Origin of the sequence: Janthinobacterium sp. SUN128 (assembly GCF_030587275.1) — a bacterium.
Taxonomy (GTDB): domain Bacteria; phylum Pseudomonadota; class Gammaproteobacteria; order Burkholderiales; family Burkholderiaceae_D; genus Janthinobacterium; species Janthinobacterium lividum.
The window spans coordinates 1318547-1433889 of sequence record NZ_JAPWHY010000001.1 but is presented as its reverse complement, the minus strand read 5'-3'; the positions used below and the strand labels follow the sequence as shown (position 1 = coordinate 1433889).

At 62.8% G+C, this 115343-nt stretch carries 99 protein-coding genes and 3 tRNA genes (2 of these 102 running past the window's edge); 45 read left to right on the top strand and 57 right to left on the bottom strand.

Going from position 1 to position 115343, the window contains the following annotated elements; translation table 11 throughout:
* The 3 genes in view from O3297_RS06465 to O3297_RS06455 are tightly spaced (at most 14 nt apart) and all read right to left on the bottom strand, a layout consistent with a single transcriptional unit that may run on beyond the window.
* On the bottom strand, positions 1–2317 hold the 5' portion of the coding sequence (locus O3297_RS06465) for a hypothetical protein (RefSeq protein WP_305048101.1). It extends 32 nt beyond the left edge of the window; the window shows 2317 of its 2349 coding nt (coding positions 1–2317); the start codon lies at positions 2315–2317; its stop codon lies off the left edge, out of view.
* Complete coding sequence (locus O3297_RS06460) at positions 2314–3072, bottom strand: PP2C family serine/threonine-protein phosphatase (protein WP_305048100.1); 759 nt, start codon at positions 3070–3072, stop codon at positions 2314–2316. Before O3297_RS06460 ends, O3297_RS06465 begins: the two co-directional genes overlap by 4 nt.
* 14 nt (positions 3073–3086) lie before the next feature.
* Positions 3087–3770: a VWA domain-containing protein gene (locus O3297_RS06455; RefSeq protein WP_034787343.1), complete on the bottom strand. Its 684-nt coding sequence runs from the start codon at positions 3768–3770 to the stop codon at positions 3087–3089.
* Positions 3771–4052: 282 nt separating this feature from the next.
* Between O3297_RS06455 and O3297_RS06450 the strand changes: the two genes are divergently transcribed.
* From O3297_RS06450 to O3297_RS06425, 6 genes are all read left to right on the top strand, one after another.
* Positions 4053–4523: an RDD family protein gene (locus O3297_RS06450; RefSeq protein ID WP_305048099.1), complete on the top strand. Its 471-nt coding sequence runs from the start codon at positions 4053–4055 to the stop codon at positions 4521–4523.
* A gap of 6 nt (positions 4524–4529) precedes the next feature.
* Positions 4530–4994: a hypothetical protein gene (locus tag O3297_RS06445; protein ID WP_305048098.1), complete on the top strand. Its 465-nt coding sequence runs from the start codon at positions 4530–4532 to the stop codon at positions 4992–4994.
* 196 nt (positions 4995–5190) lie between these two features.
* Positions 5191–5916 (top strand): helix-turn-helix transcriptional regulator, encoded by a 726-nt coding sequence (locus O3297_RS06440; protein WP_305048097.1) that lies wholly within the window; start codon positions 5191–5193, stop codon positions 5914–5916.
* A gap of 186 nt (positions 5917–6102) precedes the next feature.
* Entirely contained in the window at positions 6103–6552 is a 450-nt protein-coding gene (locus O3297_RS06435) for a hypothetical protein (protein ID WP_151095089.1), read from the top strand.
* A 33-nt stretch (positions 6553–6585) separates the two neighbouring features.
* Positions 6586–6978, top strand: a complete 393-nt coding sequence (locus tag O3297_RS06430) for a hypothetical protein (protein ID WP_305048096.1) — start codon at positions 6586–6588, stop codon at positions 6976–6978.
* Positions 6979–7040: 62 nt separating this feature from the next.
* The gene (locus tag O3297_RS06425) at positions 7041–7568 is read left to right on the top strand and encodes a hypothetical protein (RefSeq protein WP_305048095.1); all 528 of its coding nucleotides are present in this window, start codon (positions 7041–7043) and stop codon (positions 7566–7568) included.
* Between the two features lie 45 nt (positions 7569–7613).
* Here O3297_RS06425 and O3297_RS06420 read toward each other — a convergent pair whose 3' ends face one another.
* Entirely contained in the window at positions 7614–8069 is a 456-nt protein-coding gene (locus O3297_RS06420) for a tellurite resistance TerB family protein (RefSeq protein ID WP_151095083.1), read from the bottom strand.
* 323 nt (positions 8070–8392) lie between these two features.
* Between O3297_RS06420 and O3297_RS06415 the strand changes: the two genes are divergently transcribed.
* Together O3297_RS06415 and O3297_RS06410 are read left to right on the top strand one after the other, a co-directional pair.
* Complete coding sequence (locus O3297_RS06415; RefSeq protein ID WP_305048094.1) at positions 8393–9199, top strand: lipid II flippase Amj family protein; 807 nt, start codon at positions 8393–8395, stop codon at positions 9197–9199.
* Between the two features lie 156 nt (positions 9200–9355).
* Positions 9356–11071, top strand: coding sequence for an AIPR family protein (locus tag O3297_RS06410; RefSeq protein ID WP_305048093.1), 1716 nt, complete (start codon positions 9356–9358; stop codon positions 11069–11071).
* Between the two features lie 143 nt (positions 11072–11214).
* Here O3297_RS06410 and purL read toward each other — a convergent pair whose 3' ends face one another.
* Positions 11215–15252: a phosphoribosylformylglycinamidine synthase gene (gene purL / locus O3297_RS06405; RefSeq protein ID WP_305048092.1), complete on the bottom strand. Its 4038-nt coding sequence runs from the start codon at positions 15250–15252 to the stop codon at positions 11215–11217.
* A gap of 193 nt (positions 15253–15445) precedes the next feature.
* A complete protein-coding gene (locus O3297_RS06400) occupies positions 15446–16510 on the bottom strand; it encodes a GGDEF domain-containing protein (RefSeq protein WP_305048091.1) in 1065 nt (354 codons plus the stop codon).
* 348 nt (positions 16511–16858) lie between these two features.
* Between O3297_RS06400 and O3297_RS06395 the strand changes: the two genes are divergently transcribed.
* Positions 16859–18484 (top strand): tetratricopeptide repeat-containing response regulator, encoded by a 1626-nt coding sequence (locus O3297_RS06395; RefSeq protein WP_070259783.1) that lies wholly within the window; start codon positions 16859–16861, stop codon positions 18482–18484.
* A 138-nt stretch (positions 18485–18622) separates the two neighbouring features.
* The gene (locus O3297_RS06390; RefSeq protein WP_099387662.1) at positions 18623–19072 is read left to right on the top strand and encodes a VOC family protein; all 450 of its coding nucleotides are present in this window, start codon (positions 18623–18625) and stop codon (positions 19070–19072) included.
* 46 nt (positions 19073–19118) lie between these two features.
* Here O3297_RS06390 and O3297_RS06385 read toward each other — a convergent pair whose 3' ends face one another.
* From O3297_RS06385 to O3297_RS06370, 4 genes are all read right to left on the bottom strand, one after another.
* Entirely contained in the window at positions 19119–19364 is a 246-nt protein-coding gene (locus tag O3297_RS06385) for a hypothetical protein (RefSeq protein ID WP_034787325.1), read from the bottom strand.
* Positions 19365–19734: 370 nt separating this feature from the next.
* A complete protein-coding gene (locus tag O3297_RS06380) occupies positions 19735–20376 on the bottom strand; it encodes a TetR/AcrR family transcriptional regulator (protein WP_305048090.1) in 642 nt (213 codons plus the stop codon).
* An 11-nt stretch (positions 20377–20387) separates the two neighbouring features.
* Entirely contained in the window at positions 20388–22814 is a 2427-nt protein-coding gene (locus O3297_RS06375; RefSeq protein WP_305048089.1) for a membrane-bound PQQ-dependent dehydrogenase, glucose/quinate/shikimate family, read from the bottom strand.
* A 281-nt stretch (positions 22815–23095) separates the two neighbouring features.
* On the bottom strand, positions 23096–24142 hold the full coding sequence (locus tag O3297_RS06370; protein ID WP_305048088.1) for an NAD(P)-dependent alcohol dehydrogenase: 1047 nt from the start codon (positions 24140–24142) through the stop codon (positions 23096–23098).
* A 179-nt stretch (positions 24143–24321) separates the two neighbouring features.
* Between O3297_RS06370 and O3297_RS06365 the strand changes: the two genes are divergently transcribed.
* Entirely contained in the window at positions 24322–25278 is a 957-nt protein-coding gene (locus tag O3297_RS06365; RefSeq protein ID WP_305048087.1) for an AraC family transcriptional regulator, read from the top strand.
* Here O3297_RS06365 and O3297_RS06360 read toward each other — a convergent pair.
* Positions 25260–28832, bottom strand: coding sequence for a hydantoinase B/oxoprolinase family protein (locus tag O3297_RS06360; RefSeq protein WP_305048086.1), 3573 nt, complete (start codon positions 28830–28832; stop codon positions 25260–25262). The two genes, O3297_RS06365 and O3297_RS06360, sit on opposite strands and share 19 nt — an antisense overlap.
* Positions 28833–28964: 132 nt before the next feature.
* Between O3297_RS06360 and O3297_RS06355 the strand changes: the two genes are divergently transcribed.
* Positions 28965–30509, top strand: coding sequence for an NAD(P)H-hydrate dehydratase (locus tag O3297_RS06355; RefSeq protein ID WP_305048085.1), 1545 nt, complete (start codon positions 28965–28967; stop codon positions 30507–30509).
* Positions 30510–30627: 118 nt separating this feature from the next.
* On the opposite strand, the gene O3297_RS06350 is transcribed toward O3297_RS06355, so the two are convergent.
* Entirely contained in the window at positions 30628–31380 is a 753-nt protein-coding gene (locus O3297_RS06350) for an ABC transporter ATP-binding protein (RefSeq protein ID WP_052140565.1), read from the bottom strand.
* 55 nt (positions 31381–31435) lie between these two features.
* Here O3297_RS06350 and O3297_RS06345 point away from each other — a divergent pair, with 55 nt between their 5' ends.
* Complete coding sequence (locus tag O3297_RS06345) at positions 31436–32068, top strand: arylesterase (RefSeq protein ID WP_034787626.1); 633 nt, start codon at positions 31436–31438, stop codon at positions 32066–32068.
* Between the two features lie 69 nt (positions 32069–32137).
* Here the strand turns inward: O3297_RS06345 and O3297_RS06340 are convergent, their stop codons facing one another.
* From O3297_RS06340 to O3297_RS06290, 11 genes are all read right to left on the bottom strand, one after another.
* Complete coding sequence (locus O3297_RS06340) at positions 32138–34063, bottom strand: SurA N-terminal domain-containing protein (RefSeq protein ID WP_305048084.1); 1926 nt, start codon at positions 34061–34063, stop codon at positions 32138–32140.
* Positions 34064–34474: 411 nt separating this feature from the next.
* A tRNA-Asp gene (locus tag O3297_RS06335) sits at positions 34475–34551 on the bottom strand.
* 17 nt (positions 34552–34568) lie between these two features.
* Positions 34569–34645: transfer RNA gene (locus tag O3297_RS06330), tRNA-Asp, on the bottom strand.
* A gap of 125 nt (positions 34646–34770) precedes the next feature.
* Positions 34771–35043 carry an HU family DNA-binding protein gene (locus O3297_RS06325; RefSeq protein WP_010398442.1) on the bottom strand — a complete coding sequence of 91 codons (273 nt, stop codon included), beginning with the start codon at positions 35041–35043 and terminating at the stop codon, positions 34771–34773.
* Between the two features lie 204 nt (positions 35044–35247).
* On the bottom strand, positions 35248–37659 hold the full coding sequence (gene lon, locus O3297_RS06320) for an endopeptidase La (RefSeq protein ID WP_034787304.1): 2412 nt from the start codon (positions 37657–37659) through the stop codon (positions 35248–35250).
* A gap of 276 nt (positions 37660–37935) precedes the next feature.
* Positions 37936–39204, bottom strand: coding sequence for an ATP-dependent Clp protease ATP-binding subunit ClpX (gene clpX, locus O3297_RS06315; RefSeq protein WP_034787303.1), 1269 nt, complete (start codon positions 39202–39204; stop codon positions 37936–37938).
* Positions 39205–39404: 200 nt separating this feature from the next.
* Entirely contained in the window at positions 39405–40022 is a 618-nt protein-coding gene (gene clpP, locus O3297_RS06310) for an ATP-dependent Clp endopeptidase proteolytic subunit ClpP (protein ID WP_369811567.1), read from the bottom strand.
* A 207-nt stretch (positions 40023–40229) separates the two neighbouring features.
* A complete protein-coding gene (gene tig, locus O3297_RS06305) occupies positions 40230–41570 on the bottom strand; it encodes a trigger factor (protein ID WP_070256539.1) in 1341 nt (446 codons plus the stop codon).
* Positions 41571–42295: 725 nt separating this feature from the next.
* Positions 42296–42378: transfer RNA gene (locus O3297_RS06300), tRNA-Leu, on the bottom strand.
* Positions 42379–42552: 174 nt separating this feature from the next.
* Positions 42553–45651 (bottom strand): efflux RND transporter permease subunit, encoded by a 3099-nt coding sequence (locus tag O3297_RS06295; RefSeq protein ID WP_305048083.1) that lies wholly within the window; start codon positions 45649–45651, stop codon positions 42553–42555.
* Positions 45648–46811 (bottom strand): efflux RND transporter periplasmic adaptor subunit, encoded by a 1164-nt coding sequence (locus O3297_RS06290; RefSeq protein ID WP_305048082.1) that lies wholly within the window; start codon positions 46809–46811, stop codon positions 45648–45650. The genes O3297_RS06295 and O3297_RS06290 overlap by 4 nt, the downstream gene beginning before the upstream one ends.
* 288 nt (positions 46812–47099) lie before the next feature.
* Between O3297_RS06290 and hpnC the strand changes: the two genes are divergently transcribed.
* The 6 genes from hpnC to O3297_RS06260 all read left to right on the top strand — a co-directional run bounded on the left by hpnC (position 47100) and on the right by O3297_RS06260 (position 52153).
* Positions 47100–47981 (top strand): squalene synthase HpnC, encoded by an 882-nt coding sequence (gene hpnC / locus O3297_RS06285; protein ID WP_305048081.1) that lies wholly within the window; start codon positions 47100–47102, stop codon positions 47979–47981.
* Positions 47982–48027: 46 nt separating this feature from the next.
* Complete coding sequence (gene hpnD / locus O3297_RS06280) at positions 48028–48861, top strand: presqualene diphosphate synthase HpnD (RefSeq protein ID WP_058050483.1); 834 nt, start codon at positions 48028–48030, stop codon at positions 48859–48861.
* Positions 48854–50233 carry a hydroxysqualene dehydroxylase HpnE gene (gene hpnE / locus O3297_RS06275; RefSeq protein WP_305048080.1) on the top strand — a complete coding sequence of 460 codons (1380 nt, stop codon included), beginning with the start codon at positions 48854–48856 and terminating at the stop codon, positions 50231–50233. The genes hpnD and hpnE overlap by 8 nt, the downstream gene beginning before the upstream one ends.
* Before the next feature lie 130 nt (positions 50234–50363).
* Positions 50364–50519 (top strand): hypothetical protein, encoded by a 156-nt coding sequence (locus O3297_RS06270; protein ID WP_176383565.1) that lies wholly within the window; start codon positions 50364–50366, stop codon positions 50517–50519.
* 19 nt (positions 50520–50538) lie between these two features.
* A complete protein-coding gene (locus tag O3297_RS06265; protein ID WP_305048079.1) occupies positions 50539–51336 on the top strand; it encodes a DUF1700 domain-containing protein in 798 nt (265 codons plus the stop codon).
* A gap of 10 nt (positions 51337–51346) precedes the next feature.
* Complete coding sequence (locus O3297_RS06260) at positions 51347–52153, top strand: head GIN domain-containing protein (RefSeq protein ID WP_034787287.1); 807 nt, start codon at positions 51347–51349, stop codon at positions 52151–52153.
* Here O3297_RS06260 and O3297_RS06255 read toward each other — a convergent pair.
* Positions 52140–53390: a TIGR03862 family flavoprotein gene (locus tag O3297_RS06255; RefSeq protein WP_305048078.1), complete on the bottom strand. Its 1251-nt coding sequence runs from the start codon at positions 53388–53390 to the stop codon at positions 52140–52142. The two genes, O3297_RS06260 and O3297_RS06255, sit on opposite strands and share 14 nt — an antisense overlap.
* Before the next feature lie 155 nt (positions 53391–53545).
* Here O3297_RS06255 and O3297_RS06250 point away from each other — a divergent pair, with 155 nt between their 5' ends.
* Positions 53546–53779 carry a hypothetical protein gene (locus O3297_RS06250; protein WP_099387651.1) on the top strand — a complete coding sequence of 78 codons (234 nt, stop codon included), beginning with the start codon at positions 53546–53548 and terminating at the stop codon, positions 53777–53779.
* A gap of 47 nt (positions 53780–53826) precedes the next feature.
* Here the strand turns inward: O3297_RS06250 and O3297_RS06245 are convergent, their stop codons facing one another.
* Genes O3297_RS06245 through thrC form a run of 3 tightly spaced genes read right to left on the bottom strand, consistent with a single transcriptional unit; the run spans position 53827 to position 56841 of the window.
* Positions 53827–54093: a MoaD/ThiS family protein gene (locus O3297_RS06245; protein ID WP_305048077.1), complete on the bottom strand. Its 267-nt coding sequence runs from the start codon at positions 54091–54093 to the stop codon at positions 53827–53829.
* A 10-nt stretch (positions 54094–54103) separates the two neighbouring features.
* Complete coding sequence (gene glp, locus O3297_RS06240) at positions 54104–55330, bottom strand: gephyrin-like molybdotransferase Glp (RefSeq protein WP_305048076.1); 1227 nt, start codon at positions 55328–55330, stop codon at positions 54104–54106.
* 14 nt (positions 55331–55344) lie between these two features.
* Positions 55345–56841 (bottom strand): threonine synthase, encoded by a 1497-nt coding sequence (thrC, locus tag O3297_RS06235; protein ID WP_305048075.1) that lies wholly within the window; start codon positions 56839–56841, stop codon positions 55345–55347.
* Between the two features lie 269 nt (positions 56842–57110).
* Between thrC and O3297_RS06230 the strand changes: the two genes are divergently transcribed.
* Positions 57111–57851: an AAA family ATPase gene (locus tag O3297_RS06230; protein ID WP_070256164.1), complete on the top strand. Its 741-nt coding sequence runs from the start codon at positions 57111–57113 to the stop codon at positions 57849–57851.
* Between the two features lie 126 nt (positions 57852–57977).
* Here O3297_RS06230 and O3297_RS06225 read toward each other — a convergent pair whose 3' ends face one another.
* The 3 genes from O3297_RS06225 to kbl are packed head-to-tail and all read right to left on the bottom strand — an operon-like array spanning position 57978 to position 61634.
* Complete coding sequence (locus tag O3297_RS06225) at positions 57978–59378, bottom strand: L-serine ammonia-lyase (RefSeq protein WP_070256166.1); 1401 nt, start codon at positions 59376–59378, stop codon at positions 57978–57980.
* 46 nt (positions 59379–59424) lie between these two features.
* Complete coding sequence (locus O3297_RS06220; RefSeq protein ID WP_034781432.1) at positions 59425–60390, bottom strand: NAD-dependent epimerase/dehydratase family protein; 966 nt, start codon at positions 60388–60390, stop codon at positions 59425–59427.
* A 20-nt stretch (positions 60391–60410) separates the two neighbouring features.
* Positions 60411–61634 (bottom strand): glycine C-acetyltransferase, encoded by a 1224-nt coding sequence (gene kbl, locus O3297_RS06215; RefSeq protein ID WP_046685113.1) that lies wholly within the window; start codon positions 61632–61634, stop codon positions 60411–60413.
* 221 nt (positions 61635–61855) lie between these two features.
* On the opposite strand from kbl, the gene O3297_RS06210 reads away from it, so the two are divergent.
* From O3297_RS06210 to O3297_RS06185, 6 genes are all read left to right on the top strand, one after another.
* Positions 61856–62431 (top strand): helix-turn-helix domain-containing protein, encoded by a 576-nt coding sequence (locus tag O3297_RS06210; RefSeq protein WP_034781438.1) that lies wholly within the window; start codon positions 61856–61858, stop codon positions 62429–62431.
* Between the two features lie 91 nt (positions 62432–62522).
* Complete coding sequence (locus O3297_RS06205) at positions 62523–63449, top strand: STM4015 family protein (protein WP_305048074.1); 927 nt, start codon at positions 62523–62525, stop codon at positions 63447–63449.
* A 6-nt stretch (positions 63450–63455) separates the two neighbouring features.
* The gene (locus O3297_RS06200) at positions 63456–64532 is read left to right on the top strand and encodes an STM4014 family protein (protein ID WP_305048073.1); all 1077 of its coding nucleotides are present in this window, start codon (positions 63456–63458) and stop codon (positions 64530–64532) included.
* Positions 64525–65379 (top strand): STM4013/SEN3800 family hydrolase, encoded by an 855-nt coding sequence (locus O3297_RS06195; RefSeq protein WP_305048072.1) that lies wholly within the window; start codon positions 64525–64527, stop codon positions 65377–65379. Before O3297_RS06200 ends, O3297_RS06195 begins: the two co-directional genes overlap by 8 nt.
* A complete protein-coding gene (locus O3297_RS06190; RefSeq protein ID WP_305048071.1) occupies positions 65376–66755 on the top strand; it encodes an STM4012 family radical SAM protein in 1380 nt (459 codons plus the stop codon). The genes O3297_RS06195 and O3297_RS06190 overlap by 4 nt, the downstream gene beginning before the upstream one ends.
* On the top strand, positions 66749–67636 hold the full coding sequence (locus O3297_RS06185) for an STM4011 family radical SAM protein (RefSeq protein ID WP_305048070.1): 888 nt from the start codon (positions 66749–66751) through the stop codon (positions 67634–67636). The genes O3297_RS06190 and O3297_RS06185 overlap by 7 nt, the downstream gene beginning before the upstream one ends.
* An 88-nt stretch (positions 67637–67724) precedes the next feature.
* On the opposite strand, the gene O3297_RS06180 is transcribed toward O3297_RS06185, so the two are convergent.
* Positions 67725–69920 carry a prolyl oligopeptidase family protein gene (locus tag O3297_RS06180; protein ID WP_305048069.1) on the bottom strand — a complete coding sequence of 732 codons (2196 nt, stop codon included), beginning with the start codon at positions 69918–69920 and terminating at the stop codon, positions 67725–67727.
* Positions 69921–70327: 407 nt separating this feature from the next.
* Between O3297_RS06180 and O3297_RS06175 the strand changes: the two genes are divergently transcribed.
* Positions 70328–72115: a GGDEF domain-containing protein gene (locus O3297_RS06175; protein WP_305049612.1), complete on the top strand. Its 1788-nt coding sequence runs from the start codon at positions 70328–70330 to the stop codon at positions 72113–72115.
* A 45-nt stretch (positions 72116–72160) separates the two neighbouring features.
* Here O3297_RS06175 and O3297_RS06170 read toward each other — a convergent pair whose 3' ends face one another.
* The 5 genes from O3297_RS06170 to O3297_RS06150 form a co-directional block, all read right to left on the bottom strand.
* A complete protein-coding gene (locus O3297_RS06170) occupies positions 72161–72604 on the bottom strand; it encodes a DUF6386 family protein (protein ID WP_092604776.1) in 444 nt (147 codons plus the stop codon).
* Positions 72601–73077, bottom strand: a complete 477-nt coding sequence (locus tag O3297_RS06165; RefSeq protein ID WP_211549392.1) for a DUF4262 domain-containing protein — start codon at positions 73075–73077, stop codon at positions 72601–72603. Before O3297_RS06165 ends, O3297_RS06170 begins: the two co-directional genes overlap by 4 nt.
* A gap of 101 nt (positions 73078–73178) precedes the next feature.
* Positions 73179–74567 (bottom strand): tetratricopeptide repeat protein, encoded by a 1389-nt coding sequence (locus tag O3297_RS06160; protein ID WP_211549390.1) that lies wholly within the window; start codon positions 74565–74567, stop codon positions 73179–73181.
* Between the two features lie 175 nt (positions 74568–74742).
* Complete coding sequence (locus tag O3297_RS06155) at positions 74743–75372, bottom strand: PolC-type DNA polymerase III (protein WP_170846245.1); 630 nt, start codon at positions 75370–75372, stop codon at positions 74743–74745.
* A 119-nt stretch (positions 75373–75491) separates the two neighbouring features.
* Positions 75492–76742, bottom strand: coding sequence for an Hsp70 family protein (locus O3297_RS06150; RefSeq protein ID WP_305048068.1), 1251 nt, complete (start codon positions 76740–76742; stop codon positions 75492–75494).
* Between the two features lie 177 nt (positions 76743–76919).
* Between O3297_RS06150 and O3297_RS06145 the strand changes: the two genes are divergently transcribed.
* Together O3297_RS06145 and O3297_RS06140 are read left to right on the top strand one after the other, a co-directional pair.
* Positions 76920–79019 carry an Ig-like domain-containing protein gene (locus O3297_RS06145; RefSeq protein ID WP_305048067.1) on the top strand — a complete coding sequence of 700 codons (2100 nt, stop codon included), beginning with the start codon at positions 76920–76922 and terminating at the stop codon, positions 79017–79019.
* A 251-nt stretch (positions 79020–79270) separates the two neighbouring features.
* The gene (locus O3297_RS06140; protein WP_052140065.1) at positions 79271–80296 is read left to right on the top strand and encodes a LacI family DNA-binding transcriptional regulator; all 1026 of its coding nucleotides are present in this window, start codon (positions 79271–79273) and stop codon (positions 80294–80296) included.
* A 53-nt stretch (positions 80297–80349) separates the two neighbouring features.
* Here O3297_RS06140 and O3297_RS06135 read toward each other — a convergent pair whose 3' ends face one another.
* On the bottom strand, positions 80350–80769 hold the full coding sequence (locus O3297_RS06135) for a YidB family protein (protein ID WP_034751100.1): 420 nt from the start codon (positions 80767–80769) through the stop codon (positions 80350–80352).
* A gap of 259 nt (positions 80770–81028) precedes the next feature.
* Between O3297_RS06135 and O3297_RS06130 the strand changes: the two genes are divergently transcribed.
* From O3297_RS06130 to O3297_RS06120, 3 genes are all read left to right on the top strand, one after another.
* A complete protein-coding gene (locus O3297_RS06130) occupies positions 81029–81241 on the top strand; it encodes a hypothetical protein (RefSeq protein WP_034751103.1) in 213 nt (70 codons plus the stop codon).
* A gap of 109 nt (positions 81242–81350) precedes the next feature.
* Entirely contained in the window at positions 81351–82079 is a 729-nt protein-coding gene (locus O3297_RS06125; protein WP_305048066.1) for a hypothetical protein, read from the top strand.
* Between the two features lie 73 nt (positions 82080–82152).
* On the top strand, positions 82153–82626 hold the full coding sequence (locus tag O3297_RS06120; protein WP_034781452.1) for a DUF6328 family protein: 474 nt from the start codon (positions 82153–82155) through the stop codon (positions 82624–82626).
* Between the two features lie 120 nt (positions 82627–82746).
* Here the strand turns inward: O3297_RS06120 and O3297_RS06115 are convergent, their stop codons facing one another.
* Positions 82747–83649, bottom strand: coding sequence for a LysR family transcriptional regulator (locus O3297_RS06115; protein WP_305048065.1), 903 nt, complete (start codon positions 83647–83649; stop codon positions 82747–82749).
* Positions 83650–83751: 102 nt separating this feature from the next.
* On the opposite strand from O3297_RS06115, the gene O3297_RS06110 reads away from it, so the two are divergent.
* From O3297_RS06110 to O3297_RS06100, 3 genes are all read left to right on the top strand, one after another.
* Positions 83752–84768, top strand: a complete 1017-nt coding sequence (locus O3297_RS06110) for an aldo/keto reductase (protein WP_305048064.1) — start codon at positions 83752–83754, stop codon at positions 84766–84768.
* Positions 84769–84787: 19 nt separating this feature from the next.
* A complete protein-coding gene (locus O3297_RS06105; RefSeq protein WP_305048063.1) occupies positions 84788–85204 on the top strand; it encodes an SRPBCC family protein in 417 nt (138 codons plus the stop codon).
* Between the two features lie 294 nt (positions 85205–85498).
* Positions 85499–86716 (top strand): MFS transporter, encoded by a 1218-nt coding sequence (locus O3297_RS06100; RefSeq protein ID WP_305048062.1) that lies wholly within the window; start codon positions 85499–85501, stop codon positions 86714–86716.
* Positions 86717–86762: 46 nt separating this feature from the next.
* On the opposite strand, the gene O3297_RS06095 is transcribed toward O3297_RS06100, so the two are convergent.
* The 5 genes from O3297_RS06095 to O3297_RS06075 all read right to left on the bottom strand — a co-directional run bounded on the left by O3297_RS06095 (position 86763) and on the right by O3297_RS06075 (position 90940).
* Positions 86763–87461: an aspartate/glutamate racemase family protein gene (locus O3297_RS06095; protein WP_305048061.1), complete on the bottom strand. Its 699-nt coding sequence runs from the start codon at positions 87459–87461 to the stop codon at positions 86763–86765.
* A gap of 107 nt (positions 87462–87568) precedes the next feature.
* Positions 87569–88015 (bottom strand): hypothetical protein, encoded by a 447-nt coding sequence (locus O3297_RS06090; RefSeq protein WP_289915219.1) that lies wholly within the window; start codon positions 88013–88015, stop codon positions 87569–87571.
* A 6-nt stretch (positions 88016–88021) separates the two neighbouring features.
* Positions 88022–88537, bottom strand: coding sequence for a hypothetical protein (locus O3297_RS06085; RefSeq protein WP_305048060.1), 516 nt, complete (start codon positions 88535–88537; stop codon positions 88022–88024).
* Positions 88538–88556: 19 nt separating this feature from the next.
* Positions 88557–90098 (bottom strand): ATP-binding protein, encoded by a 1542-nt coding sequence (locus O3297_RS06080; RefSeq protein ID WP_305048059.1) that lies wholly within the window; start codon positions 90096–90098, stop codon positions 88557–88559.
* Positions 90099–90109: 11 nt separating this feature from the next.
* On the bottom strand, positions 90110–90940 hold the full coding sequence (locus tag O3297_RS06075; protein ID WP_305048058.1) for an alpha/beta fold hydrolase: 831 nt from the start codon (positions 90938–90940) through the stop codon (positions 90110–90112).
* 238 nt (positions 90941–91178) lie between these two features.
* Between O3297_RS06075 and O3297_RS06070 the strand changes: the two genes are divergently transcribed.
* Together O3297_RS06070 and O3297_RS06065 are read left to right on the top strand one after the other, a co-directional pair.
* The gene (locus O3297_RS06070; RefSeq protein WP_305048057.1) at positions 91179–92438 is read left to right on the top strand and encodes a PepSY domain-containing protein; all 1260 of its coding nucleotides are present in this window, start codon (positions 91179–91181) and stop codon (positions 92436–92438) included.
* A gap of 334 nt (positions 92439–92772) precedes the next feature.
* Positions 92773–95076, top strand: coding sequence for a TonB-dependent receptor (locus O3297_RS06065; RefSeq protein ID WP_305048056.1), 2304 nt, complete (start codon positions 92773–92775; stop codon positions 95074–95076).
* Here O3297_RS06065 and mdcH read toward each other — a convergent pair.
* The 9 genes from mdcH to mdcA are packed head-to-tail and all read right to left on the bottom strand — an operon-like array spanning position 95073 to position 102383.
* The gene (gene mdcH, locus O3297_RS06060; protein ID WP_305048055.1) at positions 95073–96011 is read right to left on the bottom strand and encodes a malonate decarboxylase subunit epsilon; all 939 of its coding nucleotides are present in this window, start codon (positions 96009–96011) and stop codon (positions 95073–95075) included. The two genes, O3297_RS06065 and mdcH, sit on opposite strands and share 4 nt — an antisense overlap.
* On the bottom strand, positions 96008–96625 hold the full coding sequence (locus O3297_RS06055) for a malonate decarboxylase holo-ACP synthase (protein ID WP_305048054.1): 618 nt from the start codon (positions 96623–96625) through the stop codon (positions 96008–96010). Before O3297_RS06055 ends, mdcH begins: the two co-directional genes overlap by 4 nt.
* On the bottom strand, positions 96625–97389 hold the full coding sequence (gene madM / locus O3297_RS06050) for a malonate transporter subunit MadM (protein WP_034781494.1): 765 nt from the start codon (positions 97387–97389) through the stop codon (positions 96625–96627). The genes O3297_RS06055 and madM overlap by 1 nt, the downstream gene beginning before the upstream one ends.
* Positions 97382–97810 carry a malonate transporter subunit MadL gene (gene madL, locus O3297_RS06045; RefSeq protein ID WP_070256246.1) on the bottom strand — a complete coding sequence of 143 codons (429 nt, stop codon included), beginning with the start codon at positions 97808–97810 and terminating at the stop codon, positions 97382–97384. The genes madM and madL overlap by 8 nt, the downstream gene beginning before the upstream one ends.
* Before the next feature lie 54 nt (positions 97811–97864).
* Positions 97865–98677: a biotin-independent malonate decarboxylase subunit gamma gene (gene mdcE / locus O3297_RS06040; protein WP_305048053.1), complete on the bottom strand. Its 813-nt coding sequence runs from the start codon at positions 98675–98677 to the stop codon at positions 97865–97867.
* Positions 98674–99528 (bottom strand): biotin-independent malonate decarboxylase subunit beta, encoded by an 855-nt coding sequence (locus O3297_RS06035; protein ID WP_305048052.1) that lies wholly within the window; start codon positions 99526–99528, stop codon positions 98674–98676. The genes mdcE and O3297_RS06035 overlap by 4 nt, the downstream gene beginning before the upstream one ends.
* Positions 99525–99833, bottom strand: coding sequence for a malonate decarboxylase subunit delta (locus O3297_RS06030; protein ID WP_305048051.1), 309 nt, complete (start codon positions 99831–99833; stop codon positions 99525–99527). Before O3297_RS06030 ends, O3297_RS06035 begins: the two co-directional genes overlap by 4 nt.
* Positions 99820–100710: a triphosphoribosyl-dephospho-CoA synthase gene (locus tag O3297_RS06025; protein WP_370385386.1), complete on the bottom strand. Its 891-nt coding sequence runs from the start codon at positions 100708–100710 to the stop codon at positions 99820–99822. The genes O3297_RS06030 and O3297_RS06025 overlap by 14 nt, the downstream gene beginning before the upstream one ends.
* The gene (mdcA, locus tag O3297_RS06020) at positions 100710–102383 is read right to left on the bottom strand and encodes a malonate decarboxylase subunit alpha (RefSeq protein WP_305048050.1); all 1674 of its coding nucleotides are present in this window, start codon (positions 102381–102383) and stop codon (positions 100710–100712) included. The genes O3297_RS06025 and mdcA overlap by 1 nt, the downstream gene beginning before the upstream one ends.
* A 119-nt stretch (positions 102384–102502) precedes the next feature.
* On the opposite strand from mdcA, the gene O3297_RS06015 reads away from it, so the two are divergent.
* Positions 102503–103435: a LysR family transcriptional regulator gene (locus O3297_RS06015; protein WP_305048049.1), complete on the top strand. Its 933-nt coding sequence runs from the start codon at positions 102503–102505 to the stop codon at positions 103433–103435.
* Positions 103436–103622: 187 nt separating this feature from the next.
* Here the strand turns inward: O3297_RS06015 and O3297_RS06010 are convergent, their stop codons facing one another.
* The 3 genes from O3297_RS06010 to O3297_RS06000 are packed head-to-tail and all read right to left on the bottom strand — an operon-like array spanning position 103623 to position 108505.
* Positions 103623–105452 carry a glycoside hydrolase family 15 protein gene (locus O3297_RS06010; RefSeq protein ID WP_305048048.1) on the bottom strand — a complete coding sequence of 610 codons (1830 nt, stop codon included), beginning with the start codon at positions 105450–105452 and terminating at the stop codon, positions 103623–103625.
* Between the two features lie 3 nt (positions 105453–105455).
* The gene (otsB, locus tag O3297_RS06005; RefSeq protein WP_305048047.1) at positions 105456–106217 is read right to left on the bottom strand and encodes a trehalose-phosphatase; all 762 of its coding nucleotides are present in this window, start codon (positions 106215–106217) and stop codon (positions 105456–105458) included.
* The gene (locus O3297_RS06000; RefSeq protein ID WP_305048046.1) at positions 106217–108505 is read right to left on the bottom strand and encodes a trehalose-6-phosphate synthase; all 2289 of its coding nucleotides are present in this window, start codon (positions 108503–108505) and stop codon (positions 106217–106219) included. The genes otsB and O3297_RS06000 overlap by 1 nt, the downstream gene beginning before the upstream one ends.
* A 239-nt stretch (positions 108506–108744) precedes the next feature.
* On the opposite strand from O3297_RS06000, the gene O3297_RS05995 reads away from it, so the two are divergent.
* The 4 genes from O3297_RS05995 to O3297_RS05980 all read left to right on the top strand — a co-directional run bounded on the left by O3297_RS05995 (position 108745) and on the right by O3297_RS05980 (position 112755).
* Entirely contained in the window at positions 108745–109860 is a 1116-nt protein-coding gene (locus O3297_RS05995) for a mechanosensitive ion channel family protein (RefSeq protein WP_070256285.1), read from the top strand.
* Between the two features lie 49 nt (positions 109861–109909).
* Positions 109910–111205, top strand: coding sequence for a sodium:proton antiporter (locus O3297_RS05990; RefSeq protein WP_305048045.1), 1296 nt, complete (start codon positions 109910–109912; stop codon positions 111203–111205).
* Between the two features lie 106 nt (positions 111206–111311).
* Positions 111312–112493, top strand: a complete 1182-nt coding sequence (locus tag O3297_RS05985; protein WP_151094974.1) for a serine hydrolase — start codon at positions 111312–111314, stop codon at positions 112491–112493.
* 91 nt (positions 112494–112584) lie between these two features.
* Positions 112585–112755, top strand: coding sequence for a hypothetical protein (locus O3297_RS05980; protein WP_305048044.1), 171 nt, complete (start codon positions 112585–112587; stop codon positions 112753–112755).
* On the opposite strand, the gene O3297_RS05975 is transcribed toward O3297_RS05980, so the two are convergent.
* Positions 112752–113135 (bottom strand): YkvA family protein, encoded by a 384-nt coding sequence (locus O3297_RS05975; RefSeq protein ID WP_052140069.1) that lies wholly within the window; start codon positions 113133–113135, stop codon positions 112752–112754. The two genes, O3297_RS05980 and O3297_RS05975, sit on opposite strands and share 4 nt — an antisense overlap.
* Before the next feature lie 92 nt (positions 113136–113227).
* Between O3297_RS05975 and O3297_RS05970 the strand changes: the two genes are divergently transcribed.
* Positions 113228–114343, top strand: a complete 1116-nt coding sequence (locus O3297_RS05970; RefSeq protein ID WP_305048043.1) for a DNA topoisomerase IB — start codon at positions 113228–113230, stop codon at positions 114341–114343.
* On the opposite strand, the gene O3297_RS05965 is transcribed toward O3297_RS05970, so the two are convergent.
* Entirely contained in the window at positions 114297–114527 is a 231-nt protein-coding gene (locus tag O3297_RS05965) for a hypothetical protein (protein WP_305048042.1), read from the bottom strand. The two genes, O3297_RS05970 and O3297_RS05965, sit on opposite strands and share 47 nt — an antisense overlap.
* A 264-nt stretch (positions 114528–114791) precedes the next feature.
* Here O3297_RS05965 and O3297_RS05960 point away from each other — a divergent pair, with 264 nt between their 5' ends.
* On the top strand, positions 114792–115343 hold the 5' end (the start) of the coding sequence (locus O3297_RS05960; RefSeq protein WP_305048041.1) for a hypothetical protein. 2823 nt of this gene lie beyond the right edge of the window; only the first 552 of its 3375 coding nucleotides appear in the window; its start codon is at positions 114792–114794; the stop codon falls past the right edge of the window.

Sequence of the window (115343 nt, the reverse complement as noted above, 5' to 3'; positions counted from 1 at the left end):
GCACAAAGCTGACCCGGCCATTGCGGTAGCGCACCAGCACCTCCGCCTTGGCATCCCGCAACTGGCCATGCTTGACGGCCGGCAAATAGGTCCAGCGCTTCACGCTGTCCTGCATGACCTTGTTCAACTGGGGTTCCATCGGCATTTCCGCCACCGCATGCGTCAGGGTGCCGTCGGCGGCAATCGACAGGGTCAAGCGGTTTTCGCCCGTCGCATTCTGCTTGTCGAGCACGCCGTAATCAACCGTCGTCATCGTCTCGCGCAGCACGCCCGCAGGCTGGTCCGGCAAGGGCGGCAAGGCCTTGAGTTTTGCCGCCAGCAGCGCGCCATCGGCCAGCGCCTTGTCCCAGCGCTTCTGGTAGGCCCCTCCCTGGGCCAGGCGCAGCACCTTGGCGGCCCGGTCCATGCGTTTTGCCGTGGCGGCGACACCATTGTCGGACGGCTCGCCCGGTTCCGTCGGCATGGCGTTTTCTACCGCGTAACGGTAAGACGTCAGCTGCGCCAGCGCCACCAGGTTGACGGCATCCTGCTCATCGCCGCCACGCAGCAGGGCCGTGGCCGCGATGCCGAGCCAGGCCACGCCATCGGTGGGACGGCCCCACACGGCTTGTTCGAAGTACTGGCGCGCCGCCTGCGGTTCGTTCAGGCTCAGGTGCATGCGGCCCATGGCCGCCGCTGCCAGGTGGTCGCGCGGGTCGGCTTGCAACTGGTCAAGATAGGTCTTCGCCAATTCGGGGGCGTAGCCAGGCATCGCGCCCAGGCCTTCCATCAAGGTGGTACGCAGGCGCGCGCGCACCTTGTCGCCCTCGTAGCGCGACGACTTGTCCTCGCCGGCCCGGTACAGCAGCTGCAAGCCGCGCGTGACGGCGTCATCGTCGCCCTTGGTCATCGCTTGCGACAGGCTGTACACGGCCTTGCGCGCATCGGACTGCTGGAAGCCGGCCGCCTTGCGCTGGCGCCAGCTGAATACTTCCAGGCCAGCCGCCTGGTCCGCTTGCGCCTGCAGGCTGGCCTTGTCCTTGACTTCGTCTGGCGACGAGGTCCAGGCCGTAAAGCCGATCAGGAACAGCACGATCAGCAGCACCACCACGGCCCAGCCCTTGCCGGAAATGCCACCCGCATTGGCCTGCGCGGCACCCGCAGGCAGCCGCACGGGCGCCTGCCCCGGCGCCGTATGGTGCGCGCCGCGCGTGCTGCGCTGCTGCGGCGGCTGTTGCACCTGCATCTGCTGCGCCTGCACGGATGCTTGCGCGGCCGCAGCGATGACCTTGTCGCGCGCGCACGCAGCGCAACCCTGGCCCGCAAAATGCTGGTGTTCGGGATTCACGGCACACACGACGAGCTTGCCGCCGCTGCGCTGCGCATAGCCGCGCAGCAACTGCGCCCAATCGGCCGCCGATGGCCGCTGCGGTTTGGGCGATGGGGAAAACGCGCGGTCGAACATGGCGCGCAATTCGGGCGGCATCAGCGCGTGGCCGCTGGTGGCGTTCGGCGCAAGTTGCTTGTGGCGTTTTATGCCGTACGCATAGCAGCCGTCGCGGATGCGCCCGGGAATGTCGGTCGCCACTTGCGCATTGCCGGGCCGCCCGCTGTACGGGTGGATGCCAAAGTTGAGCAACTGGAAGATGACGACGGCCAGCGCGAAGCGGTCTTGCGCCATTTCCGTTCCCGCCGGCATGCCCTTGCGCTGGAATTCCGGCGCAAGGTAGTCGGCCGTGAATTGCTCGGCAGGAAAACGCTCCGCATGGCCCTGGATGCTGAAGCCGTCGCAGTCGAGCATGGCGATGTACAGCGAATCGCGGTAAAAGCGCAGGTTCACGGGTTTCAGATCGACCACGTAATGCTGCTGCTGGTGCAGCGCATCGATGACGGCGGCCAGGTTAGCGGCCAGGGTCAGCTTGGGACCGAGTCCCGTGGGCAATCCTGCCGCGCGCGCTTGCCGCTCCTGCATGATCTGTTCCAGCTCGGCCGTCTGCGCCATGTCCAGCAAAGGCATGACGAAACCGGCGAAGCCGCCCTGGCCGTCGAACACGGCCGCCTGTGGCCAGGCGATCTGGACGTAGCGTTTGCCGTTTTCCAGTTGATCAGGCAGCTCGGGCGACAGTTCCAGCATCGCTTCGAGCTTGCGCCGGTTGGCGGCCCGGTCCAGGTGCGGATGGTAGAGCTTGGCGACCTGCGCGGGCGCGCCGGGCAACAGATACACGCTGCCTGCGCCGCCGCTCTTGACGAGTTTGCCCAAGACCAGGCTGCGGACTTTATCCAGCCAGATTTTTCCACCCGGGCTCAGGCCCGGTGTCACACCTTGCTTCTTGCTCATGCGCGCAAGGCCAGCAGCAAGGTCTTGTCGTCGCCCGTGATCTGGTGCGTGCGCGGGTCGGCCAGGGTGGACGCCAGCGCCGCATTGCCCAGCTCCACGCTGTCGACCGTGCGCAGATAAGCTTGCACGGCATCCATGAATGGCGCGTACAGGGCCCCATTGTTCTTGCTCATGGCAAAGGGCATGCAGCCGTCGGACATCAGCACGATGCCGCGCACGGACTGGGGAATCGGCAGCAGGCGCAGTTGTTCACGCCAGCGCTCGCCGCTGATGAAATAGGTTTCGTTCGCGTATTCGCCGTTGGCGGGCAGCGAGATCAGTTCGCCGCCATCGTTCAGCTGCGCCACGCCCAGGCCGTCGCCCAGGTGGAAAAAGAAACCGTTGTCGCTGCCCATCACCACGCCCACCACGGTGGAAGCGTAGTCGTCGAGGGTGGCGTTGGCGGCGCGGGCGATGTCGTCCAGCGCGGCGCGGATCTGCGCCAGGGTGCCGGCCAGCGCGCCGTCCGCCAAATCCTGCACGGTGGCGCCCTGCTCCAGCCGCCCGGCCAGCGCCTGCACGGTGTGCGCGGCAACAAACTGCGCGCCCTGCTCGCTGAGGCGGGCCGATCCGGCGCCATCGCAGACGATGGCGACCAAAACATCGTCCACGACGGCATGTGCGTGCGCATCCTGGCAAGGAATATCTTTATCCAGGTGCGCCTTGCCCGTGACGGAGGCGCCGAACACGCGCCAATGCTTGTTTACTATCGTCATGGATCAGCGGGCTTTCACGTACTCACGACGGACCAGCCGTCCGTCGAGGCCAGTTGCGCCTGCGCGCCGGGACGCGATTGCGACACCACCTGCATGCTGGCGCTCAGCCACAGGAACAGTTCGCGGAACTGCAAGCCTTTCAACTGCTTCACGCCCCGCTCGCCGCGGCTGGAGAATTCGCCCAGGGTATCGATGTTTGCGTGGTCGCCCACGGCGATGGGGAAGATCGCCACTTTATTGGCCTGCTCGGCCGCGCGCGCCTGTTCGGCGCCGTGCTGCCAGCGGTCCGTCGGCTCGCCATCGGACATCAAAAACAGCCACGGCCGCGTATACGCCACGCCTGCTGCGCGGAAACGCTGCTTTTCCTGCTCGATCTCGGCCAGGGCCAGTTCGACAGCCGCGCCAGTCGGCGTCGTGCCGTTCGCTTCCAGACGCGGCGCCGTGAAATCCATGGCATCGCACCAGTTGCTGGCCACGACGGCTTCATCGTGGGCGCCATATTGAATCACGAGGATGCGCACGCGCTTGGCGGCGATCACGTCGGACTTGAGTTCCTGTTCCAGCAAGGCCAGGCCTTCGTTCAGCAGCGAAACGGGTTCGCCATCCATGCTGCCGGAGCAGTCCAGCACGAGCACCAGCGGCGTGCGTTGTTCGGTATTGTCGACCAGGGCGACGTCGGGGATCATTATGGAGGTCATGTAATTTTGATAGAGTTGCGAAATAGCTTAGCCCCGAAGCTTACCCTATGGATATGTTTTCCATGCGTCCGATTGCGTCGGATTTCGCCATGCGGTATCAAAGCGACCATTTTCAGGGGCTTTTCGTCCCTGCCTCTCACGCCTCGTGCAATTTTCCTTGCCCTCGCCAATAGAACAGCTGACAAAACCTCTAACTTGCAATGAAAGCAACAAGATCGTACACTGCGCCATTCTGACCCGCCACCAGCGGCCACTCATTGACTGACGTTTTGGAAAAAAATAATGCAACAGAATTCTGAAATGGACTATGTAGGCTTCTGGCCACGCGTTGGCGCGACGTTGATCGACACCATACTCATGCTGATTATCATAGTACCGATGTTGATGGCCATATATGGCCAAAGCTACTTTTTGACCGACTCCTTTTTCCGTGGGCCTGCCCACTTCATGATTTCATGTGTACTGCCGCCACTGATTCAATTGGCGCTGTGGATCACCCTGTCTACAACGCCTGGCAAGATGGCCATCGGCGCGATCATTGTCGATGCGCGGACGGGCAACAAACCTTCTGCCGGCCAGTGTATCAAACGCTGTCTCAGTGCTTACCTGTCAGCGCTACCGCTTTACCTGGGATTCTTTTGGATAGCTATTGACCCGCGCAAGCAGGGATGGCATGACAAGATCGCTGGTACGGTTGTGATACGACGCAAGGCCACGGCAGTGCCGGCGGCCCTTGACCTGCCGTTGCAATGAGCAAACTTGATGATACCTGTCGCAAACCTGGAAAAACTTGAAGAATTCCTTGGACAAAAACTGGACCAGTTCGCATCTGGGCCGCCAATCGCGCACCCGGGGCTGCGTTTGTCGCAGGTGTGCAAACAGGTGGCGCTGGCAATCCGTAACGGTAACACTACCGCCGTGCGCATCGCCTTCCTGATACTGACAAAAGACCCTAACATGCCCTTCGGGAAGATCATCAAGAGTGATTTCGCCAGAGCATTAAAGCAAGGTGTCAACCTCCTGTCCGAGATACAACGACGTGGCTTGGTGGCGAAAACCTGTGAGTTGCTGGGACTCGCATTCTGTCCGCGAGAAACGGAAGATTATTGCAGGCTGATTAAAAAATTTGGACAATCCGAGCTGCTCCCGCAGCTGCATGCTGTTCGCGCCACGGATGCAAAATCCCGCCTGCTCCTGGAACGCCTGGTTGCCGAAAGTGCGTAGCGGACATCCCCAATCCGCTGCAGCACCGCATTGCAGCGATGCCATATTTATACTATCTTGAAAGATGCCCAGGCCAGATGGCAGCGTCCAGCCCTTCCTTACAAAGGTGGGGCCAATCGCTGTACCACACTGCCCTTACCCAGTTCCGCACCTGCACGCCCGCGGCACACTGATGTAATCAGGATTGGGGGCAAGCATGAGCACGACAATGAATGTGGGCAAACTGATCGGCGCCATGTACGACTCGGCCTGCGGCATCGGCGACTGGCCGCAGCTCGACAGTGCCGGCCTCAGCGGCCAGCAATGGCAGGAGCTCTTGCCGCATCTGCAGCGCGCCCTGTGCCTGCAGCAGCGCTTGCGCGAAGCGCAACTGGCCAGCCACTGTGCGCTGGCAGCGCTCGACGCCATGGGTGCCGTCGTGCTGGTGCTCGACGCCAACCTCGGACTGCGTTTCGCCACCCCCGCCGGCCACGCCCTGCATGCGGCGCAGCTGGAACACGCTGCCCCGCCCGCTCTGATGCGCGCCGTGCGCCTGGTGATCGCCAGCGCCGGCGGCGCGGCGCAATGCCAGTCGCTGCGCCTGACACGCAAGCAGCAAGCGCCCCTGGCCCTGACCGTCACCCCGCTTGCCGATTGCCAGCCGCCATGCGCGCTGCTGATCGCGCGCGATCCCACCAAAGCAAGCACGTCCGTCCCTGCCTTGCGCCAGCTGTTTGACTTGACGCAAGCCGAGGCGCAAGTGGGCAAGGCGCTGGCGCAAGGGGCCACCATCGAGGAAATCGCCGCGCAGGGCGGCATCAGCGTCAACACCGTCAAGACGCATCTGCACCACACCTATTTGAAGACGGATACGCGGCGCCAGGGCGAGCTGATCGCCCTGATCCACGGCGCCACGGCGCACCTGGCCGTGCTCGATGCATGAGGCCGTGTCATCCGATCGGATGATGCGCGGTGCATCTTGCCTGCCTACACTGGCAACACCGGTAGTCCGCGCCTTGCCAGTGTGACAGCAGCGCTTGCGGACCAGCCGGTTCGGTTTCCCTGTCACCCGCATCAACATCGCCGCGCCGGCAGCGGACGGCACCACAGTTCAAGGATGGGTAAAAAAATGAAAACATGGATCTTGGCCGGCACCTTGGGCGTCTGCGCCCTGCTGGCAAATGCGCAAACGCTGCCCGACAGCCAGACCGTCGTCGTTCCCGGCGGACGCCTGCACACGATCGAATTACCGGCACACAGACATTTCATGAGTGCGGAAAGTTTTGCCCCGTTCCGCGGCGGCTATGAGCTGTCGAACGGACAAGTGCTCTACCTGCGCAACGCGGGCAGCATCGGCGCCATGATGTATGCGCGCATCGATGACCAGGAAGAACACCGCATCATCGCCACCGGCAGCGACAGCTTCGTGGCGCTCGACCAGCAACTGGCCATGCGCATCGACTTGCGCGACGACGGCAGCGTGGGCGGCGAAGTGCTGATGCGGGTACCGGCCGAAAAACTGGCCAGCGGCGAGATCGTGCCAGCCCATGTAAAAAGCATGGGCCTGGCATCGCGTTAGGGCGGCAAGCCGCGTGCCGCATGGGTGGCAGCCATGAGCAAACAGTATTCTGTCCAGCAGCAAAACGCGCTGACCCAGGCCGCCATCAAGCAGACGGCGGCCTGGTGGCGCGCGCGTCCCTTGCCCGACGCCTTGCGCCAGTGCGCGGCCAGCCATGGCGTGGCGCTGGGCACGGCCCTCATGCTCGACCTGCAACTGGCTTGCCCAGGCATGCCCGCCGTGTACGGCAAGCTGCTGAGCGCCGATGGCCACTTCATTCATTTCGAGATGGACCTGGACGACGACTTGCACCCCCTGCCCGGCAGCGTGGCATGGGACGACATCAGCGCCGGCTACGACCTGGCCGCACACAAGCGGGGCACGGGGGTCGGTTATGGGATGCTGTGCAAGAAAGTGCTGCAGGAATTGAATCGCGGCGCGTGCTAGCGGAACCGTTGCCGGCGCATGCTATGATCGGCCCCCGTTCATGAGACAAATGGCAACGCTACATGCAGCATCCATCCGGCAACAACCCGATCCCGGCGCTGCTGCGCCGCGGCCTGCGCCTGCTGGCCTGGCCCTTGCTGGCCCTCGTCAGCGCCGCCTGCACCACCACCACGCGCCATCCTGCCAGCGAGCCCACGCAAGTCATCCTGCGCTTTACCTTTGACGATGGCAAGCCGATGCGGCATGAAACTCACATGGTCACGGCGCGCCAGCAAACGTATATCAAGTACTGCAGCAAGATAGGCAGCACCAGTGTCTGCGATGTCGGCATAGACATACTGTATGCAAGCGCCGACGCGCCGCTCGATGCAACTGGCGAAGTGCGCGTCACCCTGCGTTCGACCGGCCCCATCGGCGACCTGCCGACCGAACGCTGCATCAATGGCAAGTCCTACCTCTTTAATTCCGGCGACTGGATACGCGGTCCGTTTCACCAAGGGCAGGTGATCGAGATCCGCTACAAGATAAGTCCATTGAAGACGGCATGCCCGAGGTCGGAGGACGCGCCGCCGTGGTGGGACAAGAATTAAACTAGCCAGCCCCAGCCGGGGCCGGCTGGCCGGCTGGGCTGGCGGTTACTGCAGCTCGAACTCCGCAGGATTCAAGCCCAGCTCGCGCGCGATCTTGCTGGCCACGCGCTGCTCGTTGGCGTCGAAATTGCCGTCCGACGAAGCGACGGCGATAATCATGCGCACCAGCAGGCGCGACGCCTCCACATTCGACTTCATCTTGCCCAGCGCCTGATACGCCTTGGCTTCGCCGATATCCTTGTCGAACTCCAACTGGCCGACATATTCCTGGAAAGCCTTGATCACGTCCGTGGTGGTAAACACGGACAGCGCGTCATTGCTTTCAATAAACTTCACCATCTTCTGCTTCTCTTCCGCACTGACGCTGCCGTCCGCCATGGCGATCAGGGCCGATCCCGCCATCGCGGCATTCAGGAAATCCTTGTTCTTGTACTTCAGGGCTTCGGTCTTCAGTTCGCTGGCTTTGGTCTTCAGTTTGGACAGAAAGGAATCGAAACTCATGGCGGTTCTCCTGGTGGGTGTTGGTGCGGCAGCGCTACACGCTACCACTTCCATCCAGCTGAGGGCGCGGGCCTGGAATGCAAGCGCTGGAAGCATGCCTTGCCTCCGCTGACCGCATGGTCCAACCCACAGACAAAGAGCCGGGGTCAGCCCCTAAGGGTCTGACCCCAGTTTCTGCCTTGGGGTGAAATTCAGCCAACGCCACACTAGCGCACATAAAACACCACAAAAGCAAGATCGTGTGAGTATTATCTTCTTTGCAGTTGAAAAATAAGTAACTTCATGGCAGCATGGAATTACATTTTCTTTACTGCAAGGTTGTGATGGACAAGCAATTGCTGTTGATTTGCGCACTGACGTTCATCATCCACATCATCGGCACCCTCGCCTATTCCGTGCGTATCGCCGGCATCCGCACGCGCCGCATCGCCGTGTCGTTGGCCCTGTTCAGTATTTTGATGCTGCTGTCGCGCACTTCAAATTCCTTCCTCGGGCCATTCCTCGCCAAGCGGGTGGAAACGGGAATCGACCAGCACGTGGCCGCCAGCACGCTATTGCTCGACTTCCGCTGGCTGCTATTTTCCGCCAGCCTGGCGACGATACTCGGCGCGATCCTGATCCCCACCTTCCAGCGCGCCTTCTGCCGCGCCGTCGAGCACTTCCAGGTGCACAGGTCCGTGCCAAAACTGCTGCTGCACGCCGTCTTCAAGGGCGGTCTGTCCTATCTCAAAACCTCCGCCAGCCTGCCCAAGCCCGCCAACGTGACGGGCCTGCGCGAAAAATCCGGCGTCTCCGTCTCCATGACAGCCATGAACGTCATCGCCACGGCCCTGTGGACGGTAGGCGTCTTCGCGGCGTTGTACGCAGGCGTGCTCGACCCGAGCGTGCGCGTCACCTCCAGCACCCTGTCATCGATCATTAACGGCGGCGCCACCATCATGATGGCCGTCTTCATCGACCCGCACATGTCGGGCATGACAGATGACGTCATCGAAGGCAAGATCGAAGAATCGCAGTTCAGACGGGCGGTGGTGTGGCTGGTGGGCAGCCGATTGGCGGGCACGCTGATTGCGCAGTTTTTGCTGGTGCCGTCGGCGGTGGTGATTGTGGGGGTGGCAAAGGGATTATAGATTGAACAATGAAATGTTCTCAAAGACTTATATAATTTAAGAAGGAAAATACCAAAACAAACGATTAGTACCATTTGATAAATAATTATAGGGAAAAGATATTCTAAACTTATAAATATTCGCGACATAAAAATATACAATTTTAAAATATAAATCATGGCAACTAAAATTACACAAAAATCTGAAAAAATAAAAGACCCTCGGAAAGAATTAATTGAGGCAATTGATGCAGTAGCAAAACGTGGAGGAATTTCCAGAGACAGGGCTATTGCGGCTTGGTACGCAACCACGTTACTCGGTATAGATGAGGATGAGGCAATTGATGCGGCGTCAGTAGACGGACCAGAGGATGGTGGCTGCGATTTTATCTATGTAGATACTGATCAAGAAACAGTTTATGTTCTGCAGGGTTACGTAGCTGAGAGATCAGATAGAAGCGCTCCATTGAAAAAATGGAATGCATTAGTTGCTGCAGTCTCAAGCATTAAAGATCCCATATCATTCGAGCATGCAGGAAGAATTGATATTCAGACAAGACTGCAAGACCTTGACATTCAAAATCTAACATTAGTATTCGGCTTAGTAACATTGGCAGCGAAATCTGATCAAATAGCACGACAAAAAGAGTCAACGGTCCGATCAAAAACATATGGACCTGACGTCTCTTTTTTCTATGAACATCAAGACACGCTGTATGATAAATATCTTATTGCAAAAACTGCAGATAGAACTGTTCCTGAAGACACTTTAACGTTTGGCAACCCACTTTCAGAAATTCGTGGTGATTTTGGTCACGCAATTATAGGTTCCGTTGCAGCAAGTGAATTAGCTCGATGGTATGCAAAATACCCGAATCAGCTTTTCGAGGGAAATGTACGTTTATTTATCGGCCAAAGAAAAGGCGGAATAAATGAAAAAATAATTGAAACAGCCGTTAACAGACCCGGTGAGTTTTGGGCGTTAAATAATGGAATAACAATTGTTGCCGACAGCATTGAAGAAATAACGAAAAAGAAATTTACCCTCAGGCATTTCTCGATTGTGAACGGCTGCCAAACCACAGTAAGCTTAGCAAAGGCTATCGGCATTTCAACTACAGCAGAAAAAGCTCAGGTGCTAGTCAGGGTTGTGGGCGCAAAGAAGACTATACTGACTGACATTGTTAGATATAACAATACTCAAAATCCTGTTAAGCTATCGGCCGTAAGATTGCTTGATCCTATTCAAGAGGGATTGAGAAATTCTTTTCTATCTATAGATTACTCTTATGCGCCAAAACAAGAAGGGGCACGGGTTAATAAAAATCCAAAGCGAATAGAACTAGACAAGATTGCACAATATTTAGCAGCAATGTCAGAAGAAACTATTCTTGACGCAGTTCGTCGAAAAACCGAACTCTTTGACAAGGTCTATAAAACAATTTTTCCAAGAGGACTACAAGCAGAACGTGTATATCTCGCGTGGCTCTTAGCTCAACAAATTGAAACTGAGCGGATGATACTACTTAAAGCAAATGACTCTCCAGATGCAGTTATAAAAACAATACTTGGAATTCATGGCACACCTTGGGGTATATTTGTTGCAAGCACTCTTATTGATCAATCTGGCTCAGATTTATCCAAACTCACTCTGCAAAGAATGAATAGTGTGGAGTTTAGCAATGCAATTGCAAAGTATGCAAAAAAGGCAATGGAGTTATACTCCGAGATTGCAGTGCAAATAGTTGATTCTGAAGGTGACAATACAAATACTCGAAATGAAATACGTGTAAAGCCATTTTTAGACAAACTAAAAAGAACATTAGCTTTAAGAATGTCAAAAATTTCAGTATGGAAACTACCAAAACTTCAAAACATTACTAGTCCGACATAAATCGCACACCAATACTGATATTGGTGCCAAATAACATGGCTAATTACCGATAAAAAAAAGCCGCTATCTCCCGACAGCGGCTTTCTCATTCCTACCCCAGCAGCAGCGCCTTGAACTCCGGCGCTGCCCTGCAAGCGAACTAATTACCCCACAAACTTCCGTGCATTCCTGAACATGCGCATCCACGGCGAATCCTCGCCCCATGCTTCAGGGTGGTACGACTGCTGCACCGAGCGGAACACGCGCTCCGCGTGCGGCATCAGTACGGTGAAGCGGCCGTCTGGCGTGGTGACGGAGGTGATGCCTTCCGGCGAACCGTTCGGGTTGTACGGGTAGGCTTCGGTGGCGGCGCCCTTGTTGTCCACAAAGCGCATGGCTTTGGTGACCTGGGTGATGTCGCCTGTTTGCGAGAAGTCGGCGTAGCCTTCGCCGTGGGCGATGGCGATGCCGGCTTGGGTGCCGGCCATGCCGTTGAAGAAGATCGATGGGGAATCCATCACTTCGACCATGGCAAAGCGGCCTTCGAATTTCTCCGACTTGTTGCGCGTGAATTTAGGCCAGGCGTGGGCGCCGGGGATGATGGATTTCAGGTTGCTCATCATCTGGCAGCCGTTGCAGATACCGAGGCCGAAACTGTCCGTGCGGTTGAAGAAGCGCGCGAACTGTTCCGCCAGGCTGGCGTTGAACAGGATGGTTTTCGCCCAGCCTTCGCCCGCGCCCAGCACGTCGCCGTACGAGAAGCCGCCCACGGCGATGACGCCCTGGAAGTCGTCCAGTTTCACGCGGCCCGCGATCAGGTCGCTCATGTGCACGTCGACCGCCGTGAAGCCTGCCTGGTGCATCACGTAGGCCGTCTCGATGTGCGAGTTGACGCCCTGCTCGCGCAGGATGGCGACACGGGGACGCACGCCGGTGGCGATGAATGGCGCGGCGATGTTGTCGTTCTGGTCGAAGGTGACGATAGGCGACATGCCCGGATCTTGCACATCCAGCAGGCGGTCGTATTCGGCGTCCGCGCAGGCCGGATTGTCGCGCAGGCGGGCGATGCGCCAGCTCGTTTCGCTCCACAGGCGGTGCAGTTCGGCGCGCGGCTGGGTGTAGATCAGCTTGGCGTCGCGCGTGAATTCGATGACGTCGCGGTCGTTCAATTTGCCGATGATATGGCTGCAGGCGCCCAGGTTGAAGGTGCGCAGCACGTCCATGACGAGCGACTTTTCTTCCGCGCGCACCTGGATGACGGCGCCCAGCTCTTCGCTGAACAGGGCGCGCAGGGTCAGTTCGTTGCGGCGTTCCGCCACCTGGCCGGTCCAGTTCTTGGCGTCGCCCCAGTCGCTGGAATGTTCGCCTTCCATGGTCAGCATGTCCAGGTTGACGGACATGCCCGTGTGGCCGGCGAAGGCCATTTCCGTCAGGGTGGCGTACAGGCCGCCGTCCGAACGGTCATGGTAGGCCAGCAGCTTGTCGTCGCTGTTGAGCTTTTGAATGGCGGCGAAGAAGCCTTTCAAGTCTTCCGCGCTGTCCACGTCCGGCGTTTCATTGCCCAACTGGCCCATGACTTGCGCCAGGGCGGATGCGCCCAGGCGGTTCTTGCCGCGACCCAGGTCGATCAAGATCAGCGACGTATCGCCCTTGTCCGTTTTCAGCTGCGGCGTGAGCGACTTGCGCACGTCCGTCACTGGCGCAAACGAGGACACGATCAGCGACACCGGCGACGTGACGGATTTCGCCGCGCCCGTGCTCTCGTCTTTCCACGTCGTGCGCATCGACAGCGAATCCTTGCCGACGGGGATGCTGATGCCCAGCGCCGGGCACAGGTCCATGCCGACAGCCTTGACCGTGTCGTACAGGGCCGCGTCCTGGCCAGGCTGGCCGCAGGCGGCCATCCAGTTGGCGGACAATTTGATGTCGGAGATGTCGCCGATGGCTGCTGCGGCGATGTTGGTGACCGCTTCGCCCACGGCCATGCGGCCGGAAGCTGCCGCGTCGATGACGGCCAGCGGCGTGCGTTCGCCCATGGCCATCGCTTCGCCCAGATAACCTTCGAAGCTCATGGTGGTGACGGCGCAGTCGGCCACCGGCACTTGCCATGGTCCCACCATCTGGTCGCGCACGGTCATGCCGCCCACGCTGCGGTCGCCGATGGTGATCAGGAAGGATTTGTCGGCCACGGTTGGCAGCAGCAGCACTTTTTGCGCTACATCAACCAGGTCCATGCCGGTGAGATCAATGGCCGGGAAATCGTTGGCCACGTGGACCACGTCGCGCTGCATCTTTGGCGGCTTGCCCAGCAAGACGTCCATCGGCATGTCGACCGGCTCGTTGCCGAGTTCCGGGTCGATCAGTTTCAGTTGACGCTCTTCGGTGGCCACGCCCACGGCGGCGAACAGGCAGCGTTCGCGTTCGCACATGGCTTTGAACAGCGGCAGGCTTTCCGGCGCGATGGCCAGGACATAGCGTTCCTGCGACTCATTGCTCCAGATTTCCTTCGGTGCCATGCCCGATTCTTCCAGCGGCACCTTGCGCAGGTCGAAAATCGCGCCGCGCTTGGCATCGTTGGTGATTTCCGGGAACGCGTTCGACAAGCCGCCCGCACCCACGTCGTGGATGGAGATGATCGGGTTGTCGGCGCCCATTTGCCAGCAGGCGTTGATGACTTCCTGGGCGCGGCGTTCCATTTCCGGATTGCCGCGCTGGACGGAGTCGAAGTCCAGGTCGGCCGTGTTGCTGCCGGTGGTCATCGACGAAGCGGCGCTGCCGCCCATGCCGATGCGCATGCCAGGGCCACCCAGCTGCACCAGCAGGCTGCCGACGGGGATGTCGTTCTTGTGCGTGTGCTGCGCCGAGATATTGCCGATGCCGCCAGCGATCATGATCGGCTTGTGATAGCCGAAGACGGCGTCTTTGTCCGTGCCGACGTTCTGTTCATACGTGCGGAAGTAGCCGCCCAGGACCGGACGGCCGAATTCGTTCGAGAATGCGGCGCCGCCCAATGGGCCTTCGATCATGATCTGCAGCGGCGACGCGATGCGCTCCGGTTTGCCGTATTGGTCCGCATCCGTGCGCGAGGCCAATGGCGCCGTCACGGAAGCGGCCGTTTCCCAGCTGCGCACGGCGTCCGGCAGCGACAGATTCGATACGGTGAAACCCGTCAAACCGGCTTTCGGCTTGGCGCCGCGGCCCGTCGCGCCTTCGTCGCGGATCTCGCCGCCCGCGCCCGTGGAGGCGCCCGGGAAGGGAGAGATGGCCGTCGGGTGGTTATGCGTTTCCACCTTCATCAGGGTGTGCGTCAGTTCCGTGGATGCCGCGTATTCGTGCTTGTCGCCGCGCGGGTAGAAGCGCGACACGGTCGCACCTTCCATGATGGACGAGTTGTCGCTGTAGGCAACGACGGTGCCCTTCGGCTGCAGCTCATGCGTATTCTTGATCATGCCGAACAGCGATTTGGGTTGCGCCACGCCGTCGATGGTCCAGTCGGCGTTGAAGATCTTGTGGCGGCAATGCTCGCTGTTCGCCTGCGCGAACATCATCAGTTCCACATCCGTCGGGTTGCGGCCGGCCTTGGTGAAGGCGGCGTCCAGGTAGTCGATTTCGTCTTCCGACATCGCCAGGCCCAGTTCCGTGTTCGCCGTTTCCAGTGCGCGCTTGCCCTGCCCCAGCAAGTCGATCGATTCCAGTGGACGCGCTTCCAGGGTGCGGAACAGGTCCTTGGCGTCGTCCGCGCTGCGCAGCACGGATTCCGTCATGCGGTCGTGCAGCAGGTCGGCCACGGCTTGCACCTGCTCGTCCGTCAGTTTGCCGGCGCCAATGGCGCTGCCCAGGATGCCCGATTTCAGGTTGATGCGGAAAGCGATGCCGCGTTCGACGCGCTTGATGTGCGCCATGCCGCAGTTGTGCGCGATGTCCGTGGCTTTCGAGGCCCACGGCGAAATCGTGCCGAAACGGGGGATGACGAAGAATTCTTCGGCAGCGCCTTCCGTATTGTCAGCGTGGGCCGGCTCGCCGTACGTCAGCAAGGCGCCAAGGCGCGTGCTATCGTCGTTGGTGAGAGGCGCGCTGGCATCGATGAAATGGACATAGCGTGCTTGTACGGCAACAATCGCAGGCGAGACGGCTTGCAGTTGGCTTAACAGACGGTGGCTACGGAAATGGGACAGGGCATTGGAACCCGGCAGTATCAACATGATTGGAAGGTGGTTGATGCAGCGTGGCTGCGGGTTAAAGGTAGGTATGACAATATCTTTCGTACGGCAAATTTCCTTTGCGCGCATTATACCCGTTTTACCCCTGCCTTATGACCGGAACTTGGGCCTTTGCCACCCTTTTGCCCCGCACAGCGGCCATTTTTGACATGGCAACAACACCCTCGGCCTGACATCAGGCGATCACGTAGCGGTTCTTGCCTTGCCGCTTGGCCAGGTACAGCGCCTCGTCGGCCAGCCGGTAGCTGTGGCCCAGGTCCTTGCCCCGGTCCAGTTCGGCCACGCCCACGCTGATCGACACGAACTGTGCGGCATGAAACGCCTGGCTGACGGCAGCGACCAGGGCGCCGGCAAAGGCGCGCACGGCCTCGCGTTCGCCCGCGTAGACGACGCCGAATTCCTCGCCGCCCAGACGCCCGCACAGATGGCCCTGCGCCTTGTCGGCGATGATGGCGGCCGTGCGCACGAGCACCTCGTCGCCCGCATCGTGGCCCTGCTGGTCGTTGATGATCTTGAAATCGTCGATATCGATCATCAGGAAATGCAGCATGCCGCCTTGCGGCGCGCCATGCATCTGCTGGGCGCGCTGCGTGAACATGCGGCGGTTGTTCAAGCCTGTCAGGCCGTCCTGGAAGGCCAGCCGCGTCAATTCCAGCTTGGAGTGGTAGTTGCGCAAGCGCAATAAACTGAAGCTGACATTCAGCGCCAGCCCGAACAGGATGCTGACGGCAATCATCAACGGCGCCCAGGACTGGTCGGGCAAGCCAGCGTTGACGGGATACAGGCCGTGGCCCACGTTCCACCACACGCCGGCCACCACGGCCAGGTAGCTGAGGCCGCCATTGAAGATGGAGGCGATGGCCAGGGTCATGAAGACGCCCACGGGCAAGACCCAGAAGCTGGCGTGATGGACGGCGTCGGCCATGGTGCGCAGGCCAAAAGTCAGGGTCAGCACGGCGCAAGCGCCCGTAATCGTCAGCACGGGCAAGGTGGTGCAGCGGTAGCGCACGATCAGGCTCGTCAACATGCCCAGCAGCGCCAGCACGGCGTGCGAGAAGTTCGGATGATAAGGCTCCGGCATCATCAGCCAGGTCAGGCTGTAGGCAATGATGCCCAGCAGCTGCGTGACCATGCCGACCCGGTGCAGCTCCGCAAAATAGGTGTGCTGCTGTTCGCTGTTGCCGCCAAATGCGAGGGGAACAGCAATGCGCCGCAGGGAAGAAAGGTCAGGAATACGCATACGGGTATCGACACCAGAAAGAAGAAAAGCGCCCGGTACAGCCTTGCGCATGCCTGGCCGCAAGATTGCGCGGCATTCAACACTAGTTGTAATTAGGATACTATCATGCTAGTCAACTATTTGCTCGGATATGCGTCGCCCGCACCCGCGCGCAGGGCCGCGGCGCCATGAAATACAACGCCCCACGCCACCGGACGCGCCCTGCGCCCTGCCCCGCGCCCGATTGCATGCATTTTGCTGGCAGTGTCGCCCGGCTTTGCAGTATGCTGATAAAAAGTAATACTGCCAGACAGATACATATAAGAAGAGTTCCCGCAAATGACCAAACAGATGAACGAGAGCTGAACCATGCCAGAAACTAGCGACTTATCTGTCCTGATCGTCGACCCGAACCCCAGCATGCGGGGCAATCTGCACAATATGCTGAACCAGGCGGCCATCACCAAGGTGGAATATGCCGTCAATTCCGGCACGGCCATCCGCTTGCTGACGAAGAAACCGTTCGACATCATCCTGTGCGAATACGATCTTGGTAGCGGCACGGACGGCCAGGATGGCCAGCAATTGCTGGAAGACTTGCGCCACCACAAGCTGATCGGGCTGTGGACGATCTTCATCATGCTGACCTCGGAAGCCATCCACAGCAAGGTGATCAGCGCGGCCGAGCTGACCCCGTCCGACTACATCTTGAAACCGTTTACCGTCGATGTGCTGAGCGGGCGCATCGCGCGCGCCATCGAACGGCGCGCCATGTTCCTGCCCACGTATCAGCTGATCGACAAGGGCGACTTGCGCGAAGCCGTGAAAAGCTGCCGCGCGGCCGAGCTGCAGCACCCGCGCCTGGCGGCCGATTTCGCCCGCCTGCGCGCCGAACTGCACATCGCGCTCGATGAATGGAAGGAAGCGGAACAGCTGTACGGCGACATGCTGGCCACGCGGCCCATGGCCTGGGCCCATCTGGGACTGGCGCGCACCCTGTTCGAGCAGCAGCGCCACGAAGAGGCGCAGGATGCGCTGCTGGAACTGGTGGAAGTCTATCCCCGCTTCATGGCCGCCTATGATCTGCTGGCGCAAAACCATGAAGCCATGGGCCAGCAGCTGCAGGCGAAGAAAATCCTCGAGGACGCGGTGGCCATTTCGCCGCACATGGTGCGCCGCTTGCGCCACCTGGGCGGCATCGCCTATGACACGGGAGACATCGGCGCGGCCGAACGGGCATATAAACAGGTGGTGACGAAAGCGAAGTACTCCGAATTCCGCGACCCGGAAGACCATGTCAACCTGGTCAAGACGCTGGTCAAGAAAGGTGATGCGCCGCAGGCGAGCGGCGTGCTGCGCGACATGGAACGCTCGCTGCGTGGCGGCGCCAACGTGGAAGCGTGCCGCGCCATCTCGGCGGCCATGCTGCATGAATTGTCGGGCAACGACATCGCCGCCGCCAGCGAACTGCAGCTGGCCGCCGCCGCCCTGGACACGGCGCGGGGCCTATCGACGCAGCTGAAGGTGGGCCTCGTGCAAAGCTGCCTGAAAAACAATCTGGAACAGGCGGCGTCCGACGTCATGATGAAACTCGTCAACGAAGCCGACAGCGACGTGACGATGGAAGCGGCCGTCGATGTCTTTGAAAAGGCGGGCCGCCACGACCTGGCGCAAGGCATGGGCCAGCAGATCAGCAACCAGGTGCAGGAATTGATGCAGGATGCGGCCAGCAAATCGGAAAGCGGCGAGCTCAAGGGCGCCGTCTTCGTGCTGCGCCAGGCCCTGCGCAAGACGCCGGGCAACCTGCCCGTGCTGTTTGCTTCCGTCGACGCCATCCTGCGCCAGCTCAACATGCTGGGCTGGGAAGCCCCGCTGGCCGAACAGGCACAGCACCAGATGCAGGTGATCAGCAAGATCGATCCCAAGCATCCGAAACTGGAGTCGCTGAAGCAGCAGTATGCAGCGACCCAGCATAAGTACGGTATTGCTACCTGATGCTGTCGCAACCCTGTAACCAAGAGAATCTGCGGCGAGAGCCAGGGGCCGACGTTTTCTCCAGGCGACGAGACCTCATGCTGCATGCGTAAGGCGTCAATTTGACGTCCAGTTGACGTTAGGCACCCAGGAGGCAACATGACAGTCAAGCGTATGGACAATGTCGGCATCGTGGTAGAAGACATCGATGCCGCCATCGAGTTCTTCACCGAACTGGGACTCGTTCTCGAAGGGCGCGCCCCCGTTGAAGGAGACTGGGCAGATGGCGTCACCGGACTGCACGGCATGCGCGTCGAGATTGCCATGATGCGCACGCCGGACGGCCACAGTCGTCTCGAGTTATCGCGCTTCCTCGCGCCGCCCTTGGCCGCCGATCACCGCAACGCCCCAGTGAACGCTCTCGGTTACCTGCGTGTCATGTTTACCGTCGAGGATATCGACGATACGCTCGTCCGGCTCGTCAAACGCGGCGCGAAGCTGGCCGGCGAAGTCGTCCAGTACGAAAACATGTATCGGCTCTGCTACATCCGTGGCCCTGAAGGCATCCTCATCGGGCTTGCCGAACAGCTCCCGCAGAAGACGTCCTGAGGAATGGCTGCCGCATCACTGGATATCGGCCGATTATTCTTTGCCATCATGGGAGGGTCATGTCCAGACCGACCATCCGCACAATGACGAAGGTGACGAGTCCCAGGCCCATGAGCAACAGCACGAAGCCTGCGACCACCTTGCCGCTCGCGCGCAGCACCGCGCGATTCTGCTTCGCCTTATCCTTATCCTTCTTCCCTTGATCGTAATGCCACTTGATGGCGAAGAACATGCCCGTGCCGAGCACGAGAGCCTTGAACGTAACGAAGACTATAGGGGTCCAATCCATCATTTTGCGTATTTCCAGTCTATTACTTGACACTATCTATCGTGAGGAGCGCTACCTCAAAACACTGCTTCAGCAGCGTCTGCTCAAGGTTGGTGCTGCTGCACGCTCTGATGCATACTACTTTAAAACAATTTCCATACATTGAGACAAAATGTCCCAGTTGCAAACAATGCAAGATGAAAACCGGATGGCTCGGGATAGTCTGGCGAAACGGTACAGCGGCGCGGCAGACGGCCTGCCTGTCTGGCGCGAGTTGCCGGCATATTGGAACTCCTCGCGGCTTGCGCGCGCCGGCGGAGGCCATCGCAACCGGCAGCGTATCCGTGCATGCGATTCGCGAGATCACGCCGGCCGGATTGCAACCCTTCCGGGCCTAATCCGGGCTACGCTCCACCCGCGCCACCACCAGCTCGATCAGCTCCGCGATCAAGGGCCGGAACGTGGCCGCATCGCCGCCCTGCCCCAGCATGACGGTACGCGTGGTGAGGTGCGAAAAGACGGCATCGAACAGGATTTGCGGCAAATTGGAAAACGAGGTGTCGGGCGCGATGCGGCCCCGGATGCGCTGTTGTTCCAGCAGGCGCAGGATCAGCGCGTGCCACACTTGCGGGCCGTGTTCGTACCAGGTGAGGCCCACGGCCGGCACGGCGGCCGCGCCCGTGACGACGAGGCGGTAGAAATCCACGTGGCGGGGACTGGTGACGACGGCCACCAGTTCATCGAGGATCAGCTGCAAGCCCTGTTCCAGGCCCGCTTGCGAGGTATCGAGGCGGCGCAAGTCGATGATGAAATCGGCGCACAGGTATTCCACCACCGCCACCAGCAGCTCCTGCTTGCTGCCGAAGTAGCGGTAGGCGGTGGCCTTCGAGCCGCCCGCCTCGGCCACGATGGCGTCCATGCTGACGCCGTCATAGCCTGACGCGAGGAAGAGGTGCGCTGCCGCCACCAGCAGCTTGCGCCGCCGCTCCTCGCTTCGGGTAGTCGGGGAAGCTGGAACGGTGCGCAACTGGGGCATGAAGCAAACTCTTACTGTGTCTTGGGAAGCGCGTATGCTATCACGTAATCCCCCCGGTCCGGGCTCTGGCGGGCGCCGCCCGCGACCACCACGACATACTGGCGGCCCGACCTGGGCGACACATACGTCATCGGCGTGCCTTGCGAGCCGACCGGCATGCGCGCCTTCCACACTTCGCGGCCGGTGGCGATATCCATGGCGCGCAAATAATAATCCTGCGTGCCCGCATAAAACACCAGGCCGGACGCCGTGCTCATGCCGCCGCCCAGGGTCGGCATGCCCAGCGGGACAGGCAACCGGACGCGCACGCCGTTGATGACGGCATCCTGCACCGTGCCGGCCGGACGCTCCCACACTTTCGTGCGCGTTTTGAGGTCGATGGCGGCAAACACGCCCCACGGCGGACTTTGGCAGGGAATGCCCAGCGGAGAGTTAAACGCCTTGTGGTCGATGACGAACGGCGTGCCATCCATCGGATAGGTGCTGCCCACGCCATGGCCCGAGGTCAGCTTGGCCACGTCCACCGTTTCGCGCGGCACCAGCCTGACCACTTGCGGCATGCGGATATCGTTGACGAACATATAGCCATTGCTTTCATCGACGGCCGCGCCGCCCCAGTTGAAGCCGCCGTAGTAGCCCGGGTAGATCAGCGTCTCCCTGGTACTTGGCGCTGTGAACTCGCCCTGGTAATTGAGCTTGCGGAAGCTGATGCGGCACGCCAGCTGGTCGAAGAAGGTGGCACCCCACATGTCGCGCTCCGTCAGCGTTTCCGCACCCAGGGCCGGCATGCCGGTGGAGTATGGCTGCGTTTTGGATACCCAGTCGCCGGCCGCGTGCTCCTGCGGCACGGCTTTTTCGATGACTTCGGCGATCGGCTTGCCCGTGCGGCGGTCCAGCATGAATATCTGGCCGCGCTTGGTCAGCTGCACCAGCGCGGGAATCTTGCCGCCCTTGCCGTCCGGGACGTCGTACAGGGCCGGCTGTGCCGCCACGTCGTAGTCCCAGATATCGTGGTGGACGGTTTGATACGTCCAGCGCTCGCGGCCCGTGGCCATGTCGAGGGCGACGATGGCGGACGCGTATTTTTCCGTCAGCGGCGGGCGCTTGCCGCCCCAGAAGTCGGGCTGCTCGTTCCCCGTGGGCAGGTACACCAGGCCCAGTGCATCGTCGAACGCGGGCGTCGACCACATGTTGGGCGTACTGCGCGTGTAGGTCTGCCCTTGCGGCGGCAGTTTGGTGATGGCCGGATTGCCCAGGTCCCAGGCCCAGACCAGTTCCCCCGTGTCGGCGCTGTAGGCGCGCACGACGCCCGACGGTTCATCGGTGGAGCGGCCGTCGAAGACCCAGCCGCCAAGGATGATCAGGTTGCGCGCCACCGTGGGCGCGGACGTGTAGGCGTAGTACGGCACGTTCATCTTGACCTTGCCCAGGCCGACGGTCAGGTCGACGGAACCCTTGTCGCCGAAACCCTCGCACCGCTTGCCCGTCTGCGCGTCGATCTCGATCAGGCGCGCATCCATGGTCACTTGCACGATGCGCCTGGCGCACGCGCCCGCCACCGGCGCGCTGGCCGCCTGCATGCCGTCAAAACGGAACGGCTTTGTCACTTTCGCCGGCTCGTAGTAGCCGACGCCGCGGCAGCGGTTCCACGTCTTCGTGTTGGCTGGCTTCGGATCGAAGGTCCAGCGTTCCTTGCCCGTGTCCGCGTCCAGCGCGATGACCTTGCTCGTCGGCGTGCACGTATAGATGGTGTCACCGATCTGCAGCGGCGTATTCTGCGATTCGGACGCGCCTTCGGCCAGTTCGCCCGAGCGGTAGGTCCACGCCACCTGCAACTGATCGACGTTAGCCTTGTCGATCTGCGTGTACGGCGCGAAGCGCGTGCCCTGCGGTCCATAGCCATAATGCGCCCAGTTGGCGCTGCCGTCATTGATGGCCTTCACGGCATCCTGCTGCGGCTGCGCGGTGGCTTCCAGCACGCCGTGCGGCTTGAACATGGCAGCGAAACCGGCTACCAGCACGACGGCAAACAGGGCCGCGAAGCCGCCCGACTGCCCATTGTGCTTGCGGCCCGCCAGCCACGGATGCAGCAAGGCGGCCACCAGGCCGATGACGAGGAACGGCGCCAGGCGCGGCACCATGGGCCAGAAGGCGAAGCCGATTTCCCATACGGCCCAGACCAGGGTGGCGACGACCAGCACGGCAACGATGCTGCTGGCCAGCGGCTTGCGGCGCAAATACAGCACGCCGGCGAGGAGCAGGCCGAGACCGGCCGGCAGGTAATACCAGGAACCGCCGAGGGTAATCAGTTCGATGCCACCGGCCGCCAGGGCCAGGCCGGAAAATCCAAGAAAAATGCCAAAAACCGTCAGGGCAAGCCGCTTGCCCCTGAAGACCGCCGGGATCGCCGGCGCTCCCTTATTTGCTGAAGTGTCCATTTTTTATCCATGACGCCTCCCCTGCCCAGGCCAACGCGCCGGGGATGGCTGATTTTTTAAATCTACGTAGTGAAACTGTACTGTACGGTTTCATTTTATGCCGATTTTTGATGCAAGGAAAGAAAAATTGACAAGGGAGCTTGATTTTTGGCGGGGATGGGATGATTTGGTGGGATGTCGGATTACGCTCTGCGAGCTAATCCGACCTACCGGAACGCTGGATATGCGTAGGTTGGATTAGCGCAAAGCGCGTAATCCAACAAACACAGGCGCGCCGGGTGTTACAGCGACGCCATGTCAATCACAAAACGATATCTGACATCGCTTTTGACCACGCGCTCGAATGCCTCATTGATATCCTGGATACGGATGATCTCGATGTCCGACACAATATTGTGCTTGCCGCAGAAATCCAGCATTTCCTGGGTTTCCTTGATCGAGCCGATCATGGAGCCGGACAGGCTGCGGCGCGCGCCCACCAGGCCGAAGGCGCTGATCGGCGGCACGGCGCCGTCCGGGATGCCGACGATGACCATGCTGCCATCGACTTTCAGCAGGTTGATGTACTGGTTCCAGTCGATGGACGCGCCCACCGTGCAGATGATGAGGTCAAACGTGCCGGCCAGTTTGCTGAACGTTTCCGCATCGTTGGTGGCGTAGTAATGATTGGCGCCCAGGCGCAGGCCATCTTCGCGCTTCGACAGGGTCTGGCTCAGCACCGTCACTTCGGCGCCCATGGCGTGGGCGATCTTGACGCCCATGTGGCCCAGGCCCCCCATACCGAGGATGGCGACCTGCTTGCCAGGGCCGGCCTTCCAGTGGTTCAGCGGCGAATACAGGGTGATGCCGGCGCACAGCAGCGGTGCGGCCGCGTCCAGCGGCAGGTTGTCGGGAATCGACAGCACATAGCCTTCCTTGACGACGATGCTGTCCGAGTAGCCGCCCTGCGTGGCCGTCTTGCCGTCCGCTTCCAGGCCGTTGTAGGTCTGGATCAGGCCGGGCATGTACTGCTCCAGGTCCACGTTGCGCGTCTTGCAGGTGGTGCAGGAATCGACGAAGCAACCCACACCCACGTGGTCGCCCACCTTGAACTTGGTCACATTGGAGCCAACGGCCGTGACGACGCCGGCGATTTCATGGCCAGGCACCATCGGGAAGGCGGCGCCGCCCCATTCGTCGCGCGCCTGGTGGATGTCGGAATGGCACACGCCACAATATTTGATCGAGATGGCCACGTCGTCTTCGCGCGGGGCGCGGCGCTCGAACGTGAACGGTTGCAGTGCGGAAGTCGGGCCCAGTGCGGCGTAGCCTTTGGCGATGGTGGTCATGAAAACTCCTGTATCTATATGTGTGTAACGAGGGGTGACGCGTGCCGTGCATGCGATTGCACAAGTGTGCCCGAGATGCCCGGCCGCCGTTATCGCGATCCTGCAAGACCTTTGCACGATCCTCCAAATCTGCGTAAGATCAGCCCCTGCCCTTACCTACCTGACGCATACTGGCCCACATGTCCACCCTGTCCACACCACTCCCGCCGCAAGATGAAATCGCCGCCCTGATCAGCCGCCACGCGCCGCGCACGGGCGACTACACGACGGCCATCGGCAACCTCACCTTCCACCGCCAGTCGTCCGTCACGGAATCGCTGTTCCATGCGGCGCGCCCCAGCGTGGCCATCATCGCGCAAGGGGCGAAGGACGTCACCCTGGGCAGCGAAACCTTCCACTACAGCCGCATGCAGTATCTGCTGACCTCCGTCGACTTGCCGGTGCAGGTGCGCGTGGTGGAGGCGAGCGTGGACAAGCCGCACCTGTGCGTGGTGCTGGGCATCGACATCGCCGACGTGGCCGCGCTGCTCGACAGCGAAAGCAGCAGCGCAAGCGCGGCGCAGCAGAAAATCCTGCCTGCCACGCGCGGCATTTCCGTCAGCGACGTGTCGGCCGAACTACTCGACGCCATGCTGCGCCTCGTGCGCCTGCTCGACAAGCCGGGAGAAATCGCCACGCTGGCGCCATTGATCCGCCGCGAGCTGACCTACCGCCTGCTCAACGGCCCTGTCGGCGCGCGCCTGCGCCACATGGCGCTGGCCAGCAGCCAGTCGCACCAGGTGGGGCAAGCCATCGACTGGATCAAGCACAATTATTGCGAACCGCTGCGCATCGAGCACCTGGCCGGCATGGCGAACATGAGCATGTCGTCGCTGCACCACCACTTCAAGGCGATCACGGCCATGACGCCGATGCAGTACCAGAAGCTGCTGCGCCTGCAGGAAGCGCGGCGCTTGATGCTGGTCGAGCAGATCGACGCGGGCACGGCCGGCTACCGCGTTGGCTACGCCAGCGAATCGCAGTTCAGCCGCGAATACAGCCGCCAGTTCGGCCGCGCGCCCATGCGCGACGTGGGCCAGGTGCGCGCGCAGCTCAGCGGTGCCAGTGCTGACATGGCCTATTCCGTCTTGCCGTAACCGCCGCCGCCTGGCGTCTCGATGACGAACACGTCGCCCGCCAGCATGCCGGTCTTGCCGATATGCGCCAGGTGCTCCACCGTGCCGTCCGCCCGCTCCACGTAATTGCGTCCCAGCGCGCCCGCCTCGCCGCCGTCCATGCCGAACGGCGGAATAATCCGGTTGTTCGACAGGATCGCCGCCGTCATCGGCTCCAGGAAGCGCACCCGGCGCACGCCGCCATTGCCGCCGTGCCAGCGCCCCGCCCCGCCCGACCCGGCACGGATGCTGTAGCTGTCCAGGCGCACGGGGAAGCGCCACTCGAGGATTTCCGGGTCCGTCAGGCGCGAATTGGTCATGTTCGTCTGCACCACGTCCGTGCCGTCAAAACCGGGGCCGGCGCCCGAGCCGCCCGATATCGTCTCGTAATACTGGTATTTGGCGCTGCCGAACGTGAAATTGTTCATCGTCCCCTGCGAGGCCGCCATCGCCCCCAGCGCGCCATACAGGGCGTTCGTGATGCAGGTCGAGGTTTCCACGTTGCCCGAGACGACGGAGGCCGGATACTGCGGGTTGAGCATGGAGCCGGGCGGGATGATCACGGTCAAAGGTTTCAGGCAGCCCGCGTTCAAGGGAATCTCATCGTCGACCAGCGTACGGAACACATACAGCACGGCCGCCATGCAGACGGCGGACGGCGCGTTGAAATTGTTCGGCAGCTGGCTTGAGGTGCCCGTAAAGTCGATGACGGCGCTGCGCCGCGCCACGTCGACCTTGATCGCCACCTGGATGCGCGCGCCGTTATCGAGGTCCAGCGCGTAGCTGCCATCCTTCAGGGTCGTGATGACCCTGCGCACGGCTTCCTCGGCATTATCCTGCACGTGGCCCATGTAGGCTTGCACGACGGCGTGGCCGAAATGCGCGACCATCTTGTGCAGTTCCTCGGCCCCCTTCTGATTGGCCGCCACCTGGGCGCGCAGGTCGGCCAGGTTTTGCCGGGGATTGCGGGCCGGCCAGCTGGCGCCCGCCAGCAGGGTCAGTGTTTCCGCCTCGCGCAACAAACCCGTGGCGCCGTCGACCAGCTTGAAATTGTCGATCAACACGCCCTCTTCCTCGATGCGCGTGGAGTCGGGCGGCATCGAGCCGGGCGTGGTGCCGCCGATATCGGCATGGTGGCCGCGCGAGCCCACGTAGAACAGGATGGATTCTCCCTTTTCATCGAAGACGGGCGAAATGACGGTCACGTCGGGCAGATGCGTGCCGCCGTGGTACGGGTCGTTCAGCATGAAGACGTCGCCCGGCCGCATGGTTCCCGCATTGCGCGTCATGACGGTGCGGATGCTCTCGCCCATGGACCCCAGATGCACGGGCATGTGCGGCGCATTGGCAATCAAATGACCTTGCGCATCGAAGATGGCGCAACTGAAATCGAGCCGCTCCTTGATGTTGACGGAATGGGCCGTATTCTGCAGGCGCAGCCCCATCTGCTCGGCAATCGACATGAACAGGTTGTTGAAGATTTCCAGCATGACGGGGTCCGCATTGGTCCCGATGGCGCGCCGCTCGGGCAAGGCGGCCACCCTGCGCAAGATCAAATGGCCATGCGCAGTGACCTCGGCGCGCCAGCCGGGTTCGATGACGGTGGTGGCATTGGCGTCGCTGACGATGGCCGGGCCGTCGATGGCGTCGCCGGGACGCAGGCTGTCCGCCGCATACAGGCCGCTGTCGCGCCACGCTCCGGCGCAGTACATGTCCACCGTCTGCAGGGGCGCCAGCGCGCCCGTGCGCGCCGCATGGACCGGCGCGGCCGGCTGCGGCGCATCGGAAGCGCCGATGGCTTCCACGGAGATCGCCTCGACGATCAGCGCGCGCGCCGGCATCAAAAAGGAAAAGCGCTTTTTGTAGGCCGCTTCGAACTGCGCCTGCATGCCGGCGGCCGTATCGAACAGCACGACGAGGGCCGAATCCGTGCCTTCATAGCGCAGGTGCACGCGCCGCATCAGCGAGATGCGCTCGCCTGCCACGCCCTGGCGCAGCAAGTCGCCTTGCGCCAGGGCACCCAGCGCCGCAAAATCGTCCGCCAGGTCCACGCCCATTGCCGCCTCGATGGCCTGTTCGCGCATGGCGCTCTGGTCGGCCAGGCCCATGCCGTAGGCCGACATCACGCCCGCCAGGCTGTGGATGAACACCGTGCGCATGCCCAGCGCGTCGGCCACCAGGCAGGCGTGCTGGCCGCCCGCGCCGCCAAAGCTGGTGAGCGTATATTCCGTGACGTCGTGGCCGCGCTGCACGGAAATCTGCTTGATGGCGTTGGCCATGTTCCCGACTGCGATGGCGATATAGCCTTCGGCCACCTGCTCCGGGGTGGAGCTCACCGTGCGCGCCAGCGCCTCGAACTGGGCCCGCACCGTGGCCACATCCAGCGCTTCGTTCGCGTCGGGGCCGAAAACGCGGGGGAAGAATGCGGGCTGCAGCTTGCCCAGCATGACGTTGCAGTCGGTGACGGCCAGCGGGCCGCAGCGCCGGTAGCTGGCGGGCCCCGGATTGGCACCCGCGCTGTCCGGCCCCACCTTGTAGCGGGCGCCGTCGAAATGCAGGATGGAGCCGCCGCCCGCGGCCACCGTGTGTATGCTCATCATGGGCGCGCGCATGCGCACGCCGGCGATCTGCGTCTCGAACACGCGTTCGAACTCGCCCGCGTAATGCGACACGTCGGTGGACGTGCCGCCCATGTCGAAGCCGATGACTCTATCGAAACCGGCCAGCGCGCTGGCGCGCACCATGCCGACGATGCCGCCCGCGGGACCGGACAGAATGCTGTCCTTGCCCTGGAAGGCGCGCGCATCCGTCAAGCCGCCGTTCGACTGCATGAATTGCAGGTGCACGCCGGGCAGCTCCATCGCCAGCTGGTCGACGTAGCGGCGCAGGATGGGAGACAGATAGGCATCGACCACCGTGGTGTCGCCGCGCGCCACCAGTTTCATCATGGGGCTGACCTCGTGCGACACGGACACCTGCGTAAAACCGGCCTCGCGCGCCAGCTGCGCCACCCGCGCCTCGTGCGCGTGGTAACGGTAGCCGTGCATCAGCACGATCGCAATGGCGCGCACGCCGCGCGCATAGGCCTGGTCCAGCGCCACCCGCGCGGCCGCCTCGTCGAGCGGCGTCACGACGTCGCCATGGGCGCCCACCCTTTCATCGATCTCGATCACGTCGCCGTACAGCAGTTCGGGCAGGATGATCTGGCGGGCGAACAGCTGCGGGCGGTTCTGGTAGGCGATGCGCAAGGCGTCGCGAAAACCGCGCGTGATGGCCAGCACGGTGGGCTCGCCCTTGCGTTCGAGCAGCGCGTTGGTGGCGACCGTCGTGCCCATCTTGATGGCGCCCACCTGTTCCACGGGCAGCGGCGCGCCAGGCGCAAGGCCCATCAGCTGGCGCATGCCTGCCAGCGCCGCGTCGCGGTACTGGCCCGGGTTTTCCGACAGCAGCTTATGCGTGGCCAGGCTGCCGTCAGGGCGGCGCGCCACGATGTCCGTAAAGGTGCCGCCCCGGTCGATCCAGAATTGCCAGTCCATCGCCTTGCCCCCGCGCTTATGTGAGATGGCTATTGTAGCCGCCAAACAGGGACGCGTTTCAGGCGTGCGCGCCTTGCCTTTCGGCCGCTTCGGCCTTATGTTGAAGACATGCTGACTAACGGAACACGCTCCATGCCCCTGATCGACTCTGCAACACCGCTGTACTCCATCGCCGAACTGCGCGCCATCGAACAAGCGGCCATGCAAGACCTGCCGCAAGGGCTGCTGATGCAGCGCGCGGGCCAGGCCGCCGCCAGTACCGCCCTGAAGCTGCTGCACGCCCAGGAAGATGGCGACGGCGCGGGCCACCGGCGCGTACTGGTACTGGCCGGCCCCGGCGACAACGGCGGCGACGCGCTGGAAGCGGCCGCGCACCTGGCCGGCAGCGGCACCGAGGTGCTCGTCTGGCTGGCGCCCGAGGCGCATGCCACGTCGCCCGAGCGCGAACAGGCGCTGAGCCGCGCGCGCAACAGCGCCGCCCGCTTCATGGAAGCGGCAACCTCGATGGCGTCTGCGGCAGTGGGCGCGGCGCCCTGGCACCTCGTCATCGATGGCCTGTTCGGCATCGGCGCGTCGCGTCCCCTGGACGGCGAATGCCGCGACATGGCGCAGCTGGTCAACAATCTCGATTGCCCCGTGCTGGCGCTCGATGTGCCCAGCGGCCTGCACGCGGACACGGGCGCCATCGATGGCATCGCCATCCGCGCCACGCATACGCTCACCTTCATCGGCGACAAGCCGGGCCTGCACACGGCGAATGGCCGCGACCATGCGGGGGAAGTGGAAGTGGCTGCGCTGGCCATAGCCCCTGCCCTGCTGCCTGCGGCGAAGGCGCAGCTGGGCGGCCTGCACCTGTTCGCCCGCCAGCTGCAGCCACGGCGCCAGAATACGCACAAGGGCAGCTACGGCAGCGTGGCCGTCATCGGCGGCGCGCAAGGCATGTCCGGCGCGCCCATCCTGGCGGCCCGCACGGCCCTGCATGCGGGCGCGGGAAGAGTGTATATCGCGTTTCCCGACGCACCGCCCGCCTTCGACAGCGGCCAGCCGGAACTCATGTGCCGGCACGCCAGGGACGTGGATTTCTCGGGCCTGCACTTCGCGGCCCTGGTGGCCGGCCCCGGCCTCGGCGACAAGGCCGATACGGTGGAACTGCTGCAGCGTGCCATTGACAGCGACAGCCCCCTGCTGCTGGACGCGGACGCGCTGAACCTGATGGCGGCCGAGCCGGAGCTGCAATCGGCGCTGGCCGTGCGCACGGGCGCGGGTGCGACGATATTGACGCCGCATCCGCTGGAAGCGGCACGCCTGCTCGACATGACGGCGGCCGAAGTGCAGGCCGACCGCCTGGGCGCGGCGCGCCAGCTGGCCACGCAGCTGGGCGCAATCGTGGTATTAAAAGGTTCGGGCACGGTGATCGCCGCGCCCGACGGCCAGGTCGTCGTCAACAACACGGGCGGCCCCGCGCTGGCGACGGCCGGCACGGGCGACGTGTTGTCCGGCCTGTGCGGCAGCCTGCTGGCGCAAGGCTGGCCCGAATGGGAAGCGGCGCTGGGCGCCGTCTGGCTGCATGGCGCGGCGGCCGATGCGCTGGTGGCCGCAGGCAGCGGCCCCATCGGGTTGACGGCCGGGGAACTGATCCCGGCCATCCGCAAGTTGATCAATGCCTTGTCGGCATAAGCGTATGGCGTGGGAGTGATGGATTACGCTGCGCTAATCCAAGCTACGGCTGTGATGATGGCAGGCAAGTAGGTCGGATTAGCGCGCCAGCGCGTAATCCGACAATCACCGGCACCAATCACACCAGCCGGCCCGCCGAAATCGTAATCGTGCGGCCGCAGCGGGCCGCAATCGAGCTGTCATGCGTGACGAGCACCAGGGTCGAGCCCCGTTCGCGGTTCAGCTCGAACATCAGCTGGATCACGGCCTCGCCGGTGGCCGCATCGAGGCTGCCCGTCGGTTCGTCGGCGAACAGCAGCGGCGGTTCCGTCACGAACGCCCGGGCCAGGGCCACGCGCTGCTGCTCCCCGCCGGACAGGTATTTCGGATAGTGCTTCAGGCGGCTGCCCAGGTTGACTCTGCCCAGCATGGCTTGCGCCTTTTCCTTCGCGTCCGGGTCGCCGCGCAATTCCAGCGGCAGCATGACGTTTTCCAGCGCCGTCAGGTGGGCCAGCAGCTGGAAGGACTGGAACACGAAACCGAGCTTTTCCTTGCGAAAACCGGCGCGGCCGTCTTCGTCGAGGGCGAAGATATCCGTGCCATCGAGGATCACCTTGCCCTCGCTCGGCGTATCCAGGCCGGCCAATAAACCGAGCAAGGTGGACTTGCCGGAACCGGAGGCGCCGACGATGGCCAGCGTCTCCGCCGTTTGCACGGTAAAATCGACTTGATGCAGGATGGTCAGCTCACCATCGGCATCGGGTACGCGCTTGGCCAGCTGGACCACTTCGATGGCCGGCTGGGCATTTTGGCTGTGGGGTGCGGCGGGCCGCTGGGCCGCTGCTTCTGACGGGAGAAAACTGGTGGAAGTCGCTTTAGGGAATTCGGGCATGCTGATCTATCTTAAAAAATTTCGTGAACAAATAAGTGTCAAGGGCAGCAGCCGCATGCGGCGGCGCACGCTGTCCCTGCTTCCTGCGGCAGCCCTGCTGCTGGTATCGAGCATGACGAACGCCTATTCTGCACCAAAAACGCTGCTGGTGCTCGGCGACAGCCTCTCGGCCGAGTATGGGCTGGCACGGGGCACGGGCTGGGTGGCGCTGCTGGAACAGCGGCTGCAGGCGCAAAAGAACGATACGCGCATCGTCAATGCCAGCATCAGCGGCGAGACCACCAGCGGCGGCCGCGCGCGCCTGCCCGCCCTGCTGTCCAAGCACCAGCCCGATGTCGTGCTGATCGAACTGGGCGCCAACGACGGCTTGCGCGGCTTGCCCGTGGCGGCGGCCGAAGCGAATCTGCGCGCCATGGGTGAGGCGGCCAAAAAATCGGGCGCGCAGGTGGTGCTGGTGGGCATGCGCATGCCGCCCAACTATGGCCGCGCCTACGGCGAACAGTTTTACGGCGTGTACGGCAAGCTGGCCAGGGAATGGAAGGCACCGCTGGTGCCCTTCATGTTCGAAGGCATCGCCGACCAGCCGCAGCTGTTCCAGGCCGACCGCATGCACCCGAATGCGCTAGCCCATCCAACCATCCTGAAAAACATCTGGCCACAGCTGGCGCCATTGCTGAAAGCCAAGTAAGTCCGTCGATTCCGCAGACAAAAAAATAGCCGCTCGAAAGCGGCTATTTTTATGCGTGGAAACTAAATCTTACGGTGCTTCCGGCGCTGGGGTGGCTGGGGCGGTGACCGGCTTGACGATCTTCACCTTGGCCTTGCCTTTCAGGTATTCGACATAATCGAACATTTCCTGTTGCGCCAGGATGCCGCTGATCTGGTCTTTCTCTTGCTGGCGCCGCGCCGCATCCACTTGCTCCGGCTGCTGCACCTTGGCAATGCGGTAGATGCCGTAGCCCAGGGCTGGCAGGTCCACGCCCACATAGGCTGGCAGCTTGCTCGTGTCCGCTTTCATGACTTGCGCGATGGCGGCACGGTTGATGCCGTCCAGCTTGCTGCGCGATACCCATTGCGCCGCACCGAAACCGGTCGCATCGCCGGATGCCTTCAAGGCGGCCAGCTTGGTCTCGCCCGCTTTCTTGGCCAGCTTTTCCGCTTCTTCCAGGGTCACGCGCTGACGGATCATCGCTTCGACTTCGGCCAGCGGACGCTTGGTCGCCGGCTTGAATTCCACCACGCGGCCGGCGATCAGCACGTTCGGCGCAACGGTCACGGCTTCCGTGTTGCGCTTGTCTTTCAGCGAATCGTTTGAGAAGATGGCCGACAGGAACTTGGCATTGTTGAACGGCGCCTTGCCCAGTGCTGGCGACGGCGTGCGCGACAGGTTGGCGACGGTTTCCACTTTCAGTTTCAGCTTGTCGGCCACCGGCTTCAGGCTGTCCGATTGCTCGTAGACCGTGTTGGTGAACGTTTCCGCCATTTCCGAGTATTTCTTGGCGGCAAATTGCTTGCGCAGATCCGCCGTGATTTCGCCGCGCACTTCATCCAGCGCACGCACGTGCTGCGGCTTGAGCGAGGTGACGGTCAGGATGTGGAAGCCGAAATCGGAAGCGACGACATCGCTGATTTCGCCTTGCTTGAGTTTCGCGACAGCGCTCAGCAGCGGTGCCGGCAAGCCATCCTTGCCAATCACGCCCAAGTCGCCGCCCTGCTCTGCGGACGCCGGATCTTCCGACTTGGCTTTCGCCACGGCGGCAAAGCTGGCAGGCGTCTTGCGCACGTCAGCCAGGATGGCTTCGGCCTTGGCCTTGGCGGCTGCCTTGTCGGCGGCCGAGGCGTCTTTCTTGACGGCTACGAGGATGTGGCTGGCCTGGCGCGCTTCTTCCGTCGTGTAGGCTTTCTGGTTCTTCGCGTAGTAGCCGGTCACGTCGGCGTCGGTGACGTCGACTTGCTCGCCTGCAGCGCTGTCGTCCAGCACGACGTATTCGACCTTGGCTTGTTCCGGGATCTCGAAGAACTTGCTGTTCTTGTCATAGAAAGCCTTGATCATGGCGTCCGTCACTTTGACTTCCGGCACGTACTGGGCGATCGGCAGCAGCAGTTCCTGCACTTCGCGCTCTTCCGAGGTGATGTCGGACAAACGCTTGGAGACGGTGCTCGGCGCGAAGGCGGTGCCTTGCACGGCGCCGGCCAGTTGCTGCAGGGCCAGGTCGCTGCGGCGGCGCGCATCGTACATCTGCGGCGTCATGCCTTGGGCTGCCAGCATGGCCTTGTAGCGTTCCAGGTCGAATTTACCGTCCGGCAAGGTCAAGCCCGGGATTTCCAGCACTTCCTTTTGCAGCACGGCATCGCTGATGACCAGGTGGCTACGGCCCACTTCGGCGGCCACGGCGCGCTCGGCGATCAGGTTGTCGAGGATGCTCTGGCGCGCTTCCGGCGTGTCAAACATTTTCTGGTCGAACTGCTCGCCCATCATCTGGCGGTAGCGGTCGATCTGCTGGCGTTGCGCTTCTTCATATTGCTGCTGCGTAACGACCTGGTCGCCGACCTTGGCGATGGTGTTCGCGCCATCGCCGAAGCTTTGGTAGCCGCTGATACCGACCAGTGCAAAAGACGGGACGATGACCAGCATCAAGAGAAACTGCATCAAGCGTCGATGGGTACGAATAAATTCAAACATGGTCAGCCAATTCGGGATGAGTGGATCACTATAAAAAAAGGCGAACATGCGTTCGCCTTGATTTCTTCGGCGGAATGGACGGGACAGATGTCCACTTCCCCTTTAGATTCAACAACTTGGCGCTGGAACTAAAGCAGGATTCTGACGCCCAAGCCATTATCTCCTGATTCTACAATGCCCATAGCGCTATAGCAAGAGTAAATCAGGGCGCGCGCCCTGCCCTGGCGGCGCATGGCCAACCAGGCGGCAGCCTGAACATTAAACCTGGCAAAGCTTAAAGCGGATTTAAATGCGCGCGCGGGCCATTCGGAAAAAACATGGCGGCAGAATTAAAACGAGGGGGGCAAAGATAATCGAGCGCATAAAAGAAAAACCCGCGCTACTTATTCAGCAGCGCGGGCTTCTATATTCTGGCGGAGCGGACGGGACTCGAACCCGCGACCCCCGACGTGACAGGCCGGTATTCTAACCAACTGAACTACCACTCCTTAAGAGCGTATTTTTTTGGCGGAGCGGACGGGACTCGAACCCGCGACCTCCGACGTGACAGGCCGGCATTCTAACCAACTGAACTACCACTCCGAAAAATACACAGTACTACTTGCATTTGTATCCAGGGTTGCGATTCAAAGAACTTCAACCCTGAAATCGCGGCACCCGAAGGCGCCGCCAAATGTTTCCGGTGATTGTCACCTCACCGAAGTCCGTTAGTTTACAGCATCCTTCAAAGCTTTACCAGCTTTAAATTTTGGAACTTTTGCAGCTTCGATCGTGATCGCTTCTTTGGTACGCGGATTGCGGCCGGTACGCTCAGCGCGTTCGCTGACCGAGAAAGTGCCAAAACCAACCAGCGTCACGCTGTCGTTGTTTTTCAAAGTTTCCGTCACGCCGCCGATAACAGCGTCGAGTGCGCGCGCAGCGGCGGCTTTGGAAATGTCAGCTTTTTCAGCAATGTGGTCGATCAATTCAGTCTTGTTCACTAGCATCCCCAATTACAAAGGTATAAAACGTTTACCGTATCGTTGCGGCACTTTTGGCACCACAGCTGTCCGGCGAAAAAAATGTGCAGGCGTATTAAACAAGCCACACTGTATATGTGTCAAGCGCTTTGGGGGCGCAATTCACGTTTCAATATAAAACAAGCGCTCTAAAAGCGCTTGTTTGGGGAAAACAGGGGTAAAACGTTAGTGTTTTACTACCTCGCCGGCCGCGTCAGGCTTGGCCGCGGCAGCCGTGACAGCCTCCACCGCAGCGACGTCCGCCAACGCTTCAGGCATGCGTTCGAGGGCGATTTCCAGCACTTTGTCGATCCAGCGCACGGGAACGATCTCCAGTTTGTTCTTGACGTTGTCCGGAATATCGGCCAGGTCTTTCACATTCTGCTCTGGAATCAGGACCGTCTTGATGCCGCCGCGATGCGCTGCCAGCAGCTTTTCTTTCAGGCCGCCGATCGGCAATACTTCGCCGCGCAAGGTGATCTCGCCCGTCATCGCCACGTCGGCGCGCACGGGGATGCCCGTGAAGACCGACACCATCGCCACCGTCATGGCCGCGCCAGCCGAAGGACCGTCCTTCGGTGTCGCGCCTTCCGGCACGTGGATGTGGATGTCGCTCTTCTCGAACACGTCCGCCTTGATGCCCAGGCGCTGTGCCCGGCTGCGCACCACCGTGCGGGCTGCCTCGATCGACTCTTTCATGACGTCGCCCAAGGTACCCGTGCGGATGATGCCGCCCTTGCCCGGCATCGACACGGCTTCGATGGTCAGCAGATCGCCGCCCACTTCCGTCCATGCCAGACCGACCACCTGGCCTACCTGGTTTTCTTTCTCTGCGACACCGAAATCATAACGGCGCACGCCAAGGAATTTATCCAGGTTCTTCGAGTTGACGATGACCTTCTTGTCGGATTTCTTCAGCAGCAGCATCTTGACCACCTTGCGGCAGATCTTCGACACTTCACGCTCGAGCGAACGCACACCGGCTTCCCGCGTGTAGTAGCGGATGATGTCGCGCAAGGCCGACTCGGCCACCGAGATTTCCTCTTCCTTCAAGCCATTGTTCTTGATCTGCTTCGGCAGCAGATAACGCTGCGCGATGCTGGTCTTTTCGTCTTCCGTGTAACCGGACAGACGGATCACTTCCATACGGTCGAGCAAGGCTGGCGGAATGTTGTACGAATTCGACGTGGCCACGAACATCACGTCGGACAAGTCGAAATCGACTTCGATGTAATGGTCGGAGAACGTGTGGTTCTGTTCCGGATCGAGCACTTCCAGCAGGGCCGACGATGGATCGCCACGGAAATCGGCGCCCATCTTATCGACTTCATCGAGCAGGAACAAAGGATTGCGCACGCCGACTTTCGACAGCGATTGCAATATCTTGCCCGGCATCGAGCCGATGTAGGTACGGCGGTGGCCGCGGATCTCGGCTTCGTCGCGCACGCCGCCCAGGGCCATGCGCACGAACTTGCGGTTCGTCGCGCGGGCGATGGACTGGCCCAGCGAAGTCTTGCCGACGCCCGGAGGACCGACGAAGCACAGGATAGGCGCTTTCAGCTTGTCGACGCGCTGTTGCACCGCGAGGTATTCCAGGATGCGTTCCTTGACCTTGTCGAGGCCATAGTGGTCGCCCTCGAGCACTTTTTCCGCATTCGCCAGGTCGTTATTGACCTTGGATTTCTTTTTCCAAGGCAAATTGACCAGGGTGTCGATATAGTTGCGCACGACGGTGGCTTCGGCCGACATCGGCGACATCAGCTTGAGTTTTTTCAGCTCGTTGGTGGCCTTGTCGAGCGCTTCCTTCGGCATCTTTGCCGAAGCGACTTTTTTCTCCAGCTCGTCGAGGTCGGCGCCATCTTCGCCCTCGCCCAGTTCCTTCTGGATCGCCTTGACTTGCTCGTTCAGGTAGTACTCGCGCTGCGACTTTTCCATCTGGCGCTTGACGCGGCCGCGGATGCGCTTTTCCACCTGCAGGATGTCGAGCTCGCCTTCGAGCTGGCCCAGCAGGTGCTCGAGGCGCTTGGCCACGCTGAAAATTTCCAGGATGACTTGTTTTTGCTCAAGCTTCAGCGGCAGATGCGCGGCCACCGTGTCGGCCAGGCGGCCGGCATCGTCGATGCCCGACAGCGAAGCGAGGATTTCCGGTGGAATCTTTTTGTTCAGTTTGACGTACTGGTCGAACTGCTGCACGATCGCGCGGCGCATGGCTTCGACTTCCGACTCGTCGCCCGGCTCGGACTCGAGCGGCGTCAGGTCGGCGATGAAGTGCGTCGGCGCATCGCTGATGTGGTTGATACGGGCACGCTGCGCGCCTTCGACCAGCACCTTGACGGTGCCATCGGGCAGCTTCAGCATTTGCAGAATATTGGCGACGCAGCCAATTTCATAGATATCCGAAGGAGACGGCTCGTCCTTCGCGGCTGCTTTTTGAGCGGCAAGCATGATGCTCTTGCCCTGCTCCATCGCAGCTTCCAGCGCCTTGATCGACTTTGGACGGCCAACGAACAGCGGTATCACCATATGCGGGAAAACGACGACATCCCGCAACGGCAATAACGGCAGTTGAGTTTGCTCAGTTAATTTGGAAGTTGTCATGGCGTACCTTATAGAAAGCGTGTTTACGATGTTGGCGCTCGCTGCCAAAACACAAGACCGGCGAGAATAAATAATTCTGTGAAACAAACATTTTTCTGTCTATTTCGCAAAACACACCCGCATGACGGTAATAAATGCAGTTTTCACAGTAAAAAAGCCACGCGCAGCTAAGCGCCGCGAGTGGCTTTCCGATTGAAGCCTGCACTCATTGATTTAAATTGTACTGCCATGCATTAAGGAATCAAAACCCTTTTTATGCATTTGTCTCGGCAGTAATCAATTTTCTCCGGAGGCCTTGGCAGTCTCTTGATAAATCAACAAAGGTTTGGCGCCGCTGGTGATGGTATTTTCGTCGATGACGACTTTCACCACATTTTGTTCGCTCGGCAGTTCGTACATGACGTCCAGCAAAGCATGTTCCAGGATGGAACGCAGGCCACGGGCACCGGTCTTGCGCGCCAGCGCCTTCTTGGCGATCGCATGCAAGGCGGCCGGACGAATCTCCAGTTCCGCGCCTTCCATCTCGAGCAGCTTCGAATACTGCTTGATCAGCGCATTCTTCGGCTCGACCAGGATCTGGATCAGCGCTTCTTCCGTCAATTCAGCCAGGGTGGCGATGACGGGCAGACGGCCCACCAGTTCCGGAATCAGGCCGAACTTGACCAGATCTTCCGGTTCCGCTTGCAACATCAGTTCGCTGGCCGTGCTTTGCGACTTGCTGCGCACCGTGGCCGAGAAGCCGATGCCACTCTTTTCGGAACGGTTGGCGATCACTTTCGACAGGCCGTCAAAGGCGCCGCCGCAGATGAACATGATGTTGGTCGTGTCGATCTGCACGAAATCCTGGTTCGGGTGCTTGCGGCCGCCTTGTGGCGGCACGGAAGCCATCGTGCCTTCGATGAGTTTGAGCAAGGCTTGCTGCACGCCCTCGCCCGACACGTCGCGCGTGATGGACGGATTATCGGACTTGCGCGAAATCTTGTCGATCTCATCGATGTAGACGATGCCGCGCTGGGCTTTCTCGACGTCATAGTTGCAGCTTTGCAGCAGCTTCTGGATGATGTTTTCCACGTCTTCACCCACGTAACCGGCTTCGGTCAGGGTGGTGGCGTCGGCGATCACGAACGGCACGTTGAGCATGCGCGCCAGGGTCTGTGCCAGCAGGGTCTTGCCCGAACCGGTAGGACCGACCAGCAAGATGTTGCTCTTGGCCAGTTCGATGTCGTCTTTCTTGCCCAGGTGCTTGAGGCGCTTGTAATGGTTGTACACCGCCACCGACAGGATGCGCTTGGCAGTCTGCTGGCCGATCACGTACTGATCGAGCAAGGCGGCAATTTCTTGCGGCGTCGGCAGGTCGGATTTGGTACCGGTCACCGTCTCGATGCTCGACGTTTCATCACGGATGATGTCGTTGCACAAGTCGATGCACTCGTCGCAAATGAATACGGACGGGCCGGCGATGAGTTTCTTCACCTCGTGCTGGCTTTTGCCGCAGAACGAGCAATACAGTAATTTTTCGCCGCTAGAGGATTTTTTGTCTGACATAAGGCATTTTGGTTGGAACTGCATTAACAATATTGCAAAATCGCAAGCCGGATGATGGTTGCTGCCCGTAAAGGCCGCTAGCCATGGCGCAAGTCAACAACGCGCACAAGCTCCATGCTACCCGAAATAAAAGCGAAACGCCCGAACGTTTGAGCGCCCGGGCGTTAACTTACGTACTTAGCAATACCGGTAGGGGCTCATCAAGCGCGGCTGGTCAACACTTTGTCGATCAAACCATACTCAACGGCCTCGTCGGCGGACATGAAACGGTCGCGGTCGGTGTCCTTGGCGATCTGTTCGATCGTCTGGCCCGTGCGCTCGGCCATGATGCCGTTCAAGCGGGTGCGCAGGTAAAGGATTTCCTTCGCCTGGATCTCGATATCGGACGCCATGCCTTGCGAACCACCGGACGGCTGGTGAATCATGATGCGCGAGTTCGGCAGCGAGAAACGCTTGCCCTTGGCGCCAGCGGCCAGCAGGAAAGCGCCCATCGAAGCAGCCATGCCCGTGCACAGGGTCGAGACGTCCGGCTTGATGAACTGCATGGTGTCGTAGATGGCCATGCCGGCCGAGACCGAACCACCTGGCGAGTTGATGTAGAGCGAGATTTCCTTTTCCGGATTTTCGCTTTCCAGGAACAGCAGCTGGGCGACAACCAGGTTGGCCATCTGGTCATTGACCGGGCCGACCATGAAAATCAAGCGTTCCTTCAGCAGGCGCGAGTAAATATCATACGAGCGCTCGCCGCGACCGCTTTGTTCCACCACCATCGGCACCAGGCCGAGCATCTCTGTGTCCAGCGCCGGATTACGGTTCATACCTGTCATTTCATTTCCTTGTGAAGCAGTTAGGGGATACTACCACCACCTTGAGACACCTGACAAAACCTACTGCGCGTCGCGATTTGCGGCCTCCGATGCTCACTGTGCATTCGCACAGCTCCGCTTCTCAGCCACAACTCCCATCCGCTCGCTACGGTTTTATCAGGTGTTAAAAGCTATCATGGCATCCCAATACCAACTGGTTTACGCTTGTGCGTTGCTTCCCATCAGTTCGTCGAAAGCAACTGCTTTCGTCGTGACTTTCGACAGGCCCAACACGTAGGTGACGACGTTTTCTTCCAATACAAGGGCTTCGATCTCACCCAGACGACGACGGTCGCTGTAGTAGTACTTCAGCACTTCGCGTGGATCTTCGTAGCTTTGGGCGAAATCTTCGATTTGCGCCTTGACTTGCTCAGGCGTAGCCTGCAGCTTGTTGTCGCCAACCAGTTGCGACAGGATCAGGCCCAGGCGTACGCGACGCTCGGCTTTTTCTGCGAACAGTTCTGCTGGGAAAGGCACGTCCTTGACGTTCATGCCGCGCTGCGCCATGTCCTGGCGGGTCATTTCGGCCAGACGCTCGGAATCCTGAGCGATCAGCGTTTTTGGCACTTCCAGCTCAGCAACTTTGATCAGCGCGTCCATGACGGCTTCCTTGTTGCGTGCTTTTACGCGGCCAGCGACTTCACGTTGCAGGTTGACTTTGATGTCTTCGCGCATTTTGGCCAGGTCGCCATCGGCAACGCCCAGCGACTTTGCGAATTCGGCATCGACTTCCGGCAGGTGCGCCCATTCCAGTTTTTGCAGGGTGATGGTGAACGAAGCGGTTTTGCCGGCAACGTCTTTACCGTGGTAGTCCTCTGGGAACGACAGCGGGAAAGTCTTCGACTCGCCTACTTTCAGGCCCAGGGTCGCTGCTTCGAATTCTGGCAGCATGCGGCCTTCGCCCAGCACGAAAGCGTAGCCTTCAGCTTTGCCGCCAGGGAATTCAACACCGTCGATCGAGCCGACGAAGTCGACGGTCACGCGGTCGCCGTTGGCAGCGATCGGCTCACCGCCGTCGCCGTGTTCGCCAGCTTCGCCCTTGGTGTGGAAGTGCACGCGCTGCTTGCGCAGGATGTCGATGGTCTTGTCGATTTCGGCTTCCGACACGTCGGCTTGCACGGTTTCGATTTCAACGGCCGTCAGGTCGCCGATGGCGACTTCCGGATACACTTCGAACGTTGCGTCGAAAGCCAGCTGGCCTTCGGCTGCTTCTTCTTTCGGCACGATGTTCGGGAAACCGGCCACGCGCAGATTGTTTTCGTTGGCGGCGTCGTTGAACGCGCGGCCGACCTTGTCGTTCAGCACTTCGGATTCAATTTGGTAGCCGTATTGTGCTGCGACCATTTTCAACGGCACTTTGCCCGGACGGAAGCCCGGTGCCTTAGCCGTACGGGCTTGCACTTTCAGGCGCTTCTCAACTTCCGTGCGGACGTCCGTCAGCGGGAAGGAGATCGTGATACGACGTTCGAGTTTGCCCAAGGTTTCGACTGCAGTTGCCATGTAAAAAATCGTCCAAAAAATAAACACTGTTGGTGCGAGAAAAGAAGACCCGACCCCTTGCGCCATCACTGGCAACAAGACATGGGTCCAGCTTCACTCGCTCGCATATTCATCTGTAAAAGTACTGCAAGCAGGACAATGGACCTGGTCTACCCGGCTGAGGGAAAACCCGCACCAGGCACCAAACAATCCGCCGCTTCCAGTACTGCGACAGGGCTCCGAGCGTCCAGCCTTGCTTCTAAGTAAATGCAGGGCCGGCCATCATTCGGTAAAGCGTGGCATTATAACAAAGGACTTCGGGAAAGTGGCTGGCTTTGCAGCCCGGCCACAGAGGATACCAGCGGCGGCGAATGAATCGCCACAGCCTGGGGGTGCCCTGTCTTTACTCTTGCCCCGGCATTCTTTATTTCGCCAGAGACAGGCTTTCCAGCCTGCTTCATTCATTAGTATATGCGAACTGGCGCCCCGTCCGAAACAAAGAAATGCGCCCAGAGCGAAGATTTCGGGCAAAAAACCTTTGATTTACCTCAATTTGGCCATTTTTCAGGCAAATCTTCGCCCGGACCCTTCCCTGCCGTCCGATCTCTGGTGAAAAATGGCGCAAACAAAGGCAGCCCGGATGACGGAAATACAGGAAAGGCAGCAAGAAAAACAGGAAAGACGCCTGCAACGAGGCTGAAGAACAACTTGATGGTGCTGCACGTCCGGGCTGGAACAACCCGGATTGGTGCGGATGGGGAGACTCGAACTCCCAAGCCGAAGCACTGGCTTCTAAGACCAGCGTGTCTACCAATTCCACCACATCCGCATTTTGTACTACTTTGCACTGCTTGCCACAGGCGACTCCCTGATTTTAACAACTCGGGAGCGATCTGGCTACCGTGGACTCAACGAGCAAACCCTCGGTAAAGCAAAGGCGGCATTCTACTGGATTTCCCAGAGGAATGCCGCCTTTTTTATGCCTGCGCCCTGGCGCTGGCTGCTAGCCTTCTTTTGCGGTCGCCGGCTCCGGCTTCTTGACCCGGAACCAGGCCGCATACAGGGCCGGCAAGAACAGCAAGGTCAAGGCCGTCGCCAGGATCAGGCCGCCCATGATGGCGACTGCCATCGGCCCCCAGAACACCGAGCGCGACAACGGGATCATGGCCAGCGCCGCGGCGGCGGCCGTCAGCACGATGGGACGGCAGCGGCGCACGGCCGAGTCGATGATGGCGTCCCATGGGGCAGAACCATCGCGGATGTCTTGCTCGATCTGGTCGACGAGGATCACCGAGTTGCGGATGATCATGCCGAACAGCGCGATGACGCCCAGGTTGGCCACGAAACCCAGCGGGCGGTGCAGCAGCAGCAAGGCAAAGGCGGCGCCTGCCACGCCCAGCGGCCCCGTCAGGAACACCAGCAGGGAACGCAAAAAACTGTGCAACTGCAGCATCAGCAAGGTAAAGATGATAAAGATAGCCAGCGGCAAGTTGGCCGAGATCGACGCTTCCGCCTCGCCGCTGTCGGCCGCCACGCCCTTCACATTGATGCGGTAGCCGGCCGGCAACTTGGCCCGCAAGGCGTCCAGCTGCGGCGCCAGTTGCGTCGACACGGTGGCGCCCTGGATGCCATCGATCACGTCCGATTGCACGGTAATGGCCCATTCACGCTTGTCGCGCCAGACAACACCCGGTTCCCACACGAAATGCGCGCGGGCCAGCTGCGAGATGGGCACGGACTTGCCCGTCGCCGTCGGGATATTCGTGTCATTCAACACGGAAATCGTCGCCCGCTCTTCCAGCGGCTGGCGCACCTGGATGTCGATCAGCTTATTGTCTTCACGGAATTGACCGATGACGGTGCCCGACAGAATCGTATTGGCCGCCTGCATCACCGTTTTCGAGGTGACGCCCAGCGCGCGCATCTTGTCCTGGTCCAGGTCCAGGCGCAGCACTTTCACCGATTCATTCCAGTTGTCGTTCACGCCCAGGGTGTTCGGATTGGCGCGCATGATGTCCTTGACCTGGTCGGCAATGGCCCGCACACCGGCCACTTCCGGTCCCGTGACGCGAAACTGCACGGGATACGGTACCGGCGGCCCATTCGGCAACAGTTTTACACGGCCCCGCACTTCCGGAAAATCCTTCTTGAAGACATCGACGATTTGCTGGCGCAGGCGTTCGCGGTCGGCCAGGCTCTTCGGCAAGACCACCACTTGCGATACGTTGGTCTGCGGGAAGATCTGGTCCAGCGGCAGGTAGAAACGGGGGCTGCCCGTGCCGACATAGCTGGTCACGCTTTCCACGCCGTCGAGCTTGCCGACGAACGCTTCGAATTTCTTGACCTGCTTTTCATTCGCCGCAAAGGTCGTGCCTTCGGGCGACCACAGCTCCACCATCAGCTCAGGACGGCTGGAATCGGGGAAGAATTGCTTTTCGATAAAGTTAAAGCCATAGATGCCCAGCGCAAAGATGGCCAGGGTGGCGGCGATCGTCGTCTTGCGCCACTCCACGCACCAGGTGACGGCGCGGCGGAAGCGGCGGAAGTTGGGCGTATCGAACAATTCATGGTCGTTGTGCGCGTGCGGTTTGACTTTCAGCAAGACGTAACCGATGTAGGGCGTGAAGACGACGGCCACCACCCACGAGATAATCAGGGCCAGCGCATTGACGGAGAACAAGGAGAACGTGTATTCACCGGCGGCCGACTTGGCCAGGCCGATGGGCAAGAAGCCCGCCACCGTGATCAGGGTGCCCGTCAGCATGGGCATGGCCGTCGATGTGTAGGCGAAGGTGGCCGCGTCGAAACGCGACATGCCCTCTTCCATCTTGCGCACCATCATCTCAACGGCAATGATGGCGTCATCGACCAGCAAGCCCAGCGCGATGATCAGGGCGCCCAGGGAAATCTTGTGCAAGTCGATGTCGAGCAGGCGCATGAACAGGAAGGTGACGGCCAGCACCAGCGGGATGGTCAGCGCCACCACCAGGCCGGGCCGCACGTCGATGCGCAGCGGTTTCGTGTGCAAGCCCAGCGCGACGAAGCTGACGGCCAGCACGATCAGGATGGCTTCGATCAGGGTATGCACGAATTCACCCACGGAGGCGGACACGGCTTCCGGCTGGTTCGATACGCGCTGCAGCTCTATGCCGACCGGCAATTCGCTCTTCATGCGCGTCACCGTTGCCTGCAAGGCCTTGCCCATGTCGATGATATTGCCGCCCTTTTCCATCGACACGCCCAGGCCGATCACTTCCTTGCCATTGAAACGCATCTTGTCCTTGGGAGGATCGACGAGCTCACGCTTTACTGTGGCAAAATCACCAAGGCGGAAAGTCGTGCCGTTGGCGCGCAGTTCCAGGTTTTCCAGGTCCTTGACGGTCACCATGGCGCCCGTCACGCGCACTTGCAGATTGTCCGTCGGCGTCACCAGCACGCCGGTGGCGTTGATGCTGTTTTGCGCGGACAGTTGCTGCACGATGGCGTCGAACGGAATGCCCAGCTGGGCAAATTTCTTGTGCGAAAAGATGATATTGATCTTTTCATCCTGCACGCCGAACAGTTCCACCTTCGATACCTGCCCCACGGCCAGCAGTTCCTGGCGTACCTTGTCCGCGTAATCCTTCATTTCCGCGTACGTAAAACCATCGCCGGACAGGGCGAAGATGGAGCCGTACGTGTCGCCGAACTCGTCATTGAAGAACGGGCCCACGACGCCGGCCGGCAAGGTGCCCTGGATGTCGCCGATCTTCTTGCGCACCTGGTACCAGGCGGCCGCCGTTTCCTTGGGCGGCGCCGATTCGCGCAGCTCCAGCAGGATCAAGGTTTCGCCCGGCTTCGAATAGCTGGTGATTTCGTCGATGTACGGCGTTTCCTGCAGTTTCTTTTCCAGCTTGTCCGTCACCTGCTCGGCCATCTGCAAGGCCGTGGCGCCGGGCCAGTAGGCTTGCAAGACCATGGCGCGGAAGGTGAACGGGGGATCTTCATCCTGGCCCAGGCTGGCGTAGCTGAGCATGCCGCCGATCAACAGCACGGCCATCAGGTAGCGCGTCAGCGGGATGTGTTCGAGCGCCCAGCGCGACAGATTGAAGCCGCCCTTCATTTGGCCGCACCCACGCTGACGGGGGCAGCGGCCACTTCAGGCTTGCTGGCCAGTTCGGCGCCGAGAATGGTCACTTTCTGGCCCGGCTTGAGCAGGTTGACGCCGGCCGTGACGACCGTCTGGCCTTCCTTCACGCCCGAGGTCAGCAGCAACTCATTGCCCGCCACGCCGCCCACCGTCACCGGCACGAGCTTCACGGCGCCGTTTTCCACCACCCACACGGAACTTTGCGATTTCTCATTGAACAGGGCCGTCAATGGCACCTTGATCTGCGGCGTGGTCGTTTGCGAGGCGAACTGCACCACGGCCGTCATGCCCAGGCGTGCCTGCGGCGCGTCCGGGATGCTGACTTTCGCCAGGTATGTGCGCGTGGCGGCATCGGCCACGGGCGATATTTCGCGTATCTTGCCCGGCAACGCCTGCTTCGGGTCGGCCCACAGGCGCACCACCACATCCTTGACGCCACGCAAGGTTTCAACCTTATCTTCAGGAATGCCGATCACGACTTCCTTCTCGCCGCTCCTGGCCACTTGCACCACGGGTGCGCCGGGCGCCACCACCTGCCCCACTTCAGCCTCGATGCGCGTGACGACGCCATCCACGTCAGCCAGCAAGCTGGCATAGCCGGACTGGTTCGCCTGGCCCCGGTACAGGGCCTGGGCCGCTTCCACGTTTGCCTGCGCCGCCTTGTAGGTGGCATCCTTGCCGTCGAGCACGGCCTGGCTGACGAAGTTCTTCTCGCGCAAATCCTGGTAGCGCTTCAATTCCGCGCGCGCCAGGTCGCGGCTCGTCTCCGCGCTGACCAGCGAGGCCTTGGCCTGCGCCTGCGACAGTTGCAAGTCGACAGGATCGAGCTGCATCAACACTTGCCCCTTCTTCACGCTGGCGCCCACGTCGACCTTGCGCGCCACGATCTTGCCGCCCACGCGGAAGCCCAGCTGCGATACGACACGGGGCACGACCTCGCCCGACAGCTCGGCACTCACGTCAACATTACTGCTAGACAACACAATCGCGCGCACGGGGCGCACGTCTTCCACTTTGACGGCAGGCTTGGAACAGGCCGCCAATGTCATCGCCAGGGCGGCGGCGGCAATCAGCCGCAGGCCAGGAAGTGCGGAAGCGCCGGTCTCGCGGCGCAGGGTTTTCAGGGCAAACAAGGTATTTTCCTTTACTATGCGGGCTGTAATATTTTTATGCGGAGAAACTTTTTGCCTGTCCTTTGGGCCAGGCCAAACTTTTTCGCACGCGATATCCTTAAATTTGTGACAATATCAGTTTGGTCATGGCGGAAGTACTCTTCGCCTAATGACTTTCTGGTTATTAATTATAATCGTGCGTAAAAGTTTTTAGTGACTTATGCGTCATTAATCTTGAGACGTACAACGCCCGGCCACATTCCAGCGTTTGAGGGTGCCGGACAAACGCAAGACTAGAGAAGTGTGTTCATGCCTGTAGACCATTACGAAAATTTTCCTGTTGCATCATTTTTACTGCCGCGCCGCCTGGTGCCCGCCGTCGAAGCCATCTATGCCTTCGCCCGCAGCGCCGACGACCTGGCCGACGAAGGCGACGCCACGCCGGCCGAGCGCCTGGCGGCCCTGCACGCCTACGAAGAGGCGCTGGGCCGCATCGCCCGCCACGAAGGCCATGGGGGCGAGAACGCCGCCATGTTCGAACGCCTGGCCGCCGTCATTGCCAAACACCAGTTGCCGCTGAAGCCATTCCACGATTTATTGTCCGCCTTCAAGCAGGATGTGGAAACGACGCGCTACGCCAGCTATGACGACGTGCTCGATTACTGCGCCCGTTCCGCCAACCCCGTGGGGCTGCTGATGCTGCACCTGTATGGCGCGGCCGATGAACAGAATGTACGCGATTCCGATGCCATATGTTCAGCTTTGCAACTAATTAATTTCTTGCAAGACGTCGCCATCGACCAGCAAAAAGAGCGCATCTACCTGCCGATGGAAGACCTGACCCGCTTTGCCGTCTCCGCCGCCGCCTTCGAGCGGCCCGAGGCCCACGGCAAGTGGAGCGCCCTGATGCGCTTTGAAGTGGCCCGCACGCGCGCCCTGATGCTGTCCGGCGCGCCGCTGGCCCTGCGTTTGCGCGGACGCATCGGCTGGGAACTGCGTCTCGTGATCCAAGGCGGCCTGCGCATCCTGGAAGCCATCGAAGCCGTCAATTACGACGTGTTCCGGCGCCGCCCCAAGCTGGAGAAACGCGACTGGCTGATCATTTTCTCGCGCGCCCTGCGCATGTCGCGCAAAAGCTTGCATCAAGAGACACAAGTAAAAACGGCTTTTCCCCCGTCGCCCACTCTGTAAGACGATAGAATAGCGGCTTCGATCTGCAACCCTTGCTCTTTTGACTATGTCTCCCGACGAATACTGCCAACAAAAGGCCGCCCAGAGCGGCTCCAGCTTCTACTACAGCTTCCTGTTCCTGCCCGCCGAGCGCCGCAAGGCCATCACGGCCCTGTACGCCTTCTGCCGCGAAGTCGATGACACGGTCGACGAATGCACGGACGAAGCCGTGGCACGCACCAAGCTGGTCTGGTGGCGCAAGGAAGTCAAGGCCATGTACGAGGGCAATCCCACGCATCCCGTGATGCGCGCGCTGCAGCCACACCTGGACGTATATAAACTGGAAGAAAAGCATTTGCAGGCCATCATCGACGGCATGGAAATGGACTTGAACCAGACCCGCTACCTCGACTACCAGGCCATGAGCCGCTATTGCTGGCACGTGGCCAGCGTGGTGGGAATCTTGTCGGCCAGCATCTTCGGCGCGACCCGCCCGGAAACCCTGCTGTATGCGGAAAAGCTGGGCCATGCCTTCCAGCTCACCAATATCATCCGCGATGTGGGCGAAGACGCGCGCAAGGGGCGCATCTATCTGCCGATCAGCGAATTGCAGCAATTCAATGTGACGGCGGCCGACTTGCTGAATGCGCGCCACAGCGAAAACTTTGAAAACCTCATGCGTTTCCAGGTGGCGCGCGCGCAAAAGGCGTATGACGAAGCCTTCGCGCTCTTGCCGGCAGAAGACCGCCGCGCCCAGCGCCCGGGCCTGATCATGGCCGCCATCTACCGCACCCTGCTCAATGAAGTCGAGCGCGACGGCTACCACGTGCTGAAACAGCGCATCTCGCTCACGCCGATCCGCAAACTGTGGCTGGCCTGGAAGACCTGGGTTCGTGGCTAAGAGCAGCGTGAAGCAACGCTACGCCGTCATCGGCGCCGGCTGGGCTGGCTGCGCGGCGGCCATGGAACTGGCGCGCGCCGGTCACGCGGTGAGTGTATTCGAGGCGGCGCGCACCCTGGGCGGACGCGCGCGCCGGGTCGAACGCGAAAGCACGGTGCTCGACAACGGCCAGCACATCTTGCTGGGCGCTTACACGGAAACCTTGCGCCTGATCAAGCTGGCGGGGCAAGACCCGGACGAGCTGATCCTCACCCTGCCCCTGCAGATGCGCTATCCGGCCGGCTCGGGCGGCATGGATTTCATCGCCCCGCGCCTGCCCGCGCCACTGCACCTGGCATGGGCCCTGCTGCGCGCCCAGGGATTATTGCGCGCCGACAAGCTGGCCCTGATGCGCTTTTCCACCGCCATGCGGACGATGGGCTGGCAGCTGTATAACGATTGCTCGGTCAGCGAATTGCTGCAGCGCTTCGACCAGACGGAGCGCCTGAACCGGCTGATGTGGCACCCGCTGTGCCTGGCCGCACTGAATACCCCGCCCGAGCGTGCCTCGGCCCGCGTCTTCCTCAACGTGCTGCGCGACAGCCTGGGCGCCAGCCGCCGCCGCGCCTCCGACATGCTGATCCCGAAGGCGGACCTGAGTGCCCTGTTACCCGACGCGGCAAGCCGCTACGTGGTGCAGCATGGCGGTGCAGTCCGCACGGGCGCTAAGGTGACCGCTTTGCAGGCGCTGCCCGATGGCCGCTGGGGGCTTGATGACGGCGTCGATGACGGCGAAAGCTTTGACGGCGTGATCGTGTCCACCTCGTCCGTGCAGGCGGCCAGCCTGCTGCAAGGCTTGCAAGATGCGCGCCTTGCCGATGCAATTCAGCGCATGCAAGCGTTCACGCCGGAAGCCATCAGCACCTGTTACCTGCAGTACGATGCCTCGGTGCGCCTGGACTTGCCGTTCTACGCCCTCGTCGATGCGCCGGAGCAACAGCACTGGGGCCAGTTCGTCTTCGACCGGGGCCAGCTCGACAGCAACCAGGCGGGCTTGCTGGCCGTCGTCATCAGCGCCTCCGGCTATGCCGCCGAGCAAGGCCATGGACCGCTGGCGCAAGCGATCGCGGCGCAGCTGGCCCAGGTGTTGCAGCGCCCTGCCCTGGCGCAGCCCCTGTGGACCCAGCTGATCACGGAAAAGCGCGCCACCTTTGCCTGCACGCCCGACCTGGCTCGCCCCGGCAACGCCAGCGGCGTGCCTGGCTTGCTGCTGGCAGGCGACTACACGGCCAATGATGACCGGACGCAAGACTATCCGGCCACCATCGAGGCCGCCGTGCGCAGCGGCGTGGCGGCGGCAAAAGCCATTACCACGGGCAAGGTGGCAAAGTAGACTTGACGGTGCATCCTCCCCTGGTGTCGCTCGCCCCCGCGAAATTGCATTCTGTCGCACCGCGCTGGTGCGCTCGCGTGCGCTTGGGTACAGTCTGATCATCGACAACGGCCATGCCACGGGGAATACCATGCACACCACCTTGCACTTGAAAAACAGCTTGAAAGCCCTGGCGCTGCTGGCTGGTGTGGTGCTGGCCACATTCATCGTCATTCACGTACAGCAGGCGCCACAGGCACCATTGCTGCTGAGCCAGGCAAGCATGCTGCTGCCGGCCATGGGCTGAAGCGGCGGACAGGAAGAATATGATGAACAAACAAGATTATCTCGACGCACTGCGGCGCGCGCTGGCAGGCTTGCCACCGGACCTGGTCGCAAAGACGCTCGACTATTACGAACAGACCTTCATCGAAGGCGCTGCGGCCGGCCGCAGCGAGCACGAGATCTCAGACGACCTGGGCGACCCGAAAAAAATCGCCCTTACCTTGCGCAACAGCACGCACCGCCAGGCTTTCGAGCAAAAGAAAACCCCCGTCAACCTGCTGCGCCTGCTCGTCTCGCTGGTGGGCCTGGCCATCTTCAACCTGTTCATGGTCGTGCCTGCCGCCGTGTATGCAGCCCTGCTGGCCACCCTGTACGCCGTCGGCCTGAGCTTTTACCTGGCCGGCATCGCCATCACGGCCAGCGGTTTGTCCGGCGCCAACGAACTGGTGCTCGACGGTCCCCTGCGCCACGTCTTCATCCACGACGATGATGGCGGCGAAAATGGCGAACGGCGCGAAACGCGCATCACCATCGGCGACACGGGCATCGAAGTCGATCACCTGCCCGGCCGCTTGCAGCATGACCCGGCCGAGTCCGAGCCCGGGGCGCCCGGCGCCTCCTCGCGCATGATGGAGCGGGCCGAAGCGCTGGCCGGCGGGGGCATCCGCATCTCCACCGACATGGACCGCGATGCGCGCACCACGCAAACCGTCTTTGGCGTGGGTATGCTGCTCGGCGGCATCGCCATCTTCCTGCTCAGTCTGGTCGTAACGCGCTATACCTTGATCGGCATCAAGCGCTACATCGCCATGAATGTTTCCCTGCTCAAAGGTCACTAGAAAGGCTGCCATGAAACGCTTGCTCAAAGTTGGCCTGTCCATGCTCTTGCTGGCACTGGTCCTGATCGCCATGTCGTATGCGGCGCTGCGCGCCAAGGGAATCAGCAATCCCAGCAGCGCCGCCGGCCGCGCCGTGCGCAGTGAAACGCGCCCGGTTTCCCCCAATATCAACAGCATCGACCTGGCCGGCCCCATCGACCTGGTGCTGCGCCGCGGCGCCACGCCATCGCTGAAGGTCAGCGGCGAGCAGCGTCTGCTGTCGAACGTCGACACCACGCAGGATGGCACGACCCTGCATATCGGCCCGAAAGGCATGCTGTTCCACCATCGCCAGCCCCTGCAGGTGGAACTGGTGCTGCCCGCCCTCGTCCGCGTGGAAGTACACGGCAATGGCGACAGCAAGATCACGGGATTTTCCGGAGACAGTTTCATCCTGGAGTTGACGGGATCGGGCGATGTCAGTTTCACGGGACGCTACAAGCAGGTGCAAGCCACGGTCAACGGCAGCGGCGACCTCGACATCAATGGCGGCAACAGCGACAGCGTGGTGCTGGAAATGGTGGGCTCCGGGCGCATCGCCGCCAGCGGCAATACCAAGTTCCTGCGTGCCGATCTGAGCGGTTCAGGCGATATCGATGCCGAGCACCTGGCCGCCGACAAGGCCAGCGTCAGCCTGCAAGGCTCCGGCACAAGCACCGTCTTCGTGCGCGACGCCAGCAACCTGACCCTGCGCGGCAGCGGCGACATCCACGTCCACGGCAACCCGCGCCAGCGCGAGACGCAGAAAAGCGGCTCGGGCGAAATTACCTGGCACTAACGTTCTCTTCCAGCCAACTGACCGCCTGCTCGCCGGCCGCCTTGCCTTGCGCCAGGCAGGCCGTCAGCAGGTAGCCGCCCGTCGGCGCTTCCCAGTCCAGCATTTCCCCCGCCAGGAACACGCCCGGCATGGCGCGCAGCATGCTGCCTTTGACACCGTCGAATTCCACGCCGCCGGCGCTGCTGATGGCTTCATCGATGGGGCGCGGACGCACAAGTCGGACGGGCAGCAGCTTGATGGCGTCCGCCAGCCTGGCTTCATCGGCGAAGTCGGCCGCGCTCAGGCATTCTCGCAGCAAGCCCGATTTCACGCCCTTGATGCCCAGACGGCTATTCAGGTGGCTGGACATGGAGCGGGAACCGCGCGGGCGCGTCACTTCCTCGAACACGCGTTCATGCGTGTGGTCGGGCGCCAGGTCGAGCCAGATGGTGGTGCTGCCCTCGGCGGCGATCTGCTCGCGCAGCGCGGCCGACAGCGCGTAGATCAGGCTGCCCTCGACGCCGCCCGCCGTGATGACGAACTGGCCCTGGCGCTTGATCAGCAAGCCATCGATATCGCGCGCCGTGATGGCCACCGTCGCCAGCGGTTCGCCGGCATGGCGGCTGCTGAAATGCCCGCTCCAGTCCACGTCGAAGCCGCAATTGGCCGGCGCCAGGGGCGCCACGGCCACGCCCTGCTCTCGCAGCAGCGGCACCCAGGCGCCGTCCGATCCCAGCCGCGCCCAGCTGCCGCCACCGAGCGCCAGGATCACAGCGTCGAAGGCGCGCAGGCGTTCGCCGTCCGGCGTGGCAAAGGCCAGCTGGCCGTCGCGCCAGCCCGTCCAGCGGTGGCGCATGTGAAATTGCACGCCCGCCTCGCGCAGGCGGTGCAGCCAGGCGCGCAGCAAGGGCGCCGCCTTCATGTCCGTCGGGAAGACGCGGTTCGAGGAGCCGACAAAGGTGTCCACGCCCAGGCCGTGCACCCAGTCGCGCACCTTTTGCGGGCCGAACTGGTCCAGCGCCGGCTTGAGCCAGCGGGCCGGCCTGCCGTAACGCGAGACGAAGGACTGGTAGTCTTCCGCATGCGTGATATTCATGCCGCCGCGTCCCGCCAGCAGGAATTTGCGGCCGACGGACGGCATGGCGTCGAACAGCTCCACCCTGGCTCCCTGGTCGGTGGCAGCCTGGGCGGCCATCAGGCCGGCAGGGCCGCCGCCGATGACGGCGATGTGAAAGGGAGGAAGGCTGGAATGGGTCATGGCAAGCTGGAAAGACGGTGAAAACCCCGGCATTTTAGTCGAGATAAGGCGCGGGGATGGCAAGAATGCCGAAAAATGATGCATACTGCGCCAACATGCTGCAGCGATCGGCACTTTGACTTCACGAGACAACGAGACGACAAGAGGAGAAACACATGGGTGCAGGATTCTGGATTTCCCGTTATTTGCTGGCCAGTTCGATCTTATTCATCATCCTGACGGTGGTCGAGTACAGCAAGGGCACCACCAGCCAGGCCGACATCCTCAGCGCGCTGGCCTGGTCGCTGGTGGCGTCGGCCATCTTCATCGGTTCGAAATACTGGCGCTACAAGAAAGCCATCGCCTGCGCCACATGCAGCGGGGACAAACCGAAAAGCAAGTCTTCATGAAAAAACGGCCACTTCGATGAAGTGGCCGTCTCATTTGGGAAGCGGGATCAGCCGCCCGTCACGGGTGGAAAGAACGCCACCTCGTCGCCGTCGCCTGCCACGGTAGCGGCATCGCACATCACCTGATTATGCGCCATGCGCAGCGCACGGCCCTGCGCCAGCGCGTATTCCCAGTTGCCGCCGCGGGCGATCAGGAGATTGCGCACCTCGCCCACCGTCAGCCGTGACGCGGCCTCCGCGCTCACTTCCAGCACTTCATGGCCGGTTCCCACCAGTTCGCGCACGCTGGCAAAAAATCGCAGATTGATCTTCATCGCTACTTCCTTAGTACAGCAATTCGTTAAACGGGATAAACCGCAGCATGTCGCCGCGCGCAATCGACAGCCCCGGCGGGCAATCGATCAATCCGTCGCCCCACACGGTGGACGTCAGCACGCCCGAACTCTGGTTGGCGAACAGTTCCAGCTCGCCCTCCTCATTGACCTTGGCACGCAAGAACTCGTTGCGCTTGTCCGCCTTCAGGCGCTCGAACGCGGCCGGCAGCTTGTAGCTGCGCGGCGCCAGGTTCCCCGCCACGCCTTGCAGGCGCAGGATGAACGGGCGCACGAACAGCAGGAACGTGACGAAGCTGGAGACGGGATTGCCAGGCAAGCCGATAAAGAACGCATCCTGCACTTCGCCAAACGCCAGCGGCTTGCCCGGCTTGACGGCGATCTGCCACATGTTCAGCCGCCCTTCCGCTTCCACGGCCGGCTTGATATGGTCTTCCTCGCCTACGGACACGCCGCCCGAGGTGATGATCAGATCATTGCCCTGGGCCGCCTGGCGCAGCACGGCCTTTGTCGCTTCCAGGCTGTCGGGCACGATGCCCAGGTCCGTGATCTCACAGCCCAGATTCTCCAGCAGGCCGCGCAAGGTAAAGCGGTTCGAGTTGTAGACGGCGCCCGGCGCCAGGGGTTCACCGGGCATGGCCAGCTCGTCGCCCGTGAAGAAGACGGCGACGCGCAGCTTGCGCAGCACCGGCAGCTGCGCCAGGCCCACCGAGGCGGCCAAGCCCATTTCCTGGCTGCGCAGGCGGCGGCCGGCACCGAGGATCTCGCCGCCGGCGCGGATATCCTCGCCCTGGCGGCGCACCCATTCACCCGCCTGCGGCACGTGATTGACCGTCACTACGCCGTCAAGCAAGGTGCACTGCTCCTGCATCACGACGCAATCGGCGCCGTCCGGGATCAGGGCGCCCGTGAAGATGCGCGCCGCCGTCCCCGGCTGCAGGGGCTGGCCCACGTGGCCGGCCGCGATGCGCTGCGACACGCGCAAGCTGGCCGCGCCGCTGGCGCAATCCTGCGCGCGCACGGCATAGCCATCCATCTGCGTGTTGTCCCGCTCGGGCACGTTCAGGGTCGACGTTTGCGCGGCCGCCAGCACGCGGCCGTTGGCGCGCATGGTGTCGACCAGCTCCACCTCGGCCACCGGGCGCGCCGCGCCCAGCATGAAGGCTTGCGCCTCGGCCACGGACAGCATCGGTTTGCGTTGTGCGGTCGGATCGTTCATCACAGGCCCGCTCATCACAAGCCCGTGTTGGCGGCGATATACGCCTTCATCTTTTCCACGTCCGCATCCATCACGACGAACTTCTGCGGCAAGTCTTCGATGTTCTCGAAGCCGGCCGGGCGCTCCGCATCCACGCCCAGCGCTTCGAGGATGGTTTCGTTGAACTTGGCCGCCAGCGCCGTTTCCAGCACGATCATCGGCACGTTGGGCTCCAGGTGCTCGCGCGCCACCTTGATGCCGTCGGCCGTGTGCGTGTCGATGGTGATGCCGTAGTCGTCGGCCACGTCGCGGATGGTATCGAGGCGGTCCTGGTGCGTGGACTTGCCCGACTTGAAGCCGTATTTGGCCACCAGCTTGAATTCGTCGCCGTCGCTGCCAGGCTTGCCGGACAAGTCGAAGCCGCCATGCGTTTCCACTTTCGTGAACAGGGCGCGCACGCGGTCGCTGTCGCGACCCACCAGGTCGTAGACGAAGCGCTCGAAGTTCGACGCTTTCGAGATATCCATCGACGGGCTGCTCGTATGGTAGGTCTCGGCGGACTTGCGCACGCGGTAGACGCCCGTGCGGAAGAATTCGTCGAGCACGTCGTTTTCATTCGTCGCCGCCACCAGTTTCGAGATGGGCAGCCCCATCATGCGGGCGATATGGCCGGCGCAGATATTGCCAAAGTTGCCCGACGGCACCGTGAACGACACTTTTTGCTCGTTGCTGGTGGTGGCCGCCAGGTAGCCGCGGAAGTAGTACACGACCTGCGCCACGACGCGCGCCCAGTTGATGGAGTTGACGGTGCCGATCTTCTGTTTCGCCTTGAACGGCAAGTCGTTCGAGACGGCCTTGACCATGTCCTGGCAATCGTCGAACACGCCTTCGACGGCGATGTTGTAGATATTCGGGTCTTGCAGGCTGAACATCTGCGCCGTCTGGAAGGCGCTCATTTTCTTGTGCGGCGACAGCATGAAGACGCGGATGCCCTTCTTGCCGCGCATCGCGTATTCGGCCGCGCTGCCCGTGTCGCCCGACGTGGCGCCGAAGATATTGAGTTCGGCGTCGTGCTTGGCCAAGGTGTATTCGAACAGGTTGCCCAGCAGCTGCATGGCCATGTCCTTGAAGGCCAGGGTCGGGCCGTTCGACAGCGCCTGCAGCATCAGGGTGGTCGATCCGCCCTTGACGACGTTTTCTTCGAGCACGCGCAGCGGCGTGATGTCGGCCGCGTTTTCGCCGGCGCGGGCGTTCTTGTAGACTGCCTTGGTATAGGTTTTCGCCGTCAGTGCCTTCAGGTCCGCGGCCGGGATATCGGTGGCGAACTTCTTCAGGATTTCGTAGGCCAGGTCGGCATACGACAATGTGCGCCAGGCGTTCAGCTCGGCACCAGTGACTTGCGGGTAGTGTTCAGGGAGATACAATCCGCCATCGGGGGCCAGGCCGCCCAGGAGGATGTCGGAAAATTGCTGCAAAGATGACTGTTGCGACTGCAATGGCGCTTTATCAGCGCGGGTAGACACGTAATGCATAGATTTGAAGAGTCCAGTTGAGCTGAGAGCGGTTAATCATGAATGGCAGCGGATATTATAGTGCCAGCCGCCGTCCAAGGCGAATCGCGTGGCGCCAGCCAGGTCAGGATGTGACAATTGGAGAGCCTGGATATTGTCAATGCAGCCATAATGGCATGAGATCAAGCCAGGCAAACATGGCCGGCGTGCGTACTGGCGTGCGCCGCCGATTTGCGCCACACTGTGCTTTCTGCCCTGTAAAGTGCCAATCATGGAGTCGAAAACCGGCCATGCCGATCAGTAAAAAACCGTATTTGCAAAGCGCCGCGCTGCGCCCCGACGCTGTCGTCGACATGGACCACTATCCGTTCACCATCCCCGCCATCCGCGACTTCGTGCACATGGACTTCCACCGCGACGTGACGTTTTTCGTGGGCGAAAATGGCAGCGGCAAGTCGACCATGCTCGAAGCGCTGGCCGTGGCGCTGGGCTTCGGCAAGGATGGCGGCACGCGCAACGTGCGCATCGCCCTGCCGTCGGACGAGGAATCGGGCTTGCACGCGCACTTGCGCCTGAGCAAGAGCTACAAGAAGCCCGAGGACAGCTATTTCCTGCGCGCCGAAAGCTTTTTCAACGTCGCCACCTACATGGACGACATGCCCGAATACCTGGCCAGCTACGGCGGCAAGTCGCTGCACGCGCAATCGCACGGCGAAGCGTTCATGGCGACCCTGATCAACAAGTTGCGCGGCAAGGGCTTGTATCTGCTGGACGAGCCCGAGGCGGCCCTGTCGCCGAGCCGCCAGATGGCGGCGCTATCGGTGATCCACCAGCTGGTGCAGGACGACTCCCAGCTGATCATCGCCACCCATTCGCCCATCCTGCTGGCCTATCCGAACGCGAAAATCCTGATGTTTACGGGCGGCGGCATCCACGAGGTGGCATATGAAGACACGGAACACTTCGCCGTGACGCGCGATTTTTTGAATAACTACCCCAGGAGGCTGGAGCAGTTGTTCGAGGAGGAGTGAGGGTGATGGCTTGCTGCCGTGGTGATGTCGGCTTACGCGCTTTGCGCTAAGCCGACCTACGCCGACCGTGGCGTATCGTAGGTCGGATTAGCGCAAAGCGCGTAATCCGACACTACCAGCAACACATCAGCAAGCGGCGTGGTTGACGGTGATTACATGCACGGCCAGGCCGCCCAGCGACGTTTCCTTGTACTTGTCCTGCATGTCCGCGCCCGTCTGGCGCATGGTTTCAATGACTTCGTCGAGGCTGACGAAATGCGTGCCATCGCCCTTCAGCGCCAGCGAGGCGGCCGTGATGGCTTTCACGGCGCCCATGCCATTGCGTTCGATGCAGGGAATCTGCACCAGGCCGCCGATGGGGTCGCACGTCATGCCCAGGTGGTGTTCGATGCCGATTTCGGCCGCGTTTTCGATCTGCTCGTTGGTGCCGCCCAATGCCGCCACCAGGCCGGCGGCCGCCATGGCGCACGCCACGCCCACTTCGCCCTGGCAGCCCACTTCGGCGCCCGAGATCGAGGCATTGCGCTTGCACAGCATGCCGATGGCGGCTGCCGTCAGCATGAAGCGGCGCACGCCGCCGACAGGATCGCTGGGGCGGCAATCCTGCGCGTAGTAGCGCAGCACGGCCGGGATGATGCCGGCGGCGCCGTTGGTCGGCGCCGTCACCACGCGCCCGCCGGCCGCGTTTTCCTCGTTGACGGCCATCGCGTACAGGCTGACCAGGTGCACGGCGTCGTGCGGCAAGTCGTTGGCGCGGTTGTCGGATGCCTTCGCTTCCTGCGCCAGGCGCCACAATTTCGCGGCGCGGCGCTTCACGTTCAAGCCGCCCGGCAGGTTGCCCGTCGTTTCCAGGCCGTGCGCGATGCAATCGCGCATGACGTGCCAGATACGGTCCAGTCCCTCATTGAGTTCCGCGTCGCTGCGCTTGACGCATTCGTTCGCGCGCAGCATTTCAGGGATCGACAGGCCGCTTTCCACGCCATGCGCCAGCAACTGCTCCATGGTATCGAAAGGGAAGACGACCCGCGCGCTGGCGGCCGACTCCACGGCCGCTTCGGCTTGCGCCTCGCCCGCTTCGCGGATAAAACCGCCGCCGATCGAGTAATACACCTTGTCGACCCGGCTGCCGTCCGCCAGTTTCAGGGTAAAACGCATGCCGTTCGGATGTTCGGGCAGGGATTCGCTCTTGTGCCAGATCAAGCCCGTGGCGGCCGTAAATGGCACCACGTGCGTGCCCAGCAAGGCAATCTCGCCGGCCGCCTCGATGGCGGCCAGCTTGGTGTCGACGGCATCGGGCGCCACGTCCTGCGGCGTTTCGCCCATCAGGCCAAGAATGACGGCTTTGTCCGTGGCATGGCCGACGCCCGTCAGCGCCAGCGAGCCATACAGGGCCGCCTCGACGCCCACTACCTGGTCCAGCGGACCGTATTCGACCAGGAACCGCCGCGCCGCCACCATCGGCCCCACCGTGTGGGAACTCGACGGCCCGATGCCGATCTTGAACAGGTCAAATACGCTCATATCCATGTAGTGTCTCTTTATATTAGTATGTTTTTAAATGCGCGGGCGTGCTTCAGGCAGCCTTGGCGGCGTGACCCACGTCGACATTGGCCAGCATGTCCGTGACCATCTGCTCGACGCCGATCTGCGCCTTCCAGCCCCAGTCGGCGCTGGCCTTGCTGTCGTCCAGGCTTTGCGGCCAGCTGTCGGCGATGGCCTGGCGGCTGTCCGGCTTGTAGCTGATCTTGAAGTCCGGCACCATGCGCACGATGGCCTTGGCCAGCTGCTCGGGGTTGAACGACACGCCAGCCACATTGTAGGATGAACGGATCTTGATCTGCGACACAGGAGCGTCCATCAGTTCGATGGTGGCGCGGATGGCGTCGGGCATGTAAATCATCGGCAAGGTGGTGTTCGCATCGAGGAAGCAGTCATAGCGCTCGCCGCGCAAGGCCGCATGGAAGATGGCGATGGCGTAATCGGTGGTGCCGCCGCCCGGAGGCGATTTATAGCTGATGATGCCAGGATAGCGGATGCTGCGCACGTCCACGCCGTACTTGTTGAAGTAGTACTCGCACAGGCGCTCGCCGGCCAGCTTGCTGATGCCGTACATCGAGGTCGGGTCCATCACCGTCATTTGCGGCGTATTGACTTGCGGCGTGTTCGGACCGAAGGCGGCGATCGACGATGGCCAGAAGATGCGCAGCGGCTTGCCTGCCTCGCCCCGTTCGCGCGCCAGTTCCAGGATATTCAGCAAGCCATCCATGTTCAGGCTCCACGCCTTCAGCGGCGCCGCTTCGCCCGTGGCCGACAGCATGGCCGCCAGCTGGTACACCTGGGTGATGCCTTCATCGGCGATGATCTTCGCCAGGCCGTCCTTGTCCAGCACATTCAATTGCGCATAACGCTTGGCCTGGTACAGGTTGTTCGTGCCGATGTCGCTGGCGATGACGTTGTCCGCGCCGTGCTGCTGCGCCAGCGCGCCCACCAGCTCACTACCGATTTGGCCGTTTGCGCCAATGACTAAAATACGTTCCATCTTCTTATCCTGATTTCTTGTTAATTGGTAGTGGTAGTGGTCAGCAGACCGAGTTCCTTGCCAGCCTGCTCGAAGGCGGCCAGCACTTGCACCAGCTGTTCGCGGGTGTGGGCAGCCGACAGCTGCACGCGCACGCGGGCCTGGCCCATCGGCACGACCGGGTAGAAGAAGCCCGTCACCAGCACGCCCAGTTCATACAGGCGGGCGGCGAACTTCTGCGCCACGGGCGCGTCGAACAGCATCACGGGAACGACGGGATGGGTGCCCGGCTTGATGGTGAAGCCGATGCGTTCGATCTCGCTGCGGAAGAAAGCCGTGTTGTCATGCAGGCGGTCGCGCAGTTCCGTCGACTTGGCCAGGCGCTCCAGTACCGACAGCGAAGCGCCGGCGATCGATGGCGCCAGCGTGTTCGAGAACAGGTAGGGACGCGATTTCTGGCGCAGGGTGTCGATGACTTCCTTGCGCGCCGACGTGAAGCCGCCCATGGCGCCGCCCAGGGCCTTGCCCAGGGTACCCGTGATGATGTCGATGCGGCCCATCACATTGTGGTGTTCGTGCGTGCCGCGGCCCGTCGCGCCCATGAAGCCGGAAGCGTGGCATTCGTCGATCATCACCAGCGCGCCGTACTGGTCGGCCAGGTCGCAGATCTTGTCGAGCTGCGCAATCGTGCCGTCCATCGAGAACACGCCGTCCGTGACGATGACCTTATGGCGCTTGCCGGCGGCAATCGCCGCTTTCAGCTGCACTTCCAGGTCGGCCATATCGTTATGGGCGTAGCGGTAGCGGCCAGCCTTGCACAGGCGGATGCCGTCGATGATGGACGCGTGGTTCAGCGCATCGGAGATGATGGCGTCGTTTTCATCGAACAGTGGCTCGAACACGCCGCCGTTGGCGTCAAAGGCCGCCGCGTACAAAATCGTGTCCTCGGTCCCCAGGAACGCGGAAATCGCCTGTTCCAGTTCCTTGTGCACGGTTTGCGTGCCGCAGATGAAGCGCACGGACGACAGGCCGTAGCCGTACTTTTGCGTGGCGGCAATAGACGCTTCCTGCGTCTGCAGGTCGCCGGACAGGCCAAGGTAGTTATTCGCACACATATTGATCAGGGTACGGCCATCGTCGCACACCACTTCGGCGCCCTGGCGCGAGGCGATCACGCGCTCGGGCTTGTACAAGCCCTGCTGGCGCAGTTGATCGAGATTCTGTTGCAGACCGCTGAAAAAGGTGTTCTTCGCTTGCTCGCTCATGATGATCCTTGTGTGTCCCTGTTGCATGTGTGGTATCCGGGTGACCTCAGCCGCCATAGGGAAAAGCGGCCGCTTGACCGGTGCGCGCAGTATGCTGTACCGTGAAGCGCTGTTTGAAGTCTACACGTTTCCGTGTTTTTCCTCAAAATCCACTATTTCGAACTGAAATTCAATATAGTGGATATTACCCAAGCCTTTTGAACTTTGCAAGCCACCTGCCGATGAAAACCAGCGTTTCGACCAATTCTCCCCCTGAAGTAGGTGCCACCCTGCAACGGCTGCGCCTGGCGCGCGGCCTGACACTGGAGGATTTGTCGCGCATCGCGGGCGTCTCGAAGTCCATGCTGTCGCAGATCGAGCGCGAAAAAGCCAATCCCACCATCGCCATCACGTGGCGCCTGGCCAACGCCCTGGGCGTGCAGATCGGCGAATTGCTGTCCAGCGCGGAAAAAACCGTGGAAACCATCCGCATCACGGACGCCCACGAAACCCCCACCCTGCCCGGCGACCACGCGGGCTACGTGCTGCGCATCCTCGGGCCGATGGAACTGGCCGGCAAATACGAATGGTATGAAGTGACGCTGGCGCCGGGCGGCGAACTGGCGTCGCAACCGCACGATCCGGGCACCACCGAGCATTTGACGGTGATCCACGGCAACCTGGAGCTGGAAGTGGGCGCGGCGAAGAAAAAGGTCAAGAATGGCGGCACGGCACGCTATCCGGCGGACCAGCCGCATACCATCCGCAACCTGGGCAAGACGGAAGGCAAGGCCTTATTGGTGGTAATCCATAGATAGTTGCTTTTCAGCGGTGTGCAATAAGCTCTTTCGCCCATGCTAAGATTTTGGATTAGACAAGATTTTCACTGTCTTTCATGGAGCCTTAGCAATGACGATTTCCGAAAGCACCACCCTCTTCCACCAAAAAAAGGTCGTCCAGTACGATCCTGATATTGCGCTGCAATCCGGGCAGGATATCGTCTACCGCCTCTCGCTCGAGTATGACGACAAGCGCAAGATGCCGGACCTGATCGCCGGCTTCCTGGAAAAAACCGACAAGCATGCGCTTGAAGCGCTGATCATCGGCATGTGGGGCGACCCGTACGAGGCAGGCGCCGACGAGGTGATCGCCGCGCTGGCCAGCCACGCGCCGCAGTTGCCGAACTTGCGCGCCCTGTTCATCGGCGACATGACGTACGAGGAATGCGAAATCTCGTGGATCGTGCAAGGCAGCTACAAGCCGCTGCTGGACGCTTTCCCGCAGCTGGAAGAACTGCGCATCCGTGGCGGCAATGAATTGATCATCGAACCGTTCGCGCACCAGAACCTGCGCAAGTTCACCATCGAGTCCGGCGGCCTCGATCAGAAGATCGCGCAGGCGCTGGCCCAGTCGAGCATGCCCAAGCTGGAATACCTGGAACTGTGGCTGGGCACGGAGGACTACGGCTTCTCGGGCGACGTGGAGCTGTACCAGAAAGTACTGGCGCAACTGGCCACGCCAACCCTGCGTTACCTGGGCTTGCGCGATGCGCAGATCGCCGACGAACTGGCCGTCTGGCTGGCCAACGAGCCGCTGCTGGCCACGGTCGAGACCCTGGATCTGTCGCTGGGCACCCTGGGCGACGTCGGCGCCGAAGCACTGCTGCACGGCACGCAATTGGGCAATCTGAAGCGCATGGACCTGTCGCATCACTATATCTCGGAAGCGAACCAGGAAAAACTCAAGGCCCTGCCCTTCCCGGTCAGGCTCGATGATCCGCAGGAAGACGACGAGGACGACGACGAAGTCTATCGCTACGTCGCCGTCGGCGAATAAATAGGGATGCTTTTGCTGGCCACCGGCGGCAGCAAGCGCGTGCGCCTGATGCAGGCGGCGCGCGCGCAACTGCGCCTGCCGCCCGCGCAAGTGCTGGAATGGCGCGACTGGCTGGCGCGGCCGGCGCTGCTGGAGGAAGCCCTGCGCCAGCCCTGCCTGTTCAAGATCGAGCCGCCCGGCGACGATCCGGCCGCCCACCTGCGGCTGCTGCATGATGGTTGCCGGCGGCTGGGCCGGCCGCCGGTCGAGGCGCCCGCGCATGGCGAGCTGCTGGCGATGGATGCCTGGTTTGCGGGCTTTGCCTCTGCCATGGCCTCGCTGGCGGCGCAACTGGCCGAGCTGCCGCAGGCGCGCGTCTTCAATGCGCCGGCCGACATCACCCTCATGACGGACAAGCTGGCTTGCCAGCGCCATCTGGCCGCGCACGGCATCGCCATTCCCGCCCTGCTCGGCCCCGTGCACGGCTACGACCATCTCCAGTCGCTGCTGCATGAACACCAGCTTGACCGCGTGTACCTGAAACCGCGCTACGGTTCGTCCGCGTCGGGCGTCGTTGCCTACCGCAGGAATAGAGCTGGCCGCCAGCAAGCCACCACCTCTGCAACCTTATCGCGGGCGGACGGCCAGATACGCTTGTTCAACGTCAAGCGCATGGCCCGTTACGAGACGCAGCACGACATCGCCGCCCTCGTCGACGCGCTGGCCGCGCAACAGCTGTACGCGGAGGCATGGCTGAACAAGCCGCGCTGCGGCGACAGCCACTACGACTTGCGCGTCGTGACCCTGGCCGGCCAGCCCGCGCACCGGGTGGCGCGCATCGGCGACCGGATGATGACGAATCTGCACCTCGACAACCGGCGCGGCGACGCGGCCGGCCTGTTGAACGCAGCCGACCTGGCGGCGCTGGAAGCGGCCAGCGCCCTGGCCGCGCGCGCCTTTCCCGAGAGCCACGTGACGGGCTACGACCTCGTGGTGCGCCAGGGCCAGGCCCATGTGCTCGAAGCGAACGCCTTCGGCGACCTGCTGCCAGGCCTGCTGTGGCAAGGCGCGGACACCTATATAGCGCAACTGACACATGTTTAAAGACACACCAGCCATCCCCGACATGCGCACCGTCGTGGGCAGCCACGACATCGTCTTCCTCACGCTCGACACCCTGCGCTTTGACGTGGCGCAAGCGCTGCATCAGGCGGGCGAACTGCCCGTGCTGGGACGTTTTTTACCACCTGGCGGCTGGGAACGGCGCCACTCGCCCGCCACGTTCACGTATGCGGCGCACCAGGCCTTTTTTGCCGGCTTTTTGCCCACGCCCGAGGCGCCGGGCCGCCATCCGCGCCTGTTCGCCAGCGCTTTTGCCGGCAGCGAAACCACCTCGCCGCACACGTTTGCGTTCGAGGAAGCGGACCTTCCCGCCGCCCTGGCCGCGCGCGGCTACCGCACCATCTGCATCGGCGGCGTGGGCTTTTTCAATAAACAGACGGCGCTGGGCACGGTGCTGCCGTCGCTGTTCCAGGAAAGCCACTGGAGCGCCGGCATGGGCGTGGCCAGCCGCCATTCGACGCAAAAGCAGGTGGCCCTGGCCATAGCCCGCCTGGCCGCCAGCGACGAGCGCACTTTTTTGTTCATCAATGTGGCCGCCCTGCACACGCCGAACCGCGCCTACCTGCCCGGCTGCCGTGCCGACTGCATGGAAAGCCATGCGGCGGCCCTGCGCTATGTGGATGGCGCGCTGGCGCCCCTGTTTACCGCGTGCGCCGCGCGCGCGCCTACGTTTGCCATCGTCTGTTCGGACCATGGCAGCGCGTATGGCGAAGACGGCTACCGGGGCCACAGGGTCGCCCACGACAGCGTGTGGCAGGTACCGTACGCGCACTTTTTTATCGTCCCCGAGACCGATACCGATACACCTCCCAAGGAATCCCCACCGTGAACCCAGCCGAACAACCTGGCACCCTGGCGCAGCGCATGCGCCACACGCCCTATCAGGCGTATTCATATTCGTATCCGCACAAGGCAGCCTATCGCGCCTTGCCACAGGCGGCGCCGCTTGCGCCCCTGTGGGCGCGGCAAGACCGCTCCGCCCTCTTCGCCTACATCCACATCCCGTTTTGCGAGATGCGCTGCGGCTTTTGCAACCTGTTCGCCATGGCACGCCCCGGTGCAGACATGGTCGAGCGCTACGTGCAGCAAGTGCTGGTGCAGATGCGCGCCCTGGCCGGCGCGCTGGGCGAACGGCGCTTTGCCCGCTTCGCGCTCGGTGGCGGGACCCCTACCTATCTGTCGCCGGCGCAGCTGGACACCTTGCTGTGCGGCGCGCGCGACATCCTCGGCATCGACCTGCAGCACACGCCGGCCGGCATCGAGGCGTCGCCCGAAACCATCACGGCCGAGCGCCTGGCCGTATGCCGCGCGCACGGCATCGACCGGGTCAGCCTGGGCATCCAGAGCTTTGCCGCCGGCGAGATGCGCGCGCTGGCGCGCCCCCAGCAAAACGCCACCGTGCACCACGCCATCGGCCTGATACGCGCGGCCGGCTTTCCCACGCTGAACCTGGACCTGATCTACGGCATCGCCGGGCAAACCGTGGCCAGCCTGCTCGCGTCCATCGACAGCGCGCTGGCCTTCCAGCCGGAAGAAATCTACCTGTATCCGCTGTACGTGCGCGAACAGACGGGCCTCGGCAAGATCGCGCGGCGCAAAGGCGCCGACACGCTGAACCCCATCATGCTGGCACGCGACGGCGACAGCCGCCTGGCCCTGTACGCGGCCGCGCGCGACCATTTGCGCGCCCAGGGCTATGAGCAGGTATCGATGCGCATGTTCCGCGCCCCGCATGCACCGGAACAGAACGGCCCCTCGTACTGCTGCCAGAACGATGGCATGGTGGGACTGGGCGCGGGCGCCCGCTCCTACACGGCCAGCCTCCATTATTCGAGCGAATACGCGGTGGCGCGCACGCAGACCATCGGCATCATCGAACAATACCTGGCGCTGGACGAGGCGCGCTTCGCGCAGGCCGAACACGGTTACCAGCTCGATGGCGAAGAACAGCGCCGCCGCTACGTGATCCAGTCGCTGCTGACGGAACCAGGCCTGGACCGCGACGCCTACACGGCGCGCTTCGGCAGCCGCTGCGAAGCAGACTTGCCGCAGCTGGCCGAACTGCACGCACTGGAACTGGTGGAAGAAAGCGGCCCCCTGCTGCGCCTGAACGACCGGGGCTACAGCTACGCCGACACCATCGGCCCGTGGCTGGCATCCGACACGGTGCGCGCGCTGATGGCGCAAGAGGGCCAGGCGTGCTGACAACGCCGCCAGGCACGTTGTCCCTGCTGTACCGGGGTACTCTGGCAAGCTGCAACTACGCCTGCGGCTACTGCCCGTTTGCCAAGAAGCGCGACAGCCGCGCCACCTTGGCACGCGATGCGCGCGAAGTGGCGCGTTTTACCAGCTGGGTGGCGGCACAAAAGCGGGACATCGGCGTCCTGTTTACGCCGTGGGGCGAAGCGCTGGTGCGGCGCCATTATCGCGCGGCCATGCAGACGCTGGCGGCTTTACCCCACGTGCGCCAGGTGGCGCTGCAGACGAATCTGTCCGGCCCCCTGAACTGGCTGCAAGGGATGGAGGGTCTGGAAAAAATCGGCCTGTGGTGCACCTACCACCCGGACCAGACGACACTGGCCCGTTTTCTCGAACGTTGCGCGCGCCTGGACACGATGGGCGTGCGCTATTCCGTCGGTGTCGTGGCGATGAACGAGCACCTGGACGCCATCCGCGCCCTGCGCGCGGCCCTGCCGGCCCACGTGTACCTGTGGCTGAACGCGTATGACCGCCGTGGTCCCCACTACTACAGCGGGGAAGACCTGGCCTGGCTAGACGCCGTCGACCCGTGGTTCGCGCACAACCGCCGCCCCTCTTCCTCGCGCGGCAAACCGTGCCTGGCGGGCGAAACGTCGCTATCCGTCGATGGCGACGGCGAACTGGCGCGCTGCCACTTCGTGCCGGAGCGGCTGGGGAATTTATATGAGGATGACCTGGCTGACATGCTGCAAGAAAAATCCTGCCCGCGCTTCAAATGCGATTGCTATATCGGCTATGCGCAGCGCAAGGATTTGCCGTTCCAGGCCGTGTTTGGGGAGGGGGTACTGGCGAGGATTACGGAGGCAGGTCGGAGTAGGTCGGATTAGCGGCGGCAGGCCGCGTAATCCGACACATTGTTGGCGCTGGTGGTGTCGGATTACGCCCTGCGGGCTAATCCGACCTACCGCTACCGGCTTACTGCGCCGCCACCTTGGCCGGCTCCGCCACCACTGGCGTCATCTTCAACGAACGGCTGAGGAAGCCCCAGCGATCCGCCACTTCTTCGATCTGCTTGGTCGTCGGCTTGCCGGCGCCATGGCCCGCCTTGCTGTCGATGCGGATCAGCACGGGTGCCGCGCCGCCTTGCGCCGCCTGGGCGGCGGCGGCGAACTTGAAGCTATGGGCAGGCACGACGCGGTCGTCATGGTCGGCCGTCGTGATCATGGTGGCCGGATAGCAGCCGCCCGCCTTCAGGTTGTGCAGCGGCGAGTATTTCACCAGCGCCTTGAACTGCTCGGCATCGTCCGACGAACCGTAGTCAGGCACCCAGCCCCAGCCCACGGTGAACTTGTGGAAGCGCAGCATGTCGAGCACGCCCACTTGCGGAATCGCCGCGGCGAACAGGTCCGGACGCTGCGTCATGGCTGCGCCCACCAGCAGGCCGCCATTGCTGCCGCCGCCGATCGCCAGCTTGGATGGCGAGGTGACCTTGTTGTCCACCAGCCATTGCGCCGCGCCGATAAAATCGTCGAACACGTTTTGCTTGTTCAGCTTGGTGCCAGCCTGGTGCCAGGCTTCGCCGTATTCGCCGCCGCCGCGCAGGTTGGCCATCACGTAGACGCCGCCCATTTCCACCCAGGCAAGATTAGCCACGGAGAAGCTCGGCGTCAGCGAAATATTGAAGCCGCCATAGCCGTACAGATAGGTCGGATTCGTGCCGTCCAGTTTCATGCCTTTTTTCGAGACGATGAACATCGGTACCTTGGTACCGTCGCGGCTGGTGAAGAATTGCTGGCGCGTTTCAAAGGCGTTCGGGTCGAAATCGACCTTCGGCTGGCGGTACACGCTGCTCTTGCCCGATTTCATGTCGTAGCGGTAGATGGTCGCTGGCGTCGTGAAGCTGGTAAACGAGTAGAACGTTTCCGTATCGCCACGCTTGCCCGCGAAACCGCCCGCCGAACCGATGCCAGGCAAGGCCACTTCACGCACCAGCTTGCCCTTCAGGTCGACGATCTTGATCTGCGTTTGCGCATCTTTCAAGTAATCGAGCACCAGCTGGTTGTTGATCAGGTTGACGGCCACGAGGGTTTCCGCGCTTTGCGGCACGATTTCCTTCCAGTCGGAGGGCAGCGGCTTGCGCGTATCGATGGCGATCACGCGCGATTTTGGCGCCTTGTTGTCCGTCTTGAAGAAGAATACGGGGCCGTCATTGTCGATGAAGGAGTAGGAAGCGTCGAACGCTTCCAGCAAGCCGACGACCTTGGCGTTCTTCTGGCGCAAGTCCTTGTAGAAGATGCGGTTCTTGCGTTCCGTGCCTTGCGTGGCCGTGATGATCAGGTAATTGCCATCGTCGCTGACGGTGCTGCCGCCAAACGCCCATTCCTTCTGGTCTGGACGGTCGAAGACCAGCACGTCGTCGCTTTGCGGCGTGCCGATCTTGTGGAAATACAATTTCTGGAAGTAATTGATATCGGCCAGCTTGGTTGCTTCGTTCGGCGCGTCATAGCGGCTGTAGAAGAAACCGGTGTTGTCCTTGGTCCACGAAGCGCCGGAGAACTTGGCCCACTTGATGTGGTCCGTCAAATCCTTGCCCGATTCAATGTCGCGCACTTTCCACTCGTTCCAGTCGGAACCGGAAGCCGACGTGGCATACGCCAAATACTTGCCGTTCGGGCTGATCGAGGTGCCGGCCAGCGCCACCGTGCCATCCGTGGACAGGGTATTCGGATCGAGCAGCAGACGGGGCTCGTCCGTCAATTTTTTCACCGTGTACAGCACGGCCTGGTTCTGCAAGCCGTCATTGCGGCTGTAGAAGTAACGGCCACCCTGCTTCGTTGGCGTAGAGAAACGCTCATAGTTCCACAGCTTGGTCAGGCGCTGCTTGATCGCGGCGCGCTCCGGGATGGTACCCAGGTACGACTGCGTCAGCTTGTTTTGCGCCGTCACCCACTCGCCCGTTTCCGCGCTGTTGGCGTCTTCCAGCCAGCGGTACGGATCGGCGATGGTGGTGCCGAAATAGCTGTCTTGCTGGTCGACTTTTTTGCTGACAGGATACGTCACGGCAGCGCCGTCGCCGGCCGGGCACGATGGCATCGCGGCGCTTTGCGCCAGGGCATTGCCACCGAAGGCGGCCATCAAGCTGAATATGAGGGTTGCACTACGTAATTGCATGGGTTGTCGTCTCATTGTTGGATGTCGGGGAAAGCATACCGCTCAAGCACGGCTGCCTATGTTGACTTTCGCCAAGAGAAATCATAGCGCGGATTGCCACTTTTAAAGCACAGTTATCGGATGGATTTGCCGTCTTTTGTTTGGGTAAATTCCATGGATGACCATGATAAATCTCGCTTTCGCCGGAATCGGCAAACTGACGTTCATGCAAGAAACATTATCAAAAACAAAGTCGTTTCATCAAGTTGTCATAAATCTTCTTTACTATCGGCAACATGTTCATGGCCCGTCCAGAGGCCGTGCCGCCACATCCGCCTATGCACACTCTCGCCCTCCCCACCGCCACCGCCGCGCCGCCCGGCGCGGTCCCATCGAATGTGGCTTACCTGAAGCCGCCATCGGTATCCATGAGCATAGAAGGGACGGATGCCTTGCATGAGATCATCGCGGGCCGCAAGCTCAGCGCGCTGTTCCAGCCCATCATCCACATGCACAGCGGCGACATCATCGGTTACGAAGGCTTGATACGAGGGCCGTCCGACAGCCCCTTGCACGCGCCGATGAATCTGTTCAAGGTGGCGCGCGCGCATGACCTGACCCTGGAAGTGGAACACCTGTGCCGGCAAGTGGTGCTCGAACGCTTTGCCGAACTGCAGTTGCCGGGCAAGCTGTTTCTCAATGTCAGCCCCGAATGCCTGCTGCTGCGCAATGCCCGCCATGGCGAAACCCTGGAATACATCGAACACATCGGCATCAATCCGGACCGCGTCATCATCGAGCTGACGGAAAACCAGCCCACGTATGACTACGAGCTGATGCGCGAAGCGGTGCTGCATTACCGCAATATGGGTTTCCAGATCGCTATCGACGACCTGGGCGAAGGCTTTTCCAGCCTGCGCCTGTGGTCCGAACTGCGCCCGGAATACGTGAAAATCGACATGCATTTCATCCAGGGCATCAATAATGACCCCGTGAAACTGCAATTCGTGCGCTCGATCCAGGAAATCGCGGAGAAATCGGGCACGCTGGTGATCGCCGAAGGCATCGAAGCGCAGACGGAATTGCTGGTCTTGCGCGACCTGGGCGTGGCGTTCGGACAAGGCTATCACCTGGGCCGGCCCAATGCGGTGCCGGCACGGGCCCTGCCGGCGGAAGTGGTGCAGGCGCTGGGGCGCAATGGCGTGGCCGTGTATCCGCAGCGCAGCAGCCTGGAAAAGAATGGCGCCAGCATCCGCAAGCTGCTGCACCGGGTGATAGCCGTTTCGCCTGAGAAAAATAATAACGAGGTGTACGACATCTTCCTGAAAGACCCGAAGCTGATGATCATTCCCGTCGTCGACGACGGCGTGCCGCTGGGCTTGATCAGCCGCTTCGAAATGATCGACCACTTCGCCCGCCCCTACCAGCGTGAACTGTACGGCAAGAAATCATGCAGCCTGTTCATGGATGCCACGCCCCTGATCGCCGACCACGAAACGAGCTTGCAGGAACTCAGCTACACCATGGTGCAGTCGGATGCCCACCACCTGTTCAACGGTTTCATCATTACCGAACACGGCCGCTACCTGGGCATGGGCACGGGACACGACCTGATGCGCGAAATCACGCAGATGCAGATCAACGCGGCCCGCTATGCCAACCCGCTGACGCAACTGCCCGGCAACGTGCCCATCAACGAGCATATCGACCGCTTATTGCACAGCGGCAGCCGCTTCTGGGTCTGCTATTGCGACCTCGACCACTTCAAGCCCTTCAACGATGTGTACGGCTACCGCAAGGGCGACGACGTGATCCAGCTGACGGGAGAAATCCTCAGCAGCCATTGCGACCCGAACCGCGACTTCATCGGCCACATCGGCGGCGACGATTTCATGATTTTGTTCCAGAGCGAAGACTGGGAAGCGCGCTGCCAGGCCATGCTGGACGACTTCGCGGCCGCCATCCTCGCCTACTACAGCACCAACGATTGCGAACGGGGCGGCTACATCAGCGAAGACCGGCAAGGCAAGAAAGTGTTTTACTCATTGATCAGCCTATCGCTGGGCGTCATCAAGGTGGAGGCGCACCAGTACTACACGCACCATCAGATCGCCACGCAAGCGGCCGAAGCAAAGAAACAGGCAAAGAAAATCCACGGCAACAGCCTGTTCCTGGACCGGCGGCAAGGGGCGGGCGTGGCGCGCATGGATGCGTAGCCAGGGCCAAGAATCAGAAGCTGAACGGGAATCGGAGACGCACGATCAAATACGCACGAGGTCGCCAAACGCATTGCTGCCGCAGGCATCGGGCACGAATGCCAGGCTGATGTGCGCGCCATCGCGGCGCGCCTGCACGCGGTAACTGCCCACGGGCACGTCCACGAAGAGGCCGCCGTATGCCGTGTCCGGTTCAAGGCCGCCACCCGTGACATCCTCCCCGGCACCGATGAAGACGCGGCCCGAGACGACAGCCAGATGCACTTCCACATGCGGTTCGGCAAGTTCGGCGTGCAAGGCAAGTTCATACGCGCCGTCGCCGCCCACGTTGAAAAATGCCACCTGCCCCGCATTCACGGCCGCCAGTTCCGCACTGGGAAGGCTCCACCAGTCGCAGTCCTCTTCCAGCTTGTGGCGCAAGAGCGCCGGGTCGAACACGCACACGGTCGCCGTGCCGGTCACAATGCTGACGGCGGGGCCTGCCGTCATGCGGCCAGCGGCGCCGGCCCCAGCAAGGGCTGGCTCTCCACATACTGGGCACTGGCTTGTGCCTGCCACGGAAAATGGCCATCGCGCGACGGCCAGACGATCTGGTACAGCGTAAAATCATCGCCCTGGTAATACCAGCGCGCATAGCCGACATAGTTGCGGTATTGCTCGACGGGCACGCGCACGAAGGCGCACTGATGGCCTTCCAGCAAGACATCCGTGGTGGCCGTGAAATCCATGATGGCGCCGCTGCGCGCGGCGTCCAGCGCCACATCGAGTATCTGGTGGGCCATGGCGCGCGGCAAGCCCATGATGAGGAACTCAGGCTGGCCGAAACTGTGGCAAGCACCTATCGTGAAGGCATAGCCGGGACCTTCTTCATCCGCACCGATATGCACGCCATGCCAGCCGTGCGTGGCGATGTCGTCGATGACTTTTTGCTCGGATGCATCCTCGCCTGCCTGCCTTACCATGGTTCACCTTTCACTGTGCCAAAAACCTTGCCGCATTCGCGACATGCTTACCGGCAATTATCGCATGCAGCACGCGTCCGCGCGCGCACGGTGCCAGTGCTTCAGTCGCGCGGAGGCAGCGCAGGGAAGCGCACCTGGTGCCATTGCCGCATGCGCTGCTGCGCCTCTTGCAGCTGGGCCGGCTCCAGCCTGGCGCCAGCCGCCTCCCTGGCCCTGGCAGCCCCGCTGTCGCCGCCCTCGGCCGCCAGTGCCAGCCACATGTAGCCACAGACGGGATCCTTCTCCACGCCGCGCCCGCTGTTATACATGCCGCCCAGGTTGTATTGCGCCAGAGCATGACCCTGGCCGGCCGCACGCGCATACCATTGCACGGCCAGGCCGTCGTCTTGCGGCACGCCATGGCCGTTCGCATACATGACACCCAGGTTGTTCTGCGCGCTCGCATCGCCCTGCTCGGCGGCCGTGCGATACCAGCGCACGGCGCACACCTCGTCTCGCTCCACGCCCTGGCCGTTGGCATACATCACGCCCAGGTTGAACTGCGCATTCGACGCGCCCTGGTCCGCCGCCCTGGCGTACCAGTCCAGTGCCTGGCGCAAGTCGCGGCCCACGCCACGTCCGCCCGCAAACATGCCGCCCAGATTGTATTGCGCCATGCAATGGCCTTGCATGGCGGCACGCCGGTACCAGACGACGGCACGCGCCTCGTCCTTGTCCACGCCCTGGCCGCGCGCCAGCATCAGGCCCAGGTTGAACTGGGCGTCGGCGTCGTCCTGCTCGGCTGCCCGCTGCAACCAGGCGTAGGCGCGCAGCTGGTCGGGCGCCACGCCCAAGCCTTCCGCATACGCCACGCCGAGTTGCCGCTGCGCCACGGCCAAGCCCTGGGCGGCGGCCTGGCGGAACCAGGCCAGCGCCTGCGCGTCGCTCTGCACAACACCCTGGCCCCGCTTGTAGACAAGCCCCAGGTTCAGCTGCGCCTGCGCATCGCCCTGCAAGGCGGCCTTGCGGAACCAGGCCAGGGCCAGCGCATCATTCTTTTTCGCCCCCAGCCCTTGCGCATAGGCTTCGCCCAGCAGCGATTGCGCGCTGGCCACGCCCTGTTCGGAGGCGCGGTAAAACCACGCCAGGGCCAGCTCGTCGCTCTGCAGTACGCCCCGTCCCTTGCGGTACATCTGCCCCAGGTTTTGCTGCGCCGAGGCATCGCCCTGCGCGGCCGCGCGGCGAAACCACAGCACGGCGTCCTCGTCGCTCTGCGCCACGCCGCGGCCGTGGTAATACAGGGCGCCCAGGTGGTTCTGCGCGAAGGCCAGCCCTTGCAACGCGGCCAGGCGTAGCCAGACAAAGGCGCGCGCATCGTCCTGCGCCACGCCTTCGCCCTTCTTGTACATCAATCCCAGGTTGAACTGGGCGTAGGCATTGCCCTGCTCGGCCGCCGTGCGGAACCAGATATACGCCTGATGGCTATCTCTGGCAGTATGGTGCTTGTCCATGTGCGCCCCCATCCACATTGCGCTTGCCGGCAGCACGCGCAAAACGGCGGCCCAGGGCGGCGAAATCGTGTGTTGCTTAAATTTTAAATTCGATGCGGGGGAAGGACTTGAGCAGGCTCAAATGAAATAACAAAATTATATCGCTTTGATGAGCCTGCTTAGAGGGGAACGGCGCTCAGCGGCGCGACGGGTGCTTTTGCAGGAATTGCGGTACTTTCGCGGCGGCCAGCTTGTTCAGCGACACGAGCAAGTCCGCGTCGACATCGGCGATGCCATAGCTGCTGCGCAAATGGCGGCCGATATGGATCAGCACTTGCGCCGCCACTTCCGCATCGGACTCGGCCCTGTGGGCGGCGCTCTTGAAGGCGATGCCCAGCTGGCTGGACAACAAGCCCAGCTTGTAGCTGGCCATGCCGGGAAACACGCGGCGCGACAGTTTCAGGGAACACACGAGCGACTGGTGCGCCGGTGTCAGGTTCAGCCTGGCGCTTTCCGCGCGCAGGAATTTTTCATCGAAGCTGGCATTGTGCGCCGACAGGGCATCGCTGCCAATAAAATCCAGCAGCTGCGGCACCACCTCGGCCACGGGCGGCGCCTTGTCCACCATCGCCTGCGTGATGCCCGTCAAGCCCGTGATGAACGAGGGAATGCGCGCATTGCAGTTGATCAGGGTCACATAGCGATCCGTGATCCGCCCGCCCTCGATGCGCAGCGCCGCCACTTCCGTGATGCGGTCGCCCATGTCGGGAGATAAACCGGTCGTCTCGAAGTCGATCATGACGATCGGTTTGTCAAACACATTCATGGGGCGTTCTTTCGTGGGTGCAACAGTGGGGGTATCGATAAAATGCGCAGGGCAAGGCGCCGCGTCGCAGACAGTACACCAGTACGGCAAGACGCGGCAACGCCGCCATGCACATTTTATCAACCAAATTTACGCACGGCGTCCAGCGCCAGGCCCGCGCCGATACTGCCGAACAAATCGCCTTCGACCTTGCGCGCGGCCGGCACCAGGGCTGCGATCTTTTCGCGCAGCAAGCGCACGCCGCTGGAGCCGCCCGTGAAGAACACGGTGTCGACGGCTTCCGGCGCCACGCCCGCGTCGCGCAGCAGGCGCAGCACGGTTTCTTCCACGGAACCGCACAAGTGGCCGATGGCGTCGTCGAACTGCGTGCGTTTGAGCAACAGGCTTTGCGCGGGCGACAGGCGGTCCAGTTCCAGCTGCACTTCGGCCGCGTCGGACAGGGCAATCTTGCCCTCTTCCACTTTCATGGCCAGCCAGTGGCCGGCGCGCTCGTCGATCAGCTTTTGCAGACGCCCCATCTTGTCTTGCTCACGTGCATCGCGGCACACGTCGGCCAGCTGCACCCAGATCTTCTTGGTGTACGCCAGGTTGATCGTGTGCCAGGTCGCCAGGTTGAAATAATAGCTGGATGGCACTTCGCTATTGTTCTGCAGGCGGCTGCCATAACCGAGCAAGGGCATGACGGATGACAGGCTCAGGTATTTATCGAAGTCCGTGCCGCCGATGTGCACGCCGCCGGTGGCGAGGATGTCGTCGCGCCGCTCGGTCTTTTTCGCCCGTTCCGGCGACAGCCGCACCAGCGAAAAGTCGGAGGTGCCGCCGCCGATGTCGGCGATCAGCACCAGTTCTTCCTTGTCGATTTGCGACTCGTAGTCGAACGCGGCGGCAATCGGCTCGAACTGGAAGGCGACGTCCTTGAAACCGACGGAGCGCGCTACTTCGGCCAGCGTGTCTTGCGCCAGCTGGTCGGCTTGTGCATTGTCGTCGATAAAGAAGACGGGACGGCCGAACACGGCGGACGAGAATTCGCGGCCGGCGGACTGCTCGGCGCGGCGTTTCACTTCGCCAATGAATTGCGCCAGCAACATGCGAAATGGCAAGGCGCGGCCACCCACTTCCGTCTGGCCATCGATGAGGCTGGTACCCAGCAAGCTTTTCAGCGAGCGCATCAAGCGCCCCTCGTAACCGGCCAGATAGCCGGCCAGCGCCGCGCGGCCAAAACTGACTTCCTCGTCTTCCGCATTGAAGAAGACGACGGACGGTAAGGTCGTCTTGCCATCTTCCAGGCCGAGCATGGTGCTCTGCCCGGGACGTGCCCAGCCTACCGTGGAATTTGACGTGCCGAAATCGACGCCGCAAGCATTGGCCATGTCGACCCTTCCCTGAATAAAGGGGCGTTATGTTATCAGAAGGCCGGCCATTGCACCAGCAAAACCCGTTCGACGGGGTCAACAGCATAAACTTGCTTTGCATCAAGTAGTGGCCGCGTGCAAAAGCTACTCTTGGATGTGATGCCGAGCAACTCGGCCAGCTCCCGGAGACCCATCGTGCCCCTCGCCCGCCTGCGCCACCCGCGCCACCTGCCCGCTGTTTTGCTGCCTGCTACCTTGCTGGCGGCCTTCCTCGTTTCCCTGGCCGGCTGCGGCGGCGGTTCGGCCGATACCCAGGCCGGCGCCGGCTGCTCTCTGCACAGCACGGCAGGCTGCGGCGGCAGCCCGCCGCCCACCGTGCCGCCCGTGAAGCCGCCAGTCACCCCGCCCGTGACGCCACCCGTGATTCCGCCGGTCACGCCGCCCGAGCCGGCCAGCCTGGCCAGCGCCGTCAACCTGGTGTTTTCCAGCACGGAACTGGCCTCGGCGGGACTGGCAGGCAGCGAAGTGGCCGTCACGGCCCTCGTCAAGGATGGCGCCAACCTGGCCTTGCCAAACGCAAAAATTTCTTTTGCCGCCGATTCCGGCATCCTCGGCAGCGTCGACGCCGTGACGGACAAGAACGGCCAGGCGCGCGCTTTGCTGGGGACCGGCGGCGCCAACAGCAACCGCAGCATCACCGTGACGGCGCATGTCGGCACGCGCAGCGGCAAGGGCACGGTGGCCGTCACGGGCAGCAGCGTGGAAGTGCTGGGGCCGGCCGCCTTGCTGCTGGGCCAGGGTGCCGACCTCACCGTCACCGTGCGCGACTCGGCGCGCAAGCCCGTGGCCGGCGCCGCCATCGCCTACAGCACGGGTGGCGGCAACGGCGTGCGCGTCAAGGATGGGAGCGCGGCGCTCAGCAATGCGCAAGGCCAGCTGGTGCTGCGCCTGACGGCGGGCAGCCTGGGCAAGGATGCCGTGTCCGTCAGCGCCCTGGGCGCCGCCGCCACGCAAGCGTATGCCGTAGCCGGCAGCGACCTGCGCCTGAGCCCGGCCGTTGGCCAGGACGCTAGCGGTGCGGACGTGCTGCCCGAGATCGCCACCCTGGCGTGCCAGCCCATCGACGCGCGCTATGACAGGGCGGGCGTGGCGCAAGCGGGCAGCGCCAGCCTGTCGACCTCGCGCGGCAGCCTGTTTGCGGACAGCGCCTGCAGCCAGGCCTTGCCCGCCAGCCTGATTTTCAGCGATGGCAACTTGCCGCGCAGCTATATCCAGTCGGCCAACGCGGGCGTGGCGACCGTCACGGCCGCCGTGGCAGGCGGACCCACGGCGCAGACGCGGCTGGAATTCATCGCGCCATTGAGTCCTGCCAGTAAGCTGGCCGTGCAAGCGGCCCCGGCGGTGCTGCGGGCCAATCCCGGGAATGGCGTGCCCGCCGACAACATCAGCACAAGTATCAGCACAATCAGCGCCGTCGTGCGCGATGGCGCCGTCAACAACCTGGTCAAGAACGCGCCCGTGCTGTTTTCCATCTTGAGCGACCCCAGCGGCGGCTATCTGCGGCAGGCGGGCCGGGTGCTGACGGGCAGCGACGGCCTGGCGCGCGCCGTGTATGTGGCGGGGCCGGCCGACAGCGGCCGCGACGGGGTGCTGATCCAGGCCCGCATCGAGGGTGCACCGCAAGCGGCGGCCACGGCCCTCGTACGTCTGACGGTGGCGCGGCAAGCGCTGTCGATCAAGCTGGGCACGGGCAGCCTGCTGCGCGAGCATTCGGCCAGCGTGCTGCAGAAGGACTTTGCCGTGTTCGTGTCCGACAGCGCCGGCAATGCCGTGCCCGGCGTTGCCATCACGGCCGCCGCCTGGCCCAGCCGCTACGCCAAGGGATATTATGTATGGCAAGCGGACAAGCCCGAATTCCCCGACACGGGCATCTGGCGCCTGGCCCTGCCCCTCTACAGCTGCGCCAACGAGGACGTCTTGCGCAACGGCATTTTTGACGCCGCCTACGACCGCAACGGCAATGGCGTGCTCGACCCGGGCATCCCCCTGACCGTCAGCGCCAGCGGCCTGAGCGACGCGCTGGGCATGGCCACCGTTACCGTCAGCTATCCGCGCAACTACGGTTCCTGGGTGGACGTCGTCCTGACTGTGCGGGGCAGCGTCAGCGGCACGGAAGCGAGCGCCACGGCGGAATGGCCATTACCTACCCTGGCCAGCGATTTCAGCGCCCGCCGCGTGGACCCGCCGGGGCGCCTCAGCCCCTATGGCAGCGGGCCGTGCGACAGCAGCGATTGAGGGGCTGCCGAGCACTTGCCATTCAGTCATATTTTTTGCAACATGAACAATAAGCGTAAATAAGCATGCAGTCTTGCCATAAGGCAATCTTTTGCGCTATGCTCATTCTGCCCGCCCAGGCCGCCACAAGCGGCCGGGCCTGCAGGAATACTTTGAGACAGGTTGCTTGCCAGACCAATATGCGAAAAAAGAATACTGTAGCCCGGACACCCATCACCACCACCCGCACCATACCCGGCGCCGGACGGCGCGTGACTTCGTATGACGTGGCCCTGCTGGCCGGCGTGTCGCAATCGGCCGTGTCACGCTGCTTCAAGCCGGGCGCCAGCATCTCGCCCGCCACCCATGCCAAGGTCATGCAGGCGGCCATCACCCTCGACTACATCCCGAACGCGGCCGCGCGCAGCCTGATCACGCGCCGCTCGAACCTGGTGGCCGTCATCATTTCCAACCTGGCCAATCTGTACTATCCGCAAGTGTTGTCCGACCTGAGCCAGCAAATCGCCCGCCTGGGCAAGCGTCTCTTATTGTTTACCCTGGAACGCGAAGCGGACATTGGCAAGGTCTTGTGCGATGTGTGGCAATACCAGGTCGACGGCGCGGTCGTGGCCGCCTGCCTGTCGGACGAGCAGATGGCTGAATTCGGCCGGCGCGACGTGCCGCTGGTGCTGTTCAACCGAAGCCCGCGCGAGCACGCCGTGCATGCCGTGCTGTGCGACCAGGCCGAAGCGGCGCGCCTGCTCGTCTCGCGCCTGGCCGAGGCGGGCCACCGCCAGTTTGCCATCATCGACGGCCCCGGCGACTCGGCCGTCGCGCAGGAACGCAAGGCTGGCATGCTGGACCGGCTGCTGACCCTGGGCTTGCCCGCGCCCATCGTCGTCAGCGGCAACTACGACTATGCCAGCGGCGGACGCGGCTTGCGCAAGGTCATCGACCGCCTGGGCCGCGTGCCGGACGCCGTCATTTGCGGCAACGACATCATGGCCATCGGCTGCCTGGACACGGCGCGCCACCAGATGGGTATCCAGGTGCCGCTGCAGATGTCGGTGGCCGGTTTCGATGCGCTGGAAGCGTCCGGCTGGCTCAGCTACGACATCACCACCCTGCGCCAGCCCGTGCAAAAGATGGCCACCGATGCCGTCGCCATGCTGGGTGAATTGATGGAGCGGCGCGGCGGCATCGCCGAGCGGAGACGGTATTGCTCGTATCTGGTGGAAGGGAGTACGGCGCGGCTGACTGCTGAGCAGCCCCACTTCGGCATGATGGCCGCCGCCTGAAAACAAAAAAACCCCGCATCGCTGCGAGGTTTTTCACTTGCAAGACCAAGGAATCAACCGAAGATCTTGCCCTTGAGCATATTCAAGCCCTGGCTGACGAGGTCGTTGCCTTCCGGTACCTGGCCGTCCGGGGTCAGCTTGTCGATCAGCTGGGGCAGCAAGGCTGCCAGGCCGCCCGAGGCCGCGTCCGGGGCGACGCCCGCTTTTTCAGCGATCTGGGTGATCGTGTCGCTGCCGAGCGCATCCTTGATCTGTTCGCCGGACACGGGCGCATTGGCGCCGGTGCCGATCCAGCTGGCCACCTGGTCGCCCAGGCCGCTTTCCTGGAACTTCTGCAGCAGGCCGGGCAAGCCGCCATGCTGGTTGACCAGGTCCATCACGCTGGCCATCAATCCCGATGGGGCTTCCCCGTCAGCACTTTTATTGCCCAAAGCGCTCATCGCCTGTCCTGCAAGTTGGTCTAGCAAACTCATCGTATTCTCCTGAACGCTATCGATTAGTGCCGCGTGACTGCGGCGTCGGTATGGCGCAGACCATTCTCCGCCATGGAAATCATTATACTATGAATAATAACAGTGACATAATTACAATCCCAAGGCGAACGCACAGACGGCCTCACGGTCGAGGCGCCCACCTCCATCATATTTAGTTCGGCACAACTTGCAAGCGTAAATTGATCGTGCGCAAAAACGTGTAGAATTAATTTTCCTACTTACTGAGGAGTATCAACATATGAACATCAATAAAGCGGTAGACAAGGCTTACGAAAAAAAGACGTTCAAGGAAATCGCTGATGCCCCCGTCGACGCGCTGCAAGGCGTGAGCGAGAAGGATGCGGAGCTGCTCAAGCAGGCATTCAATATCAAGACCGTGCGCGATCTGGCGAACCTGAAATACTCGAAATGGGCGCGCGCCATCGTCACCCTGGCCGATACGGAAGAATAGACCGGGCCATGCTTTTGGCATCCCCGTCAGCACAGCCCGCCCGAATCGGCGGGCTTTTTCATGCCAGACAGCCAGCGGCTGGCAAGGCGATAGCCGCTGGGAGGCGCCCTTGGCCACGCCGCTGACCCTGCCCGGCATCTGCTGGCCCCTGCAAGCGAGCACAGGCCATCTTGCCGTCACCACATCCCACATCACGGGCCACTTTCGCGCCGGTGCGGGGCTGGACGCCATCGTCCTGTGCGATCTGCTGCCCGCTGGAAAATTTCGCAACGGCGCGGCGCGCCACTGGTGCCGCACGCACCAGTGCTACTGGGGCACGCAAGCCGATCTGGCCGGCTGGCAAGCAACAGAACCCATGCGTTGCCGCCAGCACGCCAGCCCCATGGGCTATGTGCTGTATCCGGAATTGTTCGACCCCACGCAATTCCACGCCAGCACCCTGCGCCTGGGCCCGGATGGCCTGCTGCAACTGCGAGCCCGGGCCAATGACGGCGGCGCCCTGCTGGCGCGCGACGCGGCCGCGCTGGCCATCGACTGCCGCACCCTGCCCGGCCTGCTTCCTCCCGGCATAGTGCAACTGAATATCACGCCGCCCGCCGCGCAGGCGTTCGCCGCCGCGCTGCAGGCTGGCGTGCCGCTCGCTTGCAGCGACTGCGCCCGCTGCGGCCACCCGCACCTGGACCTGGGCGACTTCGCGCTGGCGCCGCACCGGCGCCACAGTTGCGGCCATTGCGGCCACGACGCTTCGCACAGCGCCACGGCCATCGTCTCGACGCCGCTGTGGCGGCTGCGCGAATACGCCGCCCGCCTGCCTGGGCGCGGCATGCAATGCTTCTGAAGGTGCGCCCGCCCACAGTCAGGCAAGGCACTGCCGGGTAGACTGGCTCCATTACCATCACGAGGACGGTCCCATGCCACCAGCGCAGCACCAGGATGAAAATGACCAGCCAGGCGACGCAGGCGACTTGTCCGACCTGCTCAGCGAATTGCGCATCCTCTTGCCGGGCGCGCAGATGCTGACGGCTTTCCTCATCATCCTGCCCTTCAACGGCGGCTTCGCGAAGATCGTGCAGGCGGAAAAAATCGTCTTCCTGCTGACGTTTTTCCTGTCCATGACCAGCCTGGTGCTGCTCAGCGCGCCAGCGATTCAGCACCGCGTGATGCGCCCCCTGCAAGACCGCGAGCGCTTCAAGCGCGTGGCCGACCGCATCATGATGTGCGGCGCCTTTTCCCTGGCGCTGGCGTTTATCTTAGGCACCAACCTGGTGATGTCGGAAGTGTTCGGCCACGTCGCCGGCATCATCGCCTGCGTGCTGATGGGGGCGCTCATCATTTGCATGTGGTGGTGGCTGCCTTTGCACCTGAAGCACGCCAGGAAAATCTAGAACACCTAACCAAACCTACTGCGCGTCGCGATTTGCGGCCTCCGATGCTCACTGTGCTCAAGCACAGCTCCGCTTCTCAGCCACAACTCATCCCGCTCGCTACGGTTTTGTTAGGTGTTGCTAAGCGGCTGCGCCCGCCTGCTGCAGCAAGGTTTCCCGGAAAATCCCCACCACCGGACGCAAATTGACCTTGTGCCAGGCCAGCCACAGGGGCGTGCGGTAGCTGAACCACGGCAATTCCCTTACGACGACGCCGGCCGGCGCGTGCTGGCGCAGGCTGTGCTGGATCATGGCCATGCCCAGCCCGGCCGCCACCAGGCCCAGCGCCGTCAGCGGCTCCGTTGCTTCCATGCGGATATCGGGCGTGAAACCGGCGCGCGCGCAGGCGGCGATGAAATTATCGTGTTTCAGCACGCTTTCCTTGTGCAGCACGGCAATCCATTCCTCGCCCGCCAGATCTTCCGGGCTCAGCTCGGCCTTGTGCGCCAGCGGGTGCGTTTCCGGCAAGGCCAGCAGCATGGGGTCGCTCAGCACTTGCGCGCAATCGAGGTCCGCGTCGTTCGGCAGCGGCGGCTCGCACAGCAGCGCGATATCGAGGCTGCGCTGGCGCAAGCCTTCGATCTGCTCGGCCGAATGCAGGTTGTACAGGGCGATGTGCACTTGCGGCCGCGTGGCCCGCAAGGCGCGCAAGCCGTCCGGCAACACGCCCGCATGCATGGCGTTTTCGATGTAGCCTATGCACAGGCCACCCTCGTCGCCGCGCCCCAGCCGTTTCGCCAGCGCTTCCAGGCGATTCCCGTGGGTGATAAACGCGCGCGCTTCGGCCAGGAAGGTATGGCCATCGCGCGTCAGGCGGATGCGCTGGGCGCTGCGCTCGAACAGGGTCAGGCCCAGCCTGTCTTCGAGCTGGGCGATTTGCCGGCTCAGCGGCGACTGGGAAATATGCAGGCGCTCGGCGGCCCGTCCCACGTGTTCTTCCTCGGCGACGGCGATGAAGTATTGCAATTGGCGTATGTCCAGCATGTCAGACCTTTCGGGACTTAAGTTGCGCCAATTATGTCTTGGACAGGCTTAACTTGTCCAGCTATTCTGTCTTCACTGATCCACACATTGAAGGAAAACATCATGACAATCAAACACTTACTGACAGGCAAACTGGGTTTCGGCACGGCGCCGCTGGGCAATATGTTCCGCAACATTCCGGAACAGGAAGCGCTGGCGACCGTCGACGCGGCGTGGGAATCGGGCATCCGCTACTTCGACACGGCCCCGTTCTACGGCGCCGGCCTGGCCGAGCTGCGCCTGGGCGCCGCCCTGAAGCAGCGCCGCCGCGACGATTACGTGCTCAGCACCAAGGTCGGCCGGCTGATCCTCGATGAACTGGAAGACCCCACCGCCCGCGAACTGGGCGAAAAAGGCGGCCTGTTCGAATTTGGCCGCAAGAACAAGATTGTCGATGACTACTCGGCCGACGCCGCCCTGCGTTCGATCGAAGACAGTTTGAAACGCCTGGATACGGACCACCTCGATATCGTCTGGGTCCACGACATCGCCCAGGATTTTCATGGCGACAACTGGCTGGCGCAATTCGAGATTGCCCGCACGGGCGCCTTCCGCGTGCTGACCCGCTTGCGCGAAGAAGGCGTCATCAAGGCCTGGGGCGTGGGTGTGAACAAGGTGGAACCGCTGGAACTGACCCTGGACCTGGCCGAAGCCCAGCCGGACGCCTTCCTGCTGGCCGGCCGCTACACCCTGCTCGACCATGAACGGGCGCTGCAGCGCCTGATGCCTGCCGCGGCAAAACAGAACGTCGACATCGTCGTGGGCGGCCCCTACAGTTCAGGCATCCTGGCCGGCGGCGCGCACTTTGAATACCAGAAAGCCTCGCCCGAGATCATTGCCAAAGTCGAACGCATCAAGTCCATTGCCGCACGCCATGGCGTCAGCGTCAAGGCTGCCGCCCTGCAATTTTCCCTGGCCAATCCGGCCGTGGCCGCCGTGATCCCCGGCGCCAGCCGTCCGGAACGCCTGGCCGAAGACCTGGCAGCCTTGAACAGCGTCATCCCCGCCGCATTCTGGCAAGACATGCGCGCCGAGCAACTGGTATCGGCCTTCGCCCCCCTGCCCGGCGACACTCTCTGATATAGACAAGGAATTCATCATGGCACATACCACTACTTCGATCGACATCGCTGCCACGCCGGCACAAGTGTGGCAACTGATCGGGGGCTTCAATTCGCTGCCCGACTGGCTGCCCTATATTCCCAGCAGCACGTTAAGCGCAGGGGGCCGCATCCGCCACCTGGCCAACCCGGCCGGCGACGTCATCGTCGAGCAGCTGGAAGCGTACGACAATGCAGCGCGCAGCTACAGCTATTCCATCCTGCAGGCGCCGTTTCCCGCCGCCGATTACCTGTCGACCCTGCAAGTGAGCGCGATTGCCGGCAGCGACGGCACGCAGGTCACCTGGTCGGGCCGCTTCACGCCGGTGGGCGTGAGCGAGCAGGAAGTGACGGACCTGTTCCACGGCATTTATGTGGCGGGACTGGAAGCGCTGCAGCAATCGTTAGCGAAGTAATACGCAAGGAAGACCATTTCCGCCACAGCCAGGCTTTCTTCGCTCTCCCTGTGGCGGAATCGCGCAGATTCCGTGTTATCGTTAACAACAAGAGCAAACGCTGTTGTGTGCGGTGCAGCAAATTTTAGCCGGCGCCCTGCAGAGCTTGCCCGAATCTCTTACAATGTTGTCTTTGGGCAGCTCTTCTAGCCCGAAAATACCGGCCATCCGTCGATTCTGGTGGCGCATTGCCACCTCCGGCTGGGCCACTGCGCGCCCCTCCGCCCTGTCATTCTTTACCAAACTAACAAGAACATGCACGCCTCCGTAGATCCCCTGATTCCGCGCGTCACCGCGCCTTTTGGCGCTGGCTATGCCGACCTGGCCCTGGCCATCGGCGGCCTCGCCATCGGCACGGGCGAATTCGCCTCCATGAGCATCCTGCCCGTGGTGGCCGACGACCTGGGCACGACCTTGCCGCAGATGAGCCACATGATCAGCGCCTACGCGCTGGGCGTGGTCATCGGCGCGCCCCTGATCACGATCTTCCTGGCGCGCATGCCGCGCCGTTTGATGCTGATCTGTCTGATGCTGATGTTCGCTGGCGGCAACTTGCTCAGCGCTATCGCCCCTAACTATGGCTTGCTGGTCGTCGCCCGCTTCGTGGCCGGCATCCCGCACGGCGCCTACTTTGGCGTGGCGGCGTTGGTGGCGGCCGCCCTGGCCGAACCGGACCGGCGCGGCCAGGCCGTGGCCCGCGTCCTGATGGGCTTGACCGTGGCGAATATCTTTGGCGTGCCGCTGGCCACGTATATCGGCCAGACTCTGGGCTGGCGCTCGGCCTTTTTGCTGGTCGCCGCGCTGGGTTTGCTGACCATGCTGATGGTGCGCATCTTCGTGCCCATGGTCGCTGCCGGCGATTCGAGCCCGCGCCGCGAACTGGGCGTCTTCCGCCGCCTGCAAGTGTGGCTGACCCTGCTGATGGTAGCGATCGGCTTCGGCGGCATGTTCGCCGTCTACACGTTTATTACGCCAACCCTGCTGGAAGTGACAAAAGTGTCCCCACTCGTCATTTCCATCTTGCTGGCCATTATCGGTATCGGCATGACGGTGGGTAATCTGATCGGCGGCTGGCTGGCAGACCGCTCGCGCCTGTGGACCATCTTCGGCGTGTTGCTGTGGAACGTGGCCGCCCTGGCCGCCTTTACCTATACCAGCAGCAATGTCTGGCTGACGGCGATCAACCTGTTCGCCATCGGCGCCGGCATCGCCGTCGCTCCGGCCGTGCAGACGCGCTTGATGGACGTGGCCGGCGACGCGCAAACCGTGGCCGCCGCCCTCAACCACTCCGCCTTCAACATCGCCAACGCGCTGGGCGCGTGGGCCGGCGGCATCGCGATCGCCATGGGCATGGGTTTACGCTCGACGGGCTGGGTGGGCGCCATGCTGGCCTGCGGCGGCATCGTCATGCTCGGCATTTCCGTGCTGGTGGAAAACCGCAGCCGCAATGTGAGCGGCGCGCAGCCGGCTTGATGGTAAATGAGCGGCTCCCTTGCGGGCGCCGCTCATATGCGAGCATCTAGTCCTCGGTGGCAAACACCACTGCCGCCTCGCAATGAATCGCCGTGGTATTAAATAGCGGCAAATCGACATCGCCGGGCTTGACCAGCAATGGAATCTCCGTACAGCCCAGAATCACGCCCTGCACGCCTTGCAGCCGCAGTTTCTCGATGATCTCCAGGAAAATGTTCCGGCTGGCGTCGGTAACAATATTCTGCACCAGTTGCGTGTAGATAATGTCGTGCAAGATTTCCTGGTCGGCCTCATCGGGCGTCACGGTCGTGATGTCCAACTTCTCCAGCGCATCGTGATAAAAGCTGCCCGTCATGGTCTGTTTAACGCCCAGCAAGCCGACCTTGCGCACACCCGACTGCTGCACCCGCTTCGCAGTTTCCTCGACGATGCTGATAAAAGGCAAGCCGATCCGCGGCACGACGGCCGGCGCGAAGCGGTGCGCACCGTTCGCGCACAGCAGGAAGAAATCCGCGCCCATGCCTTGCAGGCGCAGCCCTTCGCCGATCAGAAATTGTTCGATGGCATGCGAATCGGGCTGCGCCGCGTGCGCAACGAAATCGGCCTGGTCCATGCTGACCAGCATGATGCGCGCGCTGTGCGCGGGTCCGATGCACGCCACCAGCATTTCATTGATGAGCCGATAGTATTCCAGAGTCGAGGCCCAGCCGATGCCGCCAAGTAAACCGATAGTCTTGTTTTGCACATTATTCCCAGCGAAAAGAATTGCGCAAATTATACGGTGAGATATATCAATTTATCTCAGCGATGCAAGCGGACAGGACTGTCAGAAGTGAAGCATCTCAACGATGCTTAACGGTCCGTACAACTCGCGCCAAAGCCCGTACGCCATTGCCTGTAGCCCGTTCCCGCGTTAGCGGCCTCCGCCAGCAAACGCTGTATCGCATGGAAGCCAAACAGGCTGGCGCAGGCGCACAGCGCGGCGTCATCCACTTCATCCTCGTATGCATTAAGAAATAGTTCTGCCAGTAAGCCTTGCAGCGATGCATAGCTGCGCCACACCTCGTCAATATTTTCCAGGCTGCAGCGCTCGAAACAGCCATTGGCAGGATTGAAGTAATCGAGCACCATGCCGCATTCCCACAAGGCCACGATACCGCTCCCTGCCATGGGCGAGGAACGCCATGCACGCGCCGCCTGGCAACGGTAATCCAATGGCGATGCAACGCTATCACCATCCAGATGAGCCAGCAAAGCTTCGCTGAGTCCCAGCGCGCGCAGCACATTATTGTCAGTCATCTGCACCTACTTCATATCATGGGTATTGGAGGTCTGTCGGCGGTATTCGCGCTCGAACGCGGCCATGCTCTCCACCTGCGCCCACAGGCTGGCAATATATCGGAATTCATCCTCGAACGGCAGCTCGAAATCGGCTACGTCCATCGCATACTCGCAATTGCGGCTCAGCATCACCAGCCAGTCCGGATAGCCAAGCGCCGGGTACAGGTGGGTAAAGATGGCATCGAGCGACGCCGCGCTTTCCCGGCCCGCCAGGTAGGCGGCGCGCAGTTCGACGATGTATTTGCCGGCCAGGAATTGTTCACTGAGGCGCTGCGCTCCCCGGTAGCGCTCGATGATGGCCTCGGCCAGCGGCAGCACCTCGTCGCGGCCCCGGGCGCTGGCCAGCAGCACGACTTCCAGGTCGTCGCCTTCCTCGTCTCGGCGCAGGCGTTCCACAGCCCAGTCCACGCAGCGGTCCGCCCGGCCAAATCCCATGCGCAGCTGGAAAACGGCGATTTCAAGTACTGTCAGTTGTTCCATTACCTTCAATTCATTCTTACTATTCTGCACCCGCCTGCAACATCTTCTGTAACACCGCATCGAGCTCATAAAAATCCACGGGCTTGGTCAGGTGCAAATCAAAGCCCGCATCGGACGCCATCTGGCGGTCCTTGTCCTGGCCCCAGCCCGTGACGGCCACGAGGATGGCATCCTTGCCGCAGGGTTCACTACGCAGCAGCCGCGCCACGTCGTAGCCATTCATGTGCGGCAAGCCGATGTCGAGCAATATCACTTGCGGCATGAAGCTGTGCGCCGCCTCCATGCCGGCCGTGCCATCGTAGGCCGTGCGCACGTCATAGCCGAGAATGTCGAGCGCCAGCGCCAGGCTTTCGGCCGCGTCGGCGCTGTCGTCGATGACCAGCACCTTGCCGTCGCGCGTGCCCGCCAGCAGGCGGCGGTTGGGCTCGGGCGGCGCTTGCAAAGGCACGGCCGGCAGCGGCAGGCGCAATGCAAAGGTACTGCCCAGCCCCACCCCGTCGCTATGCGCGCTGATGCTACCGCCATGCAATTCAGCCAGGCCGCGCACCAGCGACAGGCCGATGCCCAGGCCGCCCTGGGCCCGCGACAGGGCCGGTTCCAGCTGCGAAAACAGCTCGAATACCTTGTCCAGGTGCTCGGGCGCGATACCGATGCCCGAATCGCGCACGGTAATGTGCACTTCTGTTTCCGTGCACGCCACGTCCAGTCCAATGACGCCATTGGCAGGCGTGTACTTGACGGCGTTGGTCAGCAGGTTGGCGATCATCTGCCCCAGGCGCGTCGCATCGGCGTCGAGCCAGATAGCTTGCGGCCATTGCTCCACGAGCACCTTGTGGCCGGATTGCGCGGCCAGCTCCGCCACGCTGTGCAGGGCCGCTTCCACCACGGGCGCCAGTTCCACGCTGGCGCGGCGCAGTTCCAGACGGCCCTGCGTGATGCGCGACACTTCCATCAAATCGTCGACCAGGTGCGTCATGTGCCCCACTTGCCGGCCCAGCACGTCCCGCGCCCAGCACAGTTGCGGGTCGTCCAGCTGCGCCAGGCGCAGCACTTCCAGCACATTGCGCATGGGCGCCAGCGGGTTGCGCAGCTCGTGCGCCAGGGTGGCCAGGAACTCGTCCTTGCGCCGGTCGGCGGCCGCCAGCTGCTCGTTGAGCTCGCCGGCCTCCTTGCGCGCCAACTGCAGCTGCTGTTCATATTTGCGCCGGTCGCTGGCGACAAAGACGGCGATCTCGTCATAACGCACGCCCTCGTGCTCGCGGCGCACGGCGTTGAACAGCATGGGGATGGATTGCCCCTGGCGCTGGCGCATGTCGAGCAAGATTTCCGACACGCTGCCCTGCACCTGCATCAGGGGCAGCCAGTGCGTCTGGTGGAATACGCGCCCGCCGATGGTCAGCAAATCCTGTAATTTCTTTTTCCCGAGCAATTCCCCGGCGCCATAGCCGAGCCAGCCACAGAAGGTGGCGTTCGCCTGCACGATGGTGCCATCGGCCGTGCACAGCAGCAAGCCGCAAGCTGCGTGCTGGAACAGGGTACCGGTATCAGGCAGGGAAGGCATCGTGTCGCGCATTACAGGTGCAGGCCATCGAGAAAATGACGGATGGTGCGGTAGCTGGCGTCGGGCACGCTCATGTGCGGACAATGGCCGACATTCTCGATCACCTGCAGGCTGCTGTGCGGCAGCATCTGGCGCAGGTACTCGCCCACAAACGGCGGTGCGATGAAGTCGTCGCTGCATTGCACGATCAGGGCCGGCGTGCTGTTGTACGGCAAGACGGCGCGGTGGTCGGACAAGAACGTGGCTTGCGCGAAATGCCGGGCAATGACGGGGTCGGTGCGGCAAAAGCTGCTCACCAGGTCTTGCCCCAGCGCCGGCTGGCCGGGCGCGCCCATGATGGCGGGCGCCATGCCGGCGGACCAGCCCAGGTAATTGCTCTCCATGGCATCGAGCAAGTCATCGATATCGGCACGGCTGAAGCCGCCCCGGTAGCCGGCCGCCGCATCGTCGACATAGCACGGCGACGGCGCCAGCATGACTTGTGCGGCGAACAGATCCGGCTCGGCGATCGTCGCCAGCAAGGCGCTCATGGCGCTGACGGAATGGCCGATGCAAATCACGGGGCCGCCGCCGACCGCATGGATGACCTGGCGCAAATCGGCCCCATGCGCGTCGAGCCGCGCATAGCTATCGAAATCATAGGCGGCCAGGTCCGAAGCGCCGCTGCCGACCAGGTCGAACAGCACGGTGCGGTAGCGCGGACGAAACAGCGGCTCCAGGTAGCGCCACATGGTTTGGTCGCAGCCAAAGCCGTGCATGAACACCATGGTAGCTGCCGCGCCCGCCTGCGGCGCGCCACTGCATTCGCTAATGCGGACATTGTTCCGGTCTTCTATACGCATGCCGCTTCAGCCTTGAATATTTCCATGTGGAATGTAAATTAACTTCTTGCTAGCATCTTAGCATGCGCCATTTAACCTTGGTCAACACTATTGGCGCTAGACAAACGCCATGCCAAGGCGGATAATGAGAACGATTCCCATTATCAAAATATCAGGCCTGTGCCTGGCATTTCCCTGTGCGCCCCAGTGGCGCCCGCTGGCGGCAACAAGCCGGTTTCATGTTGAAGGTTTGTACCGCATGCGCGCTTTCTGGACTGTCATACACCGCTGGGCCGGCCTCACCATCGCCCTCTTCCTTATCGTTGCCGGACTCACGGGCGCCGTCACGTCGTGGGACCATGAACTGGACGAGTGGCTCAACGCCGACATCATGGACACGCCGGGCCGCGGTCCCCTGCAGCAACCATTTGCGCTGGCGCAAAAAGTCGCTGCCGCCGATCCGCGCGTGGAAGTCAATTACATGACCCTGGGCCTGGAAGAAGGCCATGCGGCCGCCTTCATGGTGCGCCCGCTAACCGACCCGGCCACGAACAAACCGTTCGTGCTCGACTACAACACCGTCTACATCGACCCCGTCACGGCGCAGATTACGGGCACGCGCGATTCGACGGCCATTTCCCTGTCGCGCCGCAGCCTGATGCCGTTCTTGCGCCACCTGCACTACAGCCTGCACGTGCCCGCCTTCTGGGGCACGGACCGCTGGGGCTACTGGCTGATGGGGACGGTGGCCCTGATCTGGCTGCTCGACAGCATGGTGGCGCTTTACCTGACCACGCCGCGCCGTTTGCGCCCGCGCGCGCAAGACGAAACGCCGCGCCACCGCGATGCCGCCAGCTGGTGGCAACGGTGGAAACCAGCGTGGGTGGTGCGCTGGGCGGCCGGCGGCTACAAGCTCAATTTCGATCTGCACCGCGCGGGCGGCCTGTGGGTGTGGATAATCATTATTGTCGTCGCGTTTACGTCGTTCTCGCTGAACCTGTACCGCGAAGTGTTTTATCCCGTCATGTCGCTGGTCTCCACCACCACACCGGGGCCGTACGAAACGCAAACGCCGGCGCCCTACGGCACGTATATCACGCCCGTGATCGGTTTCGAGCAGGCGGTGGAGATCGCCAAAAAGCAGGCCGTGCAGCGCGGCATCACCTCGCCCATCGGCGGCATTTATTATGGCGGCAACTATTCGTTCTACAACGTCTCCTTCTTCGACCCCGCCGACGAATTCGGCGCGGCCGGCATGGGCCTGTCGAACCTGTACGTCGACGGCATGGATGGCAGCGTCATCGGCCAGCACAAACCGTGGGAAGGCACGGCCGCCGACGTCTTCGTGCAACTGCAGTTCCCCCTGCATTCGGGCCGCATCCTCGGCTTGCCTGGGCGCATCATGATGTCCTTCATGGGAGTGATGGTGGCCATGCTGTCCGTGACGGGCATCGTCATCTGGGAGCGCAAACGGCGCGCGCGCCGGCTGCAGGTGAAAAAGCCAGCGAACTTCACCTGAAGCAGCGACTCCATCACGGCGCAAGCGGACCAATGCAGTCTGCGCCGCATACCTTGCCAGCGGCCTGATCACGCGCAACGCGCAAGGCCAGCACACCTCCCCACTTTACAACCCAGTAGCCGGCACATGCCGGCTGCCTGCGCTGCGCAGCTTCCGTGCGCCAGTCCGCCGATGCCCTTAAATGCAGTTTACTTGCAATAGCATTACGCGCAAGTTATTATTGCAACTCGATTGCATTTACGCCTTCACGCCGGGCCTGCGTCCAGCGCCAGCACCAGCACCACCTTCCGCCTTTTTAGAAAGTCCTATGCGCCATCACGTATTCGCAGCTGCCATGCTGTCCACTGCCCCGCTCGCTTACGCGGCGGACGACGTCACCCTGCAAACCATCAAGGTCCGCGCTGACCGGCCTTCCACCATCGACAGCGTCGTCCTCGTCGAAAATACGCAAGCCCAGAACCGGACCCTGGGCGGCATGCTAGAACATGTCTCGGGCGTGCAAAGCAGCGCCTTCGGGCCGAATGCGGGCGCACCGGTGATACGCAGCCTGAGCGGCAGCCGCGTGCAGATCCTCGAGGATGGTCAGTCCATCCTCGGCATGAATGCGCTCAGCGGCGACATCAACATCCCGTTCGATCCGCTGTTTGCGCGCAGCGCGACCGTCAACAAATCGTCGGACGCCGTGCGTTTCGGCGGCAATGCGATTGGCGGCAGCGTCGACGTGGATTCCGGCCTCATTTCCAGGAAGATGGAAAGCAAGGAGAAGGACGTGGAATTTGTCCTGCGCAAGGGTTTCAACGATGCCAATGCCCAGGGCTTGCGCATGAACTTCAACGATGGCAAGCACTTCTCGACGAATCTGCAACTATCCTTCCAGAAGATCGGGCATTACGATATTCCCGGCAACAGCAAGGCCAGCGTGTGCAACAGCCAGCTGTTCCCCGTGAAGGGTGGCGTGAATACCTTCCTGGCCGACAGTTGCCAGAAGGAAGCGCGCATTCAGCAAATCTACAACAAGGCTTCACAACCGTTTATCGACCAATTCATGACGGAAAATCCGGACTGGGCGGATGGAGACTTTTCCTTCTATACCAATCAGCCGACGTCCGTCTGGCAGCGCAAGACCTACGTCAATCCGGCCAACCCCGCCTACGTGCCCGGTACGCCGTCCACGACCCAGAACAAGATCAACAAGGACGTGACCCCGGACTACCACGGCACCCTGGGCAACAGCTATGCCAGCAATTCCCATTTTGCCGTCGGCAGCACCTACTTTTTCAACCGTGGCTACGTGGCCGTCAGCATCGATACCAAGAATAGCGAGTATGGCGTGCCGGGTTTTTCCATGGAAAACAAGTCTTTCGGCGCGAACTATGACGAAGGGCTGCCCGTCGGCGTGGTGATACAGCAAGATAAATATGCGCTGGAAGCCAATCTGCTCGACCCCGTCGCGTACATTGAAAGCGCGCAACTACGCGTGTCCCGCTTGAGCAATGCCTCGGGAGAACGCCTCGGTGCGGCCAAGGCGAATGACTACCAGTTCGACACCAATCAGGCCGAGCTCCTGCTGACGCACCGGCGCGCAGGGCCATTGAGCGGCTTGCTTGGCCTCAGCCATAAAACCAGGGATATCGCCGGCAGCGGCCCGCAGCTTTACCTGCCCGATGCGAGCACGGCCAGCCGCGCGCTGTTCGTCAAGGAAAGCCTCGACGTCGACTGGGCCACCTTCGACGCGGGCTTCCGCCATGAAAAAGTGGACCACGAGATCCGCAAGAGCGGATTCAAGACATCGAGGAATGCAAAAAATGCCAAACTCGAGGACAGGTCGTTCAGCCTGAACAGCTACAGCCTGGGGGCCTCGGCCAAGCTGGGCCAGCTGTTCGGTGCGAAGCTGCGCTATGCCTCCTCGGAAAGAGCGCCCGACGTCAATGAGTTGTATGCGAGCAACCGGCACTATTCCATCATGACCCAGGAAGAAGGCAACCAGGATTTGAAGGCGGAGCGCGCTCGAAATACCGAACTCACCGCCCTGTTCGGCAATCGCGGCTTTGCCATGTCGGCGACGGGCTATGTCATGAAGTACGAGAACTATCTCTACCTTGGCCACTCGGGCGCCCAGATGGCCAATCGCCTGCCCTTGAAATATTGGAAGCAGACCGATACGACGGTCAAGGGATTCGAGATCGACGCCTCCCAGGTCATACAGCTTGGCAGCTACGGAAAACTGAACCTGTCCGCATTTGCCGACCTGGTCAAGAACAAGGCGGACAACCCGGACAAGCTGCGCGCGCACAACGATGGCGCGTATCTGCCCAACATGCCCACCAACCGCTATGGCGCGAATCTGCTGTGGGAAAACATGGGGTGGAAGGCCAGGCTGTCCGGCACCCGGTATGACAAGCAAAAGTACCTGGGCAAAAGCGTCAGCGAGGAAGTGCCGCTCGACGGCTACACCATGGTGAACTTCCAGGTGAGCCGCGCGCTGCAGGTGCCGAACTCGCCGTTTGCAGGCATCGACGTGTTCATCAGCGGCACCAACCTGCTCGATGACGATGCCCGGCCGCACAATTCTCCACTGAAATACATCGCGCCCTTGCCGGGCCGTGGATTCCAGATTGGCTTGAGCGCCAGGCTTTAAGGCACGGCGCCGTTGCGCTCCCGCTGTACCAGCGCCAGCAGGCTGTCGCCCCGGTTGCCGTCGCAGCAGATGGCCACGCCGTCCGTGAAGTCGGGCGCCGTCAGCCGCGTGAGGACGCTGCCGGGCGGCATTTCCAGCGCCAGCCGGGCACCCCGCTCCCACGCCAGGCGCACGGTACTGCTCCACTGTACGCGCTGGGCCATGTTGGCCGCCAGGCTGTCGCGGATGCGGGCCGGGTCGAACAGCGCGCGCGCCGCGCTGCTACTCAGATAGACGAGCGATGGCCGGCGCAGGGCCACGCCCTCGAAGGCGGCGGCCATGTCGCCTGCGGCGGCCTCCATCAACGGGCAATGCGACGGCACGCCGACGGCTAGGCGCTTGGCCTTGCTGGCGCCGTGCGCCAGGGCCAGCGCCATCACGGCTTGCAAGGCGGCTTCGCTGCCGGCAATGGCGATCTGGCGCGGCGCATTCAGGTTGGCGACATACACGGGCGTAGCTGCGCCGTGCACCTCGGCCAGCACGGGTTCGAGTTGCGCCAGATCAAGCCCGATGATGGCCGCCATGCCGTAACCGGTGGGATATGCCTGCTCCATCAGCTCTCCGCGCCGCGCCACCAGGCGCAGTGCATCCGCATAATCGAGCGCGCCGGCGACGACGGCCGCCGCATACTCGCCGATGGAAAAACCGGCCACCATGTCGGGCAGCGCGCAGCGCGCCGCCAGGGAGCGCGCCATGGCCACGCCCGCAATCAGCAAGCACAGTTGCACGGCCCGCGTCGACGCCAGCGCGGCAGCCGTGTCCAGCGCCAAAGGATCGTGGCCCAGCACGTCCGCCGCTTCGGCCAAAGCCCCCGCCACGGCCGCATCGTCGGGCAGCGCATGCAGCATGCCCGGATACTGGGCGCCCTGGCCCGGAAAGGTAAATAGCACGCTCATGCCATCTCCCATGGCGTGGCCGTCAGCACGGGACCGTGATCCGTTTTCAGCAAGACCTTGCCCCGGCCCGCCGCCCACTCGGCATACGCAAAGCCGCCACTGCCCGTGTCGATCTGCAGATCCAGCCGGCACGCCGTGACAGTCGCCGCGATGGTACGCAGGGCGCAGGCCTGCGCGGCGTCCGGCGGCGCGGCGATGCGCAGCACGAGATCGAGGTCGCTGTCGGCGCGCAGCACGGGCAAGCCGCTCGCCAGGGCGAAGCCCACGCCGCCCGTCGGCCCCCAGGCCCAGCCCGTGGCGTCGAGCAGCGGCGCCACCTGCCGCAGCGCATCGAGCGCAGTACAGTCAAAACCGGACGACGGGGTGTGCGCCAGCCGCGCCAGCATTTCCGGCCTGACGCTACGCACGACGGCGGCCGCGTCCACTTCGCATGCATGCCGCTCGCTGCGCAGCATACCGCGCATGCCCACGGGGATGCGCCCGGGCGCCGTGCTGGCGCGCCGCACCACCAGCGGCGCCGCCCGCAGCCAGGCCGCGTCGGCCCAGGCGGGCAAGGATGCGCCGTCCGGCAAGCCGGATACCCATAGCAAGTCATGCGCGCGCCAGGCTTCCATCAGGCCACCACCGCCTTGACGGCAAAGAACAGCAAGGACGGTCCCAGCAAGCAGCCCAGGCCCGTATGAAACGTGGCCACCAGCGCGCCATACGGCACCAGCTTGCGGTCCGTGGCGGCCAAGCCGGCCGACACGCCGCTGACGGTGCCGGCCAGGCCGCCGAAGACCATCGCCGAGCGCGGCGTTTTCAGGCGCAGAAAGCGCGCCGCGGCGGGCGTGCCCACCATCACCAGGATAGCCTTGATCAAGCCCGCCGCGATGCTCAATGCCATGACGTCCGAACTGGCGCCGATGGCCGCGCCCGTGACGGGGCCGACGATGTACGTGACGGCGCCGGCGCCGATGGTGGTCATGCTGACGGCGTCCGAATAGCCAAAGGCATAGGCAACACCGGCGCCAACGAGGAAGGGCAGCACCACGCCCAGCACCAGCGCCACCAAGCCGATCAGGCCAGCCTTGCGCGCTTCCGTCGCCTGCACCTCGAAGGCAGTGGCGACGATGGCGAAGTCGCGCAGCATGGCGCCGCCCATCAGGCCGATGCCGCCGAACAGCGACAAATCGGCCAGGCCCTTGTGGCCGCCGCTATGCACGCCGCCCCAGTAAGCGAGCCCCAGGCCGATCACGATGGCGATGGCCGAGCCGTGCACGCGGCCGAAGGTCAGGTACTTCGACAGGGCGATCGACAGCAGCATGATCAGGCCGACAAAGGCGAAGGCCGTCACCAGGCCATTGTGGATGGCGGCTTTTTCAAAGATTTCAAGCATGACGGTGCTCCTTCATCAACATCGAGTCGGCTTGCACGCGGTCAGCTTCAGCGGCAGCGATTGCAGCAGGGCTTTCCGAACGGTTAATCAGCGAAATCACGGCACCGCAAACGAGCACGGAACCGATGGCGGCCAGCACGGCCACCGGCCCGCCGCGCAGGGCCGCCACCACGTCCTGCTGCGCCGCCATCGCCACCACCACGGGAATATACATGGCGCCCCAGTATTCGACGCCCCGTTCCGTCATCTGCGGCAGCCAGGATCGGCGCTGCATGTACAGGCGGGCGCAGATCAGCAGCAGCATGGCGATGCCCACGCCGCCCACGTTGGTCTTGACGCCCATCAGCTGCCCGAGCAGGTCGCCCAGGAAGATGCCGAGCAAATGGCATAACGCCAGCAGTGCGGTTCCGTAAATGATCATGATTGTCTCCGTTATAGGAATAGGAATGACTTGGTGTCTTCTCTGTTGTTTCACCTACCACTGCTGCTGCAATACCTCCCTGACTCTTGCCGATGCCTGGCGGTGCGGCGCGCCCAGGCGGCTGGAAAGATCCCGCTGCGGGTCGGCGCGGATATCGCCGAGAGCCGCCTGCAGGCAGGCGTCGACGGCGGCCGTATCCTGCGCCGACGGATCATCGGGCTGCGCCACCTGCAAGGTTTGCCACAGCAGTCCCAGGCTGGCGTAGTTCCTGATGTCGTAGGCCATCGGCGCGATGGTCGCGGCCAGCGCTTCGAGCGCTTCCACGGTGCGCAGGGTGATGCGCGCCGCCGACGCCTTGCCCATGGCGTGCACCATCACTTGCGGATCGTCGAGCGCGATCAGGCGGTTGGCCTGGTAGCCGTGGGCGAGGAAGGCGCCCGACATGGCCTTGCCGACGATCAGCCCGATCACGGGATGGCCCGCCAGGCGCGCTTCGGCATAGGCGCCGGCAGCGCCGGCCAGCGCCTGGTGGATGCCGTACGCTTCCTCGCGCCGGCCATAGGCCTGGCTGGCCACGTCGATGACGGCGACGATGGGCCGTTTCACGGCCAGCGCGCGGTCCTCGGCAACCACCTGCTGCACGGCGCGCGCCAGCTGCCACGCCTCGGCCAGGCCGATTTCTCCCGTGCGGGCACGCGCAAAACGGTTGTCCGGGTCGGGCAGCACGGCGAGGTAGCGCGCCGGCGCGCCCGCCAGCGGCGCGTCGACCACGCGCACGGAAGGCGGGTAGCCGTCCAGCGGCGCAGCGTGATTCGTGAGTGCCGCCAGCCAGACGGCGCCGCGGCTCGTGTCGGTGATGGCGTTCATGCTGTTGCTCCTTTGCTGTAGATGCTACGCACGGCTTCCGGCGTGGCTTGCGAGCCCGCGTCCACTTGCGCCAGGCGGGCCAGGAAGACGTCGGCCTGGTCGCTGCGGTGCTGCGCCGGCACGCCGCGTGCGAACAATGCGGCCACGGTGGCGCGCATCTGCGCCGTGTCGTCTTCCACATAGGCGTCGGCCAGGCCGCTGTGGAAGCGCTGCTCGCCGCCCGTCAGGCTCCAGATGAACGGTTTGTTGCGCGAGTCGAATTCGCCCACGCCCGCTTCCTGCTCGATCACGGCCGGCCCGTTGAGCCCCAGGCGCGCCTCGCGCGTGACGACCAGATAGCTGCACAGGCCCGCCGCGATCGACATGCCGCCGTAGCAGCCCACGGTGCCGGCGGTAATCCCGATCACGGGCTGGTAGCGGCGCAGGTCGACGATGGCGGCATGGATGTCGGCAATGGCAGCGAGGCCCAGGTTGGCTTCCTGCAGGCGCACGCCGCCCGTCTCGAACAGGATCACGGCCCGCGTCGGCACGCCCTGGCGGTTATCGCGCGCCGCCAGTTCCAGCGCGCCGGCGATTTTCGCGCCGCCCACCTCGCCCATGCTGCCGCCCTGGTAGGCGCCCTCGATGGCCAGCACCACGGCCGGCTGGCCATCGAACAGCCCCTTGGCCACCACCACGCCGTCATCCGCCTGCGCCGTGACGCCTTGTTTCGGCAGCCAGGGCGAAGCTATGCCGCAGAACGGATCGAGCAGTTCGCGCATGCTGCCATCATCCAGCAAGGCCCTGGCCCGGCTGCGCGCGCCCCGTTCGATGAAGCTGTCGCGCTCCAGCAATTCCTTCAATGTACTCATGCCGCCCTCCCCGCTTGCAATTCTTCATAGGCTTGCTCGATGCGCATGCGCACCACGCCCGGCGTGGCGCCGCAATCGTTGATGACGATGGCCGCCGCCGGCAGCGGCTCGCCGCCGAATACCCGCTGCAGGAGCGCATCCCACACGGCACCCTTGCCATCGACGGAGGTGTTGACGACGATGCGGATCACGCCATCGTCGCCAGGCTGCAGCAGCACTTCCAGGTCGCCCGAACCGACGACGCCGGCCAGGGCGCGCCCCGATGCCGGTGGCCCGGCCGGGAATGTATAGTCACGCGTTTCCATGCGCTTCTCCTTCTGTCAATCGGTCGAGGAACAGGGTGGCCGCCAGCAAGTCCGCCGCGCCGCCCGGCGACACGCCGCGCGCCAGCGCCACCGCTTCCAGCGCCAGCAGCGCCTCGGTACCGGCGGCAGTGGCCGCGCCGCCGGCGGCCAGTACCCGCGCCGCCCCCGTCTGCAATTCCAGCAAGGCCGCCTCGCCGCCGCGCGACAGCACGCAGGTGTCGTCCAGCTGGCTGAGAATGGCCAGCAAGGCGTTCAGCCGCGCCGTCGTCTCGCTGTCGCCGCGTGCCCGCGAGGCGTGCAACGCGGGTAGTCCCGCACCCGTCACCAGTGGGAAACCGGCGCGGGCCTGGCCCCGAGCGCCATCGACCTGATACTGGCGGCACGCCAGCTCGCCCTTGTTGCCGGTAACGCCAGGCGCGCCGCGGTCATGCAAACGGGCCAGCGCGCCGGCCCGCGCCGCCACGGCCTGCGGTGCCAGCGATGCGCCCCTAGCCCCCTGCTGCGCCGCCGCCGTCACCAGCAGGCCCAGCGCCCAGATGGCGCCCCGGTGCGTGTTCACGCCGCCCGTGGCTGCCAGCATCAGCGCCTCGCCATCGCGGCCGATGGCGCCGATGCGCTGGCGCAGCAGGTCGTCGTCTTCACTCTGCGCGCCGGCGTCGGCCATGGCTTGAAACACGGGCTCCAGCACGCAAGCCGACTGGCACATCAGGGCCCAGTTCAAGTCCGCATGGGCGCCACGGCTGCGCAAATCGACGAGGCCCGGTTTCGGCGTCAGGGTCACTTCATCGAGCAGCGCCTGCAGCACCTGCCGCGCCAGCGCCGCAGGGCGTACCTGCACCGGCACTGTCGTCGTCATTGTCATCATCATTGTGCTCATTACCAGCTCCTGAATTTGGCGGGTGGTTGATACAGGCCGTCGGACCATTCGACCAGGTCGGCGATGCTTTTCGCGGCCAGCAGCGAGCGGCTGGCCGCGCCGCGCTGCACGCCGATATCCTCGGGCAGCGCGATCAGGCCGTCGGCGCGCAATTTCGCCGTCGTCTTCGGGTCATGGCGCAGGCCGATGGGCGTCACGCCGGCCACGGCCGCCAGCATGGCCTTGCGTTCGTCCAGCGAACGGGCCTTGTACAGGTAGGCGATGCCCTCTTCCGTCAGCACGTGGGTGACGTCGTCGCCATAGATCATCACGGGCGCCAGCGGCATGCCGCTGGCCTGGCCCACGGCCACGGCGTCGAGCGATTCGACGATGGTCGGCTGGCCGCCGTCCTGAAACGTTTCGACCATCTGCACCACCAGCTTCCTGCCGCGCGCGAGCGGGTCGTCCGTCTCGATCAGGTCCAGCCAGGCGGGCGTCGGGTGGCGCCGGCCATGCGGATCGTGGCCCATATTGGGCGCGCCGCCGAAACCGGCCAAGCGGCCATTCGTCACGGTCGACGAATTGCCCAGGCCATCCATCTGCAGGGTGGCGCCGATGAACAGGTCGACCGCGTACTGGCCGGCCAGCTGGCACAGGGCCCGGTTCGAGCGCATGGAGCCGTCGCGGCCCGTGAAAAACACGTCGGGCCGCGCGGCCGCATAGCCTTCCATGCCCAGCTCCGCGCCGAAACAGTGCACGCTCTCGACCCAGCCCGTCTCGATGGCGGGGATCAGGGTCGGATGGGGGTTGAGTACCCAGTTGCGGCAAATCTTGCCCTTCAAGCCCAGCTGCTCGCCGTAGGTGGGCAAGATCAGTTCGATGGCGGCCGTATTGAAGCCGATGCCGTGATTGAGCGACTGCACCTGGTGTTTTTCATACACGCCGCGGATCGCCATCATGGCCATCAGCACGTGCACGGGCTTGATCACGCGCGGGTCGCGGGTAAACAAGGGTTCGATGAAGAACGGTTTGTCGGACTGCACGACGAAATCGATCCACGAGCCAGGCACGTCGACCCGCGGCAAGTCGCTGACGTCGTCGACGATCTGATTGACTTGGGCGATGACGATGCCGTCGCGAAAGGCGGCAGATTCCACCAGCGTGGGCGTATCCTCGGTGCTGGGTCCCGTGTACAGATTGCCCTGGCGGTCGGCCATGTAGCCGGCCACCATGACGACGTTGGGCGTGAGGTCGACGAACAGGCGCGCATACAGCTCGATGTAGGTGTGGATGGCGCCCACTTCCAGCAAGCCATCCTGCAGGAACTGGGCGATGCGCAGGCTTTGCGTGCCGGCAAACGAGAAATCGAGCTTGCGGGCGATGCCCCGCTCGAACAGGTCCAGATGCTCGGGCATGCTGACGCTGGGCATGATCAGGTGCAGATGGTGGATCTTGTCGGGATTGACCTGGGTCAGCATGCGGGCGAGGAAATCGGCCTGCTTCTGGTTATTGCCTTCAAGGACGACGCGGTCGCCCGGCGCAAGCAGCGCTTCGAGCACGGCGACCATGTCGCCCTGTTGCAGCACGGGGCCGCTCGCGTACTGGCGCACGGCTTCCAGGCGGCGGCGCTTCTCCGTGCGCCGCGTGTCCCATTGTTTTTGCCGCTGCGCTGGCGCTGCTGTGGCGGTTGACATCTTGCCTCCGGAATGAGCTATCGAACCCCGACGATAGAGCGAAAACGGAACCGCGACAATCAACCTGCTACCATGTTCATTACCCTGAAGTTAATGAACTCACGATAATCACGGTGATCATGGCCATCAACGAAGAAATTACCCTGAAAAAGCTGGAAGTTTTTCTCAGCTTCATGGAATTGAACAACCTGGCGCGGGTGGCCGATGCGCTGGGCCAGAGCACGGTCAGCGTGCACCGCGCCCTGCATTCGCTGGAAGACGGCTTGCGCTGCCCTCTGTTCAAACGCGAGGGGCGCAGCCTGATCCCCCTGCATGCGGCCTACACCTTTGCCGAATCGGCGCGGCGCGCGCTGGCCGAGTGCGAGGAAGGCGTGCGCAAGGTGCGGGAGATGTCGGGCATCAATCCCGTGCGCCTGAAGATCGGCTCCCTGTATTCATTGACCCTGCACTGCATCCCGCAACTGGTGATCGCCCTGAAGCTGCGCCGGCCGGGCCTGGACATCGACCTGACCCTGGGTTCGAACCGCGAACTGCTGCAAAGCCTGGCCGACGGCAGGCTGGACGCCATCATCGTCGGCGTGCAGGAAGACGAACAGCATGCCGGGCTGGTGGCCGTGCCCCTGTTCCAGGACGACATCTTCCTGGCCGCGCCGCTGGACTCGCCGTATGCGGGCGCCGCCTCGGTGGACCTGCAGGCGCTGCGCGACGACAAATTCGTCACGCTCAACGAAGGCTTCGTCACCTCGCAAAGCTTCAACCATGCATTCGAGCTGGCGGGATTCGTGCCCGACACGGCCATGAGGGTGGGCGACATCTTCTCGCTGATCAACCTGGTAAGCGGCGGCATCGGCTACAGCCTGCTGCCCGGCCGCGTGCGCGCCTTCAGCTCCCGCATCGAACTGATTCCGCTGGACGCGCGCTACGGCTCGCACCAGCAAATCACCCTGCTGATGCTGAGCAGCCGCGAGCGCGACCCGAATCTGCTGGCACTGGCGGCGGAATGCAGGTTATATGGGCGGCGCGAGCCTGCTCTACCCAAGACTTTGACTTAACATCTAAACAATGGCAAAGCAAACCATGGCCCGAACCCTCAACCCGGGCTCCCCGGGGCCAGCGGAGCTGAAAAATGCCCAGCGAATGGATAAGACCGGGCGCGCGGGCGCAGACAGTACGAATGTACGGCAAGCCCAAGCAACGCAGCCATGGGCATTTTCTCAGGCCCGCGATCCAGGCCCGCACTTAAATAGCGCTATCCCAAGGCGCCGACAACCGCACCGCGCAGTTGATGAGGCCCACCATCGAATACGTCTGCGGGAAATTCCCCCACATCTCTCCCGTCACGGGATGCGTATCTTCCGACAGCAAGCCCAGGTGATTGCGCGCCATTAACATTGTTTCGAATATCTGGCGTGCCTCATCTTTCCTGCCGATACGCGCCAGGGCGTCGATGCGCCAGAAGGTGCAGATGTTGAAGGCCGTTTCCGGCTTGCCGAAGTCGTCGGGCGCTTCGTAGCGGCGCATGTAGGGGCCGTCGCACAAGGACGCTTCCAGCGCATCGACGGTGGCGATGAAACGGGGGTCCATGGGGTCGATGAAGTTGACTTCCGCCATCAAGAGCACGGAGGCGTCCAGGTCGCGCCCACCCAGGCTTTCCGCGAAGGCCTGGCGCTCCTCGCTCCACGCTTCGCGCAGCAACCTTTCGCGGATCAGCACGGCGCGGCTGTTCCAGTGGTCGGCCCGGTCGTCCAAGCCCAGCTTGTGCGCGACCTTGGCCAGGCGGTCGCAGGCCGCCCAGCTCATCAGCATGGACGAGGTGTGGACGCGCGCCCGCGTGCGCAGCTCCCACATGCCCGCGTCCGGCTCCGCATGCAGGCGGAAGGCCTGGTCGCCCACGGCTTCCAGCGCGGCGAACTCGGCTTTTCCCGCCCGGTGGAACAGGCGGTGGTCGAGGAAAGCCTGGGCAGCACCGAGCACAATGTTGCCGTACACGTCGTGCTGGAAGTGTTCCTGCGCCTGGTTGCCGACGCGCACGGGGCCGTTGCCCCGGTAGCCGGGCAAGTGGTCGAGCATGGATTCGGGCAACTGCTCTTCCAGCCCGATACCGTACAGGGGCTGGATGTGGCCGCCTTTCGAGCGGGCGACGATATTCGTCAGCCAGCGCAGGTATTCCTCCATGGTGCCCACTTCCGACAGGCTGTTCAATGCACGCACGACGAAGAAGGCGTCGCGCAGCCAGCAGTAGCGGTAATCCCAGTTGCGGCTGCTGCCCGGCGCTTCCGGGATGCTGGTGGTCATGGCGGCGATGATGGCGCCCGTGTCCTCATATAAAGACAATTTCAGGGTGATGGCCGCGCGGATGACCACGTCCTGCCATTCCAGCGGCACGGCCAGGCGGCGCGTGTAGGTGCGCCAATAGTTGATGGTTTCCTTTTCGAAGATGCGCGCCGTTTCGTCGATGCCGCCGGCCAGGGTTTCATCCGGGCCCAGCAGGAAGTTGGCCGTGCCCCCAAGCACGAAATACGTTTCGCTCAGCACATAGTTGAGCGACACATCGGTGTTCAAGCGCAAGGTCTGTTCCGGCCCCACGTAACGGATGTGGTGGCTGCCCTGCGTGATCTGCGGCGCCAGCTTGCCCCAGTCGTAGCGGGGGCGCAAGCGCACCCGGATGCGCACGGCATGATCGAGCGGCCGCACCCGGCGGATCAGCATCAGCGGGCGGAACATGCGGTCGCGGCTGAGGAATCGGGGCGCGAAATCCGTGATTTCCACGCCGCGTCCATCCGTGTCGTACAGCCGCGTGCGCAGCACGGCCGTGTTCGGTTCATAAAACTGTTCGCTGCGGGCAAAGTTTTCAATGTCGATGGCCCACACGCTGCCGTTTTCCGTGGCGTCCAGCAAGCCGTTGAAGACGGGGTCGCCATCGAAACGGGGCAGGCAGGACCAGACGACCTGCCCCGCCTGGTCGATCAGGGCGCTGAAGGCGCAATTGCCCACCACGCCGCAGTTGAGGGATGCTGGCGCGGACTCACCGCCGGGGGTGTCATCAGCTTGTTCAGTGGATATGGTCATCAGCTACTCCTTGAAAGGGGATACGGACGCGGCCAGCAGCGCGGCGCGCAAGGCGCCCGGGCTGGCCAGGCGCAGGGTGGCGGCGCTGGGGCCGCTGCCCACTTTCACGCCCTGCCCGCCTGCTTGTTGTACAAAGGCAAAGCCTGCCTCGTCGGTGGTGTCGTCGCCCGCAAACACGGGCCGGCGGCCGGCGAATGGGATTTCCTGCATGAAGGCGGCGATGGCACCGCCCTTGTCCGTGGCGGCCGGCTTGGCTTCCAGGACCATTTTGCCATGCAACAGCAGTACCCCCGGGCACGCTTGCACGGCTGCGGTCATTTCCTGCAGGCATAATTGCTCGAGATCTGGCGCCAGCCGGTAATGCAGGGCCACGGCACCGCGCTTCTGCTCCACCAGCAAACCGGGGTACCTCGCCGCCAACGCCTGCGCACGCGCCAGCACGGGCGAGACATCGGGCGTGGCCGCCACATGCAGCACGCCATCGGCGCCGCGCCGCTCCACGCCATGCACGCCGGCAACCGGCAGGGTCAAGGGCGCCAGCATGGCATCGATCTGGACTATGGGACGCCCGGAAATGAGGGCCAGCGCGCCGCCGTGGCGCTCGGCCAGCAGCGCCAGCGCTTCGACCACGCCCGCTTCCAGGCGCACGCCATCGGGCGTGGACGCCAGGTCGACCAGGGTGCCGTCGAAGTCGAGGAAGACGGCTGTGCCAGGCGTACCCAGCAGTTGCAGCAAGGCCGCGCTATCGTCAGGGGTATCGTCCATCAGATCCCCTTGCGCCGCTTGATGCGGCTGTGGGCGTCGATCTTGGTCATGACCTTGTCGCGCTGGCGCAAGCGGGCCGCGTCCAGCAGCATGCGCCCGGCCCAGCGGTAGACATTGAAATGTTTCACACGGGCCCGCATGCTCTTCATCCGCTCGCGCTGCTCCACGGGCGGCATCACGAGGGCGCGGTACAGGGCGTCGGCACCCTGCTCGATGTGATACGGGTTGATGATCAGCGCTTCATGCAGCTCGCGCGCGGCGCCCGTAAATTGCGACAGCACCAGCACGCCCAGTTCGTCGTCGCGCGCGGCGATGAATTCCTTGGCCACCAGATTCATGCCGTCATGCAAGCTCGTCACCATGCACACTTCCGAGGCGCGGAAATAGCGTTGCAAATCGTCCTGGCCGTGGTGTTCGGCTTTCAGCAGGATGGGCACATAGTCTCCGCTGCCGAAACGGCGGTTGATGCGTTCGACCATCTTGCGCACGCGCGCGTCGAAACTTTGATATTCATCGAGCGAAGCGCGGCTGGGAGCGGCGATCTGCACAAAGGTAAAATTGCCCACCATGCCAGGCTGCTGTTCCAGCATGCGCTCGACGGCCTGGAAGCGCTCGACGATGCCCTTCGTGTAGTCGAGGCGGTCCACGCCGATGCCCAGCAAGTGGTCGGATGCCACGCCCAGCTCGCTGCGGATTTGCGCGCGGCAGGTGGCTACGTCCGGTTGCGCCGGATTGTCTTCCGGCCAGGCGATGGAAATCGGGTAATCCTCGACCTGCGTCATCTCGCCGCCATAGGAAATCGTCGACGCTTCCGGCTCGATGCGCGTTTCCAGGTAGCGGTCCACCGTTTCCAGGAAATTCTTGCGGTGGAATGGCGTATGGAAACCGAGGATGGTGCTGCCCAGCAGGCCGTCGAGGATTTCTTCGCGCCAAGGGCAAATGCCGAACGATTCCGAGTTTGGCCAGGGGATATGCCAGAAAGTGATGATCGTCGCTTTCGGCAAGGCTTCGCGCACCATGCGCGGCAGCAATGCAAAGTGGTAATCCTGCACCAGCACGACGGGATTGTCCGTCTTCGCCTCGGCGATCACGGCGTCGGCGAAGCGGCGGTTGACCTTCACGTACTGCTCCCAGTCGGACGAGCGGAACACGGGGCGCACGTGGGCGATATGGCACAGCGGCCACATGCCTTCATTGGCGAAGCCATAATAGTAGCCCTGCTCTTCCTCTTCCGTCAGCCACACGCGGCGCAAGGTATAGCTGGGATTGTCGGGCGGCACGGGCACGTGGTCGAGCTTATCCACCGTCTCGCGGTCGGCGGAACCGGCGCCATGCGCGATCCACGTGCCGGAACAGGCGCGCATCACGGCTTCCACGGCCGTCACCAGGCCGCTGGCGGGACGCTGCACGGTGATGCCGGCATCTGTTTTCGTGTGGATATACGGTTCGCGGTTCGACACCACCAGCACCTGGTCGCCCTGCAAGTCCGCTTCCAGCAAGGCGCGCAGCTTGTCCGGCGTCCAGTCGGACGACCAGCCGTTGTCGCCCTGACGTTCCAGGTGGTATTCCTGCAGTAATTCGCGCAAGTCGCCAATCAGCGGCTGCATTTCCGGCGGCGGCGCGGGCGCGGCAGCGGGCGCCGTGGCGGCGGCCACTGCGCCATTACTTTTCGGCAGCAATTCTCCCCGTAAAATATCCTTCACGGCCGACAGCCAGCCGCGCCAGCTCAGGTGCGCCACGAACACGGTCATCAGGGAAATCAATACGGCCAGCACGGCCAGGAAGGCAAAGATGAAGCGCTTGGTATCCGTATTGCGGCGCTCGACAAAGCTCATGTCCTGCACCAGCACCAAACGGCCCAGCTGGGATGCATCCTGCATCACGGGCGTTTCGCTGATGTGGACTTGCCCTTGCGGCAATTGCGCCAGGGATTTGTACAGGCCGCCCGTGGAAGGCGTGCTCCAGCAGCCGATGGAAGCGGGATATTGCGCGGACTGGTAAACCAGGTGGCCCGCGTTGTCGCAAAAGCCGATGGCGATCAGGCGTTCGTCGCGCGTGGCGCCCTGGAACAGTTCGCCGATGCGGGTGGCATCTTGCGCGGGCAGGTATTCGGTGAGCGAGGGGCGAAGGGTTCCGGCAAGCAATTCTGCCCGGCTGTCGAGGTCGCGCACGTACCAGCGCAGGGTGATATTGTCGAGCAGGGGTACCACAATATAAGCAAACAATCCCAGCACCAGAGCCAGTGGCAGGATGAAGCGCAAGGACATTCGGAGTGATCGTACTATCATCGTTTTCCTTTGCAAAAACAAAAAGCATGGCAAGTATGACTATGTTTCCACTGCGGCGACGCCCGTTTGCTTTCCGTATTGAAACGTCAACATGGCATGGCGCAGCGCAGCAATTTCTTCCAGTATCCACCTTGACGCAGGTCTTATCCGTACGGCAACGCACGCCCCCGTTACGCCATCTGCCCGTAAAATACCCGCTTCCGACATCCCCCCCTACCAATTTCAAGGAGTTTTCGCCTATGGATCTCAGCACGTTCCACTCGCTGATGGGAGGCCCGCTGCGCTCGGCACTGACCGTGTTCGTTTCCGCCCTGCTCGTCACCGTGGTCGCCATCGGCGTGCACCGGGCCGGCATCAGCCTGCTGAAAAGACTGGCCAATGGCCGCCCATTCACCACTAACGCCACGCGTGTGGCCTTCCGCGCCAGCCAGCTGTGCGTGATCGTCTTCGGCCTGCGCATGGTGCTGGCCGGCGCGCCCGACGACACGCCGGGCCTCGTCGCCATGTCGCATATCACCAGCGTGGCGCTGATCATCGCGCTGACCTGGCTGGCCATGCAGTGCATCCAGGCCCTTTCCATCACGATTTCCGAAGTCAATCCCGTCGACGTGGCTGACAACCTGCGCGCGCGCCGCCTGATCACCCAGGCCCGCGTGCTCACGCGCAGCGCGCACGCCATCGTCGTGATCCTGGGCCTGGCCTTCGTGCTGCTGACATTGCCCGGCGCGCGGCAGATCGGCGCCAGCCTGCTGGCCTCGGCCGGCGTGGCGGGCCTGGTGGCCGGTATCGCCGCCCGTCCCGTGCTCGGCAATTTCATTGCTGGGTTGCAAATTGCGTTTTCGCAACCGATCCGCATCGATGACGTGCTGATCGTCAACGGCGAATGGGGCAAGGTCGAGGAAATCAAGGGCACGTATGTCGTCGTGCGCGTGTGGGACGAGCGCCGCCTGATCGTGCCGCTGCAATGGTTCATTGAAAACCCGTTCGAGAACTGGACGCACAGCTCGTCCACCCTTCTGGGCACGGTGTTCCTGTGGCTCGATTTCAGTATCCCGCTCGAACCGCTGCGCGCGGAACTGACGCGCATCTGCGCATCCGCCACGCAATGGGATGGCCGGGTCTGCACTGTGCAGGCGACGGATTCGAACGAGCGCGCCGTGCGCGTGCGTTTTCTGATCAGCGCGGCGGATTCAGGCCTGGCCTTCGAGCTGCGCTGTATCGTGCGCGAGCAGATGCTGGCATTTATTACGGCCCACTACCCGCACGGCCTGCCCCGTTTGCGCTCCACGCACGACCCCATCGAGCTGCACGCCATGCAGGCGCAGAACGACAGCGTGTCGCTGCACAAGGCTTGAAAAACCTGCGGCGCGCTGCCCTTGTACGCGCGCCGCTACAATGGTTCGCATGAGCACCACCGCCTGGTTCATCCTGATCGGCTGCCTGATGCTGGCGCGTGGCCTGGGCGCCGACGGCATCGCGCGCCTGCCCTTGACCTCGGCCATGGCTTACCTGGGCGTGGGCCTGCTGCTGGGCCCCATGTTCCTCGGCCTGTTTGCGTTCGACCTGGTGCAGCAAGCGCCCCTGCTGGAAACCCTGACGGAAATCGCCGTCCTCATCTCTCTGTTTTCCGCCGGCGTCAAGATGCCCGTGCCATTCAGCCTGGCGCGCTGGCTGCCGTCGCTGCGCCTGGCGTGGCTGTCGATGGCTATTTCCGTGGCCCTGGTGGCCGCGTTCGCCTACTGGGTGCTGGACCTGCCATGGGGCGCGGGGGTGCTGCTGGGCGCCATCCTCGCACCCACCGACCCCGTGCTGGCCACCGACGTGCAGCTGCGCCATGCGGGTGACAGCGAGCAATTGCGCTTCATCCTGACCAGCGAGGCGGGCATGAACGATGGCAGCGGCTTTCCTTTCGTCATGCTGGGCCTGGGCTTGCTGGGCCTGCATGAACTGGGGCCGCACGGCGCCACCTGGCTGTGGCGCGATTTGGTCTGGGCCAGCGCAGGCGCCATGGCCCTGGGCGCGGCCGGCGGCGCGCTGCTGGCCTGGCTGGGATGGCAGGTGCGCGCCAAGGAACCGAAACACGCGATGCTGGACGATCTGGCGGCCCTGGGCTTGATCGCCCTCGTCTACGGCCTGACTACCTGGCTGCACGCGTGGGGCTTCCTGGCCGTCTTCTTTGCCGGCGTGGCCTTGCGCCAGACGGAACTGCGGCTGGCCGGCGCGCCGAAAGACCGGCAAGGCTTGCTGCAGGCGGAAGAAACCCATGCCGTGTCCGCCACCAAGCCGCACGGCAGCGACGTGCCGCTGACCGTCAGCGGCGAATCGCTCGTCTTCAAGGAACACCTGGAACGCCTGTCCGAACTGACCCTGGTGCTGTTGCTGGGCGGCGCCGTGACGGCCGCCGCCTGGAACTGGCAAGCGTGGAGCGTAGCGCTGTTCCTGCTGCTGGTGGCGCGCCCGGCCAGCGTGATGCTGGGCTTGCTGGCTTCGGGCACCAGCATGCGCCTGCGCGGGCTGGCCGCGTGGTTCGGCGTGCGCGGCATCGGTTCGATGTACTACCTCAGCTATGCCATCGCGCATGGCTTGCCGCGCGGCCTGGCGCGCGAACTGGCCGACATCACCCTGGTCGTCGTCATCCTGTCCATCGTCGCGCACGGCCTGACGGTCAAACCCCTGCTGGAGCGCTACTGGCGCAAATAGGCGCCAGCCCCTCATTACCATTGCTGTGTAGCAATGTTTTGTCAATTGCCCCTATGGCTGGCAGAAATATTGTTAAGATCATTCAAAATGGCAAAAGAGAGAAGCAATGAAACGAAGAAGCGTGCTGGGACTGGGCGTCTCACTGGCCCTGCTGCAAACGGGCTGCGCCACCGATCCGGCCAGGCTGGCGTGGGAAACGGCATTTGACGGCTTCATGCGCGATGGCCTGGCCCGCACGGAAACGCCGGGCATGAGCGTGGCCGTGGTGCGCGGCGAGCGCACCATATTCGCGCGCGGCTATGGCTGGGCCGACATCCAGGCCGGCAAGAAAGCCGATGCCAACACGGTGTTCCATGTCGCCTCCGTCAGCAAGCTCGTCACGGCCACGGCCATCATGATGCTGCTGGAACAAGGCGCCTTCCAGCTGGACGACAAGGTGGCGGCCCACCTGGACTTTCCGCTCATGCATCCGAAGTTTCCCGATGTGCCCATCACCTTCCGGCATTTGCTCAGCCACACCTCGGGCATTTCCGACGCCGTGTACGAAAAGACGACGGCGTTTGCCGTGCAGGGCGACCCGCGACTGCCCCTGCGCGACTTCGTCAAGGGCTATCTGTCGCGCGGCGGCGCCTGGTATGACGCGGATGTGTCGTTTGCCGCCCGGCCCGGCACGGAATGGCGCTACAGCAATGTCGGCATCGCCCTGCTCGGTTATCTGGTGGGCCGCTTAAACCCCGATGGCCTGGACGCCTTTGCGCACGAGCACCTGTTCGAACCGCTGGGCATGGACAGCACGGCCTGGAACCTGGCCGGCTTGCCGCGGCGCGCCGTCATCGCCCAGCCGTATGCGCACAAGGAGCCGGGCCTGCAAGTGTTGCCGCCCGTCGGCTATCCGGACTGGCCGGCCGGCTTGCTGCGCAGCTCCGCGCATGACTTTGCCCGTTTCCTGGCCATCTTCAGCAATGGCGGCCGGGTCGATGGCCACCGTTACTTGCAAGATTCCACTCTGCAATTATTTTTCGCCCCGCAAGCGGCCCCCGTCGTGCCTGCCGATGCGTCCGTGCGCCAGGCTTTGGTGTGGCAGTTGCGCGACGTCGACGGCAAGCCGCTGGCCACGCACAGCGGCGGCGACCCGGGCGCCGCGTCCGTCGTCTGCGTCGACCGGGCCAGCAAGACTGCCGTGCTGGCCTTCGCCAACGTCAGCGCCGACAAGGAGTTTCGCTCATTCCAGAAAGAAGTCGTGCTGCGCCTGCTGGCGCATGGCGGCAGCGGCGCGCCAGCGAGGTAGGCATGCCGCTTGTGTGAGCGGACGCACGGTGGCGCGCGGGCAAGAAAGTATGCTGTGCTGGTCAGACTTGACACTCAACGAGGAGACCAGCATGACTAAGCGTATCGGCAACAAGGACGTGGCGCAGCAGCGCAGCAAGAGTGAAAAAGCCCGCATCAGGGCGCAGAACATCGCCAGCGAAGCGGTCAAGAGGGCCGAGGCCAGGGCCCGCTACCGCAATGCCGTCAAGGGCCAACCGGGCCAGCCCGCTCCCGGTGCCTAGACGCCGAACCAGCCGCGCAATTTCTCGGCAGCCCGTTCCTTGACCTCGGCCGTGATGTAGGTGGCGACCGTGGCGACAGCCGCCGCCAGCACGGCCAGGTCATCCGCATAGCCGACCACGGGCGTGATGTCGGGAATCGCATCGATGGGCGAAATGAAATAGCCGAGCGCGCCATAGATCGCCGTCTTGGCCCACAGCGGGGTATTCGGCTGCTGTGCCGCGTAGTACAGCCACAGGGCTTTCTCGATGACTTCGCGTCCCGCCGTCTTGGCGAACTTGACGACCTTGTCCCAGAAGCTGTCATCCGTGTATTTCTTTTCATACTGTTTGTCGGCCTGGGGGGCGTGGTCTTCTTCCAGATTCTTTTTTCTGCCAAACATCTGCTGCTCCTGTCTGCCGCGCACGGCGTTACGAATGCGCACCTTAGCATAACGGCGCGGCGGGTGCGCGGCCTGCAAGGTAAGCTATCGTCATGGAAATATCTGCCACCACCACGGCCCGCGCCGCCGGCCTGCGCTACACGGGCGACCACCAGGGCGGCATCGCCCGCCTGGGCAAGCCCGGCAAGTTCCGCTACCGGGACGCGGACGGGTCGATCCTGCGCGATGCCGCCATCTTGACGCGCATCAAGGCACTGGCCATTCCACCGGCCTGGACGGGCGTGTGGATCTGCCCGCACGCCAACGGCCACCTGCAGGCGACGGGACGCGACGCGCGCGGACGAAAACAGTACCGCTACCATACGCGCTGGCGCCAGGTGCGCGACGAAGCGAAATATGAGCGCATGCTCAGCTTTGGCCGCGCCCTGCCCGCCATCCGCACCGCCGTCGCGCGCGGCATGCAGTTGCCGGGCTTGCCCCGTGAAAAAGTGCTGGCCACCATCGTGCACCTGCTGGAATTGACGATGATGCGCATCGGCAACGAAGAATATGCGCGCACAAACAAATCGTTCGGTCTGACCACGCTGCGCACGCGCCACGTGCAGGTCGACGGCAGCGCCGTGGCCTTCCACTTCAAGGGCAAGAGCGGCGTGCGCCACGATATCCGCCTGAGCGACCGGCGCCTGGCCAGGGTGCTGCAGCGCATGCGCGAACTGCCGGGGCAGGAACTGTTTCAATATGTCGATGCGGAGGGCGAGCGCCACGGCATCGGCTCGGGCGACGTCAACGATTACCTGCGCGAGGTGACGGGCGAAGATTACACGGCCAAGGACTTCCGCACCTGGTCCGGCACCTTGCTCGCCGCGCTGGCCCTGCAAGCGTTCGAACAGGTCGACTCCGATGCGCAAGCCAAGAAAAACATCGTGCAGGCGATCGAGTCCGTGGCTAAAAAGCTGGGCAACACGCCGACGATCTGCCGCAAGTGCTATGTGCATCCGGCCGTGCTGGAATCGTATCTGGATGGCAGCTTATTGGAAGGCATGCGCGCGCGGGCGCGGCAGCAAATGCAGGACGACCTACAGGCGCTGGCGCCGGAAGAAGCTGCCGTGCTGGCCTTGCTGCAGCAGCGCCTGCAGGCGCAGGCCGTCAACCAAGGGGCGCTCAAGCCTGGCGCGCGGGCTGCGGCTGGCACTGGGCCGACAGTGTGAGGGCATCGCTGCTGCAGACGGGCAAGGAGCCATGGCCAGCCTCGCGCGCCACGGGTGCCGGCGCGGCATCACTGGCCGGCGCCTCGCCCGTATTGGTCAAGGTGGCCGCCAGGGTCGAGAAAGTAAACAGGCAGATCAGCAAGAACGGCTTGTTCACGTGAATGGACTGGTCTGGCTTTTGCATCGCATACTCCGTCGGACTGGTTGGCTGTTGCAGCATGAACACGATCATCGCGTGTTTCCGCAAGGCATACAATCAGACAGTTTCGACAAGACGGGTAGGACAGCGCTGACAGGCTCAGCCATAACGTCCCGTGTCGGCAGATTTGACACCTGCTCCGGCCCGCCTCGACCAAGCCCTTGTTTTTACAGAAAAAATTGTTCGGGAATGCTTCCTGCTTGACCTCTTGCCTGGGCACGCTTGGCGCCAGTCAACGGGGGAACGATCATGAGCTTTATCAAACAGGCGCTGCTGGCGCTGCTGCTATGCGCAATGTCTGCCGCGCACGCCACGAGCATCGGCTACACGGCAACATCGCTGGGCGGCACGCAATGGCGCTACGACTATACGGTCAGCAATACCACCCTGTCCATGCCCATAGAGGAATTCACCTTGTTCTTCAGCGTGGGCCAGTATGCCAATCTGCACAGCGTTTCCACTGCACCCGGCTGGGACATGCTGCTGGTGCAGCCCGATCCCGCCATCCCCGCCAGCGGCTACCTTGATGCGCTGGCGCTGGCGGGCGGCATCGCGCCCGGCGCCACGGCCACGGGATTTTCCGTCACCTTCGATTACCTGGGCGCGGGCAGCCCCGGCGCCCAGCCGTTTTCTATCCTCGACCCCGTCTCCTTCATCGAGCTCGAGGCGGGCACCACGCAGCCGGCCGCCATCGCCCTGCCGTCCACGCCATGGCTGCTGCTGGCCGGCGTGCTGGCCATGGCCGGCCTGCGGCGCCGGCAACTGGCCGCCGCCGCGCTGGCCCCCTTGCTGGCGCTGGGC

Excerpts from the sequence above, each read along its gene's own strand:
- O3297_RS06460 (WP_305048100.1), bottom strand. The coding sequence starts at position 3,072 with ATGACGATAGTAAACAAGCATTGGCGCGTGTTCGGCGCCTCCGTCACG.
- O3297_RS06455 (WP_034787343.1), bottom strand. The coding sequence starts at position 3,770 with ATGACCTCCATAATGATCCCCGACGTCGCCCTGGTCGACAATACCGAA.
- O3297_RS06450 (WP_305048099.1), top strand. The coding sequence starts at position 4,053 with ATGCAACAGAATTCTGAAATGGACTATGTAGGCTTCTGGCCACGCGTT.
- O3297_RS06440 (WP_305048097.1), top strand. The coding sequence starts at position 5,191 with ATGAGCACGACAATGAATGTGGGCAAACTGATCGGCGCCATGTACGAC.
- O3297_RS06435 (WP_151095089.1), top strand. The coding sequence starts at position 6,103 with ATGAAAACATGGATCTTGGCCGGCACCTTGGGCGTCTGCGCCCTGCTG.
- O3297_RS06430 (WP_305048096.1), top strand. The coding sequence starts at position 6,586 with ATGAGCAAACAGTATTCTGTCCAGCAGCAAAACGCGCTGACCCAGGCC.
- O3297_RS06425 (WP_305048095.1), top strand. The coding sequence starts at position 7,041 with ATGCAGCATCCATCCGGCAACAACCCGATCCCGGCGCTGCTGCGCCGC.
- O3297_RS06420 (WP_151095083.1), bottom strand. The coding sequence starts at position 8,069 with ATGAGTTTCGATTCCTTTCTGTCCAAACTGAAGACCAAAGCCAGCGAA.
- O3297_RS06415 (WP_305048094.1), top strand. The coding sequence starts at position 8,393 with ATGGACAAGCAATTGCTGTTGATTTGCGCACTGACGTTCATCATCCAC.
- O3297_RS06410 (WP_305048093.1), top strand. The coding sequence starts at position 9,356 with ATGGCAACTAAAATTACACAAAAATCTGAAAAAATAAAAGACCCTCGG.
- purL (WP_305048092.1), bottom strand. The coding sequence starts at position 15,252 with ATGTTGATACTGCCGGGTTCCAATGCCCTGTCCCATTTCCGTAGCCAC.
- O3297_RS06400 (WP_305048091.1), bottom strand. The coding sequence starts at position 16,510 with ATGCGTATTCCTGACCTTTCTTCCCTGCGGCGCATTGCTGTTCCCCTC.
- O3297_RS06395 (WP_070259783.1), top strand. The coding sequence starts at position 16,859 with ATGCCAGAAACTAGCGACTTATCTGTCCTGATCGTCGACCCGAACCCC.
- O3297_RS06390 (WP_099387662.1), top strand. The coding sequence starts at position 18,623 with ATGACAGTCAAGCGTATGGACAATGTCGGCATCGTGGTAGAAGACATC.
- O3297_RS06385 (WP_034787325.1), bottom strand. The coding sequence starts at position 19,364 with ATGATGGATTGGACCCCTATAGTCTTCGTTACGTTCAAGGCTCTCGTG.
- O3297_RS06380 (WP_305048090.1), bottom strand. The coding sequence starts at position 20,376 with ATGCCCCAGTTGCGCACCGTTCCAGCTTCCCCGACTACCCGAAGCGAG.
- O3297_RS06375 (WP_305048089.1), bottom strand. The coding sequence starts at position 22,814 with ATGGACACTTCAGCAAATAAGGGAGCGCCGGCGATCCCGGCGGTCTTC.
- O3297_RS06370 (WP_305048088.1), bottom strand. The coding sequence starts at position 24,142 with ATGACCACCATCGCCAAAGGCTACGCCGCACTGGGCCCGACTTCCGCA.
- O3297_RS06365 (WP_305048087.1), top strand. The coding sequence starts at position 24,322 with ATGTCCACCCTGTCCACACCACTCCCGCCGCAAGATGAAATCGCCGCC.
- O3297_RS06360 (WP_305048086.1), bottom strand. The coding sequence starts at position 28,832 with ATGGACTGGCAATTCTGGATCGACCGGGGCGGCACCTTTACGGACATC.
- O3297_RS06355 (WP_305048085.1), top strand. The coding sequence starts at position 28,965 with ATGCCCCTGATCGACTCTGCAACACCGCTGTACTCCATCGCCGAACTG.
- O3297_RS06350 (WP_052140565.1), bottom strand. The coding sequence starts at position 31,380 with ATGCCCGAATTCCCTAAAGCGACTTCCACCAGTTTTCTCCCGTCAGAA.
- O3297_RS06345 (WP_034787626.1), top strand. The coding sequence starts at position 31,436 with ATGCGGCGGCGCACGCTGTCCCTGCTTCCTGCGGCAGCCCTGCTGCTG.
- O3297_RS06340 (WP_305048084.1), bottom strand. The coding sequence starts at position 34,063 with ATGTTTGAATTTATTCGTACCCATCGACGCTTGATGCAGTTTCTCTTG.
- lon (WP_034787304.1), bottom strand. The coding sequence starts at position 37,659 with ATGACAACTTCCAAATTAACTGAGCAAACTCAACTGCCGTTATTGCCG.
- clpX (WP_034787303.1), bottom strand. The coding sequence starts at position 39,204 with ATGTCAGACAAAAAATCCTCTAGCGGCGAAAAATTACTGTATTGCTCG.
- clpP (WP_369811567.1), bottom strand. The coding sequence starts at position 40,022 with ATGAACCGTAATCCGGCGCTGGACACAGAGATGCTCGGCCTGGTGCCG.
- tig (WP_070256539.1), bottom strand. The coding sequence starts at position 41,570 with ATGGCAACTGCAGTCGAAACCTTGGGCAAACTCGAACGTCGTATCACG.
- O3297_RS06295 (WP_305048083.1), bottom strand. The coding sequence starts at position 45,651 with ATGAAGGGCGGCTTCAATCTGTCGCGCTGGGCGCTCGAACACATCCCG.
- hpnC (WP_305048081.1), top strand. The coding sequence starts at position 47,100 with ATGCCTGTAGACCATTACGAAAATTTTCCTGTTGCATCATTTTTACTG.
- hpnD (WP_058050483.1), top strand. The coding sequence starts at position 48,028 with ATGTCTCCCGACGAATACTGCCAACAAAAGGCCGCCCAGAGCGGCTCC.
- O3297_RS06270 (WP_176383565.1), top strand. The coding sequence starts at position 50,364 with ATGCACACCACCTTGCACTTGAAAAACAGCTTGAAAGCCCTGGCGCTG.
- O3297_RS06265 (WP_305048079.1), top strand. The coding sequence starts at position 50,539 with ATGATGAACAAACAAGATTATCTCGACGCACTGCGGCGCGCGCTGGCA.
- O3297_RS06260 (WP_034787287.1), top strand. The coding sequence starts at position 51,347 with ATGAAACGCTTGCTCAAAGTTGGCCTGTCCATGCTCTTGCTGGCACTG.
- O3297_RS06255 (WP_305048078.1), bottom strand. The coding sequence starts at position 53,390 with ATGACCCATTCCAGCCTTCCTCCCTTTCACATCGCCGTCATCGGCGGC.
- O3297_RS06250 (WP_099387651.1), top strand. The coding sequence starts at position 53,546 with ATGGGTGCAGGATTCTGGATTTCCCGTTATTTGCTGGCCAGTTCGATC.
- O3297_RS06245 (WP_305048077.1), bottom strand. The coding sequence starts at position 54,093 with ATGAAGATCAATCTGCGATTTTTTGCCAGCGTGCGCGAACTGGTGGGA.
- glp (WP_305048076.1), bottom strand. The coding sequence starts at position 55,330 with ATGAACGATCCGACCGCACAACGCAAACCGATGCTGTCCGTGGCCGAG.
- thrC (WP_305048075.1), bottom strand. The coding sequence starts at position 56,841 with ATGCATTACGTGTCTACCCGCGCTGATAAAGCGCCATTGCAGTCGCAA.
- O3297_RS06230 (WP_070256164.1), top strand. The coding sequence starts at position 57,111 with ATGCCGATCAGTAAAAAACCGTATTTGCAAAGCGCCGCGCTGCGCCCC.
- O3297_RS06225 (WP_070256166.1), bottom strand. The coding sequence starts at position 59,378 with ATGGATATGAGCGTATTTGACCTGTTCAAGATCGGCATCGGGCCGTCG.
- O3297_RS06220 (WP_034781432.1), bottom strand. The coding sequence starts at position 60,390 with ATGGAACGTATTTTAGTCATTGGCGCAAACGGCCAAATCGGTAGTGAG.
- kbl (WP_046685113.1), bottom strand. The coding sequence starts at position 61,634 with ATGAGCGAGCAAGCGAAGAACACCTTTTTCAGCGGTCTGCAACAGAAT.
- O3297_RS06210 (WP_034781438.1), top strand. The coding sequence starts at position 61,856 with ATGAAAACCAGCGTTTCGACCAATTCTCCCCCTGAAGTAGGTGCCACC.
- O3297_RS06205 (WP_305048074.1), top strand. The coding sequence starts at position 62,523 with ATGACGATTTCCGAAAGCACCACCCTCTTCCACCAAAAAAAGGTCGTC.
- O3297_RS06200 (WP_305048073.1), top strand. The coding sequence starts at position 63,456 with ATGCTTTTGCTGGCCACCGGCGGCAGCAAGCGCGTGCGCCTGATGCAG.
- O3297_RS06195 (WP_305048072.1), top strand. The coding sequence starts at position 64,525 with ATGTTTAAAGACACACCAGCCATCCCCGACATGCGCACCGTCGTGGGC.
- O3297_RS06180 (WP_305048069.1), bottom strand. The coding sequence starts at position 69,920 with ATGCAATTACGTAGTGCAACCCTCATATTCAGCTTGATGGCCGCCTTC.
- O3297_RS06175 (WP_305049612.1), top strand. The coding sequence starts at position 70,328 with ATGAGCATAGAAGGGACGGATGCCTTGCATGAGATCATCGCGGGCCGC.
- O3297_RS06170 (WP_092604776.1), bottom strand. The coding sequence starts at position 72,604 with ATGACGGCAGGCCCCGCCGTCAGCATTGTGACCGGCACGGCGACCGTG.
- O3297_RS06165 (WP_211549392.1), bottom strand. The coding sequence starts at position 73,077 with ATGGTAAGGCAGGCAGGCGAGGATGCATCCGAGCAAAAAGTCATCGAC.
- O3297_RS06160 (WP_211549390.1), bottom strand. The coding sequence starts at position 74,567 with ATGGACAAGCACCATACTGCCAGAGATAGCCATCAGGCGTATATCTGG.
- O3297_RS06155 (WP_170846245.1), bottom strand. The coding sequence starts at position 75,372 with ATGAATGTGTTTGACAAACCGATCGTCATGATCGACTTCGAGACGACC.
- O3297_RS06150 (WP_305048068.1), bottom strand. The coding sequence starts at position 76,742 with ATGGCCAATGCTTGCGGCGTCGATTTCGGCACGTCAAATTCCACGGTA.
- O3297_RS06135 (WP_034751100.1), bottom strand. The coding sequence starts at position 80,769 with ATGAGTTTGCTAGACCAACTTGCAGGACAGGCGATGAGCGCTTTGGGC.
- O3297_RS06130 (WP_034751103.1), top strand. The coding sequence starts at position 81,029 with ATGAACATCAATAAAGCGGTAGACAAGGCTTACGAAAAAAAGACGTTC.
- O3297_RS06120 (WP_034781452.1), top strand. The coding sequence starts at position 82,153 with ATGCCACCAGCGCAGCACCAGGATGAAAATGACCAGCCAGGCGACGCA.
- O3297_RS06115 (WP_305048065.1), bottom strand. The coding sequence starts at position 83,649 with ATGCTGGACATACGCCAATTGCAATACTTCATCGCCGTCGCCGAGGAA.
- O3297_RS06110 (WP_305048064.1), top strand. The coding sequence starts at position 83,752 with ATGACAATCAAACACTTACTGACAGGCAAACTGGGTTTCGGCACGGCG.
- O3297_RS06105 (WP_305048063.1), top strand. The coding sequence starts at position 84,788 with ATGGCACATACCACTACTTCGATCGACATCGCTGCCACGCCGGCACAA.
- O3297_RS06100 (WP_305048062.1), top strand. The coding sequence starts at position 85,499 with ATGCACGCCTCCGTAGATCCCCTGATTCCGCGCGTCACCGCGCCTTTT.
- O3297_RS06090 (WP_289915219.1), bottom strand. The coding sequence starts at position 88,015 with ATGACTGACAATAATGTGCTGCGCGCGCTGGGACTCAGCGAAGCTTTG.
- O3297_RS06085 (WP_305048060.1), bottom strand. The coding sequence starts at position 88,537 with ATGGAACAACTGACAGTACTTGAAATCGCCGTTTTCCAGCTGCGCATG.
- O3297_RS06080 (WP_305048059.1), bottom strand. The coding sequence starts at position 90,098 with ATGCCTTCCCTGCCTGATACCGGTACCCTGTTCCAGCACGCAGCTTGC.
- O3297_RS06075 (WP_305048058.1), bottom strand. The coding sequence starts at position 90,940 with ATGCGTATAGAAGACCGGAACAATGTCCGCATTAGCGAATGCAGTGGC.
- O3297_RS06070 (WP_305048057.1), top strand. The coding sequence starts at position 91,179 with ATGCGCGCTTTCTGGACTGTCATACACCGCTGGGCCGGCCTCACCATC.
- O3297_RS06065 (WP_305048056.1), top strand. The coding sequence starts at position 92,773 with ATGCTGTCCACTGCCCCGCTCGCTTACGCGGCGGACGACGTCACCCTG.
- mdcH (WP_305048055.1), bottom strand. The coding sequence starts at position 96,011 with ATGAGCGTGCTATTTACCTTTCCGGGCCAGGGCGCCCAGTATCCGGGC.
- O3297_RS06055 (WP_305048054.1), bottom strand. The coding sequence starts at position 96,625 with ATGGAAGCCTGGCGCGCGCATGACTTGCTATGGGTATCCGGCTTGCCG.
- madM (WP_034781494.1), bottom strand. The coding sequence starts at position 97,389 with ATGCTTGAAATCTTTGAAAAAGCCGCCATCCACAATGGCCTGGTGACG.
- madL (WP_070256246.1), bottom strand. The coding sequence starts at position 97,810 with ATGATCATTTACGGAACCGCACTGCTGGCGTTATGCCATTTGCTCGGC.
- mdcE (WP_305048053.1), bottom strand. The coding sequence starts at position 98,677 with ATGAACGCCATCACCGACACGAGCCGCGGCGCCGTCTGGCTGGCGGCA.
- O3297_RS06035 (WP_305048052.1), bottom strand. The coding sequence starts at position 99,528 with ATGAGTACATTGAAGGAATTGCTGGAGCGCGACAGCTTCATCGAACGG.
- O3297_RS06030 (WP_305048051.1), bottom strand. The coding sequence starts at position 99,833 with ATGGAAACGCGTGACTATACATTCCCGGCCGGGCCACCGGCATCGGGG.
- O3297_RS06025 (WP_370385386.1), bottom strand. The coding sequence starts at position 100,710 with ATGAGCACAATGATGATGACAATGACGACGACAGTGCCGGTGCAGGTA.
- mdcA (WP_305048050.1), bottom strand. The coding sequence starts at position 102,383 with ATGTCAACCGCCACAGCAGCGCCAGCGCAGCGGCAAAAACAATGGGAC.
- O3297_RS06015 (WP_305048049.1), top strand. The coding sequence starts at position 102,503 with ATGGCCATCAACGAAGAAATTACCCTGAAAAAGCTGGAAGTTTTTCTC.
- O3297_RS06010 (WP_305048048.1), bottom strand. The coding sequence starts at position 105,452 with ATGACCATATCCACTGAACAAGCTGATGACACCCCCGGCGGTGAGTCC.
- otsB (WP_305048047.1), bottom strand. The coding sequence starts at position 106,217 with ATGGACGATACCCCTGACGATAGCGCGGCCTTGCTGCAACTGCTGGGT.
- O3297_RS06000 (WP_305048046.1), bottom strand. The coding sequence starts at position 108,505 with ATGATAGTACGATCACTCCGAATGTCCTTGCGCTTCATCCTGCCACTG.
- O3297_RS05995 (WP_070256285.1), top strand. The coding sequence starts at position 108,745 with ATGGATCTCAGCACGTTCCACTCGCTGATGGGAGGCCCGCTGCGCTCG.
- O3297_RS05990 (WP_305048045.1), top strand. The coding sequence starts at position 109,910 with ATGAGCACCACCGCCTGGTTCATCCTGATCGGCTGCCTGATGCTGGCG.
- O3297_RS05985 (WP_151094974.1), top strand. The coding sequence starts at position 111,312 with ATGAAACGAAGAAGCGTGCTGGGACTGGGCGTCTCACTGGCCCTGCTG.
- O3297_RS05980 (WP_305048044.1), top strand. The coding sequence starts at position 112,585 with ATGACTAAGCGTATCGGCAACAAGGACGTGGCGCAGCAGCGCAGCAAG.
- O3297_RS05975 (WP_052140069.1), bottom strand. The coding sequence starts at position 113,135 with ATGTTTGGCAGAAAAAAGAATCTGGAAGAAGACCACGCCCCCCAGGCC.
- O3297_RS05970 (WP_305048043.1), top strand. The coding sequence starts at position 113,228 with ATGGAAATATCTGCCACCACCACGGCCCGCGCCGCCGGCCTGCGCTAC.
- O3297_RS05965 (WP_305048042.1), bottom strand. The coding sequence starts at position 114,527 with ATGCAAAAGCCAGACCAGTCCATTCACGTGAACAAGCCGTTCTTGCTG.